This is a genomic window from Salinivibrio sp. IB872, assembly GCF_001995345.1.
Lineage (GTDB): Bacteria > Pseudomonadota > Gammaproteobacteria > Enterobacterales > Vibrionaceae > Salinivibrio > Salinivibrio proteolyticus.
Map to the genome: position 1 here is coordinate 1 of NZ_MUFO01000002.1, position 97,559 is coordinate 97,559.

Consider the following 97,559-nt stretch of genomic DNA (forward strand, 5'->3'; position numbering starts at 1 on the left):
CCCATCTCAGCAGCCAAAGCAGCTTCGGTGATCTGTTTAATCAACGGCGTTAGCAGTCCATCTTTCCCGTTGAGGCCCTGTCCAGATTGCAGTGCCTTAGCAAAAGCTTGAATATCAATTTCGTATTTGTCGGACATTGATGTATCACTCCCTGTTGAGGGTTAACTATAGGAGTGACACAGACTTTTGAACACTACCAACGATTGTGGGCTCATAAATAGCTTTTAGCTTGGCCGTTAGAGATAGGAGGAATTAATGCGAGGAGTACCCAATCCTCAGATGCTTGCTTTTGTGTTGTTTGCAACAAACTATGTATCATAAGCGATAATTGGTTTATGTGATCTTTATTCTAAATGTTCTCTAGTTGACTGTTTTTTGTCTAAAAAATGGCAATCTTTCTTGCGCGCTGTTACATTAGCGCGCGCTTGCCATGTCGGATAAAAATTATCCGGCGCTGTGAACCCGCGACGCGCTGGATGGGCTCGCGGTACCCTAGGGACGGGGTGACGGCTGTTCACTATCGCTACCTTGGTGACGAGGTAGTTTGGAATTAACCTGTCGTTGCTTTGAGAGCCGTTCCCATGCAGTTATCACTAAAACAAAAATTAATTGGGGCATGCTTATCTGCTGTATTGCTGATGGCCGCCTTTCTCACCTGGCTTGCTGTAAGCCAAATTCAAGCCCAAACCCAGTCGAGCATCTATAGCCGCGTCAGTGGTATCGCCGATGCGGCGACCGAATCGATCAGCGGTTGGGTGCAAATCCGTGCTGATATCACCAGTGCCTTTACAGATTACACCAGCAGCAGCCATCGTGTGAGCTATTTACAGCAAGCGCGAGAGGCCGGTGGGTTTGACGATATCTATTATGGTACTCCCCAAGGCGCCATGTATCGCTCGCGCCCAGAACGCAACCGCGATGATTATGACCCTCGCGCCCGCCCGTGGTACAAGCAAACCGTGAGTGCAGGTAGCCCGATTATTACTACCGCTTACAGTGATGCGATTACCGGTGCGATGCTGGTGACCTTGGCCGAGCCAGTACGTCGCAATGGCGAATTGATCGGTGTGGTGGGCGCAGATGTGTTGATTGACCAGCTGATCCGTGACGTGACCCAACTAAAAGTGGGCAAAAATGCGAACGCGATGCTGTTAGGCGCCGATGGCACCTTCCTCGCCCACAAAGACAAAGCGCGCTTGCTAAAACCGTATCGCAGCCTGTCTCCTGAGCTGAATGAAAACCGCGTGCGTCAGGCGTTGGCACAGCAATCGCTAGTAGAATTGCCTGTCGATGGGGTTGATAAACTGTTTTATTTTGCCTCGGTTCCTAACACTGATTGGGTACTGGCCATTGAGCTGGACAAGCGCACCGAATACGCCAGCCAGCGTAATACCTTGTTCAATCTGGTGCTAACCGCGGTGGTGATCACTTTGTTGGTGGCCGGTGCCGTGACGTGGTTGATGCACGTGTTGTTCCGTGACTTGCTCAATGTGTCCGCTGCGCTAGAAGAAATTGCCTCCGGTGAAGGGGACTTAACCCAGCGCCTTGAGCCACACAGCAATGATGAAATTGGCAAACTCGCCAATAACTTCAACCGCTTTGTCGGCAACATGCACGCCATGGTGTCGCATTTGCGCCAGCTGTCTGGCTCGCTCAAACAACAAGCCGAGCTGACCGCGGCACAAGCCGAAGAGCGCTCTACCCGTATTGGTCATCAGCAAGATGAAATCAATATGGTGGCAACCGCTATCCATGAAATGGCCTCGGCGACCCAAGATATTGCCGGCAATGCCGATAACACCGCGCGCACCGCCCAAGAGACCGAAAGCGTCGCCAACGATGGCGGCCAGCAAGTGGAGCAAAGTAAGCACTCGATCACCGAGCTTGCCCGTGAAGTGGAAGCGGCGACCGGTGTGATTGGCGAGCTCGACCAGCATGCGCATAGCATTACTAGCATCTTGTCGACCATTCAAGAAGTGGCCGAGCAAACCAATCTGCTGGCGTTGAATGCCGCGATTGAAGCGGCACGCGCCGGTGAGCATGGCCGTGGCTTTGCGGTAGTGGCCGATGAGGTACGGATTCTGAGCCAGCGCACCCATGCTTCAACCACCGAGATTCAGCAGATGATTGATACTTTGCAGCAGGCAACCGGTCGCGCGGTGACCATGATGCAAGACAGCCAGCAGCGTGCTCATGCCAGTGTGGAAGATGCTAGCGCGGCGAACGAAAGCTTGAGCCAGATTGTCGCGGCGGTGAGCCAGATTAGCGATATGGCCACCCAAATTGCCTCGGCAGCGGAAGAGCAATCGAGCGTCACCGCGGAGATCACCCGTAACTCAGAGGGCATTCGCGATGTGTCCAATGAGCTATCGACCGAAGCGGATGAAGCCGCGCGTCAAGCCGCGACGTTATCCGAGCTTTCTCATAGCCTCGAGCAAGAGATCAGCCGCTTTAAGCTGTAGCCCATAAACGACGTAAACGCCGAGCATGGCAGCGCGCTGTGCTCGGCGTTTTTTGTTCACGCGTTTGGCGTCAGCACCTTGGGGGCGGGGAGCGGTGTAGTGTGATGGTGGCGATCGGCCTCGTAGCTCTCCATAAAGTGGACAAGAAAATGGTCCAGCTGCGTGGCGGCGTCCACGTCGCCTTGGCTTCGTAGTAATGCACTCACCGCTTCACTGGTACACAGGTGTCCCGGTGGCTGGTTGCGCCTAAGCGTATATTGCGAGGCCGCAGTCGACGGCAAACTGACCCGCGGCAGACGATGGAGCCACGGGCTTTTATTGAGCATTTTTCGCGCCTGCTGCCAGGTTGCATCCAGCACCACAAACTGTAACGGCGCGCGAGGTGCATTGGTGGCGGCTAACGTCTGCGTGCAAGAAACTGACCTATCCGCGCAAGAGACAGACCGAACCGCGTCAGCGAATAGTCTATCGGCGGGGATAGCATCATCACTGGGAAACAACAACCAAGGTGATACATCACCGCGCGCCCAGCTGTCGAGCAAGGCTTGCGGTGGTTGTTTGCGTTGCCAAATCTCTATCTGAGTGTGGGGTAGCGCCGCTTTAACCAGTTTGCCGGTGTTGGATTGGCGCCCCGTTTCGCTTTCGTGCATCACCAGCACGCATTGCAATTGGCTTTCCAGCGGCCAATAGCAGTGACAGATACAGTGATAGGTAAAACCGCACTGGCGGCAGGGCGAACGGGCCATCAGACTCTCCTCAAGGTGTCAGGTTGCTATTGTGCGCAAGTCCGACAAGGAATGCGAGCCCGCGTGCCACGGGCGCGCGTGTCTACGTTATTCTTCGCCTAATACCACGCCTTGCTGGGTGGCATAGATGCCATCGGCAAATAATGCGGTGTCTGAGCCATCCGGTTTAGGCGCGCGAGGCGCAGTGCTCGGGTTGAGTGGATAACGCTGCCCATCAAATCGCATCACATGGTGGCCGGCAGGCGCACCGCCACCACCGACCGGCACGACCAAATCATGCCAACCCTGGCTTTGGCTGCGAGCTAATAAAAGGGGCACATGCATCAGTGTCATGCGGCTATTAAACTGCCAGCCTTGCGCCTCGCCCTTAAACACCAATAAGGTGCAGCCGCCACTGCCACAGCTGTCGGTTAAGACCAATAGCTCAGGTTGCCCGTCTTGATTAAGGTCGTGGGTAAGCCAGCGATAAGTGAGTGGGCCGGCTTGACCGTTATCGCGAAGGTAGTCTCTGAGTGCTTGTTCAACGCGTGGGTTTTTCTCGGCGCTGCCTTTAACGCCGGTTTGGTTCGATACGTTCACGGCATCCCCGACTTTGAGCCTTAGCGTTAACCCGTCATGACCCAGTGAATAGGTGTTGCCATTAAAGGTTTCCTCGGAGGCGGTGAGGGTAAACCCGTTGCGTGTATATATGCGCTCAGACACTACCATTTGCTCACCACTGCGGGTAGTGAGCACTTGGACTTGATTCTCCCCGACCGGCTGCCAAACCCCGGTTTCTTTAGTCACCGTTTCCCCTTGCGGGTGGTAGGTGGTGATGGCGCTATGATCAGGCAGCAAGGTAAGCTGTGTGGTTAAAACCGGCTGACCGGGGCTTTGACTTTGCCCTTGATATTCGCCCGCCCAATGCTGCGAGTGATCATACGAGGGCATCAGAGCACAGCCTTGGTAGGTGCGTTGGGACGTTTTCAGGGTCGCGCGCCAACCGTACAAGGTGGTATCACTTTGCTGGCAGCCAGTTGCGGTTAGCGTTAATGCGGCATTGCGCGCACGGAAATGGGCGGTGCTGTCATCCATCTGCTTTCCTGTCAGCGGTATCTCTTGGCTATCCCCGTCGCTTTCCCACGCCATATTATGTTCGCCAACGGCGGCGGACCACATGCGTGGTGATTGTCCGTCCGCCAAGACGGCGTGGCGGGGTTGCGCGCAGCTATTGAGTTCGGTAGTGACTAGATTGATACGCGTCATGGTGACTGACGCAGGGTAGTCCGCGCTAAAACCGCGGCTTTCCACTGGGGTAAAGAAGCCTTCAAATTCACCATACACAGGCCCACCCAGTTGATCGAGTGCCGTGCGTTGCTCATGGCTTAAGTTCAGCCAGTATTGCTTTTGACTGCCACAGGGTGTGAAGCTGGCCGTTTCAGGGCTGACAGAGACCATACCACTGAGCATAAACGGGGTCGGTGTATGGCTGAGCCCTGAGTCTAGCGTGTCACTGCGATGCCCCAGTTCAATAGGGCCTTTCGATGAGGTACAGCCGACTAACGTGAGTAGGCTAGCGGTGGCGATCACCAGTAAGCGATGGGGACGTTGCACACGACACTCCTTGTGAATAATGGGCTCGTGCCAGACTTGCACCGACACACACTGACGGGCAAGATTGCCGACAACTGTATCGAGTGAGAGTGAGCCAACATGGGTTATTGGTTATTTAAAACAGAGCCAGATACGTTTTCGATAGACACCTTAAAGCAGCAAAAGGTTTCATGCTGGGAAGGGGTACGCAATTATCAAGCGCGTAATATGTTGCGTGATGAGGTTAAGGTAGGCGATCAGGTGTTGATTTACCATTCCTCTTGTAAGCATGTTGGAGTGGCTGGTGTGGCGACCGTGACTCGCGAGTGTTATCCCGACCATACCCAATTTGAGCCAGACAGTGGCTACTTTGACCCTAAAGCCACGCTAGAATCCCCGCGTTGGTTTATGGTGGATGTGGCGTATCAGCGTCATTTACCGTTGATTACGCTGGCGCAGATGAAGCAAAACCCTGCGCTGGCTGAGATGCCGTTGGTGAAAAAAGGTAACCGGCTGAGTGTGATGCCGGTTACCGCAGCGCAATGGCAGGCCATTCTGACGATGGCGGGGGAGTCGTGCATCGTCAGGTGACATCCTTGGCTCACAGTGTGAGCCAACCGCTTAGGATTGTGGTGCGAGCAGGTGCGCGTTTAGGTAGCGCGCGACTGCCTCATCGGCGTGGCTGCCAATAATCGCGTTGTCCGACAAGGTGGCTTTGACGCGCGCTTGTGCGGTAGCCATCACCAATCCGCGACCGGCGGCGCGCAGCATCTCGACATCGTTCATGCCATCACCAAACGCGATACAGTCGGCCAGATTGAGCTGATGACGACGCGCGACTTCTTCGAGTGCGGCTCCTTTGGATACCCCATTGCCCATTACTTCCAAGCAGAAGGGAGTCGAGAAAGCGATACTGATGTTATCGCCGTATTGCGACAAAAACTGATGCTCATATTTGAGTAAGTGGTCGTGATCATGACGAATAAAGAAAATCTTCGCGATGTTATCGACCGGTGGATTCTCCACATCAAACTCTTTGGCATTAAAGCCAGAGTCTTGGTGATAGCGTGCGAGCTCTTCATCCATTTTGCTCAACAGCCAATCATTATCGCGATATAGGTGAATGGTGACGGTTGGGTCGTGCTTCACCTCGTTAATCAGGTTTGCGACGATCGCGGGATCAACGTTGTGCTGATACACCAGTTGGTCATTGCTGTCGTGTACACGGGCACCGTTAGAGGTGATCATGTAAGCAGGGATCCCCACGGTTTCACGAATGCTTGCCACATCAACATGATGACGTCCGGTGGCGAACACAAAGTGAATGCCTTGCTGGTGGAGTTGTTGCAGCACCTGCTTGGTATAGGGGGCGATACGGTGCTCGGGGGTTAGCAAGGTACCGTCCAAATCAGAAGCGACGAGTTTGTACATCATGTCCTCATTGGTTCAGGCGATCATAATCACAGTATGCTCTGAGTCTACTGCAACTTATTGGGGTTAAAAAGGGAACAGTATCACTGTCTTTTTTCCGCTTTTACTCGCCAACATAGCGCGAGAAAAAGGCATCAATCTCACGCAGTGCTGTGACTCTGTGATTATCCGTTTCGAATAAAATTTCATGCCGAGCACCGTCGAACGTTCGCCATTGGCTGGATTGACCGGCTTGTTTACGCACGGCGTGAAATTGTGACATCGCTGGATTAGAAACGATCAATTCTTCGCCCGCTTGGCAGAGAAACGTCGGGGTGGTCAGCGAGGGAGCAAGGGCCAGACAGCGCGTCCCCGCGGCTAATCCTTCCGCTATCCAACGCGCGCTGGGCCCACCGATTTGTAGCTGTGGTTGGTTGATATAAAGCTGGCGAAACCACGCATAACGGGCACGAGAATGCGTGAGACGATTTTGCTCAAAGGGTACGTGGCGATAGCCGACTTGGCCGGGTCCAAAGCGTGGAGGATGTTGATAGCGCGCTAAGGAGCGACATAACCAAGGTGCGATACGTCCAAGCCAAGGGCTCACTTGCACACCAAACATGGGGGCCGTCAGCGCGATAGCCTGCACAGCCCCCGGATACTGGTGGGCGTATAAGGTGGCAATTGCCCCACCCATTGAATGGCCGAGCATAAACCAATCATCATAATGACGGTGGGCGCGGACTTGTTGCATAAAGGTCGCCACATCCGCGACATAATCATCAAAGCGTTCGACATGGCCCAGATCGCGTGGTTTTAAGACCAAGCGTTGAGACAAGCCTTGGCCGCGGTGGTCAAAACTGTAGACGTCATAGCCCATCTGAAAGAGATCGTAGAAGATCTCTTGGTATTTCATCACGCTTTCAATCCGGCCATTAATCACCACCACCGCTTTGGTGTGCTTGGGGTGAGTAAAACTGCACCAATGCAGTCTCAGGCCGCCTTCGCCATGAAATGTGCCTTGTTCGCGCTGTTGCCAAAAGGGGGTAATGGCGTCTTTAAAGGCATCGGTAAATTGAGCTTCCCGCGCCATTGCGTCAGGGTCAAAGGCCGCCGGTTTATCGGCATGAGCTGGGGTTGTCATTGTCATTGCTTACCATCGCTGTGATAGAGCTACTATAACCGCCTTCGGGTAGGGATGAAAATGACGGGATAATGAAAAGAAAAGGCAAGCATGGCTGCATGCTTGCCGAAATCATCCTACTGGGGGAGTTACTGATTGAAGTTGTAATACGTTTCTGCGCCGGGGCCGACAGGCAAACCTAACACAAAGACCCAAACGTAGAACAAGATGCTCCATCCCACCATAAAGATCATCGAGTAGGGCAGCATGGTGGCAATCAAGGTGCCCATACCGAGGTTTTTCACATAACGGGAGGCGACCGCCAGAATCAGGCCAAAGTAGCTCATCATCGGCGTAATAATGTTGGTGACGGAGTCGCCAATCCGATACGCCGCCTGAATGGTTTCTGGGGCATACCCCACCAGCATCAACATAGGCACAAAAATCGGTGCGGTGATAGCCCATTGCGCGGACGCTGAGCCGAGCGAGAGGTTAATCAGGCCACACATCAAGATGAAGGCAAAGAATAATGCTGGCCCGGTTAAACCGATGGTCTGTAAAAAGTCAGCGCCGCCGACCGCAATCACTTGGCCGAAATGGGTCCACTTAAAGAAGGCGACAAATTGGGCGGCGAAAAACACCAATACGATGTACATGCCCATAGCGCTCATCGACTTAGACATTGAATCAATCACGTCGCGATCGTTATTGATGGTGCCGACGGTGCGACCAAATACAATACCGGGAACGGCAAAGAACACCATGATAAAGGCGACAATGCCTTTCAAAAACGGCGACCCTGCTACTTCACCGGTTTCTGGATGACGAAGTGGTCCCCACTCTGGGACGATGGTCAGGGCCAAGATACCGCTGACAATCAACATCGAAATGCCGGCATTACGAAGACCGCGCTTCTCGTCCTCACTCAGTTTGCTGGCAGAGGCAGCGGTGACATCTTCCGAGGCTTGGTTGTGGTCATATGCCCCTAACTTGGGCTCGACAATTTTATCGGTGATCCACGCGCCGACAAAGGCGATAAAGAAGGTGGAGACAAACATGAAGTACCAGTTCATCTCTGGGCCGACACTGTAGTCTGGGTCAATCATTTGTGCTGCCGACTCGGTGATTCCAGACAGCAAAGGGTCGACCGTGCCTAACAATAAATTCGCCGAGTAACCGCCGGATACGCCTGCAAACGCGGCGGCAAGGCCGGCCAATGGATGACGACCTAATGAGTGGAAGATCATCGCGGCAAGTGGGATCAGAACGACATAACCTAGCTCCGCAGCGGTATTCGATACGATACCGGCAAACACGATGGTAAAGGTCACGGTACGGCGCGATGCCCCCATCACCAGCCCGCGCATCGAGGCCGACAATAGCCCCGAATGCTCTGCGACCGATACACCCAGCATGGCGACCAGCACGGTGCCGAGTGGGGCAAAGCCAGTAAAGTTTTTCACCAAGTTGGTGACTATCATTTGCAAGCCTTCGGCGTTTAGTAGGCTTTGCACATAAATCATGCCATCAGCGGCACGTCCTTTCGCGCCCTCAGGGCGAGGGTCGGCGACGGCAAGATCAAAGTAACCGGCAATACCGGACGCGAGTAGAATCGCGACACAGAAGATTGCGAACAGTGTCACTGGGTGAGGAAGCAAGTTGCCGAGCCATTCGACGGTATCGAGAAAGCGCGTAAACAGCGTGCGCTTGTGCGGCCCACCTTGTTGCTCAGTGGTACTTGAGTGCATGTCATCGTCTCCTTGGTTGAACTGCATTTTCCCGTCTCTGGGAAAAGGAGGCCGGATGTTAATTGTTTTTTTAACTATATTGCAAGATTAAACACTAATTTTTAACTCAATAACCCGATCCGTGCACTGGTTTTATGGATAAAAACTGACATATTTGACTATATCTTTGCGCATTTGTCGGTTATCTCACCGTAATTTCGCGTAATATGTTGGGAGCGTCTGACAGCCTAAAGCGTAAAAAGGTGTTAACAAATGCAGGATGATTCTTCCCAAGGGCATATCGACTATCTCGATGGATTACGTGTGCTGGCTGCCCTGTTTGTGGTGGCGATTCATGTATTGGGTCCCTATCGTATGGAGCTGGGTCAAATTCCAGACAGTGATTGGCTGGTGGCGGTAGGACTCAATACCGTCAGCCGCTGGGCGGTGCCGGTGTTTATCATGATCTCGGGCTTGCTGCTGTTGTCGGCGAGTAAACCCTTTAACTGGTCACACTTTTTGCGTCGGCGGGTGATGAAAGTCGTGGTGCCTTTTGTGGTGTGGTCTGGCGTGTTTGCGGTGATTGCGGGGCTTTCACCGCAAGGCTTTTCCCTGACGACCACGCTCTCGACCCTACAAGCGGCGCCATGGCATGAAACCTATTACCACTTGGGCTTTTTCTATTACTACATTCCTTTGCTGCTTTGGGTGCCGGTGTTACGGCCGGTATTAGCCCGTTTGCCATCTGCCGCTGTCGCACTGGTCGGCTTACTGTGGATTGGCGTGACAGCTTGGTATTTAGCCGGAGGACAAGGCTGGTGGCGTAACGACTTCATCTTGTATGGTGGCTATTTATGGCTAGGTTTTTGGTTGCACCAGTACCCGCGTGCTCGGGTGTTGTGGTGGGGCTTGGGCGTGGCGGCACTGGGCGCAACCATGTATCAGGTTTTAGCGACCAGCCTTGCCCATCAACGCTATATCACCCAAGGTTGGCTGTCATACACCACGGTGAATACCGTTTTAATTAGCGCCGCAGTGTTTCTGGCTATGCGTGCGCTGATGGCGGGGCGGGCAAGCCCGGCATGGCTCGCGAAACTGAGTCGTTATAGTTTGGGCATTTACCTTCTTCATCCGCTATTTTTGTGGCCAATACGTGCTTATTGGCCCACGTTATCGCCGGCGTGGTGGTGGATCCCAGTGCTCACTTTGTATGCCTTCAGTGGCGCCGCCTTAGTCACGGCGTGGCTGCAGCGCCACCGAGGCACTGCTTGGCTGGTTCCTTGATGGGCGGCCAAGCGGTCAGACGTGTAGGGTTAATCTGTTGGTCAAGATCGCAATCGTGATAGACCCGCCATCCAATCGACACAAAAACCGCCATACTGTATAAACTGGTTAGTGACCAGCGAAGGGAGAAACCATGGATGAAGTAGCAGTGGTGATCAAACACAGTCGGCGTTTAGAAAGCCTGCTGCGTCAGCATTACCACGCGGATGGAAAAGGCTTGCATCAGCTTATCGATAGCTGCCAAAAACGTTTACCTAATGATGTGATCGGCAAGCTGCGTTTTGTGGCGACGATCCGCAACAAAGTGGTGCATGAAGAAGGCTTTGAAGTGGACGACTTACGCCAATTCGTGTCCGTGTGCAAAGCGTGTGAAGCGGAGCTGGTCCCGCGCAGTCATCGTTTGATTTGGCGGCTGGCAGCCGGTCTTATTTTTCTCTTTACCGCCGGCGCGCTTTGGTTTTATGCACAAGTATGGCCTCAGTGGAGTGGCTAACACCAAAGGCGAATGGCGTTGCCTTCTCTTACCATCATTTTTTCTAACTGGATCTTGTTCTCACCAAGGGTAGCTGGACATCTGCCCAACGCGGCATAGACTTGGCGTCCTTGTCGTGAAAGGAATGATAATCATGTGGAGCTGGTTCGCTGTCTGTTGTTCTGGACTGCTACATATCTCCGCAGCCTACCGTGGTCCTCGCTGGCAGTTTTATCTGTTTAAGCCGCTCACTATAGTGCTGCTGGTACTGATTGGCAGTACCCAGATTACCGAGTCGACTTACGCTCAGCTCGTGCTCTCGGCGCTGCTGCTTTCGCTGGTCGGTGACATCTTCTTAATGCTGCCCAAAGATCGGTTTGTGCAGGGGCTCACCAGCTTTTTGTTTGCCCACATCGTCTATACCGTCGCGTTCTGGTATCAGTTTGATGGCCATATTGTGTGGTGGTTGCCGTCCTTGCTGTCCGGGCTCGGGATCATTGTCTTTTTGTTATTACTGCCCAGCCTCGGTAAGTTAGCGTTGCCAGTGGCTGTTTATATTGCCGTGATCGTACAAATGGCGTGGGCGGCCGGCGAGTATTGGCTCAATACTCACTCGACGCCCGCAGCATTGGCATTTGGCGGGGCCATTTTGTTTATGATCTCAGATACGGTGTTGGCGTTTTCACGCTTTAAAGGTGAATTTCGTGCTTCTCAGGCAGTGGTGATGACGACCTACTTTATGGCTCAAGCCCTGATCACCGCGTCAGTGATTTACGCATCGTGAGGCGACGGGATGGAAAAGGTCTATCAAGCCAGTAATACACTTGAAGCACACAGCCTGAAGGGGTTGCTGGCGAGCCATAATATCCCGTGTTTGCTAAAAGGTGAGGCCTTAAGCGCTGCAGTCGGTGAGCTGCCGACCGACGTACAAGGTGTCACGCTTTGGGTGGCACCAGAGCATATCCATCAAGCGCGCGTGTTACTCCAAGAGTACGAAACACAAAGTCAGACGCGCTGGGTGTGCGGTCATTGTGGTGAGGATAATGCGGGCAGTTTTGAGTTGTGCTGGCAATGCCAACACAACCGTGATGACTAGCTCAGACCATATATTTTCGACGAATATCGAGCAGCGCGAAAATACCAAAAATCAAAATGGACCACTTCTCCCAACGCGTCATCGCAATTTTATCGCCAAACGCGCCTAAGAAGATCAGCATCTGCAATCCATGCATCACCAATAAAAAGCCAGTCATAATATACAGCGCCATCGCGGCCACGCCCGGGAAGGGGTGAAACATATTGGCAATCAATACCAACCAGACAAAGGCGATAGCGGCTTTAGCCAGAATAATCAGTGCTTTCATGCATCCTCTCTAAAATACAGTCGATAGTTGACTTGGCCCGCGGATTTATCTCGGTGCAACCGCCAATTCGCCGGTGCATCGTGCGTGCTGAGTTCATTCTCGGCTTCGACATAAATACAGGCATCGGGTGACAGCCAACCTTGCGATTCTAGCGCATTCAGGGTGTCTGCCAGTAATCCTTCTCGAAAGGGAGGATCAACAARGACGATATCAAACGGTTCCCCCTGATGGCCTGCGCGCAAYTTGGCTAAGGCGTCGCCTTGTACCACATTTGCCTGTGCTGCCTGTAACTGGGTGAGGTTGGTGCTCAGCTGTTTGGCCGCTTGRGGATTCATTTCGCAAAATGTGACCCATGCAGCACCGCGTGAGAGAGCTTCAAACCCCAATCCGCCGCTACCGGCAAAAACATCCAAGCAGCGGGCACCAGGCAGATAGGGGGCTAACCAGTTAAACACCGTTTCTTTGACTCTGTCTGTGGTGGGGCGCAGGCCTTGCGCATCCTGTACTGCCAACTTACGGCCACGCCAGCGGCCAGCAATAATTCTCACAGTACCTGCCGCACGTGATGGCGAAGCAGATGAAGGTTTCCGGGAGGCGCGTTTAACCATAGATTTTTTGACCGTAAAGAAGGTGATAGACTATGCCGATTCGGTAATGTGCCGCTGATTGTACCAAGCATGCTTTAGGATTTGCCAATGGCAGAAAAAAAGAAACGTGGATTAATGTCGTGGCTGGGTTTCGGCCGCAAAAAAGAACAGCCAGAACCAGAACAAGAATCGCATACTCAGCCGTCAGACGTGGCGGAAGACGCGGTGGAGTCAGCCACATCGGTTGATAGCCTCAATGATCAGGCTGCATCACAAAATGAACAAGAAAGCCTTGCGCCTGAGGTAGAAAGCGACACGCATACCGTGCCAGAGCCAGAGCCAGAGCCAGAGCCAGAGCCAGAGCCAGAGCCAGAGCCAGAGCCAGAGCCAGACTCACAATCTGCTGCGGTTCGCGAGCGGGAAAGACCGCAGCGTGAAGGCTTCTTTGCCCGCCTAAAACGTGGCTTACAAAAAACCAAGACCAACTTAGGGTCTGGGTTCTTTGGCCTATTTAGTGGCAAAAAGATCGATGATGAACTGTTCGAAGAGCTTGAAGAACAGTTGCTGATTGCCGATGTGGGCATGGAAGCAACCACCAAAATCATTGATAACCTGACCGATAAAGCTAGCCGTCGCGATCTGAAAGATGGGGAAGCCCTGTATGGCATTCTCAAACAAGAAATGGCGCAGATGCTGGAAAAAGTCGAACAGCCGCTGGTGATTAGCGATCAAAAGCCCTATGTGATCTTAATGGTCGGCGTGAACGGGGTGGGCAAAACCACCACCATCGGCAAGATGGCGCGTCAATTCCAAGACCAAGGCAAATCGGTGATGCTAGCTGCTGGTGACACCTTCCGCGCTGCGGCTGTTGAGCAACTTCAAGCTTGGGGCGAGCGTAATCACGTACCTGTGATTGCCCAGCACACCGGCGCTGACAGTGCCTCTGTGCTTTATGATGCGATTGAGGCGGCGAAAGCCCGTAATGTGGATGTGGTAATTGCCGACACCGCGGGACGCTTGCAAAACAAAGCCAACTTGATGGAAGAGCTGCGTAAAATTGTGCGTGTAATGCAAAAACTGGATGTTGGCGCGCCGCATGAAGTGATGCTGACCCTTGATGCTGGCACCGGACAAAACGCGATCAGCCAAGCGAAACTGTTTAATGACATTGCGCCGCTAACCGGTATTACTCTCACAAAATTGGACGGGACCGCCAAAGGTGGCGTCATTTTTGCCGTGGCTGAACAATTTAATATTCCCATCCGCTATATTGGGGTAGGCGAAGGCATTGAGGATCTTCGCACCTTCAATGCCAATGACTTTATCGAGGCCTTATTTAGCCGGGAGGAGTAACCGTGATCCAGTTTCAGCAGGTCAGTAAAGCCTATCGAGGCGGCCGCCAGGCACTGCAAAAAGTGAATTTCGACTTGCCTAAGGGTGATATGGCGCTGCTTACCGGCCACTCTGGCGCGGGAAAGAGCACCTTGCTGAAGCTGATTTGTGCCATTGAGCGGCCCAGTGATGGGCAGATTTTTTTCAATGGTCATGATATTTCTCGGATCCCTCGTCAAGATGTTCCCTTTTTGCGCCGTCATTTAGGGATCATCTTTCAAGATCACAAGCTATTGATGGACGCGACTGTGTATGAAAACGTCGCGCTCCCTTTGCGTATTGAGCAACAGTCAGACAACGAGATCAAAAAGCGGGTTTCGGCGGCGCTGGATAAAGTCGGCTTACTGGATAAAGCGCGTTGTTATCCTATTCAGTTGTCAGGAGGTGAACAGCAACGTGTTGGAATTGCCCGTGCGGTGGTGAATCGTCCCCAAGTGCTGCTGGCCGATGAGCCAACCGGTAATTTGGATGCTGCATTATCGGCGCAAATCATGGAGCTCTTTCGCTTGTTCAACCAAGTGGGCGTTACTATTCTAATGGCCACCCATGATACGTCCTTGCTTGAACAATATCGCCATTTGCGTCGTTTTGAACTCAATCAAGGCAGCTTGGCGGAGGTACGTCATGGCTGAAGGCTTTGTACAAACCCAGCGCCGACACGCACGTGCGGCATGGCAAGATCTCTTTCAACGCCCGGTTGGGAATTTGCTCACCCTGACGGTACTGGCCGTGGCCCTGTCTTTGCCAGTCACTTTCTACTTACTGGCTAAAAACGTCTTGGCAGTGACCGACCAATGGCACAACCCAGCGGAGTTGAGTGTCTATCTTGATAAAGCGCAGACCGAGGCACAATCGCAAGCCCTTGCTAGCGATATTCGCGGTTGGTCTGATGTGGCCAGTGTGACCTATATTTCGCCCTCACAAGGGCTCGATACTTTGCGTGTCCAACGTGGCTTTGAGCAGGCCGTTAGCTTGCTCGACAATAACCCACTTCCGGCGGTGTTAGTGGTCGTGCCGCGCGTCGATGTGTCTGCCTCTGACAGCGGAACACAGGTTGCGCTCAGCCAAGTGGCGCAAGGGTTATCGGCGAAGCTCACTGCATTGGATGGTGTCGAAGAGGTACGTCTCGACAGCGATTGGCTAGCCAGACTGGAAGCGATTAAGCACATCGCTATCACCTTGGCTTGGTTGTTCTCGGGGCTGATGCTGGCAGCGGTGCTGCTAGTGGTCGGCAATACCCTGAGGTTACAGGTGCTCCATCATCAATCCCGTATTCAAGTGATGAAGATGGTGGGGGCAACCGACAGCTTTATTTTGCGTCCCTATCTCTACATGGGCGCTTGGTTAGGCGGATTGGCGGCGTTGTTGGCATGGGTGATTACCGCATTAAATACGTTTTTAATGGATGCGGCGGTTAGTCAATTGGCACAGCTTTATGACAATCGCTTTACGCTCACCGGACTTGGTTGGGATGAATCTTTGCTATTGTTGATGGTGTCCACCTTATTAGGGGTGTTGGCCGCGGTGTTGGCGACACGTCGTCATCTAAAAGAAATTGAACCTGTGTAGACTTATTGCGGTCATAGAGCACGAGACACACAACAGGGCTTGCAGTTTTACCCCGCTTGGGTATATTTTTGCATGCTTAATCAGCAATTCGGTCTTCGACGATTCGGAAACGAGGTTTGAATGACAAAAGAGATGTACGCACTGGCCCCCATCGCACAGGATAACTTAGACAGTTACCTGCAGGCGGTGAATAGCCACCCCATGCTCACTGCTGAAGAGGAGCATGCGTTGGCCGAGCGTCTCCATTACCATGGTGATCTTGAGGCAGCGAAATCGCTGATCCTCTCACACTTGCGTTTTGTTGTTCATATCGCCCGTGGATACACCGGATACGGCTTACCCATGGCAGATTTAGTGCAAGAGGGTAACATCGGCTTGATGAAAGCGGTCAAACGCTTTAACCCAGAAGTCGGCGTTCGCCTTGTCTCCTTTGCGGTGCACTGGATCAAAGCCGAAATTCACGAGTACGTGCTGCGTAACTGGCGTATCGTTAAAGTGGCAACCACCAAAGCACAGCGTAAGCTGTTCTTTAACCTGCGCAAAAACAAAAAGCGCTTGGGGTGGTTTAACAACGATGAAGTGAACATGGTGGCGGAGCAACTTGGTGTTGATGCTGCAGAAGTCCGCGAGATGGAAGCACGTCTCGCCGCGCAAGATGCGACCTTCGAAGCCCCAGCAAACGCCGATGATGAGCGTGATGGCGCCGCCATGGCTCCAGTCTACTATTTAGAAGACAAGAGCTCTGACGTTGCGGCCTCGCTAGAGGCGGAAAACTGGGAATCGCACGCGAACCGTCGTCTTGCCCATGCACTGGCTGCATTGGATGAGCGAAGCCAACACATTGTTCGCGCACGTTGGTTGGATGATGACAAGGCCACGTTGCAAGACTTGGCGGATCATTACCAAGTGTCGGCTGAGCGGATTCGCCAGCTTGAAAAAAATGCGATGAAGAAATTGAAACATGCCATGGGTGACGCTCTATAGCGCTATCCATGCGAATAAACCGGCCTGCGGGCCGGTTTTTTTATATCTGTTGATCATCAGAGTTGGATAGTTTCACGAAACTTATTCACAGCTTATCCATGATCAGATCTATATCTAGTGGATCCTCTTCGACGATCTTCGCTTATCAACGCAATCCACACCTTTTTCCACAGACGATCAATAAATAACCATGACCTAACCTGTCTAACAAGCGAGGCGGCCTAAACTCAGGTACAATGCCGCTTATAACGAGCGGCGCGATAGCATCGTGCTACATAACTTTGGGAATAACTCTGTGAGTGGAGTGGAATTAGGTATGGATCAGTTTGCTCATATCTCTGTGACCGATGCGTGGGAAATGCTGCGTGATGATCAGCAAAATGCAGTATTAGTGGATATTCGCGATCCACAAACCTTTCAAGTGGCGCACTCTCAAGGTGCCTTTCACTTAACCAACGACACCTTGGTCGCCTTTATGGATCAGGTCGACTTTGATCAACCCGTACTGGTGATGTGCTACCACGGTATTAGCAGCCAAGGGGCGGCACAGTATTTAATTAACCAAGGGTTCGAGTCTGTCTACAGTGTCGATGGTGGCTTTGAGGCTTGGCATCGTCAGGCTCTGCCGACTGAGTCAGGACTGGAATAGGCGCAAGGAGCCTCTATGCAAAAAATGGCGGTACTGCCTAACGCTCGGCTAGCGCAGGCATTTGTCGATTATGCAGCAGCGCATAAGGTGGCGATTGAGCTGGCACCGGAAGCGGATGCCCAAGTGGCGTTATGGCTGGTCGATGACAGCCAAGCCGCCTGGGTTGAACAAGAACTGGCTCGTTTTGTGGCGGAGCCTATGCATAGCCGCTATCAAGCTGCGTCTTGGCAGGTAGCGGAAACCCGTCACGCTCGGTTTCATTATCCCTCCGCAGGGTTATGGCAAACGGTGAAAGACAAATCTGGTCCAGTGACGATTACCGTAATGATCGCCTGTGCCGCCTTGTTTGCCATGATGATCTTGGGCGGGTTTGAGGTCGTCGTGCGCAGCTTGCTGTTTCCCGCTGACAGCGAGCAGCGCTGGCAATTGTGGCGGTTGTTTAGTCACGCCTTGCTTCATTTCTCGGCGCTACACATCGTCTTTAATTTGTTGTGGTGGTGGGTCCTTGGGGGACGTATCGAGCAACGGGCTGGTGGCAGCAAGCTGATGCAGATTTTCCTCTTTGCCGCCCTTTTTTCCGGTCTGGGGCAATATTGGCTGGAAGGGCCTTATTTTGGCGGCTTATCCGGCGTGGTTTACGCGCTTTTAGGCTATTTATGGTGGTTAACATGGCTCGCCCCCGAGCGCGGGTTAACCATTGAGAAACCGTATGTCGTGTTTATGTTGGTATGGTTAGTGATTGGGTTCTTCCAACCACTGGGTATGAATATCGCCAATATGGCGCACGTGTTTGGTTTAGGCGTCGGTTGCTTACTTGGCCTTTGGGATGCCAAACGCGCGGCCTAACATTGTCCGTCAAACAAACGCAAACGAAAAAGAGCAGATTACTGCTCTTTTTTTATTCGAACGCACATTTTTATTGTTCCAGATCGATAATTTATGTTCGGATTCACGGTTTTTGTTTTCATTTTGAGTAAATATTCCACCCGTTGAGCGTATTCGAATATTTCAATGCTCACTCTTTTGATTTGTAACCCTTTTACCTATCCATCGCGTACATCTTACTGAGGAACCCTCTCATGTTTGGAATCTTTCGTCCGGCACCTCACCGGCAAAGATTGCCAGAATCGCAAGTCGGCTCAACCTACACCCGACTGCGTTGGCAATTGTTTATTGGTATTTTCATCGGTTATGCCGGTTACTACCTAGTGCGTAAAAACTTCAGCTTGGCGATGCCATTTCTTATTGAAGAATATGGTTTTAGCCGCGGCGATCTTGGCTTTGCATTAGCTGCTGTCTCGATCGCTTACGGTCTGYCTAAGTTCCTTATGGGCAGCGTGTCTGACCGCTCTAACCCTCGCTACTTCTTAAGTGCTGGCCTATTAATGTCATCGTTGGTGATGTTCTGCTTTGGCTTTATGCCGTGGGCAACCAGCAGTATTACCATCATGTTTATCCTGCTGTTTATTAACGGTTGGGTGCAAGGCATGGGCTGGCCGGCTTGCGGGCGTACCATGGTGCACTGGTGGTCACGCCGCGAGCGTGGTGAGTTGGTGTCTGTTTGGAACGTGGCGCATAACGTGGGGGGCGGCTTGATTGGTCCGCTATTCTTGCTTGGCCTGTGGCTGTTCAATGACGACTGGCGTGCCTCTTTCTATGTCCCGGCGTTTTTTGCAGCCTTGGTCGCGGTATTCATCTGGTTAACCCTACGCGATACCCCGCAATCATGTGGTTTGCCACCGATTGAAGAATACAAAAACGACTATCCAGAAAACTACGACGAAGAAGCCTTTGAGAAGGAAATGACCGCCAAAGATATCTTCGTGACGTATGTACTGAAAAACCGTCTTTTGTGGTACATCGCGATTGCTAACGCCTTTGTCTACTTGATTCGCTATGGCGTATTGGATTGGGCGCCTGTGTATCTGGATGAAGCCAAAGGCTTTACCGTCGATAAGTCCTCATGGGCTTACTTCCTCTACGAGTGGGCGGGGATCCCGGGCACACTGCTGTGTGGTTGGATGTCAGATAAGTTCTTCAAAGGAGCACGTGCGCCGGCGGGTGTGCTGTTCATGGTCTTAGTCACCTTGGCGGTATTAGTCTATTGGTTTAACCCTGCGGGCAATCCGGGCGTCGATATGGTCGCGTTGGTGGCGATTGGTTTCTTGATTTATGGTCCTGTGATGCTGATCGGCTTGTATGCGCTTGAGCTTGCACCGAAAAAAGCGGCCGGTACGGCGGCAGGTTTAACCGGACTATTCGGTTACCTCGGTGGTGCCGTGGTGGCCAATATTGCATTGGGTTATACCGTGGATCACTTTGGTTGGGACGGTGGCTTTATGCTCCTTACCGGCGGCTGTATCTTGGCGATTTTCTTCCTATGCTTAGCATGGGTAGGTGAGAGCCGCGTGCGTCGTGAGTCACCGGCACATGCTGCCTAAACAATCAGTCTTGGCATTGCCCATAGGCAATGAGTAAACTAGAAAGCCCCCGTGACCGCGGGGGCTTTTTGTAAGGGGAGATGCAGTGAAGCAAAACAAACGTCATCAGCAAATCATTGATCTGGTTAAGTCACAAGGATACGTGAGCACGGAAGACTTGGTTGAGCGCTTCAATGTCAGCCCGCAAACGATTCGACGCGATCTCAATGAATTGGCCGCAGAGAACCACATTCGCCGCCATCACGGTGGGGCGACAGTACCGTCGAGTTCGGAAAACACCGCGTATGCAACGCGTAAGGTCTTACAGCAGCAAGAAAAAGACACCATTGCTCAAGCTTTGGTGAAGCACATTCCGGATGGTGCGACCTTGTTTATTGATATCGGCACCACACCGGAGGCGGTCGCGCGCGCGTTACTCAATCACCATAACTTACGGGTGGTGACCAATAACTTAAATGCCGCTGCTATCTTAATGCCCAAGCAGGATTTCACTCTGATTATTGCAGGGGGCGAAGTGCGCAACCGTGACGGGGGTATTGTGGGTGAAGCTACCCTCGATTTTATCTCCCAGTTCCGCCTCGACTTCGGCATTTTGGGGATCAGTGGCATTGATGATGATGGGTCGCTGCTCGATTTTGACTACCACGAGGTACGTGTCAAAAAAGCGATTCTAGATAACAGCCGCTGTGTGATGCTGGCTGCCGACCATACCAAGTTTGGTCGTAATGCCATGGTGAATCTTGGCAACATTACCCAACTCGATATGGTCTTTACCGATGCCGAGCCACCGAGCAATGTGCGCGATATGCTGTTAGCGCAAGGTGGCCACCTTGAAGTGGTGCCCAGTGATGCTGAGCAAGATGCGTTATCCGCGTAGCGGATAACGATCGCTTATTGGTATAGGTACTTGGTAAACAAGAGATCGGCGAGAATCCGTCGATTGGTTTCTGCTAATAAGAGCTCATTGACGCGCTCTAGGCAGGCTTTACGGATTGCTTCTCGACCGGATAGCGATTTTATCTTGGTGACGGTTTGCTGACTCAAGGTCTCGATGATGGCATCACGGATCAGCGGCGCATGGTATTCCAGCTCTCGCACCAGTTTCGGGTCATCGACCATCAGCTCCACTTTGACATTGATAAAGCCGAGCCGGCTCCCCTCAGTGACATAGTTGGTGGTGATCTCAGGCTCTAGGGAAAAGTAGCTGTATTTGGGCGCTTGTCCATCACCCTCTGCTTCAGCGAACACGGCCGAGCTGGTCAGTAATAATAGGCCGACCAAGGCCATCCATAAGGTTTGAATCTTTCTCATATCCACCCAGCAATTCAGTTGCTCATATGATAGGGTTAGGCCGCCCTGCATTCTCCAATCGGGACTGGCTTGCTACAATTGCCAGCCGAGTATAGCAATATTGTAAGCCACCGAGGGGATGAAGCGGGCGAATTTTGCGCGATGTGGCACAGGAAACAATGTCGGATTTAAATCAAACCTATTTGGCGGCGCTGAAACAAGCGCGCTGGGAACGACCAGATATCGCCGCGTTAAAACGCTCTCAACATGGGAGTTGGTTACTCGAATCGCATTCGATGACGGCTCGACTCAAGCGCCACTGTCAGCGCTTTGATGTGGATGTGGTCAACGTGTATCAACTGACGCCGGATAAACTGACCACGGATGAAGTGGCATTAATCGGTCACGAGGCGTGCGTGGTGCGTGAAGTGATCTTAAAGGGAGACGGCCACGCATGGGTTTGTGGGCGCACGCTGTTGCCCGCTTCCACGCTTGAAGGACAAGGCGGTTACTTGAACGCCCTAGGCGCCGTGCCGTTAGGTCAGCATGTCTTTAAACAGCGCGCATCGCGCCGTGATGCGATTGAAGTGGCGGAAGTAGCGATGCCAACGGGTGGCCTTCAGGCGCGTCGCTCGCGGCTTTGGCTACATAACCGTCCGATGTTGGTGGCGGAATTGTTTTTACCTGATTCGCCCATGTACGGAAAGGAGATCCCCGCATGAGCCCTAAGTTAGTGGCGCTGGCTCAACTGGCCCGTCTTGACCGCCCGATTGGGACCTTATTATTTTTATGGCCAACCTTGTGGGCCTTATTTTTGGCTGCCGACGGTCTACCGCCATTCGATGTGCTGGCGGTTTTTGTATTGGGCGTATACATGATGCGTGCCGCCGGATGCGTGATTAATGACTATGCGGACCGTCATTTTGATGGCCATGTTAAACGCACCAAGGACAGGCCACTGCCGTCTGGACGTATTAGCGAAAAAGAGGCGCTGGCGCTCTTTTTTGGCTTGGTTCTCGCCTCGTTTGCGCTGGTATTAACGCAAAACCTGTTGACCATTCAACTGTCCTTTGTCGGTGTCGCCTTGGCGTTTGTCTATCCCTTTATGAAGCGTTATACCCATCTTCCTCAATTGGTATTGGGGCTGGCGTTTAGTTGGGGGATCCCGATGGGATTTGCCGCCGTACAAGACACCATTCCTCCCGTTGCGTGGCTTTTGTTTATGGCAAATAACTGTTGGATCATTGCCTACGACACCCTTTATGCCATGGTCGACCGAGATGATGATTTGAAGATCGGGGTGAAATCGACCGCCATTTTATTTGGCCGTTGGGACAAAGCGGCGATTGGTGGTTTGCAATTATCGACACTGTTACTGCTGATGTTGGTGGGGAATTGGCTGGCCCTATCGGCAGGCTTTCATTGGAGCTTGCTGGCCGCGTTCGCGTTGTTTGTTTACCAGCAGTATTTAGTGCGTGAGCGAGAAAGAATGCCTTGCTTTCAGGCATTTATGAACAATAACTATGTGGGTTTGGTGATTTTTATGGGCGTCTTAGCGGGCGTATACGGTTAGTTCCGTGGGTCTGACAACAAACGTGCTGGGTGGATGAGTCAACTTTTATTCTCAAGCAACTTTTTGCTCAGCTTGGCGACTTCTTGCTTGCGACCGAGCAAAAAGTTGCTAGGAAATTAGTAACCAGGGAAAACGCATGAAGATCCGCGGCATGCCTGGGCTAGCGATTTAATGACTTAATTGTCAATTAAGGATGAAAATCGTGCGTTGAACCATGTTTATTAATTAAAATGAGTGAAAATAAAGGATCAATTTGTTGATCATTTTCAGTGCGATTTAATGGTCTCCTAACGTTTAGGAGATTAAAAATGACAGAAGATAAAAGTCCATTTATGCATTTCGTTTCCATTAGAGACATTCGTCAAGAAGGTAAAGTTGAACATACGTTATCAGATATTATTTTGATAACGATTTGTGCGGTGTTGTCTGGTCATGATACCTGGAAAGGTATGAGTGATTATGGACGTAAGCAGCGTGATTTTTTATTACGCTTTGGCTTCTCAGGTAAAACATCACCCTCGGCAGATACGATTGCAAGAGTGATGGGAACCATCAGTACAAAAGCATTACAAAAAGCCTTCATAGAATGGATGAAATCGTGTCATGAATTAACGGATGGTGAAGTRGTTGCCATTGATGGAAAAACACTGAGGGGTTCATATAACCGAGCAACAGACCAAGCTGCGATTCATATGGTTAATGCGTTCGCAACCGCAAATGGTGTATGCCTCGGACAGTCAAAAGTAAATAGTAAAACCAATGAGATCACTGAAATACCTAAGCTGCTGGAATTRCTCGACATTTCTGGGTGTTTAATTACTATAGATGCCATGGGTTGTCAGCGAAAAATCGCACAAAAAATCATTAATAAAAATGCCGACTATTTGCTTGCTGTTAAAGGAAACCAAGGCAAGTTAGACAAAGCGTTTGATAATTATTACCGTCCTTCAATGCTTCAAAACTTTGATGGTGATAGCTAYGCATCACAAGAGAAATCGCATGGACGTTTAGAAACACGATGTGCACTGATTAATACGGATTTAAGTGTATTAGGTGATTTGGCTTACGATTGGCCTGAATTAAAARCGATGGGCATCATGGTGAGTGTTCGACAAGAGGGAAARCACGCCGAAGAGTCAGATATTTCAGTGCGCTATTATATAAGCTCAAAAGCACTGACAGCGAAAGAGCTTCATGATGCCACGCGCTCACACTGGTTAATTGAATCAATGCACTGGCAACTTGATGTTGGATTAAAAGAAGATGCTTGCCGAATAAGAGTCGATGACCGAGCGGAAGTTTTTGCACGAATAAGGCAAATGGTTCTGAATTTATTAAAGCAAGAGAAGAGTTTCAAAGCCGGTATTCAACGCAAGCGAATGATGTGCGCGATGRACCAAGAGTACCTGGCGACCGTGCTGGGAAGCCTTTCGTGACGCGGATGTTCATGCGTTTTCCGTGTTCTTGCCGAATAAGAGGTCGATGACCGAGCGGAAGTTTTTGCACGAATAAGGCAAATGGTTCTGAATTTATTAAAGCAAGAGAAGAGTTTCAAAGCCGGTATTCAACGCAAGCGAATGATGTGCGCGATGGACCAAGAGTACCTGGCGACCGTGCTGGGAAGCCTTTCGTGACGCGGATGTTCATGCGTTTTCCGTGGTTGGCATGCTTTTCGCTCTGTAACCTTTACCACAGTCAATAGGCTGTGCTGAATGATTAAACGTTTATAGGAGCGATTATGCCAACGCCATGTTATATCTCGATTGAAGGTGAAACCCAGGGACTGATTACTGCCGGTGCGTGTACCGCAGACTCCATCGGTGATGCGTTTGTTGAAGGTCACGAAGATGAAATGCTGGTTCAGCAGTTTGACCATAATGTGACGGTGCCCACTGACCCGCAGTCAGGCCAGCCTTCTGGCCAACGTGTTCACAAGCCATTCAAATTCACTGTTGCGCTCAACAAAGCGGTGCCGCTGCTTTATAACGCGCTGTCTTCAGGTGAAAAAATGTCTACCGTCGAACTGAAGTGGTACCGCACCTCGATTGAGGGCAAACAAGAAAACTTCTTTACCACTAAGCTGGAAAGCGCCTCTATCGTAGACATCCATTGCGAAATGCCACACTGCCAAGATCCTGCCAAGTCTGATTTCACTCAGAACCTTACGGTCTCTATGTCATACCGTAAAGTTATCTGGGAGCACGTTAACGCGGGCACATCTGGCTCAGACGACTGGCGCAAGCCTATCGAAGCTTAATCCTCGCCTTGATGAGGAAACCGCAGCCTGCCTATTGGGCGGGCTGCACTGCATTCAGCCTTGTGCGCATTGAGAGTATCGACGTGTTTCGACAGAAAGGAAGGTAAGTGATGGCAACACTTCATTATACATTTAGTATTAAAGGCCTAGCGGATGAATGCTTTGTCGTGAGAGGGTTTGAGGGCCAAGAAGTCCTCTCTGATGATAGCCGCGTTGATGGAGGATGCCACGGCTTTCGCTACGATATTGAGCTGGCAAGCCGACATACCGACCTAAAACCGGAGCAAGTCATTGATACAACGGCTGTACTCACCATGTACCGCAATGGTGAGGTAGCGCAGCGCTTTCATGGTGTTGTCAAGCGCTTCACCCAAGGCGACATTGGTCATCACCATACCTTTTACTCGCTCACCTTGGTCCCAGCCCTCGAGCGACTCGCGCTTCGTCATAACAGCCGTATTTTTCAGCATAAGACGGTACAAGACATTATTGCTGAGCTGCTGCTGGAAATGGGGGTGGAAGACCACCAATTCTCCCTGTCTCGCAAGCTTGAAGAGCGTGAGTTCTGTGTCCAGTATCGTGAGACGGATTTAGCCTTTATTGAGCGTCTTGCCGCCGAAGAGGGCTTGGTTTACTACTTTGCGCATAGCCAAGACAAGCACATGCTCATCTTTTGTGATGACAACAGCAAACTAACCGCCCTCGAAGCCCCGATCATTTATAACAGCACCGCGGGAGGCGAAGCCGATACGCCTTATGTTTGGTCTTTCGCCAAGCAAACTCAAACCGCGGTCTCTGATGTGTACCTCAACGACTATAGCTTCAAAAAGCCTGCCTATAGCTTTATGCAACAACAGGTCGGTGATGATATGGCTTACCAGCGGCAGACTTATCAACACTTTGATGCGCCAGGCCGTTATAAAGATGATGCCAATGGTCGCGCCTTTAGCCAAGCAAGGCTCGATTATTTACGCCGCGATGCGCGCCTGGCTACCGGGCAAAGCAATCAACCGTTGCTGCGTGCAGGTACTAAGTTCACACTCAGTGAGCACCTCGCCGATGAGATGAACGCCGATTGGTTGGTGGTCTCTATCACGCGTAAGGGGGAGCAATCCCAGTCTCTAGAAGAGGCCGGCAGCACAGGGCAAACCACCTACTCTAACCAATTTAAAGTCGTGCCTGCCGCCACGCCTTGGCGGGCGACGCCACAGCCTAAACCCCAGGTAGATGGACCAATGATGGCCACGGTCGTAGGCCCTGAAGGTGAAGAAATCTTCTGTGATGAACATGGTCGAGTGAAGGTACATTTCCCCTGGGACAGAGAGTCAGAAAGAGACGAACATAGCTCGTGCTGGGTGCGCGTGTCGCAAGGCTGGGCCGGGGCGCAGTACGGCTTTATGGCCATCCCGCGTATTGGCCATGAAGTGATTGTATCGTTCTTAAATGGCGATCCTGACCAGCCCATTATTACCGGGCGGACTTATCACGCCACCAACACCCCGCCGTATCCACTCCCTGAGTTTAAAACCAAAACGGTATGGCGCAGTGACAGCCATCAAGGCGAAGGCTACAACGAGCTCAGTTTTGAAGACCAAGCCGACAGTGAGCGTGTGTACCTAAAAGCACAAAAAGACAATCAAGTCGATGTCGGCAACTCACAGCAGATCCGTGTTAATTATGACCATAAGCTCGACATTGGTCATGATGAAAACCACGTGGTCGCCAACGATCGCACGTTAACCGTAGAAGGGTCACAATCGCATGCCACGAAAGGGAGTCATGTGAGCGAGGTCAACGGCGATAAGCACCAAAAAGTCGATGGCGACTGGGCGGCCAAAGTCGCGAGTGCGATTGGCTTTAATGCCGACGGCGACATCACCATTAAAAGCGGCGCCAAAATCACCCTGCAAGTGGGCGGCAGTTTTGTGGTGATTGATAGCAGTGGCGTGGCCATTGATGGGGCTAAAATCCTGATCAAGTCAGGCGGCTCACCAGGCGGGATCCCTCTGCCTTCCAGTCCGGCTACCCTCAGCGCCGCGGCCGCAGAAGGCAGTGCGTTTGTTGCTAATTGTCCGCCAAGTGAGGGCTAAGCCATGAGCGAATACCGGTATGCAGTGGTAGACCGTGCGGTGGTGCCCCACATCCTCTCCTTAGCCGACGACCATGAGGCCGCGTCGTGGTGTGTTTTTCAGCCTCCGGTGGATGACGCCTTTGCCCAGGTTGCCCCTTATTTGGTCGAACTTCCTCCTGCGCTTGAGGATTACCTGCAAACGCGCCGTGAGCCGTGGGGATTTATCTTTACCACCGAGCAACCAGCGAAGGTTGTGCTCAACCACCTAAGAGCCTTGCTCTCGGTGTACAAAGAAGGCAATCCGGCCCCCATTTTCTGTCGCTACTACGATCCGCGTATCATCTGGGCGCTGTTAGATGCATGCAAGGTGGCGCAACAGTACTATGTGTTTGGTCCCATGACAGCGATACAAACCGTGTACCCACAGGCGCGTGAGATGGCGCTCACGCCCATTAAAGTACATCGCCCGCTGACCGAGTTGGTCTTATCTGACAAGCAATATCAAGCAGTGCTCGACCAGTGCATGGTTAACCTCAAGCAAGATGTGCAAGAGATATTACAGGCGCTACCCACACCTGCTTCAGACGGTGACCCAGACAGAGGCGTATTCGCCGATACCCTAGTGACGCAATTAACCCAATGGGGCGTCACCGTCGTGACCGATATCAAAACCATCGCGTCCTTGTGTGTCTCGCACAATGTTTCCGATTGGGAGGCCTTGCCCGCCGCATGGCATGCCGAGCTTTCTCATTCCCAACTACCTGGCAGCTACCGTGTGAAAACATTGGTAGCCAAATTAGGAGGCCAACATGAGCTGTAATCATCCCCCCGGCGAGGCGTGTCATTGCAATCGCACCGAGCCTTGCCTGATTAGTTATGCGGTGACCGCAGGCGATAGCACACAAAAATATCGTGGTGGCGAAGTGATAGGCGAGCCGGTTGTTGTGATTGATGAAGGCGAGGGCGCAGAGGTTGACATTACCCTTGAAGGGAGTTGCCAAGACGCAAAACCGACCTGCCCGAACGGCTATGTGACCGATAATGACGCCTTTGCGAAAGATTTATCGGTTGGACAGAACAGTGGCATTACTGTGCGCTCCCCACAGACGGGCGCCTTTGGACTGTGGGATGCCTTAATGCTGATGTTGGCGGAAGACACCCAAGATGCGTTGCCTTATAAAACCTATCAGGTATGCGTGACGCAATGTGATGGCCAGCCACAAGAAGAAACCCATCTTATCTATGACATCCCCTTGATTGGTAGCATAGCCAAAGCCATCGTCGGTGTACTATCGAATGACAGTCTGTCTTTTAAGGTTTATCCCAAAGTTGTACTAAAAAGTGAACTAACGCTGTCCTACAAAAAAGAGACAGAAGAAAAATCGGATGAAGAGCGTTATGACGAGCGCACCGCGCGGTACGAGGAATATCTCAGAAACGGCGGCGCGGAAACGCATCATCGCACCGAGATCCCCAAGCATGAAATCAAAAAGAAATTTTCGCTGGAGGGAAGTCTCTCGATCAAAGAAGGCAGCACGGAAACGAAGTTTGGCACGGGGTTAACGTACGAAAGTAGCAACTACTTACACACGCGTAAACTGCAAGATGAATTTGAAAATATACGTGACCAATTAAAACTCATCTCCAGCATTATCGACACCGTCGGTATGATCAAGTCAGGCATGTATCGAGACACGGGCGAAGAAGACATCAAGCTGGTGACTTGGGAGTTTAAACCACCGGTGCTCAAATTGGGGGGCAGTCAAACCACCACACTCAGTGATAAAGGCCAGCTCATTACCATGGGTAAAACCACATTGGGCCTCGACCCCTTATTTGACTTTTCAATCACCTTGGATGTGATACTCGCGGCAGCCGCGTATTTTAAAATCAAAAACCTGGTGCAAAAGCTTCGCGAAGAGGCGAAAAAGCTGGAAGACAAGGTGAAAGCCGGTCAGCAAGGCGCCTATTTTGGCGCTGAGTTTTTTGTCATGGCCGCCACCAGTCTCAAAACCGAGGGCAGCATTGAATGTGTGCCTAATAAGTCGCCGACGTATGCCTTTGATGCCGAGCAGGCCGTCACAATGACCACCGAGATAGGGATACGAAGCGGCGTTAACGTCTGGGTGTTAGAGGGGCTGTTTGAATTGACAGGCGGTATTGTCGCCAATGCCAAGTGTGTACTTAAAGGCGGAGAGGATAAAACCGAGCTTATCTTCTGCCATGAAGGCATTAAGGCTTATGTCAAAATGAAGGTCACGTTTAGTAGTGGTAAAGATAAAACTACTCAGCGCAACCAAGGCGGCTTTGATGGCTGGGAGAGTGAGAACTCCGCGACCACAAGCGAAGAAGAAACACAAGAGTGGGTGTGGGTTGAGCCATTAAGCCCCAATGACTCCCCGTACCGCACCACATTATTTGGCAGCGAGTAATAGAGGATACCATGAGAGCCATAACGTTAATTTTAACTGTCATTTTATTAGCCGGATGTTTTGGAGATCAAGAAATGAGGCAAGCGAGAGAGCAGGTTTCAACCGTTGATATCGAGATTGATAAAGAAGGCGAGAACCCGCCTGTGTTGTACACCGCCAATATCAGCTCACAGACCATGTACTGCAATGGGTTGGTTAATGGTATTGATGCCATAGACAACCTGAGTTCGACCGCTGCCACTTTCTCTTCGGGGTTTAACGCTACCGCTTACTTACAGCCGGGTGAAAATCAAATAAACATGCGAGTTTTACCTTCGGGGGCGTACGAAGACGATTTTACTTATCGCGCGGACGATACCTGCCAAGTTACCCTATATGGCGCGTTTCCGGATGGTACTAAAAAAGAGATTTCTAACCTGACGGCCACGGTAGAAGACGGCAAACCGACGATTAAAGACTCCACCACCTATCCAGCCAACCACCAATCACCATTGGTTAATGTCGATGGCTCAGTTCGTGGCCCTGTGACTAAGTTTTCTCGTCCTATTCATATCAAAACCTTACCGCGTTGGCGCTGGGTAGATGCGACCCCGTTCGATGAAGATAACCCCAAGCACATGAAAATGCTGCGCCGTGCTTACAGTCACCTTATCACCTTACTCGAAAAGCGTGACTTTGAAGGGTTAAAAATGGCGTGGTCACTCTCGAATCGAGAGAAAGCGAAAGCCGAAGCCTATATGACCGAGCCGGATGAATTTTTTGATGTAATGGATTTACCGGGTAAATTTGAGCGAGCTGATGATGCGCGAGTTGAGCCAAGATTTGATTGGCATAAATATACAGTCAAAAGTTTTATGGATGGACGACTAGTCAGGTTGGAGGATGACATTGGTGACTCTCCTCTTCGCATTATTTCGTTAGAGCAAGATTCTCGCTATACGGCAACACCATTCTTCGCCATCATTGATGGCCGTATGGTGATTGCACGTTAAGGAGGCGCTATGCCAGGGGCAGCACGATTAGGCGATACCGCCGGCGGACATGGGTGTTTTCCGCCCACCGCAGTGACCAGCGCCAGCGCTGGGGTGATGATTAATGGCAAGCCGGCGGCAAGAGTGGGGGATACAGCGGCGCCACACGGCTGCCCATGCCCGAAAACCCCACATGGCTCTCATGGCCGCCAGATTGCCGCGGGCTCAACTGGGGTAATGATTGATGGTAAACCCGCCGCCCGTATTGGCGATGCGCTTAATTGTGGTGGCGTACTGATATCAGGCTCCGGGGATGTCATCATTGGCTAGGGGCGGCAACGCCTCTAGCTACTTCATTATCAGACATAAGCGAGCCGAGATGAAAAAGATTGCTACTGTACTCTGCCTGTTCTTACTCACCGGCTGTTGGAGTGATACAGAAATGATGCAAGCGAGAGAGCAGGTGTCGACCGTTGATATCGAGATTGATAATGAAGGCGAGAATCCGCCTGTGTTGTACACCGCCAATATCAGCTCACAGACCATGTATTGCAATGGGTTGGTTAATGGTATTGATGCTATAGACAACCTAAGTTCGACCGCTGCCACCTTCTCTTCGGGGTTTAACGCTACCGCCTACTTAAAGCCGGGCGAAAACCAAATAAACATGCGAGTTTTACCTTCGGGGGCGTACGAGGACGATTTTACTTATCGTGCGGATGATACCTGCCAGGTCACCCTGTATGGCGCCTTTCCAGACGGCACCAAAAAAGAGATTTCTAACCTGACGGCCACCGTAGAAGACGGCAAACCGACAATTAAAGACTCCACTACCTATCCGGCCAACCACCAATCACCACTGGTGAATGTCGATGGCTCAGTTCGTGGCCCTGTGACTAAGTTTTCTCGTCCTATTCATATCAAAACCTTACCGCGTTGGCGCTGGGTGGATGCCACCCCGTTCGATGAAAACAACCCCAAGCACATGAAAATGCTGCGCCGTGCTTACAGCTACCTTACCACCTTGCTCGAAAAGCGTGACTTTGAAGGGTTAAAAATGGCCTGGTCACTCTCGAACCGAGAGAAAGCGAAAGCCGAAGCCTATATGACCAAGCCGGATGAATTTTTTGATGTAATGGATTTGCCTGGAGATTTTGAACGGGCTTCTGATGTCCAAGCAGAACCAAGGCGCGAATGGCATGAGTACTCATTAAAGAGCCTTATGGATGGACGTTTAGTCAGATTAGAGGATCAACGTGGTATGTCTCCAATCAGATATGGCTCGGATGAATTAGATTTAATTACGAGTCTGGATCCGTTCTTTGCCATCATTGATGGTCGTATGGTCATTGCACGCTAAGGAGGCGCTATGCCAGGGGCAGCACGATTAGGCGATACCGCCGGCGGACATGGGTGCTTTCCGCCCACCGCAGTGACCAGCGCCAGCGCTGGGGTGATGATTAATGGCAAGCCGGCGGCAAGAGTGGGGGATGCAGCGGCGCCACACGGCTGCCCGTGCCCGAAAACCCCACATGGCTCTCATGGTCGCCAGATTGCCGCGGGCTCAGCTGGGGTAGTGATTGACGGTAAACCCGCTGCCCGCATTGGCGATGCGCTTAACTGTGGTGGCGTACTGATATCAGGCTCCGGGGACGTCATCATTGGCTAGGGGCGGCAACGCCCCTAGGTCATCTCACACAGTATTGAAAACTATCTTCAGTTATGACTTGTTCAATGGCTGATTAAGCACCGCTTGAATGGTCAATTGCACTTCCGGTGAAATCAGCCCGCATACCAAATCATTCAGTGCTTGGATGCGCTCATCATTGGCTTTGGCATCATCATCGAGATAGCCTTGCTCACGGAGCGTATCCACAAAGGTACTGAACACGCCTTTATCAAAAAACTCCGGCGCGTTGATCCCGTGTAGGCGGCTTAAACGCTGTGCCAACATTTGGCTGTGTTTTTCCAGATCACGCTTTTCAATATGCGGCTGGTGGGTGTACAAGGTCAACGTAATTGCATAGCGCTGCAAGGTTTCGACGATGGTACGCCCCAGCAATTGCAACTCACCCAGCTTGGCATTGTTCATGGTCACTTTATCGTCGTTACAACAAATCAGCGACTGTGCCTGCATGGCATGCAATAGCGCATCAAAGTAGCTATCTAAGCTGGCTTGGTCAAAACTCATAAACAGCTCGGCTTTGAGCAGCGGATACAGCTGCTGTACGCAGGCGCGTAAGCCACTTTGGCTGATGGTTTTGTGGGTGATCAGGATCTGCGCAATCAATGAAGGCAGCGCCACCAAATGGATCACGTTGTTGCGATAATAGGTCATCAAAATCGCTTGCTGACGGTTCAGCGAGATCACATCGCCCATGGTGTCTTTCTCGACCACAAACTTATTCAGTGACAACGCATGGTCGACTAAGTCCGCGGGACTGTCTTGCGGCACACTGCAACAGGCCGAATACGGCGCTTGTGTAAGCAGCTGTTGATACACCGCCAGTTGGGTCTCCAAAGCCTCGCGGCTTAAAGCGCGTTGACGGGAGGCCAGCAGCGCGGTGGCACAAAGAGTCAGGGCATTAGTGGCGGCCGCATCGTTAATCCGAGTCATCACTTTTTCAGCCAAGTCATTGACCACTGGGTTCATCCAAGCGGGTTTCTGCGGCTCGATCGGATTGATGTAATCATGCCAGTCCGGCACTTTGTCGTTTAGGTGTTGGTTCAGTGGAATAGGCTCGCCAAAGTTGACGTAACCCAGTCCGTAGTTACGCAGCTTGCGCACAATGCCTACCACTTGACCAAAGCTCTCTTTCTCTTTGCGTTGGCCTTGCAGCTCTTTGGCGTAGGTGCTGACCTCCATCACGTGCTCGTAGCCAATATAGACGGGCACCAAGGTGATTGGGCGTTGTTGACCGCGAAGCATGGCTTGCAAGGTCATGGCAAGCATCCCCGTTTTCGCCGGTAGCAAGCGACCTGTGCGTGAGCGGCCGCCCTCGGAGAAGTACTCGACCGAATAGCCGCGGGCAAATAACTCTGCCAGGTATTCACGGAAAACGGTGGAATACAGGCGGTTGCCTTTAAAGCTGCGACGAATAAAGAAGGCGCCACCACGGCGGAATAAGGGCCCAGCCGGGAAGAAGTTAAGGTTTACGCCGGCGGCAATATGCGGCGGTACCAGTCCTTCTTTGTACAGCACATACGACAGCAACAAGTAGTCCATGTGTGAGCGGTGGCAGGGCACATAGACTATTTCATGGCCGTCTTGCGCCAACTGACGCACGCGCTCGGCGTTGTTGACGTTGATGCCTTGATACAGCTTGTTCCACAACCAAGTCAGCAGGCGATCACTATAGCGAATCAAGCGATAGGAGAAGTTGGCGGCGATCTCTTCCATCATATCGACCGCTTCTTTGCGCACTTTCTCAACCGAAACATTGCGGCTTTGCGCTTCATCGTGAACCACTTTGTCGATCGCTTTCGAGGCCAGCAGACGCTTAAAGAGTAAGGCGCGATTCGGGAGGCGAGGTCCCGAGGCAGCGAGTTTTTGACGCGAGAAGTGGATCATCGCCACCCGCGCGAGCTTATGCGCGATCGCTTGGTCGGTGCCGTGCTTGTCGGCCATATAGCGTAGCGATACCGCTTGGCTGATACGCACCATGCCATCACGGCCACGGGTCAGAATCGTCCACAGTTTCTCAGGGCCATTCATGGCGCGCAAAATCGCTTGATCACGCTGCGTTTCGTTGCCCGGGTCCCGCTGCCACAGCACCGAGGCGGGGACGAGCTGAATATCTAGCTCACTGTCTTGGCGATGAAGGTTAAGTAAATCTTTAAAATGCGCCAACGAGCGGGCCGGTAAATCTTGCTGACCACTAAATACCTTGCGGCCGTGGCTAATAAACACGTAGCGCGGCAAGGTAGTATCCCCAATGGTGAGGGGTTTTAACGGATCAGGCAGCCCTTGACGCAAACAGGTTCGCCTAAGGGTCAGTAAATCCGTGTGGGAGTGAAACGGCAGCACATAGACGATGGGCCGTGTTAACGATAGGTTGAGCTGCTCAATAGGTTCGGATGGAATACAGTGGGTTTTTACCCATGCAGAGAGCGGCAAATTCAATAGCTTATAATAGAGTTTTTGCCAGAGAGCCATAACGGTTAGCGCCTCAAAATCAAAATGCGCGCCAAGGATAGCAGAAAAGTACAGCGAACTCGCAACGAAAGGTCGGGAAATTACGCTAACCCACCGTTTCAAGCCACAATGAGATCCGCTTCTCGCTGCGCGAATTAGGCCTTTTCAAGCATTTAATTACTGGATATACTCACAGTTMACTGTATAAAAAGACAGGTAAGAGCATGAAGCCGTTAACCGCGAGACAACAGCAGGTTTTTGATTTAATCAAAGCCCATATCGAAGAGACAGGGATGCCGCCGACCCGTGCCGAGATAGCTCGTCAGTTGGGTTTTCGTTCCGCGAACGCGGCGGAAGAGCATCTAAAAGCCTTAGCCCGTAAAGGGGTGCTGGAAATTATTCCCGGCGCGTCACGAGGTATTCGTCTGATTTGCGAAGAAGAAGTGGTCGCTCCAGAAGATCAAGGTTTGCCGCTGATTGGTCGCGTGGCGGCTGGTGAGCCAATATTGGCGCAAGAGCATGTCGAAAGTCATTACCAAGTTGACCCTGCCTTGTTCAAACCGCGCGCAGACTTTTTATTACGCGTCAACGGCATGAGCATGAAAGACATTGGCATCCTAGATGGCGATCTACTGGCGGTGCACAAGACCCAAGATGTGCACAATGGCCAAGTCGTTGTCGCTCGCGTTGATGACGATGTGACCGTGAAGCGTCTTGAGAAAAAAGGCGCGCAAGTGGTATTGCACGCTGAAAATGACGAATTTATGCCGATCTCGGTGGATTTAACCGCACAATCACTGACCATTGAAGGCGTGGCTGTGGGTGTGATCCGTAACGCCGATTGGATGTAATAGGTTTCTGGCACGGGCGCCGCTCGCCCGTGATTTGACCGCGGTTAAAAAAACACCTTTGCATTATTGCTCAGGCAAACGATAATTATTATCATCTGTAATTATCGTATGTGGAGGTGTCCGTGCGTACTCAACAGCATTCTGTTCCTAGCAAGCTATTTAAGCCGATGTGGCTGCGCAGCCGTGAGAGCCTTACCGATGATGGGGTGATTTACGATCCGGWGGCGGCTGCAGCCTGTCAGGGATGTGTTCTCCAGCCCGAATGTGATTGGCACAACTTGGATCAAACCCAGTTGCTTTATGCCACGCTTACCAGTCAATGTGATGCGATTGTAAAACAATTCTTAGCCCAGCATCCCACCGCGTGGATTATCAACGTGGGAGGCGGACTCGATACCCGTTTTTACCGTCTCGACAATGGCCGTTGCCGTTGGCTAGAGGTAGATGTCGACGAAACCTTACTCTGGCGTGAGCGACTCTTTCATACCAGTGAACGGTTTCGGATGGTGCAGGGCTCGGTCAGGCAGCTTGATTGGCTGGATCAGTTAGCGGTACCTGCCGGTCACCCCACCATGCTAATTTGTGACCAAGCCTTACTAGAGTGCAGTAACCGCGAAATTTCAGCCTTTTGCCATCATATCAGCCGCCACTTTCCGCAAATGGAAGCATGTTTAGTGCTGGCGGGGGACAAATGTCATACCCGCATGGGACAAAAGTTGGGCTGCGAACAGTACCAACATGGTTTTGCCGACCCGAGAATGGCGATCGTGAACGCGTTGCCGTGGGCGTGCCGCGTAGAAGAAAAATCACCGCTCGATAAACCCTGTCCCCGTTGGCGGTTGTGGCAACGTGCATTAGCGGCCATGCCACGCTATCGTCTCCGTTTCACACCTGTTGTCCTTCATATCGAGTTATAGCTTTTCGCACTATCGTTTTTCTGCCGTCGTGCTCACACAAGGTGGGCACGTGTCTGGCTTTATGATCTTTTTCGCCGCGATTTTTTGTCCTTTTCGCCATCCTTGCCTAACTTAATTGTAAATAAAACGTTAACTATCGTTAGTGATTGTATCTGTGCGTATTCTCGCCAGCGTCAGTCATGAGTGAGGCAGGAGGAAGCCGTGTTGAGGCGCCGATTACTACTTTTGATAGGGACAATGCTCCTTCCTGCAGTGGGTGTGCATGCTGCAGAACGAGAAGGTTGGAACCTCACCCAAGGGGTCACGGCCATCAGTCAGCAGGTGTATGACCTGCACATGACCATCTTTTATATCTGCGTTGCGATTGGTGTGCTGGTGTTCGGGGTGATGTTTTGGGCCATTATCCGCCATCGTAAATCCAAAGGCGCTAAACCTGCCTCATTCCATGAAAGCACCAAGGTAGAAATTGCGTGGACGCTCGTGCCGTTTTTGATTTTGGTGGGTATGGCGATTCCGGCCACCCAAGTGTTACTCGATATGGAAGACACCACCGAGCCGGAGCTCACGGTGCAGGTCACGGGCTCACAATGGAAGTGGCATTACCGCTATTTTGACCATGACGTTGCCTTTTTTTCTCTGCTTGCCTCCAGCCCCGAACAAATCCGCAATGAAAGACAAAAGCGTGACACCTATTTACTCGAGGTCGATCAGCCTCTGGTGTTGCCAGTCGGGCGCAAGGTGCGCTTTTTAATCACCTCACAAGATGTGATTCATTCGTGGTGGGTGCCCGCCTTTGCGGTGAAGAAAGACGCTAACCCCGGTTTTATTAATGAGGCGTGGACCAAAATTGATAAGCCCGGCATTTATCGCGGCCAATGTGCAGAGCTGTGCGGTAAAGACCACGGCTTTATGCCGATTGTGGTGATCGCCAAGCCGCAAGAGGAATTTGATGCTTGGGTGCAAAAAACGGCGCTAGCACAGCAAAAAGCGCGCGAAGAGGAGCAACGCTTGCTGGACATGGAAATGCCGATGGATGAGCTGATGGCGCTTGGCAAGCAAGTGTATGACAGCCGCTGTGGCATGTGTCACCAAAGCGAAGGACAAGGGATGCCGGGCGTGTTCCCCGCGTTGGCCGGCGCTGAGATTGCCATTCAGCCGGATAGGTTGGTCGATCATATTGATATTGTCGTCAACGGCAAAGCAGGTACCGCCATGCAAGCGTTTGGTCCGCAATTGTCGCTCAAAGAATTGGCGGCGGTGGTGACTTATGAGCGCAATGCGTGGGGCAATGACACCGGTGATACCGTACAAGCTGCGCAAATCAACGCGGTGAAGTCAGGTGAAGATCTTTAGGAGCGCGTGATGACAGATACTACCCCAGATACCTTGCATGACGATCATCACCACAAACCGCGTGGGATCATGCGTTGGGTGTTGACCACCAACCACAAAGATATTGGCTCCATGTATCTGATTTTTAGCTTCACCATGTTTTTACTGGGTGGGGCGATGGCGATGGTTATTCGTGCTGAGCTTTTCCAGCCCGGTCTGCAACTGGTTGAGCCTAACTTTTTCAACCAAATGACTACAGTACACGGCCTGATCATGGTGTTTGGCGCGGTGATGCCCGCGTTTACCGGTTTGGCTAACTGGATGGTGCCGATGATGATAGGGGCGCCGGACATGGCGCTGCCGCGGATGAATAACTGGAGTTTTTGGATCCTGCCGTTCGCGTTCTTACTGCTTATTGGTTCCTTGTTTATGGAAGGCGGCGGCCCTAACTTTGGCTGGACGTTTTACGCACCGCTGTCGACCACTTATAGCCCAAACAGTACCGGCCTGTTTGTCTTCGCCCTGCATATCATGGGGATCAGCTCAATCATGGGGGCCATCAATGTGATTGTCACCATCACCAATATGCGTGCGCCGGGCATGACCTACATGAAAATGCCGCTGTTTGTTTGGACGTGGCTGATCACGGCCTTTTTGTTGATTGCGGTAATGCCGGTATTGGCAGGGGCCGCCACCATGGTGCTTACCGATAAGTATTTTGGCACCAGCTTTTTTGATGCCGCGGGGGGCGGCGATCCTGTGATGTTCCAGCATATTTTCTGGTTCTTTGGTCACCCCGAGGTCTACATCATGATTTTGCCCAGCTTTGGCATTATCTCGGCCATTGTCCCTGCGTTTTCACGGAAGCGCCTGTTCGGCTATAGCTCGATGGTGTATGCCACCGCCTCGATTGCGGGGTTAAGCTTTTTGGTATGGGCGCACCATATGTTCACCACTGGGATGCCTGTGTTTGCCGAATTGTTTTTCATGTTCTGCACCATGCTGATCTCGGTGCCGACTGGGGTGAAAGTCTTTAACTGGGTCGCCACCATGTGGCGGGGATCCTTGACCTTTGAAGTACCCATGTTGTTTGCAATTGCCTTTATTGTGCTGTTCACCATCGGCGGGTTTTCGGGCTTGATGCTGGCAATCACGCCGGTCGATTTTCAGTATCACGATACTTATTTTGTGGTGGCGCACTTCCACTATGTGCTGGTTTCGGGGGCGGTGTTCTCGATTATGGCCGCGGCTTACTACTGGCTCCCCAAGTGGACCGGCCATATGTTTAATGAAACCTTAGCCAAGTGGCACTTTTGGTGCTCGGTGATTTCGGTCAATGTGCTTTTCTTCCCCATGCACTTTCTGGGACTGGCGGGGATGCCACGCCGGATCCCCGATTATGCGCTGCAATTTGCGGACGTGAACGCCATTGTCAGCATCGGTGGCTTTGCCTTTGGCTTATCACAACTTATTTTCCTCGCGGTGGTGATCAAATGCGCGCGTGGCGGTGAGCCTGCTGCGGCGAAGCCGTGGGAGGGTGCCGAAGGGCTGGAGTGGACTGTGCCTTCACCGGCACCGTATCACACCTTTGAGACACCACCGGATCTAGAGGAGACGCGCCATGGCCACTGAGTCTGCGCGCTCGGTGCGCCGCTTACTGCTGCTCGCAGTGGTGATGTTTGGCTTTGCCTTTGCCTTAGTGCCTTTGTATGACGTGTTCTGTGACGTTACTGGGATCAATGGTAAAACCGACAATGAGGCCGCCGCATCCAGTGCGGGTATTGACCAAGATCGCTTGGTGACCATTGAATTTATTGCCTACATCAACCCGGGGATGCGCTGGACGTTCGAGCCCCAAGTTAAACGTATGCAGGTGCATCCCGGTGAAACCCATACCATCAACTACCTAGCCACCAACAATGCGCGCTATGACACCATCGGCCAAGCGGTGCCTTCGGTCTCACCCGGGATAGCCGCGCAATACTTGAACAAAATTGAATGCTTTTGTTTTAACCGTCAGCCTTTACCGCGTGGCGAGGATGCGGCTTTGCCCCTCGTGTTTTACGTGGATCCTGAGCTGCCGGATGACATTAACCACTTAACGCTGGCCTACACCTTGTTTGATGTGACCGCCAGCGCCAAGGAATAAGGAGGCGCTCATGGCGACGCCTGAACGTTATTATGTCCCTGCGGCGAGTATTTGGCCGATTGTTGGTGCGGTGGCGCTGTTCCTGATTGCCGCTGGCGCAGGTGCCACGGTGGGCGGTTTATTTGGTGGCAATGGCCCTTGGCTGTTGCTGGCCGGCACCGTACTTATTTTGGTTATGCTCACCGGTTGGTTTCGCGACGTGATCCGCGAATCCATGCAAGGGCTGTACTCGGCCCAAATGGACCGCTCTTTTCGCCAAGGAATGAGTTGGTTTATTTTCTCTGAAGTGATGTTTTTTGGCGCCTTTTTTGGTGCGCTCTTTTATGCCCGCTTTATCGCCGTTCCGTGGCTGGGGGGGGCGAGTAACAATGCGATGACGGCCGCGGTATTGTGGCCAGATTTCGTCGCTCAGTGGCCACTCACTTTAACCCCGGGCGGGATTGAAACCACCGCGATGCCCGCGATGGGGTTACCGCTGTTAAACACCTTTATCCTCCTGACCTCTTCTGTGACGCTCCAGATTGCCCATACCGCGATGGAGAAAAACCAACGGGGGCGAATTAAAAGCTTCCTATTGGCCACGGTGTTATTAGGCGCATTGTTTATGTTTTTTCAGGGCGAAGAATATATCCATGCTTACCAAGAAATGGATCTACGTCTCGACTCTGGGGTCTATGGCAACACCTTTTATTTATTAACTGGGTTTCATGGCCTACACGTTACATTAGGCACCATCATGTTGTTTGTGATTTGGTTACGTGTATTACGCGGCCACTTCACGCCGACACAACACTTTGGTTTTCAAGCCAGTGCTTGGTATTGGCACTTTGTTGATGTGGTGTGGTTATGCTTGTTCGTTTTTGTATACATCTTATAGCTCAATAGGGGCGTGGGTTGGGGGTAATCCAGCCCATTGAGAGCGCCAATAAAAGCAGTAAGAAGATACAGACGGAAAATAAAACGCGACGGCCCAAAAAGCGAGATAAAGGCACGGAGCGATCGCCATTGAGCAAGACAGGAATGGCACGAAATAAGTTAAATAAAATAAAGATCAGCAAACAAATCAGAATAGCTTTGACCAGCATAAGCGCTCCTTAGCGCAATAGGTAATCATGAAACAAGGACGGCGAATGGGGTTTCTGATATTGACTTTGGTTGTGGTCGCGCTACTCGTCAAGTTAAGTCATTGGCAATGGACGCGTGGCGTGCAAAAAGCCCAGCACTTGGCACAGTTTGATGCCAATCAAGCCCCCAACTCACTTTCAGGCATGGTGCGAAAAGGCCAACGGTTGGCGCTCGACGGCCAGTTTCGCCCTGAATTTGCCGTGTGGCTGGATAATCAGACCCACCAAGGTCAGGTTGGCTATCGCCTTTTTCTTCCTTTTGTGCCGAGCCAACAGCCATCGCCGAGTCAACAGCCATCGCCGAGTCAACAGCCATCGCAATGGTGGCTGGTGGAATTGGGCTGGGTGGCCGCGCCAGCATTGCGCCGCTTGCCGGCCGTGCCCGCGTTGGCATCGCGCTACCAGCTGTCTGGCTTTGTCGATACACCCTCTGAGCGGGTGGTACTCAAGGAAGAAACGGCATCGCACGCCTGGCCCGCTCGGGTTCAGCGCATTGATTTAAAAGTACTTAACGCCCAACTGACAACGCTGAATACGCAGTGGTTGATACGGACAGAAACATTGATGGATGTGACCACGCCGAGTCGGGATGCCTTGGCGCAAGCGGGGATTACGCCGGTGTGGCAGCCGGTGGTGATGCCACCGGTAAAACATTATGGCTATGCCTTGCAATGGGCACTCATGGCGCTCGCAGTCAGTATTGGCGCGGGCATCTGGTGGTACAAAACAAAACAGAGGGAAGCGGTGTGAAAGGACGCATGACGCTCCTAGCATTGATTGGTATTTTTGTCCTGCCTGTGGTGGTGGCGAAATTGGTGCTAGAGCAAAGCTGGTATGAAAAAGGGGTCACTAATTACGGACAGTTTCTCGCTGAGCCGGCGACCTTGAATTGGTTGCCTGAGCAAGGTCATTGGCGATTAATATACCGAGTGCCAGAGCAATGTGATTCGGTATGTGAGCAAGCCCTGTTTCAGTTAACACAAATTCCGATTGCGGTCGGCAAAGAGCGCGATCGGGTCACTAGCGTGGCACTGACAAGCTCGACCCCTAACGCACCGGAGGTACTGACATGGCAAATCCTGACGACGGAGCAGGCGCAGGCATGGCAGCAGCAAGCATTTGATAAAAATACCATTTATCTTAGCGATCCGATGAATAATGTGGTGCTGGCCTATCCTGTCAGTGACGATAAAACGAAGTGGGTGGCGCAAGGCAAAGGTTTATTGCGTGATCTCAAACGGCTTCTTAAATTGTCGAAGGTAGGCTGATTATGGCAACGCGTCGCTACCAACTCGCCGTCTTATCTACACTGATACTGGCCGTGCTGGTGGTTGGGCTTGGCGCGTTTACCCGCCTTACTGAAGCGGGGCTGGGCTGCCCAGACTGGCCCGGATGCTATGGCCATTTGGCAGTACCGGCCAGTGAAAGCGCGCAATCGGTCGCCATGTCGCGTTTTCCTGATGCGCCGCTTGATATCAATAAAGCATGGAATGAAATGTTGCACCGCTACGTGGCGGGCACCTTAGGGCTGGCGATTTTTGCGTTGGCGTGGATCAGCTGGCGACGTCCTGACTATCAGGCTTTACGACCACTGACCACCTTGCTCAGTGTAGTGGTCATCGCGCAAGCCGCCCTAGGGATGTGGACCGTGACTTTAAGTTTGATGCCGGTGGTGGTGATGGCGCACTTACTCGGTGGTTTCACCACGGTATGCTTGCTAGTTTGGCTGGCGGTGGCGACAGGCGCGCTCCGATTGCCTGTGTTTTCGATGTCGTCATCGGCGCGCCGCGTGGGCACGTTGGCTTTGGTCGCGGTGATTGTGCAAATCGGTCTCGGTGGCTGGACCTCCGCCAACTATGCCGCCACCGTCTGCACTCAGCTACCTATCTGCGAAAGCCCTTGGTGGCAGCTTTTCACCCCCTCCGCTTTTCATCCCGTCAGTCCTCTTAGCGAAACCTATCAATTTGGCGTGCTGAACCATGCCGAGCGGGTGACCATTCATGCCACCCACCGTCTGGGCGCCATGGTGGTCACTGTATTAGTGCTCGCTTGGGCATGGATGCTGTGGCGTGCTGGGGGGCGCGCGCTGGCAATGGCAGTGAGTGGTGTGCTGGCGATGCAAATTACGTTAGGGGTGACCAATGTGGTTGCGCTACTGCCGCTGAGTGTGGCGGTGGCACACAACTTAGGGGGATTATCACTGTTGGTTACGTTGCTGATCACTCGGCGTTTATCTCTTTCCTCGTCACTATCCCAAGGAGCTCGTGATGGCACAGTTTCAACGTACCGCTAGTGTTTCGACACGGGTTGGCGCCAATTGGCGTGATTATTACGAGCTGACCAAACCGCGTGTGGTTGCTATGTTGCTTCTCACCGCGTTGGTGGGCATGTGCTTAGCCACTCCCGGCTGGCCACCTTGGTCGGCGGTGCTGGTGGGATTATTTGGCATTGGTGCGCAAGCCAGTGCCGCGGCGGTGTTTAATCACGTTATCGACTGGAAAATTGACACGAAAATGCAGCGTACCCGCCATCGCCCCGTAGCCGAGGGACGAGTCAGTCAAGGCGCCGCGTTGGCCTTTGCGGTGATACTGATGGTGATGGGATTCATTGCCTGTTGGTGGCTGAACCCGCTCACGGCTTGGCTAACGTTTGCCAGTCTAGTCGGGTATGCGTTGGTGTATACCCAATGGCTTAAACCCGCGACCCCGCAAAATATCGTGATTGGCGGGTTGGCGGGTGCAATGCCGCCTTTGCTAGGCTGGACCGCGGTGACCGGAGAGCTTCACGCCCACGCGCTGCTGCTGGTGATGATCATTTTTACGTGGACGCCGCCTCACTTTTGGGCGTTAGCGATACATCGCCGCCATGATTATGCCAAAGCCGATGTGCCGATGCTGCCTGTCACTCATGGGGTAGGGTTTACCCAAACTATGGTCTTGCTTTACACCCTACTGCTGGTCATCGTGGGCATTTTCCCTTGGCTGACCGGGATGAGTGGTTGGTTGTATCTGGTAGGGGCGACCACGTTAAATCTGGTCTTTGTCGGTTACGCTTGGCGACTGAAAACCCAGTCGCAAAAAGGCATCGCGTGGCAGACCTTTAAGTTCTCGATATGGCATATCTTCGCGACCTTTGTGGTGCTCCTTGCCGACCACGCGTTGCGCTATTAAGGGGCTACTTTAGCCCTTGCGCCGACAGCACGGTGGCTTTGTCGGCGACAAAAGACACTTTGATATGCTTACCATCGCCGCCCCACACACAGTGGGTTAAGCCCATGGTGTCGTCGCATTGGCTAGGCTCGCCAATGTGGCTCACAACCGCGTCATAGCTCATGCCCACTTCGAGCTGATCGTAGTTTTGCTTGGTCACTTTCGAGCAACCCGCTAGCAATACCGCCAACACACAGGCAAAAAATACACGCATAACCTTTCCTTTTTTACAGAGGTGATGAGCCTAGTTGGCGCAATGCAACTGATGCAGTGCAATGGCCGCTCGTCGATTAGATTGTCGCAATGGTACACTGCTGCATCGATAAGGGCCACCCGCTGACCTTGCCGGTTATCGCTGCAATCGTGTTCTTTATCAAAAATGATACATCATCCTGACGCATAGCGTGGCGTCCAATATTGAGAACGAGGAAGTATGTGGCAGTCTCTCACTCAGCGTGAGCTTCATTGGCGGGTCTTATCGCTGGCTTTACCTATGGTGATCTCCAATATCACCGTCCCCCTGTTAGGGTTAGTGGATGCCGCGGTGATCGGCCACTTAGACCATGCATGGTATTTAGGTGGTGTGGCGGTTGGCAGCACCATGATAAATGTGACCTTTTGGCTGTTGGGCTTTTTGCGTATGGCGACCACCGGGTTTACCGCGCAAGCCTATGGCGCGAGTGATAACCGTGAGTTGGCGGCCACCTTTGTGCGTGGCGCGTCCTTAGCGGGCTTGCTGGCTGTACTGTTGATCGCGCTGCATGTGCCTATTTTAGAGGGGGTGATGCACTTTAGTGATGCCAGCGCCGAGGTGAAACATTACGCGAGCCAGTACTTCTCCATTCGGATCTTTAGTGCGCCGGCGACCTTGATGAACTTGGTGATCATGGGTTGGCTACTGGGGGCGCAAAATGCGCGCCAGCCGATGTGGCTGCTGATTGTGGTTAACAGTGCCAATATTGTCCTTGATTTGCTGTTTGTGGTGGGTCTCGATATGAAAGTCGAAGGAGCTGCTGCAGCGAGTGTGGCTGCCGATTATCTCGGCCTCATGTTGGGGCTCTATTTTGTCAAAGGTATCTGGCAATCGCGTCAGTTACCGACCGTTCGGTCGGTGTTTGAGCGCGGGCTAACTGGGATGAGCCGCTTGCTTAAGCTTAATCGAGACATCTTTTTACGCAGCCTTAGCTTGCAGTTGGCGTTTACCTTTATGACCTTCCAAGGGGCGACGCTCGGCGATGACATTGTGGCCGCCAATGCGGTGCTGATGAGTTTTCTGATGCTGATTTCTTTTGCAATGGACGGCTTTGCCTATGCGATGGAGGCAATGGTGGGTAGAGCGATTGGCGCGCAGAGCAAGTCTGCGTTGTTGGTGTCATTGATAGGTAGCACGTTTTGGTCGTTGGTGATTTGCCTGGCTATCACGCTGGCATTTGGTGTGGCAGGCCGTCACATCATTGCGCTGATTTCTGACATCGAGGCGGTGCGTGACCAAGCGGCGCGTTATTTACCTTGGCTAGTGGCCATGCCTTTAGTGTCGATGTGGTGCTTTTTGCTCGATGGTATCTTTATTGGTGCGACGCGGGGTAAAGACATGCGCAATGGGATGTTCGTCGCCACCGCCGGCTTTTTTGTTGCATGGTGGCTAGCGCAAGATTGGGGCAATCACGCCCTGTGGTTAGCGATGCTTACTTTTATGGCGCTACGAGGGCTCAGTCTCGCGGTGTGCTTTGTTTACCACTGGCGACGAGATAGCTTTTTTGACGTCACGCACTGAGACCTATCAACAAAAAAACAGGCCAGTTGGCCTGTTTTTGCGATGGAAGGGCAGCGTCTTAATAGTAAGAGTGATCGCCACGCGCGTGCTCGGTCACATCGCGCACACCCTTTAGCTCGCCGCTGAACTCGGCCAGCAACTGCTTTTCGATCCCTTCTTTTAAGGTCACGTCTACCATTGAACAGCCATTGCAACCGCCACCGAATTGCAAAATCGCCACGGCGTCATCGGTGATTTCAATCAAGTTAACATGGCCGCCATGGCTGGCAAGCTGTGGGTTGACTTGGCTTTGAATCACGTAATCAACACGCTCCATCAAAGGCGCATCGGAGGCCACTTTCCGCATTTTCGCATTCGGTGCTTTCAGCGTCAGCTGTGAGCCCATTTTATCGGTGACAAAGTCGATTTCCGCTTCGTCTAAAAACGGTAGGCTTAGCTCATCAATGAAAGCAGAGAAGCCGTTGAATTTGAGTTCGGTATCGCTGCTTTCTACTGCTTCGGGTGGACAATAAGAAACACCGCACTCGGCGTTTGGCGTGCCTGGGTTAACCACAAACACGCGAATATTGGTGCCCTCGGGCTGTTGCTCAAGCAACTTCACAAAGTGGCTTTGTGCATTTTCTGAAATTTTGACTTCTGACACGACAAATACCTGACTAATCCAGTGTGTTTTGTACAGTGTACTCCGGTTTTTACTTGCTATCACCCCTTGTTCAATGTGGCTAATTTATGGTCACTGCGGTTTATCTCAAGGGAGCTTGGTCCGCGCAATACAATAAATATCGACCCGTTTCGCACCCGCTCGGCGCAACAAACGGCAAAGTTGACTGACCGTTTCTCCGGTTGTCACCACGTCGTCGACAAGCGCAACATGCTCTGCCGGCAATGCACCGTGCAAGCGAAATGCCCCGCGCAGGTTCTTCAGTCGCGCAGATCTATCCAACCCTTGCTGAGGCGAGGTATGGCGAGTACGCCTTAGATAGTGATTGACGACTTGGCTGCCGAGCCGCTGTTGTAGCGCCCATGCCAGATGGGCGCTTTGGTTAAAGCCGCGTTGTAGCCGTCGCCGCCAGTGTAAGGGAACAGGCAGTAAGACTGGGGCTGGCGTGTCGATTTTCTCGCTGAGCAGCGTGGCGAACGGAAGGGCGATCTCGAAGTCTCCTTGATATTTAAAGCGGTGAACCAAATCAGGGAGCGGGTCGAGGTAGGCACTGATCGCGGTAAGCGTATGCCACGCAGGTGGATGGCTGAGGCACTGACCACAATGTGTTTGAGGGGTGAGCACCGGCAAGCCACAACATTGACACCCGTAGGCCTGATGATGTTTATCCCAGCACGCATCGCAGCACAAGGTGTGATCGGCAGGGAGGGATAAGCGACACACGGGGCACTGATGGGGCAAAGATTTGCCCCTAATGCTTTGCCAAACGCCAGCAAGGCGAGGGGGATGAATTGCTGGTATCATAGCCATCCTGATGAAAAAGAGTACAAAGGCAGTGTAAAGCATGGCGTTATGTGATTGGCAATCTTACGGACAAGGCCCCGATCTGGTTCTCATTCATGGTTGGGGAATGAACAGTGCTGTTTGGTCGCTTATCTTGCCGTACCTCACTGCAAACTACCGAGTTCATTGTGTTGACTTGCCCGGATTTGGGTTGAGCCCCGCACAGCCGGGGCTTGATTTAGAACAACTGGCACAAGTGTTGCTTAAAGAATCACCAGCGCAAGCAACTTGGTTGGGCTGGTCACTGGGCGGATTGGTGGCCACGCAAGCGGCCCTGCTCGCGCCCCATCGTTTGACGGGGCTCGTGACGGTCGCAAGCTCACCCAAGTTTGTCGCGGAACCGGGATGGCGAGGCATTAAACCCGCGGTGCTGAATGCATTTGCCTCACAGCTTGAGCAGGATTTTTCTTTGACCGTGGAGCGATTTATGGCGTTGCAGGCCATGGGGTCGCCCACTGCGAAGAAAGACATTAAAGCGCTCAAGCAGGCAGTGTTTTCACGACCTGCACCGGATCCTCAGGCTCTGGCCGATGGTTTGCAAATACTGGCTTCGGCGGATTTACGTCAAGCATGCCAGTCAATTCGCTTACCTTGGCTGCGGTTGTACGGTCGCCTCGATGGTTTGGTGCCTGTCGCCGTGGCGGGACAGATGGACGCTTGGTTACCGCATTCACCGAGTGAGGTGTTTGCACACAGTGCCCATGCCCCTTTTGTCACTGAGCCTGACGGTGTGGTAGACAGGCTCACCGCCTTTCTGGCAACCAATTGCCGCCCTGACTGCGCGCGCTGAACGATTTTTGGCAGAATTGACTAAATCTTGTCATTCCTCTGCCGATAAGTTAACTATGTCACTTGCTCTGGTATGAGGAGAGACCATAATGAACGTAGGCAACGTTGGGCAGTCTCAGGCCTATCATCCACAGTCGATGAAGCCAAAATCGCCGCCGCAAACGCAACCAAATGCGGACAAAGAGGTCAAAGATACAAAGCCCGCTGAGACAGCGGCCACCCCAGCGGTGAAAGACGTCAAGGATGCGAAAGCAGCCAAAAACGCTGAAGGCGTTGACAAGTCTAAAGAGAAATCATCGGTCGAATCCTTTACTTATGGCGCGTTGGGCATGGACCATCCGGAAAAAGTGAAGGAAAACGATGATACCGCCTATAACGCAGGACAATTTTTGTCTGCGCTGGGAACAATAGGCACAATACTCGCGGTTGTCGTCTAAACTATAAGGAGACGAGGCCGGACTGACAACGAGGCCTTCAGCTGATGTTGGGAGGTAGCATCAGATGAATATATCGCCAGCAAGCGTCAGTATCCCAACTGTCGCGCCATCGGTGAACCCGCCAACTGAGCAAGTTGCGCGGGAAAATCGCGTGCGCGAAAAAATTGTTCCGACCAAACAGCCGCCCGCGTTGGATCATGAAAAACCAGCGACGGAGCAAGACAAGCAACTGCGTAATCCGTCGTGGGATCCGTCGCAGCACCCCAATTATTCTTTCGACTATACCCCCGAGTCATTTAAAGACGCCGACTACAACGGCGCCAATGTTGCTAACCGCATTGATGCTATCACTCGTAGCGAGCCCGGAGACGAGGCGCGACCAGAAAACGGCTATCCGTTGGGGCTCAAAATGCCCGAAGAGGTGTTGGAGAAAATTGAGCAGCTGCAAAGATTTGAACGCACACGTGCGGTGGTCGCGATGCGCTACCAGCAAGCGACCGTGGCGAATATGCCATCAGAAGTATTAATTGTGATTTAAGCTCGGTCCGTTGAGCCGATTGACGTTAAAGCCCCGCCAAGACGAACGGGGCTTTTTTGCGTCATTAAGAGCGCTTGGCGCGGGCAAAGGCATCTGCCATGCTCCCGCCGATAGGTTTGGCGGGTTGACGAGGCGCCTTGCGTGATGGGCGATGCTGTCCCGCTTTGTGGTTATCGCCTTGCCCTTGGGGCGCACTGTCGCCTGAAGGGGTATCGTCCAAACGCATGGATAAGCCAATCCGTTTGCGTGGTACATCCACCTCCATCACTTTGACTTTAACCACATCTCCGGCTTTGACCACATCGCGAGGGTCACTGACAAAGCGATTCGATAGGGCGGAGATGTGCACCAAGCCGTCTTGGTGAACCCCGACATCGACAAAGGCGCCAAAGTGCGTCACGTTGGTCACCACGCCTTCCAGTTGCATTCCGGGCTTCAGGTCGCTGACTTGATTGATGCCTTCCGCAAAGGTGGCGGTCTTAAACTCAGGACGCGGGTCGCGGCCGGGTTTTGCCAACTCGTTAAGCACGTCGGTAACCGTGATTGCCCCAAAGCTGTCATCTGCAAACTCTTTCGCGTTCAGGCTTTGCAAGAAACGGCTGTTACCGACGAGTGCCTCGACGGCTTTGCCGGTTTTCTCCGCAATACGTTTGACCAAAGAATAGGTTTCTGGGTGAACGCCAGAGCGATCCAGCGGGTTGGCACCGTCCATTACCCGTAAAAAGCCCGCACATTGCTCGAATGCTTTAGGGCCAAGACGCGGCACTTTTAGCAGGGTTTTACGATCGCCAAAGCGGCCATTTTCATCACGAAAAGCGACAATATTTTGCGCCATGGTTTGGCTTAAGCCAGCGACACGAGTCAGGAGTGGCGCCGATGCACTGTTCAGATCCACGCCGACCGCGTTCACGCAGTCTTCGACCACCGCATCGAGTTTTTTGGCAAGCTGACTTTGAGAGACATCGTGCTGATATTGGCCTACACCAATCGATTTCGGGTCAATTTTAACCAGTTCGGCCAGTGGGTCTTGCAGGCGGCGGGCGATAGAAACGGCACCACGCAGCGAGACATCAAGGTCGGGAAATTCATTCGCAGCTAATTCCGATGCCGAATACACCGAGGCACCCGCCTCACTGACCATGACGGTCTGAATGGCTAAGCCGGCCTGACTCAGCATGGTTTTGGCAAACGCTTCGGTCTCGCGGGAGGCGGTGCCGTTGCCGATTGCGATGAGGTTGACCTGATGACGTTTAATTAAATTGAGCACCGTTTTGCTCGCCCCATCTACGTCGTGACGCGGGGCGGTAGGATAAATGGTGGCGGTATCGAGCAATTTCCCTGTACCGTCGACCACGGCCACCTTACAGCCGGTACGCAAACCCGGATCAATGCCGAGCGTACAGCGTGGGCCCGCGGGAGCGGCCATCAGAACGTCTTTCAGGTTGGCGGCAAAGACATCAATGGCGTCGCTTTCGGCCCGCTCTTTCAAACTGGCCATAAGCTCAGTCTCAAGGTGCATAAGTATTTTGACTCGCCACGCGAACGCGATAACTTGCTTACGCCAACGATCGGCGGGCGCACTGCCCAAGGATAAGCCGTAATGCTCGGCAATCATGGTTTCGCAGATACTGCCTTTGCTGTCTGCTTCTTGGTCTGGGTCAGCGACTAAGGCCAGTTGCAAGACGCCTTCGTTGCGGCCACGTAGCATGGCCAAGGCGCGGTGAGAAGGCACTTTAGCGATCGGCTCTTGATGATCGAAGTAGTCTTTAAATTTCGCCCCAGCCTCTTCTTGGCCTGTGACAACACTTGCGCGTAACACCGCGTATTGGTTGAGATATTGACGAATTTTATCGAGCAAGGCGGCATCTTCAGCGAGGCGTTCCATCATGATGGCGCGAGCGCCGTCGAGTGCTGCCTTGGTGTCGGCGATGCCTTGCTCGGGATTGAGATAGGATTGGGCGAGCGTGTCAGGATCGTGCGACGCGTCTTGCCATAAGGCCTCGGCCAAGGGTTCTAGGCCTGCTTCAATGGCAATCTGTCCTTTGGTACGACGCTTGGGTTTATAGGGCAGATAGAGATCTTCCAAGCGGTTCTTGCTGTCTGCCGCCAAAATGTCGCGACGCAAGCTATCGGTCAGTTTACCTTGCTCATCAATCGATTTTAGGATGGTATCACGCCGAGCCTCCATTTCGCGCAAGTACACTAAGCGTGTTTCCAGCGTGCGCAGTTGGCTGTCATCCAGCCCTTGGGTGGCTTCTTTTCGATAGCGAGCAATAAAGGGGACGGTATTTCCGTCATCGAGCAGCGCAACGGCGGTTGCGACCTGGTTGGGTGAGACATTGAGCTCTTTAGCCAGGGTTTGAGTCAGTTGACTGTGCATGCATATCCTTTTGTAAACAAGCACGGCAGCACCGCAGCACTGCCATTGAATCTGTTTCTTTGACCCTTGTGGTCGTTAAGGTTCCCGTGAGTCGGTCTCGGTTGGGTAAGTGATTGTATTGACGAACCAATGCTTCTCGCCTTCAGGGGTTCTGACCACCACCTCATCATCGACCGCTTTTTTGAGCAGGGCGCGCGCCATGGGCGCATCAATCGAGATGTAGTCTTTACGATCGTAAATCTCATCAGGGCCAACAATCCGAAAGCGTTTGATATCGCCCGCCTCGTTTTCAATTTCTACCCAAGCGCCAAAAAAGACCCGCCCTTCTTGTTGGGGTGAGTAGTCGACAATGGTGAGTTCATTCAGCCGCTTGCGCAGATAACGGACGCGGCGGTCAATTTGTCGCAGCAAGCGCTTGTTGTAGGTGTAGTCGGCATTCTCTGAGCGGTCGCCTAAACTTGCCGCCCAACTGACAATTTTGGTGATCTCTGGGCGTTTTTCATGCCACAGGTGGTCATGTTCCGCTTTGAGTGCGTTAAACCCTTCACGGGTGACCAGTTTGGTTTTCACGCAGCGTCTCCTTAACCCTCGCGAAGCCTCAATAAGTGATGCAATTTCAACGAGCAAATTACAAGAACCGAGCAAGCTTGTCGAGGCAACACTCGGTAACAATTTCTTCGTTGTTTCGTGGCGGAACCATCAGTGTCAATCCGCGCAAATGTGGCAAAATCCGGTATGATTACAGCAATGACTGCTTGATTTGTCGGCAGATAACCGCATTGAGTATGAGGGTTAACCATGCAAGAAAACTATAAAATCCTAGTGGTGGATGATGATATGCGTCTGCGTTCGCTACTGGAGCGTTACCTAACTGAGCAGGGCTTCCAAGTGCGCAGTGTGGCCAATGCCGAACAGATGGATCGCTTGCTCGCGCGGGAAGCCTTTCACCTGATGGTCTTGGATCTGATGCTGCCAGGTGAGGATGGCTTATCTATCTGCCGCCGTTTGCGTCAGGCGAACAACCAATTACCGATTTTAATGCTCACCGCAAAGGGTGATGAAATTGACCGCATTGTCGGATTAGAAGTGGGCGCGGACGATTACTTGCCCAAGCCATTTAACCCACGGGAGCTATTGGCGCGCCTCCGTGCTGTCTTGCGCCGCCAAACCATTGAAGCGCCGGGCGCACCGAGTGCAGACACCAAGGTGGTCGAATTTGGCGAGTTTCGCCTCAACCTCGGTACACGGGAGATGTTCCGTAATGACGACCCGATGACGTTAACCTCGGGCGAATTTGCGGTCCTTAAAGCCTTGGTGACCAATGCGCGCGAGCCGTTATCACGCGACAAGCTGATGAATATGGCGCGCGGACGTGAGTACTCCGCGATGGAACGCTCCATTGACGTGCAAATCTCGCGATTGCGCCGCATGATTGAAGAAGATCCGAGCAAGCCACGCTATATCCAGACCGTGTGGGGACTGGGCTACGTGTTTGTCCCTGACGGCGAGGTATAAGCGATGCGGATGTCGCCGCGCACCAACTTTGCCCGCACGCTTTTGATTTTGGCTGGCCTATTGATTGCCAGCCAAGTTTTTTCTTATCTCACCATCGTTAATTATGCCCTGCTCCCCAGCTTGCAGCAGTTTAATAAAATCTTGGCCTTTGAAGTGCGCTTGATGCTAGAAGAGGATTGGACGCTGAGAGACGGGGAAGTGCTGCACTTGGGTGAGCCCGTGCGTCGGCAACTGCTGGAACAAATTGGGGTGACCTTACATGCCCCCAATAGTGACGCCGCAGGCGCCTACCAAGACGCGATGCAGATCGATTATCTCAGTGCGCGGATGAGCGAAGAGCTGGGAACGCCGACCGAAGTGCGCCTTGTCAGCGGTGAAGACAGCTATGTACTGTGGTTAAAGTTTGACGCCATCGATGACTTTTTGATGCGTATTCCGCTTTCCGAACTGCATCAAGATGACTTTGCGCCCCTTTTCCAATACAGCCTGATTATTGCGTTGCTGGTGATTGCAGGTGGTTGGCTGTTTATCAAGATGCAAAATCGCCCACTGGTGACCTTAGAGCGTGCTGCGTTAGATGTGGCTGAAGGCCGGTTTCCTGAGCCGGTCGCCCCAAAAGGCGCCTCTGAAATTCAAGCGGTAACAGTGGCGTTTAATAAAATGTCTGCAGGCATACGCAAACTCGAAGAAGATCGCGCCTTGCTGATGGCAGGGGTGAGCCATGATTTGCGTACGCCGCTGACGCGCATTCGCTTGGCGACCGAAATGATGTCGCCGGACGATGAATACCTTGCCGATAGCATCACTAAAGATACCGAAGAGTGCAACGAGATCATCAATCAGTTTATGGATTATCTGCGCGCGGTGCAGCAGCAAGACCCTGATCCGGTGGATTTAGCGAGCATTTGTCGTGATGTAGCGAATAGCCAACAGCTGGTGGGTATCGAGATGGATACCGAGTTGCTGCCTTTGTATGGCGAGTTGTATGCCAACTCGGTGGCGCTTAAGCGAGCCGTGACTAACTTGGTGGTTAATGCGGTCCGCTATGGCAACGGTTGGGTACGTATTCGTTGTGGCAGTACCGCCGATCATACCCACCAATGGGTCGAAGTTGAGGACAATGGACCGGGCATTGATGCGAGCCTAGAAGCGTCCCTTTTCCAGCCGTTCACGCGGGGTGACTCAGCTCGTGGTAGCGAGGGAACCGGACTGGGACTCGCCATTGTGAAACGTATTGTGGAACAACTGCGCGGCGATATTCGCCTGTCTTCCCGTACCGAAGGAGGGCTGAGGATCCAGATGACATTTCCGGTCAATCAAGGGCGTACTAAAAGCTAGTGTGCGCGTTGCCACGTTTTCTCCTCGGCCTATTCGCGAAGGCGGATAGGCCGACCATACTGTCGTATAGAACTAATACACACACTATGGCCTATGCGACTTTGTTTAGATAAAAACGATCCTACCCCGAAATTTCAGCAATTGATTGAGCAAATCCAGCGTCAGATCGCCAGTGGCGCGCTGCGCTCAGGCGAACGCTTGCCGTCGGTACGCGTGTTGGCGCGAGAGTTAAAGCTGAACCCGATGACGGTCTCGCGCAGCTATCAGCAGCTTGCCGAGCAAGGATGGTTAGAGCGAGTGCGAGGCGTTGGGATGAAAGTCAGCCAGCAAGCGCGTCCTGCTGAGCCTCATCAACGGTTGCAATATGTACAAGCGCCATTGGCGCATTTTATTCAGGTGGCCAATCAAGCCGGATATAGCAAATCCGAGGCCATGGCGTTGGTCATGGCCCACTGGGAGAGCGATATCGACGATCATGCGTTGGAATAATGGGTTTTATGGCCAAGCCAACGTGCGATGATTGCGGCGGCGTGTTGCGGATAGTGTTGATGCAGGTGGTGCGCTAACTTCTGTACCTCGGGGATCAGCGCTTGGTCACGCACCAAATCGGCAATTTTAAACTCGGCCAAGCCGGTTTGCCGGGTACCGAGAAGCTCGCCGGGCCCGCGAATATCGAGATCGCGCTGTGCGATCACAAAGCCATCATTGCTCTCGCGCAGGACGCCCAAGCGTTGACTGGCGGTTTTAGACAAAGGGGCATGATACAAGAGCACACAGTGGCTGGCGACGGAGCCTCGACCGACACGGCCCCGTAATTGGTGAAGCTGTGCCAACCCGAGCCGCTCGGGGTTTTCAATGATCATCAAACTCGCATTGGGGACATCGACGCCCACTTCAATCACGGTAGTTGCGACCAACAAATGCAGCTCCCCTTGCTTAAAGGCTTGCATGACGGCTTGTTTTTCCGCCGCTTTCATGCGTCCGTGGACAAGGCCGACGGCAAGATGAGGAAGTGCCGCTTTGAGTGCGGTGGCGGTATCTTCAGCAGCTTGCGCTTCGAGAGCGTCGGATTCTTCAATCAAGGTACACACCCAATACGCCTGGCGGCCTTCACTGCAGGCGGCACTGACACGCGCAATAATGTCATCGCGACGCGTATCTGGCACGGCAACGGTTTGGATTGGCGTGCGTCCCGGGGGGAGCTCATCGATAATCGAGGTATCGAGATCGGCATACGCAGTCATCGCGAGAGTACGCGGGATCGGGGTGGCTGTCATGATCAATTGATGTGGATGTGCCCCTTGTTGCTCGCCTTTCTCTCGCAGAGCGAGACGTTGGTGAACACCAAAGCGGTGTTGCTCATCAATGATCACCAAGGCTAAATGGTCAAAGTCGACATGGGCTTGAAACAACGCATGCGTGCCGACCACCATTTTCGCCTCACCGCTGGCAATCCGTGCAAGTTCAGCGTCGCGCGCTTTGCCTTTAAGCTTACCGGCGAGCCAACCAACCTGAATACCCAACGGCTCCAGCCATTGGGCAAAATTCACCGCATGCTGTTCGGCCAATAGCTCCGTGGGGGCCATTAATGCGACTTGGTAACCGTGTTCGATAGCTTGCAGCGCCGCCAATACCGCAACTAGCGTCTTACCCGCGCCCACATCGCCTTGTACCAAGCGCATCATGGGGACGGGCTTAGCCAGATCGCGACTGATTTCATCGACTACGCGCGATTGTGCCCCTGTGGGTGAGAATGGCAGGTTGGCCAGCAATTGTTGGCTCAGCGCCCCATTCGGTGGCAACGGCGTGGCACTGACCGCTTGCGCTTGATGACGAACGGACAGCATCGACAGATGTTGGGCGAGTAATTCTTCAATAATTAAGCGACGTTGGGCAGGGTGTTGTCCGGCTTGCAAAGCCTCAAGTGACACCTCTGGTGGCGGACGATGCAAAAGGTGTAAGGCATCGCGTAATGAAAGCTGTCTATCATATAAGCCCTCAGGGAGTAACTCTTGTACACCACTTTTGTCCAGCAATGCCAACGCTTGGTCGGTTAGACTACGCAAGGTAGCTTGGCGCAGCCCTTCGGTGGTGGGATAGACAGGTGTCAGGGTTTCTTCTAGCGCAAGTTCGGTAGGCTCAGAAAAGACTTTATAGTCAGGGTGAATGATTTCTAGGCCATGCTTACCGCGTTTTAGCTCGCCATAAGCCTTCACATGTTTGCCGATGGCGAGGCTGTTTTTCATCGCGGCGTTGAAGTTAAAAAAGCGTAGCGTCAGCGCACCATTGCCGTCATGGATCCGCACGGTCAGCATGCGGCGGCGCCCAAATACAGTGTCATTGTGCGTCACTTCACCCTCAACGGTCGCGGTTTGTCCGGGGAGCAAACTGGCGATCGGCCAGACGCGTGTGCGATCTTCATAACGGTACGGCAAGTGAAACAAGACATCTTGAACCGTATACAACCCCAGCTTGGTCAGCTTTTCCGCCATTTTGGCGCCGACACCGGCCAGTGTTTCGACTGAGACAGCATTGAGCATGGATGATCGCATCAAAATAGTCCGTTATTTACTACGTTTGTGTTTGGCTGCCTGCATCGCAGACCACCATGCCTCATCAGCAACGATTTGCCCGTGTTCATCCAGCGGTGGATAGGGCAGCCCTTTTTGTTTAGCCACGCGTGCTAAAACAGGATGGCCCCGTTCAAACAGGATCTTGTGGACTTCTTCGTCCGGAATACGGGTGTGAGCCCGCTGGTACATACCCGCTAATTGGCGCTGTCGCTGGGCCTCATACAGAATAAGAGCACTCGCCACTGACACGTTTAATGACTGTACCATACCCACCATTGGGATGAGGATATCTTGATCCGCCTTATCGAGCGCTTCGCGACTGATGCCTTCTTTTTCTTGGCCTAATACAATAGCGGTAGGGCGGGTGTAATCGACGTCGCGAAAATCGATGGCGGTGTCGGATAAGTTGGTGACTAAGATCTGCATGCCTTGAGCGTGAAGCGCATCAAAGGCTTCGGTAGTCGAATCATGGGTTTGTACATCGACCCAGTTGCGAGAGCCGGCTGAGGTGCCACCCAAAGCGCGCATTTTACTGCCTTTTGGCCAGACGGCATGAAGACGATGTACGCCGACGGCATCCGCGGTGCGAATAATGGCAGAGATATTATTTGGCTTATGGACTTGTTCCATACACACGGTGAGATCAGGCTGGCGCTGAGCAAGCRCTTGATGAATTCGTTCAAACCGTTCTGGTGTCATGGTGAGGTTCCGTTAGTTACACGATAGGAGAGAAACAAACTCGCCCACCAAAAGGCGGGCGAGTGATAGCCTGAGCACGAAATGGCAACATAGCTAGTTCTTTTGACGGCTGACCTTGACCACGTTTGGCATCACACGAATGCGGCGCATAATATTGGCAAGGTGAACCCTGTCTGTGGTGGTGAGGCGAACAAAGATGGTGTACAAGCGGCCATCTTTTTCTTCGGTCGTCAGTCCCTGAATATTCGATCCCGTCGCGGCGATGGTGTTGGTTAAATCCGCTAGCGCCCCTTGATGGTTCTGCATATCCACGCGTAGACGAGTACTGAACTCCTGATCGAAATCGTCTGCCCACTCAACAGGCATATATTTATCCGGCTCTTGACGGTAGCCACGAATGTTTGAGCAGGTTTCACGGTGGATCACCAAGCCTTTACCGGGGCTGACGTGCGCGATAATCGGATCGCCCGGAATAGGGCGGCAACAGTTGGCATAAGTGACCAAGATACCATCTGCGCCACGGATAGGCATTTTCCCGTCCGAAGGTTCCGAGTCCGTGTTTTCATCGTCCAGCAGGCGGCGAGCGATCACGACACTCATTAACTCACCCAAGCCGATCGCGGCGAGCAAATTATCGCTGCTTTCTAGCTTCAGGTCGGTCAAAATCGCATTGAGGCGGTCGGGATCGACATCGGATAGGTTCTTCTCACCTAGCGCATGGTTGAGCAAACGACGTCCCAATGTGACTGATTCTTCACGGCGCATAGTTTTGAGCACTTGGCGGATCTTGGTCCGTGCCCGAGCGGTCACCACATAATTGAGCCATGCGGCATTCGGGCGAGCGCCCGGTGCGGTAATGATCTCAATGGTTTGGCCGTTTTTCAGTGGTTGGCTTAGCGGATACGGTTGACGATTGACTCGCGCGCCGACACAGGTGTTACCCACATCGGTATGAACCGCATAGGCAAAGTCAACGGCCGTGGCGCCCACGGGGAGCTCGACGATACGCCCTTTCGGGGTAAAGACATACAGCTCATCGGGGAAAAGATCGGATTTAACGCTTTCGATAAACTCGAAGGAGTTCCCCGCGCTTTGCTGCAGCTCAATCAAGTTTTGCATCCAGCGCTGAGCACGTTTTTGTGCCGTGGTACCGGATGGACGTTCGGCGCCGCTCTTATACGCCCAGTGCGCAGCGACCCCTTTGTCCGCCATCTGGTCCATGTCTTCGGTGCGAATTTGCACTTCAACTGGCACACCATGCGGACCAATCATTGACGTATGCAGTGATTGATAACCGTTCGCCTTCGGCACGGCAATGTAATCTTTCAAGCGGCCGGGACGTGGTTTATACAAATTATGCATTTGCCCTAAGACGCGGTAACAGGTGTCGAGATCGTCGACGATCACGCGAAAGGCATACAAATCCATAATGGTATGAAAGCGCTGCTCTTTATTCTTCATCTTGTTATAGATGGAATAAAGGTTCTTCTCTCGGCCAAGCACGCGCGCGTTGATCCCGGCATCTTCCAAGCGGCCTTCGATTTCCGCATGGATTTTTTGGATCATTTCTTTGCGGTTGCCCCGCGCTTGCGCAATCACTTTTTTGAGGACGCGATAGCGGTTGGGGTAGAGCGCTTCAAAGCCGAGCTCTTCGAGCTCCACTTTAATATTGTGAATACCGAGGCGGTGAGCGAGTGGGGCAAAAATTTCCAGTGTTTCGCGGGCAATACGGCGACGTTTATCGGGGCGCAGGGCACCCAAGGTACGCATATTATGGGTACGGTCGCTGAGCTTAATCAGAATGACGCGAATGTCATGGGCCATGGCCATGACCATTTTGCGGAAGTTTTCCGCCTGCGCTTCTTTGCGATCGCGAAACTTGAGCTTGTCGAGCTTGGAAACGCCATCCACCAGATCCGCAACCACATCACCAAAGCGTTGTTGCAGATCCTCTTTGGTCACGTCTGTGTCTTCAATCACATCGTGCAGCAACGCCGCCATTAAGGTTTCGCAGTCCAAGCGCATTTCTGCGAGGATCCGCGCAACGGCGATGGGGTGGATGATGTAGGGCTCACCGGTGGAGCGGGTTTGCCCGTCATGGGCATCGCGCGCAACCAGATACGCTTGCCGGAGCGCTTCAAGCTGCGATTCCGGCAAGTATTGGTTCGCGACTTCTTTCAGGCTATCAAAGAGGTACAAACGGCCTGTTCCCTGATGATGACGCGATTAACGGTGACCAGAAATGGTGCTAACAGCGGCCATTTCGGCAGCTTCTTGCTCCTGCTTTTCTTGACGCTCACGCGCGTCTAGCACTTCTTTGTTGATCAGTCCTTCTTCGATCTCACGCAGTGAGATCACGGTGTACTTGTCATTTTCTTCTGGTACTAGAGGATCTTTACCACCCGTTTGCATTTGGCGGGCGCGGCGGGCCGCAACCAGAACGAGATCGAAACGGTTACCAATTTTTTCAACGGCGTCTTGAACAGTTACGCGTGCCATGAAGGACTCCAGCTGTAGTGATAAACAGGTCTTAAAAATGACCGAAAATTATACAAAAGGCGGCCGTCCATTGCTAGCACTGGGTGCGCTGCAATCGAACAAACGCCAATATTCATGATTAGTCGGCCAGCAAGTCGTCAATCATTGCATGATATTTGCTGGCTTGTTTAGGCTGACGCATCCGCTCTGCACGGAGGATCGCTTTAAGATCCATTAATGCGACATCAAAGTCATCATTAATGATCAAATAGTCATATTCAGCATAGTGAGAGATCTCTGAACGTGCTTCTTGCATGCGTTTGGCGATCACCTCTTCGCTATCTTGGCCGCGAGCGGTGAGACGGCGCTCTAACTCTTCGCGGCTAGGCGGCAAAATAAAGATGCTTTTACTGTTCGGCATCTGTTGACGAATTTGCTGCGCCCCTTGCCAATCAATGTCCAAAAAGATGTCGATGCCTTTATTAAGCATCTCTTCAATCCATACGCGCGATGTCCCGTAATAGTTGCCAAAGACTTCTGCGTGTTCCAAAAAGGCGCCTTGATCAATTAAGGCCTTGAATTCTTCTACTGCGACAAAATGGTAATGCACGCCGTTTTCTTCACCGGGGCGCATAGCGCGTGTGGTGTGTGAAACCGACACTTTCATGTCATAGCGTGGATTGTCATTCAGCAGTGCTGAAATCAGGCTTGATTTGCCTGCACCACTCGGGGCAGAAACAATATAAAGCGTACCTTGACTCATGGATTGATCACTTTAACCGGCTGATGCCAATACCAAAGCATAGCGCAATCGTATTGACGGAGATCGACGAATAGATAGTAGTCTCCCGATGGGAGGCGCGCAGGTTAGCACGAACCGGCGGGGATTTGAACGCTAGAGCGTGAACTTACTGACTCGATACATGCGTGCGAGATTGCCGGTGTGACACAAACTGTGCGCTGAGTCGATAAAGCATGGCTCTGTCTAGAACATGCTTGCATATACGCAATTATTAATGATAATTGTTAGCGTTTGTATTAAGTGGTCGATTTAGGTGTAGGGAGCACATTCAATGATAGGGAGTCAGCAGGCGTTACATCAGGGTGTTACCTCGCTGTATGTGTCACATCAGCGCTGGCTTTCGGGCTTTGTTCAGCGACGTATGGGATGCCCGTCAACGTCGGCAGACTTAGTGCAAGATACCTATTTGCGTTTGCTTAACTCTGGCCGTTTGCCTGATACAGACAGTGCGCGTGCTTACCTTACTCATATCGCCAAAGGCTTGATCGTCGATTGGTATCGCCGTCGTCGCGTTGAGCAAGCTTACTTAGACTATCTGCAAGCGCAGCCGGAACGCATGGCCAGCTCGCCCGAGCAACACCAACAAACCATGGAAGCCTTGGTGGCGGTTGATGCGTTATTAGGACATTTACCGGTCAAGGTGCGGCAGGCTTTGCTGATGCGCCAGCTCGAGGGAATGAGCTATAAAGACATCGCAAAGGCGCTTTCTGTCTCGATTTCCTCGGTAGAGAAGTATGTCGCCAAGGCACTGGCGACCTGTGTACTCGCCGCACAAGAGTGATTCATGATGTCGTCGTTATCACCTCACGTGGTTGAACAAGCGGCACAATGGATGGCCCGTATGTGGGCGGACGACGTGTCTGAGCAGGATAAACAGGCGTTATCACAGTGGCGACGTGCTCACCCTCATCATGAAAAGGCATGGCAAGCGCTAGAAGGTGTGCAATCCCAGCTTCAGGATGTCTCGGGACATCATTCGGTCTTATTGCAACAAAGTGGCCTGTCGCGCCGGCGGTTTTTGATGCTCGGTGGCATTGGTATTGGCGCAGGGTGCTTATTGGCATGGCGCTCTAATGCGCAGCGTTACGAACAGGGCGTTGCCTTGGCAAGCCGAGTCGGGGAGCTCAAACAGTTCACCTTGCCGGATCAGAGTCGTGTCGCGTTAAACACAGACTCGCGGGTGTGGGTCGATTATCAAGGCGGGAAAAAACAAATTTTCCTTGAGCGCGGTGAAGTGATGCTCGAAGCGGCATCGCCTTTATCGGTTCTCACCGCCCACGGTCAGGTGTGGGTTGAGGAGCAAGGCCAGCTTGCGGTGCGCCAGTTTACGCGCTTCAGTGCCATACAATTGTTATCGACCAATGCGCGTATTCAGCCGTATCAGGGTCAACGGCGTTACATTCCCGCCGGGCATTCGGTGCAATGCACGGACAATAAGGTGCAGCATCTTGCGCCCTTAGAAACTCACGCGGTGAGCTGGTTGGAGCAAAAACTCGTGGCTGAACGCATGCCGCTTTCGACGCTCGTTGAAGAGCTCTCACGGTATTTCTCAGGCTGGTTGCGCTTAGATGCGCAACTGAATGATCTAACCGTGACGGGGGTATTTTCCACCCGCAATATCCAGCAAACGCTGGCGCATTTAGAAACCATTCTGCCTATTGCCCTGCGCTTTCGTACTGCGCTCTGGGTGCAAATTATTCCAGCCCAATAAAAAATGACACTCATCTTTACGGATCCCACGCCTTCGTTCGGTGTATCGGTTAGTTAATTCACTTAAGTGGAGCCGTATTGTGAAACTGCAGTCATCGATATTGTGTCTATCGTTAACCTTGGGCGTGCTTTTTTATTCCCCCGTTTATGCCCAAACAGACACGGTAAATACCTACCAGATCCCCGCCGGAGAGCTTGATGCGGTATTAAAAGCCTTTGCGCTGGCATCGGGTATCGAATTTCATCTGGATGCGCGTTTGTCCGAAGGTTTTTACAGTGCGGGGCTCGACGGACAGTTTACTCCAGAGCAAGGCCTCAACACCCTACTGACCAGTACGGGGTTGACGGCACACCGACAAGCCGATGGCAGCTATCAAATTACCGACAGCACAGAGTCGCTGACGCTCGATACCCTAGATGTGTCGTTTTCGGAAGGGGAGATTAGCCGTGATGAAGCGGGTAAATATGCTGTTTACGATGACAACCGGTCAACGGTGTACGCGGGCAAAAAAGAGGTTGAGCGATATAAAGGTAAAGATGCGGCTGATCTCTTTAAAGGTATGCCCAATGTGTACAGTGGTGATGCGCGCAACGGCGGAGGCATTGACCCAAATATTCGAGGTGTTCAAGGACCGGGGCGTGTGCCTGTCCTCATTGATGGTACAGAGCAAGGGCTGACTGTCTGGCGTGGCTATCGCGGTGTCTCGAATCGCAGCTACATTGATCCCAACTTAATTGGTGGTGTGCAGGTGATCAAAGGCCCCAATACTGTGGCGAATGTCAAAACATCCACAGGCGGCGCGGTGGTCGTCAACACCCTCTCTGCACAAGATATTTTGCTGCCGGGAAAAGACTTTGGCGGTGAGTTCTTGATTGAAGGTAGCAATAATGCGGTTGCGCCCACGTTAGGGACCTTGTACACAGGGCAAGATTATCGAGACGTCGACGGGTTTCCGTCCACCCCCCAATACCCTTACGCCGATCCTTCACTTTGGCAGCCGATGAGCCACAACAAGAACAACAATCCTTTCTCGGGGGATGACTATGCGTACCGTCTTGCGCTGGCGAAACGAGGCGAAAGCATGGAATGGTTAGCTGCTTACGCTTATCGCTATAAAGGCAATTATTATGGGGGCAAACATGATAGTGGTTTTTATAAAAGCGGCGATTCGAAAGAAGCCTATATGACCAAGATCGATCCAGAGACCTTGGCGCTGCGCCATCTGCCGGGCGCGGAAATTCCCAACACGTCCAGCGAAACCGAATCTGTGTTGCTGAAAAGTACATTCCTTTTCGAGGGCGCACAGCAATTGAGCCTTGGCGCGCGCTACACTGATGCCGAGTATGGTGAAATCATGGCGAGCCGCTCTGGTGACTTAGTCGATGGCAATAAAATGGCACAATGGCCACTTAGCCGCGTACGAGCCCAAGCTTACAACCTTGATTATCACTGGTCGCCAAAGGACCCTTGGATTGATTTAACGGCCAAGTTATGGACCACCTACACCGTCAGTGATACCAATACCCGAGGTGGGTTTCCTAACTATGCCAATAACCATGACCTGTTACCGGGCTACAGCACCCTGTTGCGCAATACTGCTGCGTCTAATGCAAAAGATAGCCGTATTGGCCTGAATATCAGTAATACCACGGCGTTCAGTGACACCTTATCTCTGACTGCCGCAGGACGATATCAATACCGAGAGCAACGTTCTGATGACACTTATGATGCGAACAAAGCCGATGGTTGGGTGCACTTTCCACAAGAAGGGACCTATCAAGAATTTGATGCCAGCTTACAAGCCACTTGGCAGCCACATACCCAATGGACGCTTAACGCTGGTGTGAAGTTTCAAGGCTTTGATGTTAAAGATGACTTCCTTGCCGCGCGCCAAGCCGAAGGGGGCGATACCCTGTTCACGCAGCAGGCTGTCTCACCGGGGCTTGAAGCCAGCTATAAAGTGCGAGTGTTCCTGAGTGAGGCTGAAATTCAGGCGAGGTTAGAGCGTTATCGCGAAAGTTTGGAATTTTTTGGGGTGCCTGAGAGCCAGATAGTGGCTGATCTTGCTGAAGAAGAAGCCAAGCTGCGCAAAGAAGGTCAAATTGAAGAGCGCACACAAGCTTGGTTACACGATGGAAACGGTAAATATAGCCGTGCGCAAAACCCCTGTGACCCCGCTAATGGACTATTACCCGACAACTACATTGAAGGGACGTGTCGTGCGACCAATCAATTGAATACCAAAGTGAACATGCGTCCCAAAACACACGATCACGGGCAGGGTTGGTCACCGTTTGCCTCCGTGGCATTTTCTCCTACGCCGCAAGACCGTATTTACTACCGCTACAGCCAAATGTTGCGCTTTCCAAGCCTCTTTGAAAGCACGCTTAGCTTTTCCGCGTTAAATAATGCGTATACCAGCCTCAAACCCGAAGCAACGGTGAATCACGAGTTAGGCTACATTCATCATTTTACTCACGGTGATCTGAAACTGGCTTACTTTCACCACCTCACTGAAAACGTGATCGAGCGAGATGACATGCTGCGCTTTAGCAATATTGATTCGCAGACGCTGGCAGGATTGGAGCTGCAAGCGAACTACGATGATGGTGATTGGTTTGCCGATTTAAATGGCGCTTACATGCTCACCAATAAAGTCTGTGATGAGAGCTCCGTCGTCACACGTTATCGCCCCGACGAGCCAGAATATTACCGCAATTGTCTGTTTGGCGGTTTTCCTGGTGGATATTTAGAATCGCAAGTCCCCCCAGCGTGGTCGACGTCACTGCAACTGGGCCATCGCTTTTTCAATCGTCAGTTAGAAGCTGGGATCAAAGGCGCGTACCTTGCTAAAGCCAAGTCAGATGAGGTGGTCCAGCGCGACGATACCTTAACGTTTGATGCATTTGCCAATTATCAGCTATCACGCCACATCGCGCTTGAAGTCGTAGGGACCAATTTAACCGATGTCTACCACATTGACCCACTGGTGCGTTCCAGTGTACCGGCGCCAGGGCGCACTATTAAATTGATGCTAAAAGCAAAATTTTAACGACGCGGTTACGGGTTTGCCTGAACTAAACGGTAAAGAGGATGAAGCAAATTATTTGCTGAACGTTGAAATCATTTACCTAGGAGTCACATTATGCCTTACAAAACCGTCGTGATAGCACTAAGTGCCATTTTAACTACCACATCTGCTTTGGCTGATATTGTTGGCACACAAAGCGATGACGCCAACATTGAAGTCGGCACATCCAATGTGCCTTTTGGCCCCCATACAATGGGTAAGGCGGGGATTGGTAATGACAACCGTATTTCCTCGACATTTAAGGTGGACTTTGAAGGATTGACCCGTGCCAGCAGTACCCAAAAGCAAGGCGACATTTACACCAATGGCACATCACATTCCGGGGATGCGGGAATGTTTAACTTTGCGCAGGCCGGTGCGGGCGACGTGTGGTTTGGTGAATGGTCGCAAGACTTTGCCGGTAATGGTCAAGATCGCAGTGTGTATTATGCGGGCGATAACACCCAAACGAGTCTGCCCACATCGGGCACGGCATCTTATGCAGTGACTGGCTTGAACCGCTTTACTGGCAATAATGCATTGACTGGTGAGTTTAACGCAGACTTTTCCGCTAAAACCGTTCGCGGCACCATCAGTAATGCTGCGATGAAACTAAGCATTGATGCAGATATTGATGCGAAAACTGCGGCGTTTAAGGGTGACGCGCATGCTTTACGTAGTGGTCAAGGGGTTGTAGGGGACACACAAGGCCATTTCTTTGGTGCAGACGCCGCAGCCCTTGCTGGGATTGCAACCTTTGCCGACCGCGATCTAAATACCGCCTTTGGTGGCACCAAAAAATAGCGTTTATTTTTTTATGATGCAGAGGCGATGTGCCTCTGCTTTTTATTTGCGGGTGTTGCATGCGGTTTTATTTACTCGTCGGCGTTATTTGCTTGATGATCACGCCCACGTTGGTATTCAGTAGCCAATCCGAAACAGACCTTCGTATTGAACAGCGTCAGAGACAACAACAAAAACAATCGGAAGACAAAGCGCTGGCAGAGGCCGATTTAGCACTGCCCAGCACACCATCATGGCATGTTCCTTTGGAAACATTGGATGTGAATGCATTGGGAAGAGCGCTCTACCAAGCGATACAGCAACACGCTTGGGATAGGGTGGCTGAAGGACTGCCTTACTATCAAACATTACCCGGCCACGATGCGATGTTAATCCTTTATGCCCAGGGGGGCTTAGCCCGACAGGCAGGAAACCTCGCCCAAGCTGCGCATGACTATCAAGCTCTACTTGAACTTAAGCCTGATTTTTTACTGGCGCAGTTATCATTAGCGCGCGTGTTATTTGAAGATTACCAAAGCCGTGAGGCCAAACAGTACTTTGAGACTATCGCGACAAGCATTGCTGGTATGCCTCACGCAGCTGGTGTTCAGCGAACTGTCTCGGCCTATTTACAAGCACTATCTTTGCGTCAGTCATGGCAAGGCTCGTTGGCGATTGGGCCTGAGTATCACACCAATATCAATAAAACGTCTCACAGTGAAACCTGTTTGCTATCGGTGGCTGCAGGGTGTGCTTACGTACGAAAAACGCCGGACGCGATTGCCAGTTATGGTTGGGGAGCCACGCTCTCGGCAGCAAAAACATGGGCTGTGTCTGGTCATCACCATGGCTTTATCCGTGGCATGGCATATGGTGCGGATTACGATAAAAATGATACCTATAACCAGTGGGACACTCAGTGGTTGATTGGGTATCGGTATCAAAATGCGGCGAATCAACTCTCAATAGGCCCTCTATTGGAAGGTACTTGGCAAGGAGGCACGTGGATTTCCCATACCTTTGGTGTCAACCTTGACTACCTACGTATCCTTACTCCTGCATCGACATTTAAGGGAACGGTTGTCAGCAAAGATATCCGTTATCAAGGCGCACAGCTGAAGGCGCTGTCGGGGCAGGAAACCTATTTGTCTGCAACATGGTTCTCTCAGCTTCATCCCAACTGGTTAGCTTTTATCGGTGCAAACTACACGGATAGCCAAAGTGAGGATACTGTCTTTGACTGGCACAGCCTAGGAGGACGAGTCGGAGTGAGTTTTCAGCCGACGCCAGAACTCGATGGTCTGTTTAGTTATGCCTATCAAGATCGTAACTATAAAGAATACAACGCCATGTTGGGAGATAAGCGGCATGATATTCAACATACGCTGGTATTGAGTTTGCGCCTGCCTACGCTAACTGTAGCGGGTTTTTCTCCGGTGATCACAGGCCAGTATCATCAAACACGAAGCAATGTTGATTGGCTCTATAGCCATGATTACACGCGCATCCAAGTCCAGTTTGAAAAACAATTTTAAAAATTTTTACGGGTTTTCGTTATTCGTTCGGTATAGCGGGTAGATAACCGATATGGCGTATTACGCATGGATAATAAGGACTCAAAATGAAGCGATATTGGATAGGACTGGGGCTGTGGCTCTTGGTCATCACGGTGAATGTGCAGGCGAGTGAATCTACGGCACCTGCGGAGAGCGGGTCAGTGGTGACCGCTTCAGGCTCGCAGGCCACCCATTTGTCCGTTGATGCACTGTCTCCGCTCGGTATGTATCAGGCTGCGGAACCTATCGTTAAAGCGGTCATGCTGATATTGCTGGCGGCTTCCGGCGTGACATGGGCTGTGCTCGTCACTAAGCAGTGGCAACTCGGTCGTGCGCGTCGCCGCTTAGCGCCACTGGTGTCACTTTGCGCTCACGCTGAAAGCTTTGCGGCGGCCAAAGCGGCGGCATCGTGTCACCAGGGCACTGGGCTGGCGTTTCTCAGTGCGGCGCAAACCGAGCTTGCCCTATCCGAACAAGTAGGTGCAGTCAGTCAAGGCGTTAAAGAGCGGGTACAAGCACGGTTGGAGCGGGTACAGGTGGCACAGGCTAGCATGATGAATCGTGGCACAGGGGGGCTGGCATCGATCGGGTCCGTGGCTCCCTTTGTGGGGCTGTTTGGTACCGTGTGGGGGATCATGAATGCGTTTATTGGCATTGCGCATACGCAAACGACTAATTTAGCCGTGGTGGCCCCCGGGATTGCTGAAGCCCTGCTGGCAACGGCTCTTGGCTTGGTCGCGGCGATCCCAGCTGTGATTGTTTACAACTATTTTACCCGTGCATTGGCTGCGTATCGTGCTCAAATGGGGGATTTAGCGGTGGCTATTTTGGTGTTGGTGAGCCGTGATCTCGACAGTGAGCGCAATGCGCAAACTGAACTTGCGTGGCGACAGGCAGGGTAGAGGCATGAGCTTTCAATTTTCATCGTCAGACCATGAACTACAAGAAAACCATGAGATCAATGTGACACCATTTATCGATGTAATGTTGGTGTTATTGATCATTTTTATGGTTGCGGCCCCGCTTGCAACCGTCAGCGTGCCGGTGGATTTACCCACCTCTTCGGCGAAGCCGAATGCCTCGCCCAGTCAGCCTGTGTATTTGTCTGTAGGCTCTGGACAAATGCTGCAAGTTGATGAGCATCCTGCGTTTTCCCTTGAGGAAGCCAGTCAGAAGTTGCCTCAATGGGTGGCGAACAAACAAACCCGTTTATATTTGCGGGCCGATAAAACCTTGCCTTATCAGTCACTGTTGGAAGTGATTAATACGCTTAGTCAAGCGGGTTATCAGCAAGTCGGGCTGGTGGGTATTGCGCAGTCAGCATCGAGTTCCTCATGACGGTATTGGCTGGGTTGCCGCAAGGCTTTGAGTTAGACCGCACGCGAAAAGGCTGGTTAGTGGGGGCGGCAGTGAGCGTCAGTCTCCACCTTGGAATGGCGATCGCGTACTTTTGGACACCGGCGCACACGCTCGCACCGCCTCCCGCCGCGGTGCCGATTGCTATTTCTGTCATCGCACCAGACGTGTCTGCCCCAAAGGTGGAAAAGCACGATGTGAAAGAGGGCAAACCGCAACGCGCCAGTCAGCCTGCTCATGCATCTGAGACGGAGCCAGAAAAAGTGATGCCGACGCCAAACGCGACGCCTGTGGTTGAAGATAAAAAAAATGCGCAAGTCCAAAAACAGCCGCAGTCTGTCTCACGTCCTGCCAAGAAGCCGCCTAAAGCGGTAGAGACGAAAAAAACGGTTGAGACCCACAAGGTGCAAATGACTGAGCCTCGCCCTAAACCAAAGGAAAGCCCCAAAACGTCACGTGCGTCGTCGGTCGCGCAAGAGGCGAGGGCGCCGAAACATGTTGACGCGCCAACACACAGTGAAGAAGTGACTGGCCCAGCGCAAGGACAGCTAACCGTAAAGGGGAAGGTTGCCAAGTTGAATTGGCAGCGACGGGTTCACGCGCATTTGGCGCACTATAAGCGCTATCCTCGATTTGCTCGGCGACTTAAGCAGCAAGGCTCGCCTCGGGTAACCTTTACCGTCAATCGCCAAGGCGAGGTGCAATCGGTCAAACTCCAAACTTCGAGCCACTTTGAGAGTTTGGACGAAGAGGCTAAGGCGCTGGTACAGCGTGCGTCCCCGTTGCCGACACCGCCAGATGCGTTGCCAGGGCTGACAATCACCGTCACAGTGCCGATCCGTTTTTCGCTTTGACAACACCTTGATAGATTTAGGCGCAGAGAGGGCAACAACAGTCGATAGAGGTCGCTTAACCGTGCGAATGCCCATATTTGTCGTGGGCGTTTTGAGTTTGTTTTCTCTTTAAATCAGGCTTTTGCTATGCTGTCTCGATAATTGAACAAGCGTTTAATTATCTCGCCAATTTCAACGACATTAAGGAGTACCCGTTGAATACAACATCAAAAGCGACCCTGAGCTTGACCGTTGCCGCACTGAGTGTGGCCAGTGCCTTATCTTTCTCTTCTTCAGTTCAAGCCATTGACAGTGCGCTTAGCGAAAAGCTTGGCATTGCCGATCACGCCGTTATTGCCCACCGTGGTGATTCCTACAACGCCCCCGAGTCCACGCTGCCCGCGTATCAGCTCGCGTGTGAAGTGGGTGCCGATTACCTCGAACTTGATCTGCAGCGCACCAAAGACGGCAAATTGATTGCTGTGCATGACGATAACCTCAAGCGCAATACGAATATCGAGACGGTCTACCCTGAGCGTGCCGACGATCCGGTCAATACCTTTACATGGGCAGAGCTGGAAAAACTGGATGCGGGTAGCTGGTTTAATGAATCATACCCAGAGCGCGCGCGTGAAAGCTTCCGTGGCTTGAAGCTTGTCACCTTAGACCAAGTGCGTGAAATCGCTGAAGGCTGTGCGCATCAGCCCGGTCTGTATATCGAGACCAAGGTGCCGGAGTTATTCCCTGGCATTGAGAAAGATTTGAAAGACGATCTGACCAAGCATGGCTGGCTAGATGACGATGCCAAGGGCAAAGTGATCCTACAAACTTTTAATAAATCGAGCCTTGAAACGCTGCAAAGCGTGATGCCAACCGTGCCAAAAATCTTGCTGCTTTGGGCGGGTGATGGCTACATTCCCACCAAGGACAGTGCGCCGAAAGCAGACGATGAGTCTTACGCCCAATACTATGCGCGCCAAGAAGTGGCTTCGAAAGAAGGCTACGCAGAATGGTTGGATTATGCCAAACAGCATGGCGCGATCGGTGTGGGCCCATCCACTATCCAAACGCAGCACGATGATGCATGGTCAAGCCAGTTTAGCTACATGGAGCTTGCAGCGCCTTGGATGGTAGAGATGAGCCATGAGAAAGACTTGCTGATGCATGTTTACACCGTGGATCAAGCGGTAGATTTTGAGCGCTATCGTGACCGTGGTGTGGATGGCTTTTTCACCAACCGTCCTAACCTTGCGGTGAAAACGCTCTCTGGCGGTGAAGGCAAAGATATTCAAGCGACACTGACCAAGCTGGGTTATTAGTCCCGTATGCGCTAAGCGCATTGTGTTCACAAGCCCGCCCTGTTGTGGCGGGCTTTTTAGTGGTATCTCGTCGATGATAGTGGTGACTGTTGAGTCAGTTTAGAGGGGCTTGCGCGTCATAAGCTTAGCCATTGCGCGTCGATACATACCATAAGCCACTGCGCCAGCGAGAATGTTGCCGACTAAAGCGCCCACAAATAAGCCATATAACTCAGCCATTTGCGCGCCCAACCATAAGCATGGCAAGAAAAATGCGAACAGACGAAGGGCGGAGATGGTCAAGGCAGTGTATGAACGGCCTAATGCATTAGTAATGGAGACCATCAACATGCACACGCCCAAAGCGCCTAAGCTAAACGGTACTAGGGTCAGGTGCCAATGCAAAATGTCAGTCACTTGCTGATCGCTTGTCATGAGTTGGGCGAGTGGATCGGCGGCAAACCAAGTCACTACAGCGATCAGCAATTGAAAGCCTAAGACAAACTGACAGGCCAGTTTTACCAAATGACGGATCTCGGTGAGATCACCTTTACCCAATAAGCGACCCACCATAGGTGGCATCGACATGGTTAGTGCAAGCACAGATACAATCGCAAAAAATTCAAAGCGAGATCCCACCGCCCATGCCGCAACTGCCGCAGGACCAAAGCCGGCGAGTAGCTTGGTTGCCAGCATGGACGAGACGGGCGGTAGCAGCTGACTTATCATCGCTGGCCCCATAATATGGCCGATGGATTTAACGCTTTTGGCAATGTCTAAATCGTGCCATGCCATCGAGATCCAACCTTTGCGAATAACCCGTGGCGCGACAATGACCACTCCGCTACCAAAAGCGATCAGGGTTGCGACGGCAGCGCCATTTATGCCCCAATCAAGCCAGAAAATGAACACAGGATCGAGGACCAAGTTTAACAGGCTGGTGACCACCATCATGGAGCCGGGCAGCAAGGTGTTTCCGTTGGCTCGCGCAATACTGTAAAAGAAATACAGCACCGCCCCCGCCCAAGCACTGACCAGCCAAATAATCCAATAACTGTCAATCACCGGAAATACGCTCTGAGGGGCATCGAGTAGTATTAATATCGGGTGACGTAGCGCATACAAAAGCAACGCGAAACCCGCGACACCGAAGGTACCCATAAGGAGGATTAAGCCGCCGAGTTGCTTGGCGTAGTCGCACTTATCCGCACCAAGCGCGCGTGAAATGACTGCGGTCGTGGCAATACCTAACCCGACCTGAATCCCGATAATGATCATTTGAATGGGCAAGGTAAAGCCTTGCGCAGCAAGGGGAAGCACCCCAAGTTGGCCGATAAATGCACTGTCGACTAACTGAAAACTCATCAGTGACAGCACCCCGAATAGCATGGGCAGGGTGGTAGAAAACAAGCGCTTTGCGCGAGAGACAGACTCCATCAGGCACTCTTTGGGTTAATAGGGTGAAAAAAAGCCGAGCATCAACATGCTCGGCATAACCCAACCAATTGTAGAGGATTACTGGAAATTACCAACCCTCTTCCTGTAGGGGCATTAGTCGCTATCGGTGCGTAAAGCTAGCTGGCTTGCGAGATAGGTATAAGTTCTGGCATACATGGCAGCACGGGTCGCGTTGTTTGAGGCGCCCGCATGACCCCCTTCCATGTTTTCATAGTAAAGAACGTCGTGGCCCATCGCCTGCATTTTGGCCACCATTTTACGTGCGTGAGCAGGATGAACTCTGTCATCGCGAGTTGAAGTGGTGAATAGCACGCGAGGATAAGCGGTATCCTGACTGAGGTTGTGATAGGGCGAGTACGTTTTAAGGTAGGCCCAATCTGCTTCGGTATCAGGATTGCCGTATTCCGCCATCCAACTGGCTCCCGCCAATAGCTTATTGAAACGTTTCATGTCCAACAATGGCACCTGGCAAACCACGGCTTGATAGAGCTCTGGACGACGTGTCACAGCAGCGCCGACCAGCAGGCCACCATTGCTGCCACCTTGAATACCAAGGTGGGCAGGTGTGGTGATTTTTTTGCTAATCACATCTTCTGCGACGGCCTCAAAATCTTGGTAGGCTTTGTGTCTTTGATGTTTGAGTGCCGCAAGGTGCCAAGCAGGGCCATACTCACCGCCACCGCGAATGTTGGCGAGGACATAAACCCCACCTTTTTCTAGCCAGTTTTTACCAAGTAACGCGCTGTAGTGAGGGGTTAGACTCACTTCAAAGCCACCGTATCCGTACAACAAGGTTGGATTTTTACCATCGCGTTTTAAGGTTTTAGAGGCCACCAAAAAGTAGGGGACTTGTGTGCCATCTTTAGAGGTCGCAAAGTGTTGCTCGACGACTAAATCATTGGCGTCAAATTTAGGTGGCGTTGATTTTAGATGTCGCGTCTCATGCGACTGAGCGTCTACCTGGTAGATAGAGGGCGGCGTTAAGAAGCTTGATACGTCAACGAAAAAGTCATCATGCTCTGGCGAGGTGTTGAATACACGCATATGGGTGTTTTCTTCGAGTGCAACAGGCTTTTGTTGCCAATCCCCTTTGGCGTCTTTATGCAACACGCGAATACGTGAACTGACATCATTCAGCTCGCTGACAATGATATGGCGTGCCGTGAAATCAACGGACTCGATACTGGTTTTTGTGTCGGGAGCAAGAAATGCTTGATAGTGTGGCTGTACTGCCGTTAGGTCAGTCAACTCAGCAGAGAGGATACTGCCCTGTTGGAAACGGGTGTCGCCTTGGTGAAAGTCTGACTTGAGCTGGAAGAACAAAGCGCCTTCAAAGTAGCCGAGGATCTCACTGTCAGCGGGCAGAGTGAGGGGGCGTAGGGTGTTCTTGTCGAGCCAGAATGTTTGTTGGCGATAAAAGGTTTCGCCTTCACGGACGAGTGTCACCCTTGAGTGGGCATCTCGCAATGTGAACATACCGACGGAGACGGAGCGAGGGCTCCCTTCATAAACCACAGGTGCGTCTTTGAGTGAGGTACCGCGTTGCCATTTTTTGACGAGGCGTGGATAGCCTGAATCTGTCAATGTTCCTTCACCAAAATCCGTTGCCACGAGTAAGTGATCATTATCCAACCAGGTAATGTCGCTTTTGGCCTCGCTGAGTGAAAAGCCATCGGCAATAAATTGTTTGGTCGTGAGGTCGAATTCGCGTTTAACTGTGGCGTCGGCGCCACCGCGCGAGAGTGCTACCATGCAGCGTTGGTAGGCAGGTGCATAGCAATCGACGCCCTTAAGTACCCAGTCTTCACCTTCTGCTTTAGCGAGTGCATCGACATCAATGACGGTTTCCCATTCAGGCTTTTCTTTCGCATAACTATCGGGCGTGGTACGTCGATAGAGACCTTTGACATGGGTATCATCCTGCCAAAAGTTGTAATAGTAGTCGCCACGACGAGACGGATAGGCGAGACGGTCAGTGGCATTTAATACATCAAGGCTATCTTGGTAGAAGGTCGAGTAACTTGGGTGGCGGGTAAGCGTGTCGTTTGTCGAGGCATTCTGTTTTTTTACCCAAGTAAGGGCTTGCTCGCTCTCAACCTCTTCCAGCCATAAAAAGGGATCGGCGTGATCAGCGCCGTGTGCTGTGCCGAGGGTCATGGCCAACGCTGCGGCACTGAGTGTGGGAGTTTTCATTGTCGTTTTCCTTCTCAATAGGAGTTTTGCTCAGTCCATGAGGATAAAAAAAGCCGAGCAAAAAAGGAGCTCGGCATAAAAGAAAAGCAGTGGTGTTGCCATGGTTAGCTATTCGTCAAGAACGCAATCCAAGGGGAAGCCATGGGCTTAAGTTCGTTCGACTTCGCCGCTTGTTGCATGGCTTTGAGTGCAGCTGCGTTGTTCTCCAACTCGAAGTAGGCCATCCCTTTTAAGTACTCCAGCTCAGCAGCAACATCGAAGGGAACACCCTGTTTATCCGACGCAAAGTCAATAATGTTCTTATACTGTTGGTCTTGGATCATTAAGCGAGCGATCTTGAGTTTGGTTTTCGGATCGGCGTCCAACGCATAGGCTGCACGATAACTGGTAATCGCTTTAGTGAGTTCTTTCGCTTGGTGCCAATACTGGCCAAGCTTTTCTAAGTGCTCACTGGTTTTTTCTACCGTGCCCTTTTCTATCTCCTTGGCCAGTGTCGTAGCGGCACGAAAAGGAATAGATTGATAGGCTAAAAAGTCAGTGAGCCTGAGGATTTCTTTTTCCTCATCGAGCAAGCCGAGCTTATAAGCGGACTCAAGCGCTGCAAGTGCTTTACCATCCTTACCGCGCTCCATTTCTATTCCCGACAGTTGCTTCCAATACTGTTTTTTCTCTGGGAATAGCTCGGTCAACGTGGTCAGGACGTTGGCAGTGTTTGCCAAATCATTGGTTTGATAATAGGCAGACATGAGCATCATATACCAAGACTCACTCGGCTTATCGCTGAGGGCGATGGCCTGCTTTATCTCGGGGATCGCTTGCTTAAACTGCTCTTGTTGGACATAGGCACTCGCCAATGTCATGTAGCTCATGGCATCTGGCTTTTCCTCTCCTTCACTCAGTTGAATTTGAAACCACTGCTTCATCAGCGCAATCGTGTTAGCAAATTTCTCCTGTACCATATAGAGCTGAGCCAGGCTGTATCTGACTTGCTGTGCGACAGCTACAGGCAAAGCATCAATCTTTAGCGCTTGCGCAAAGTACTCGGTCGCTTTCGCGTAGTTATCTTCAATTGAGTAAATATAACCAAGCTGCTGAAGTAGCACGGCTTGGTCATATTTCTTATTACCACTGCGATCAAGGGCGCTCTCAAGCTCTGCCTTTGCATCTTGATAGGCCTCGTTAGCGATGTACTTTTGCACTTTATTGACGGTGCGATACGTCCGGTCCGATAGCTCCGGGTTATTGGCACCATAGGACACGCTTGAAAGGCTCAAAGCAAACAGCGCTAAAGCCAACATCCGTGTTAATGTGTTTTTCATGATGGCCGTCCTAGTTAATCGAAAACTCTATTTCTTGAGAAAGCCGAGCCTTGACGGGTTTGCCGTCTACAACCTTGGGCTTAAACCGCCATTGTTGCACCGTTTTTTGCGCGGCTCGTCGGAGTCCCATACGGCGCGGGTCTTCTTCAAGGACTTGAACGTCTTCCACGCCCCCTTGCTCATTGACGGTAAACTCAAGTAACACAATCCCTTTTTCTAACCCTGCTCGTGCCGCTTTGCGAGGCATTTGCGGTAAGAAGGTCGCTAAAGGGGTTGGCCCCTGATTACCGGCCATCCCGCCACCGCCTTGGCTGTAGTGACCCAGCACCGAACCGCCCGAAATGTTCACCGGCAAGTCCAAGTTAGGCATATCAAGCTTCACTTGATCCATCTGTGGCTTCACCGTAGATGTCACCTTCATTTCCGGTGGTGGTGGCGGCTTTTTCGGTGGCTGAGGCTTTGGAAGCTCACGCTTTCTTTCTTTGATCTTTTCATCAGGTTTGATGCGCACAAACTCGATAATTCGCTGAGTCTCGTCGCCAGTTAATTCATGGCGCTCTTTGTTGACGATTTTATCCATGCCCCAAAACAAACCCAGCGAGACGAATAATGCGAGCACAATCGACGCCAAATAACGCATACGCTAGTCCTTGCTTTTCGCTGCAATCGAGATGCTATCCACACCGGCCATTTTGATTTGGTCCATGACGTCAACAACAACACCCGCACTTGCTTCTTGATCTGCTTGGATGACGACCGCGCCTTCTGGGCTTTCTGCACGTAAGCGCTCAATATTGGCGCGTACCGCACCGACTTCAACACGGCGTTTATCAACCCAGACATCACCCGCAGGACCGACGGCGACCATGATGTTGCCTTTACTGACGGTCTGTGCGGTATTCGCACTGGGTCGATTGACGTCAATACCCGCTTCTTTGACGAACGAAGTGGTGACGATAAAAAAGATCAACATAATGAAGACGATATCCAACATGGGTGTCATGTCGATCGCCGCTTCATCATTCCCTTCATTGCTATAACGTCGTTTCATGTCGCTACCTTAAATCCTTTTACGAGGTGACATGCTTAAGCTTGTCTTCAAGCTTACGCGTTGATGTTTTGGCAAGATGATCCAGGCGTGTGCTGAAAAACAGACCGGACAAGGAGGCGACCATTCCCGCTAACGTCGGGATAGTGGCTTTAGAAATCCCTGAAGCCATCGCCCGAGGACTCCCCGTGCCTACTACCGCTAATGTATCGAACACATGGATCATACCCACAACGGTCCCTAACAAGCCCAATAAAGGGCACATCGCGATCAACACTTTGACAATGGGTAATCCGCGTTTATTTTCTATGTCGCGGATTGAAACCAGTTCTTGCCGTATCATTCGCGCAGCCCAACTGCGATGCTCTGGACGCTGTTGCCATTGGCTGACTACCGATTTTGCCGCACGAGGTGCTACAAAAATGAAGTAAAACCAACGCTCTAACAGCGCACACCACAGAAAGACGCTGAGCACAAAGATGGCGACCAGTACATCGCCACCCATGCCGAGAAAGTGTCGAATCGACGCTAACTCAGAGAGTATCCATTGCATGACATCTCCTTAGCTTTCCGCTGTATGAAGCTTTTCCTGATATCGTGCAATAAAGCCAGCGCTTTGTTCCTCAAGGGTTTGTACCAATCGACGCCCTTTACTGTGTACGAAGGTGTAGAGGAACAGCAACGGAATCGCGACGACGAGGCCAAGCATGGTAGTGACCAAGGCTTCTGAAATGCCGCCAGCCATTAGCTTAGGATCACCGGTACCAAACAAGGTAATAGCCTGGAAGGTTCCAATCATCCCCATGACCGTACCGAGTAGGCCGAGTAGCGGTGCCACCGATGCGAATAACTTGATTGAGCCAATAAAGCGTTCAATCTTAGGCGCATTGCGCATGATGATTTCATCCAGTTTCGCTTCCAAGTCTTCTAAGCTGGAGCCTTGGTGTTCTTTGTAGGCTTGGATGACTTCACCTAGTGGGTTGTCTTTCAAGACTGCGTCACTCTTCTTCTGTTTACGCATCTTGCTGCCAATCACGGATAGGCGCAGGTAGCACAACAGCGCGATGAGGACACCAACCGCACCCATGACAAGAATGATGTAACCTACCAATCCACCTTGGTCGATACGCTCTTGTACGTTAGGGCTTTGCACCAGTAGGGAAAGGATCACACCACGTGATGGATCAAGATAAAGTGGCGCGTAGGCACTGGATGCTGACTCAAATGCAGACACGTTCGACAAAATATTGCTAGCTGGCTGGCGGGCGAGTTCTTCAAATTTGCCCGTCTCAGGGACGTAAGTCAGGTATTTACCGTTGGCAATGGCGTTAAATTCACCAATGAGTGTGACTTCATCGCTCGCTTCGCTGCCCTCGCCATATACCACAGTTGCAGGAACCGTCGAGGTATCGCCCGATACGATCATCTGCTCCATCACCGTTTGCCAGAATTGCTCGAGCTCATTGATAGAGGGCAACTCTTTGCTCTCGGCAAGCTTGGTCAGCAGCGCATCTCGGTTCGGGAATTGCACAGCGTTTTGCGAGGCATGGAAGATACCTTTAAATTCACCAGAGAATTGACGAACCACGCCAAACATTTCACCCAGTGAGCCAGAACGCTGACGTAAGGTATCTGCCAATTCCGCCAGTTTCTGATCGTTCGCATCGAATGTGGCTTTAAGTTGTTCGCCGCGTTGGGTCTCGAAAGCCAATTGCTGTTTGGCTTCAGCGAGGAGTGCCGCTTGGTTTTCTTTATCCGCCAAAAACGCCGCTTCACGCTCTCGGTTTTGCTGTGACTCGGTTACACGGTCGTTCTTCACTTGGTTGAGAAGCTCATCCAAAGTGTTGGCATGTACACTGCTTAACGATAAAGATAGGGCAGTGATACCGGTTAGAAGATACTTGATTCCCTTCATCATTACTTCTCCCCTGTAAAGACAGGTAGCTCAATCAGTGCAGGTGGTGCTTGCTTCTTCGCGATACGCAGACCTTGCTCAACCGCGTCACGATAGCCTTCAGGAAGTGATTCCCATTGGTTAGTTTGCTTGTTCCACATCCCGGTTTCTGCGCCATCAGGTGACTGGTAGAACAGCGCTGTCCGCCCTACACGAAGAAAGTCATAGGTTTTGACATCGCCGTCACGTTCCATGCTGGCTTTGTAGGCTTCAATGTTACGAGAAAAGCCTTCTTCGATTTGGTAAGCCTCAAGCACGCGACGGAACTTCTCGGATGTTGTGACATCGGCGCGATCCATCATTTCGCGAAGGCTGGCAATGCGTTTTTCGCGTTCGTTGAGCTGAAACGGTAAATCGAGTTGCACGAATTGATCGAGCGAATCAATCATTTTGAGTGTCAGTGGAACAATTTCCATCGCGGTCTGATCAATCTGGTTAATTTGCTTTTCCAGTGACGCCACTTCGCTGTTTTGCGAACTCACCATACGATCAAGCTGGTTGTTATAAATACGCATACTGTCAAGCTGACGTAAAACCGCTTTATATTCCGCGAGCATGCCATCGGTTTGTTCACTGTATTGATCAATTTTTTGTTGCGATGCTTGTCCTGCGTTATTTTTACTTTCTACCGCCGACACAACGTCATTAGTAGAAGTAGCCATCGCAAACGAGCTGGTCAGCAACAGAGAACTGAGAATGGCGTTATTTAATCCCTTACGTACCATATCCGTTACCTGTTAAATTGCAGAGAAATAAGGCGCGGCGAAACCGCGCCAGGTTTGAGTTAGAAGTTATATTCGGCTTCAACGTAGAGTTGACGTCCCAGAGGGCTGTCATAGTCATTGGCATAGAATGGTGATCTATCACTCAGCGGATCTGCAGGTGGTTGTTTATCAAACATATTGATAGCACCCACAGTGACTTTACCTTGCTCATTGAAGGCGTAAGTGGCCGTTAAGTTCCAAGTTGTCATGCTCGATACTTTGGTTTGCTGTCCAGCATCTTTAGCGTCTTGGCAGGTATCGAAATAGTATCGATTAGCAAATCCCGTACACATACTGTCGCGGTATTTACCAAAGACATTGACGCTGTAATCGCCCATGACCCAGCCGAGGTTTAGTGTGGCTGTATACTCAGGTAAGAAGTCGGTTTCATCGATGAGTGGTTCACCATCGTTCTCGCGGTATTCAGCGTCAATGATCTTAGTCACTGACAGTTTAGGGCTGAAGGTACCGTAATTTTGAGTATCGTAAGAATAAGAGACCGATAGGTCGATACCTGAGCGCAATTCGGACGCTTGGTTGACCGGACCATAAATCACATTATCGATCTCGCCATCACTGTTGCGCTTCACTTCCGCACCGGCATATTTACTTGGCTCATTGATTACATCTTGATAGCTTGGTGCTGTGACCACGTTTTCCATCTTGATGCGATACCAGTCTAGTGTCAGACCGAGATCTTCAACAGGTTCCCACACCAGACCCAAGTTAATATTGGTGCTTTCTTCTTCTTCAAGCTCTTTGTTTGGCCCAGAAGTGATATCGAAATTTTGGGTATCACACTCAGGGATAGAGCCGCTATCCTGTGGGCCATTGCCCCCCGCATTTTTACACAATACAGGGTCAAAGCCGCTACCAAATGCCTTGGTCTCATCACCGAACAGGCGCTTCAGATCGGGTGCACGGAAACCAAGCCCGTAACTACCACGCAATAGCAGAGTATCAGTAGGACGATAAGCTAGAGAGACTTTTGGCGTAAAGGCGCCACCGGTTGACGAATCGTCAAAATAGTGGTCATAGCGACCTGCGAGTGTCATTTCAAGGTTTTCAATGATAGGAACTAAGGCTTCAACGCCCAACCCGATCTGATCGCGGTCGCCACCACCGGATGAACCGCCTAAACCTTCAAAACGGCCGTTTTTGGTATTTTCATCGATGGTTTCGAGATAATCAGTTCGGTTCCACTCGCCGTATACCGAGAAGCTCGACATGCCCGCAGGAAGTTCAATTAAATCGCCACCCAATGAGGAGTTCACTGAATAAAGCTTAGTACGTGCGTTTTTGGTCGACCTTCCCTTGTATTTTTCTACGGTCTCCGGAGACAGGCGCGCAAGGAGATCGATTTCATCGTTTTTCACCGCATCGCCGATACTGGCAAAAATGGCTGGATTATCCGTTTCAACCTTCTGCTCTGAGTAGCTTGCATAAGCATCCCAGCTATAGTCGCTCACATAGCCATCGAGCCCGACAGTGATACCGTAAGAGCGCGATTCTGTGTTGTTCTCACGGTTGCCAAATTCGACCATGCGTCGAGTATAGGTACCTTCTCCTCGGCTGTGAGTCGCATCGGTTTCGACCTTTAATGCGCCAGGCTCAAACGTGGAGTTGGTTTCTTTGTGGTTAAACCGTGCTTCTGCCGTGGCCATCAAATCAGGTGTGATATCGAACTCACCACGAAGCATTAGATCCGCTTGCTTGTTTTCAGGTTTTAAGGTCCGACGTGACGCTCGGTTAAAACCACATTTTCCATCCGCACGCGCGACGCCGTCTCCCTCGAGAAAGTCTTTACAGTTTTCACTTGGTAAGGTGATATTGTCGCTCGCATCCACGAAGCTTGCCCCGTAGCTCGAGTAACCACTCAAGGCCGAGCGTGCTGAGTTATCGTCGCCGGCCCAGCTTTTGTCTTTTTGCTTGAGAATATCGTTGCCAGCAAATTGGCCAACGAAGAATACACGTTTTGAATCGAAGTCTTTACCGGCGACCACATCGAGACGATCTGCTGAATACCCCCCACTGGTCGTTTGACCATGGCGACCTTTAACAGAAACACCGTCAAAGCCTTTTTTCATGATGAAGTTCACTACCCCACCAATAGCGTCTGACCCATAAACGGCTGACCCCGAATCTGTAAGCACTTCAACACGTTCAATGGCAGCAACGGGGATCTGACCAATATCTTGGAAGTTTGTTGAGCCATTTTGTGCTAGTGGGTACTGAGGTAGGCGACGACCGTCAATCAAAATAAGTGTGCGCGATGCCCCAAGGCCACGTAGGTTCACCGACTGTGCGGCTGGGGTAAAACTAAAAGAGTCCGTTTGCGACAGGTTACCGCCGGTATTTTGAGTTAAGCTGTTGAGAATGTCTTGCGCACTGTTAAAGCCTTTAGCTTGGATGTCCTCACTGCTAACTACAGTAATCGGACTTGGTCCTTCAACTTCAGCACGTGATATACGTGAACCAGTCACTTTCAGCTTCTGCAGCTCTTGCGCTTGTTCTGGTTGCTCGTCCGCGATGGCGGTTGAGGCGAATGTAAGTGATCCCACTGCGAGACCAATGGCAACAGACAGTGCCGTTGTTCTTGTCTTCATCCTTGATTGCTCCCTGTCATTTGACTACTTCTTCAGCGCGTATCTTCAGTACTGCTCTTATCCCTGAGCGCGCATGACAGCCAGATATACCGAATGTTTCGTCTAGGCGTCAAACAAGTGACAGCGACACTCTCTATCTGCGCTGTCATGGCTTATCTCGTTCATTTTGGTGGTTTATTTTGATTTGGCGCACACAAACATGTCTATATGACTGGTCTTTTATTTATTGTTAGATAATTGTTTCATGTGAGGCGGGATGGGTGTGCTTGGTTGCTCGATGAGTGGATATGCTGGAGATGAATGAACTTAAAGAATATACAACTATTTAACATTGTTGGGTTTGTCGCCGCATAATCTACCTAATGCGTGCATCGGTAGTAGTGGCGTTCACATGTTCAACGAAAAAGCAGTGGGTCCAGTTTTAAACTGACATGAGTTAACAAAAAATGACATTAATTTGACAATTGTGTTTATAGCGTCTGCGGAAATTTATGCACTTTTTTTGCGTAAATTTCTAGAGTAAACGCTCAATTGATAGGTTTGTCATATTCTGTAATTTTACTGTCATGTGAATGAATGTTGTTTTTTTTATTTTGTAAGTGGCTGGTATCGAAAGAGAAAAAAAGTCTCGCCGTGCAAGTGGAGATCGTTGATTGTGTCGGCAAATCAAGATAAATATAGACCACTTAATTGAAGCGTGTCATACGGATAAATGTTTTTACGCCTAGGATGGCATAAAACCATTTGTGAGAAGGTAGGCCAATGTCGCCTACCCAAGCATCAGTTAGCTGAAACATAGTTAACAGGGAGTAGTGGACTATGCTGTCGTACTTTTTACGTCGGTTGTTATTGGTGGTGCCGACTTTTCTTGGCATTACCATTTTGATCTTTGGTATCACCCGTCTTGTGCCTGGGGGACCGGTCGAGCGGATGATGACGCAAATGCAAGCACAAGCCGATGGTGGCTCTAGCCTGCAGCGTGCTGGTGACAGCTCGGCGTTATCGGAAGACCAAATTGCCGAGTTACGCGCCTTTTACGGGCTCGATAAGCCGGTGCTGGAAGCCTATGTAGATTGGCTGGGTAAACTTGCCAATTTCGACTTGGGCGAGTCGACGCGCTACTACGAGCCAGTCACTGACATGATCGCCGAGCGTCTGCCCGTCTCGTTGTTTTACGGCGGGATGACCTTCTTTATCAGCTATTTTATCTCTCTTCCGCTCGGTTATTACAAAGCCCTCAAACACGGTTCGGTGTTTGACTCCTCTTCCTCTGTGCTGATCTTTATCGGATTTGCCTTACCCGGCTATGTGGTCGGGGTATTACTGATCACCTTATTTAGCTATCACCTCGAGTGGTTCCCAATGGGGGGCTTTGTGGGCGATGCTTACTACGACGCGACCAGTTTTTGGGAGCGCGCCAAAGATGTGATGTGGCATGCGGTACTGCCGCTGATTTGTTATCTGATTGGTGATTTTGCCACCCTGACCATGACGATGAAAAACAACCTGATGGAAAACTTATCTGCCGATTATATCCGCACAGCCATCGCCAAAGGGTTGCCGTTCCGTTCGGCGGTGCGCAAGCACGCACTGCGCAATAGCTTAATTCCGATAGCCAGCCATTTTGGTAACTCTTTATTGTTCTTTATGACTGGCGCGTTTTTGATTGAAGTGATTTTCAATATCAATGGCATTGGCTTACTTGGCTATGAGTCGATTATGGAGCGTGACTATCCGGTGGTGATGGGCATTGTCGCCATCAATGCGCTTTTACTGCTGGCCGGCAACATTATCTCAGATATCTGTGTTGCTATGGTTGACCCTCGCGTGAAGTTTGGATCTTGATATGTTGACGTTTAGCCCTTTAACTCAAAAGAAAATCCGCAGCTTTAAACAAATTAAACGCGGTTACTGGTCGTTTATCATCCTTGCCGTGATGCTGGTCTTATCGCTGTTCGCCGAGTTTTTTATTAACAGTAAAGCGTTAATGGTCAAATACAACGGCGAGTACTATTTCCCGGTACTGAGTGATGTGCACTTGGCGAGTGATTTTGGTCAAGTGGGCACTAGCGAAGCTAACTATCGTCAACTCGCCAAAGCCTTTGAGGCACAAGCAGGGGACAACTATGTGATCATGCCATTGGTGCCGTGGAACCCACTGGAACAAGACTTTAGCGGTGACTTTCCGCCGACCGCGCCAAGTGCCGAAAACAAACACTATCTTGGCACCGATGAGATCGGACGCGATATTCTCGCCCGCCTTGTCTATGGCTTTCGTACCGCGATGGGCTTTGCATTGCTGACCATGGCCGCCTCGTATGCGATTGGCACTGCGGTAGGTTGTGCAATGGGCTTTTGGGGCGGTAAGTTTGACTTGTTTTTCCAGCGCTTTATCGAAATCTGGTCGATGGTGCCGTTCCTGTATGTGATCATGATATTGGTCTCGATTCTTCAGCCCACCTTTGCCCTCTTTGTAGGGATTAACGTACTGTTTGGTTGGATGGCGATCACTTGGTATATGCGCACCATGACCTATAAAGAGTCAGCGCGCGATTATGTGATGGCCGCGAGGGCGCTAGGGGCGTCGACCAGCCGGATCCTTTTCCGTCATATTTTACCCAACACCATGGTGATGATTGTTACTTTGGCGCCCTTTACCATCGCCCTCAATATTACCGCGCTAACAGCGCTGGATTATCTCGGCTTGGGGCTGATGCCACCGACGCCAAGTTGGGGGGAGCTGTTGCAGCAAGGCAAATCGAATTTGGATGCGCCATGGATTGTTGCATCTGTGGTGACCTCACTTGTGGTGGTATTGGTGATGGTGACCTTTATTGGTGAAGCGGTGCGCGCCGCCTTCGATCCGAAAAAATTCACCCGTTACGATTAATTATTAGCACAGTGAGCAATGTGTGAATCACGATAGGGACATCACGATGAAAAAACTGATCCTTGCGACCTCAATCTCGATGTTTAGCCTGAGCGGTTGGGCAGCCTCGTTGCCTGAAAACCTCAATTGGCAAACCAACTGGGATGCCCCCAAAATTGGCTCACCAGAGGCAAAACGCGGTGGTACCCTGCGTACCCATTTATTCAGTTTTCCGCAGACATTACGCACCGTTGGGCCGGACTCCAACTCAGGTCTGCGTAGCTATTTCCTTGATGAAATGCCCTCATTGGTGAAACGTCACCCTGACACCTTGGAATGGATCCCGGATTTGGCCAACGAGTGGGCGTTTGGCGATGATCATAAAACCATCTACTTTAAGCTCAACCCAGACGCGACCTGGTCTGATGGCAAGCCCGTCACCGCGGATGACTTCGTCTTTATGATGCAGTTCTATCGCTCCAAAGACATCGTTGCTCCTTGGTACAATGATTATTACACCAACACCATTGGTGGTGTCGAAAAAATTGATGCGCATACCATTGCCGTGCATAGCGCGATTGAGAAAAACGATGACGATTTGCTGTATATCCTTGGCAGTCTCGTTCCACGTCCTGCGCACTTTTATGCCAACCCACGCAAAGATGAAAACCAAGATGGCATCGCCGATGACTATGTGCGCCGCTACAACTTTAAAGCCGAGCCTACAGTGGGGCCTTATGCGTTAGGGCGGGTGCAAAAAGGCCGAAGCGTCACCTTTGAGCACGTGGATGACTGGTGGGGTTATACCAACCCGTATTATCAACATCGCTACAACGTCGATAAGATTCGAATGCGTGTGATCCGGGATAACGACATTGCCATGAAGCACTTTGAAAAAGGCAATTTGGACGTGTTCGATTTGATTCTGCCCGATATTTGGCACGACAAAACCCAATCTGAACCCTATAGAAAGGGCTATATCACTAAGTTTTGGGGGTATAACGAGATCCCTGTTGGCGCGGGTGGCTTATGGCTAAATACCGCCATGCCATTGCTGGATGACATCAATGTGCGCAAAGGCATCATCTATGCCACTGACTTTGATGGCATGATCCAAAAGATCACCCGAGGTGACTACTCGCGTAAGCCGCATGCGATGGGCTTTGGTCATGGTGAATACGACAACGACGGGGCAACACCGCCTGCGTTCGATCCTAAAAAAGCGGTCAGCTATTTCGAAAAAGCCGGTTTTGACCAAGTTGGCCCGGATGGCATTCGTATCAACGACAAAGGCGAGCGTTTAAGCTTTGCCATCACTTATGGTTATCAACACCACACGCCGCGTATTGCTTACTTAAAAGAACAAGCTAAAAAAGCGGGTCTGGAATTTACCATTAACTTGGTCGATGGCTCATCGGCGTTTAAATACGTGTTGGAGAAAAAGCACCAAATTGCCTTTCTCAATATGGGCACTTCCGAAGTTCCTGCCTATTGGGAATACTTCCACTCGGATAATGCCAATAAAGCGCAAACCAATAACCATACCAATTACAGCGCTCCAGAGTTGGACGCGTTAATTATGGCTTACAAAACGGAGTTTGATCTGGAGAAGAAGTATCAGTTGTCGCACCAGATCCGCGCTAAGATTTCTGAGGCGAGCGTGATTGCCCCGGGTTACATGGTGCCGTATGTGCGTCAAGGTTTTTGGCGTTATGTACAAATCCCAGATAACGCGATGACCAAGCGCACAGAAACCATGATAAGTAACGGGTCGGTGATTGGTCTTGGCACATACTGGATTGATGAAGCGATGAAAGAAGCCACCGAAGAAGCCATGGACGAAGGTAAAGCCTTTGAACCTGTAACCATCATTGATGACAGATACAAGCTGTAGAGGCGATTATGACGCAGGATGTCATTCTATCGGTTAAGGATTTGACCGTTAATTTTACCACTGACGATGGCCCCCGTGAGGTACTTCACGGGGTGAGCTTTGAGGTCAAAGCCGGGCGTACGCTCGGCTTAGTGGGCGAGTCGGGTAGCGGCAAAAGTGTCACTGCGATGTCAATCATGGGATTACTTCCAAAACCCTATGGGCAAATAACGGGTGGTGAAATTTTGTACCGCGGGACCGACTTGGTCACTCTGCCCGCCAAAGAGCGCTACGCAATGCGCGGCAATCGGATCTCGATTATCTTTCAAGACCCGATGACAGCGTTAAACCCTGTGCACACCATTGGCCGACAAATCAATGAAGTCTTGACGCTACACCGCCCAGAGCTGGACAAAAAAGCACGCGCGGCGTGTGCGCTCGACATGCTGGCTAAGGTGAAAATCCCGATGCCAGAAAAGCGACTGAACGAGTATCCGCATAACCTGTCCGGCGGGATGCGTCAGCGGGTGATGATCGCGATGGCACTGGCCTGCAAGCCTGATATCTTGATTTGTGATGAGCCAACCACCGCCTTGGATGTAACGGTGCAGGCCTCGATTTTGGATTTGATTAACGAGCTGCAAGAAGAAACCGGCATGGCGGTGATTTTTATCACCCACGATCTGGGAGTGGTCGCCGAGGTATGTGACGATGTAGCGGTGATGTACGATGGCCAAATTCGCGAACGGGCAGATATTTTCACACTCTTTGATCACCCAGCTCATCCGTATACCAAGCGTTTGCTGGGATTAATGCCAGGGCGTCACCATCAACCCAAGCAGATGATTGATATTCGTCCGTTGGAAGACTTTGATGCCGCGCCATCATCCACGTAGTTGCAGGAGAACGAGATGAGCAAGGAAGTCCTCAGAGTAGAAAATCTGAAGCAGTATTTTGTCTCGGGCAAAGGCCTGCTTCGTCAAGGCTATACCATTAAAGCCGTCGATGGCGTATCGCTCTCGGTGTCACAAGGTGAAACGCTCGGGCTGGTCGGTGAGTCGGGATGTGGCAAAAGCACCCTTGGCCGTACCATGCTTAAGCTGTTTGAGCCTACCGAAGGGAAAATTTTCTTTGAAGGTAAAGACATCACGCATTTATCTCCACGTCAGATGCGGCCACTGCGCAAAGACATGCAGATTGTCTTTCAAGACCCGCTCGAGTCGCTAAACCAGCGCCATACCATCGGCGGGATCTTAGAAGAGCCCTTTATTATTCACAATATTGGCACCGCGAAAGAGCGTCGTCAGTGGGTACTTGAGCTATTAGACAAAGTCGGTTTACCCCATGATGCGGTTAACCGCTATCCTCATGAGTTTTCGGGTGGTCAGCGCCAGCGAATTGGTATTGCGCGAGCGATCGCCCTTAAACCGAAACTGCTTATTTGTGACGAATCCGTCTCCGCCTTGGATGTATCCGTGCAGGCGCAGATTCTTAATCTGTTGCTGAAACTCCAGCAAGAGATGAACTTGGCGATGATTTTTATCTCCCACGACTTATCGGTGGTTCGCCATATCTCCGATAAGGTGGCAGTGATGTACTTTGGTCATGTGGTGGAAGAGGGGCCGACCGAAACCGTCTACCATCATCCCCAGCATGAGTACACCCAAAAGCTACTCTCCGCGATCCCAATCACCCACCCCAAATATCGCAAACACAAGCGCCGCGCCGAGCAACCGGTGGCCGAAAAAAAGCCTGAAGCGGTGAGTTAAGTACACGCCCCAAGGCCCCTCTGGTGAAAATGAGGTAACCCCCAGTAGTTGGATATCCAACATTGGGGGGGCTTCATCAGCAAAAGCTTACTGTCACCCGTATGTTAAGTTCAGGAGAGCAGGTTGCTGTAGGGATCTTGGCTCAGAATCGACAAGGTGTTTTTTTTCAGTATACAGACGGCTATTTGCAGCAGTTTGGTAATTTATCACCGTTTACAGGAAAATACCGCGCTGTTTCTATAACAAATAAGAGGGGACAGTAATGAAGCTCGGTCGCAACGATCCTTGCCATTGTGGCAGTGGTAAAAAATTCAAACGTTGTTGTATGGACGGCGTGTCTCAGCAACATGCGCAAGTCGTTGACGACGCTGAAACCATGCTGGCGAATAACCCAGGTATGAGTATCGATGAACTTAATGCTGTGTTACAGCGCCAAGTGCAGGATCGCAATAATCAACCTCATCCCGATTTTTGTGGTGTGACACCCGCGCAAATGACCAATTGGCTTTATGCGCCGTTTGATCAATTACAGTGGGTGACGATCACRACACCCGCCGATCTTTCCGCCAGCCCAGTGATGCGATATTTGGATCTGATGCTTGAACATGCGATGGCGCAAGGCGGTGCTTTTAAAGCAACCAACAAAGGCAACTTACCGGCTAAGTTGGTTAAACAAGCCAGTGAATTATTGCCTGAGTTTTCAGTTTCTCAATTCCAACGCCACATTAGTATCAGCGAGTTTGCTGGGTTTAACGAAGACAAATTCAATGCCTTGCACTATACCCGCGTGCTGGCCGAAATTAGCGGTATTATCTACCGACGCAGCGGCCGTTATCATGTGAAAAAAGCGGCGCAAAAACAGTATCAAGACATGGGCGTGCAAGCCTTTTTTAAGCCGATGCTGGCAGCGGCAACCGGCAAATATAACTGGGCGTATTTAGATAGCTTTGAATACGATGTTGATTTGCGCACCTTTTGGGTATTCATGTTGTGGCGCATACAAGCGCATCACAGCGTCGATCAGCTTACTCAAGAAGTGATGGTTGCTTTTCCTGATGTGTTAAAGGCGTTCCCAACGGACGATTACGCCCCGCCGGAAGCGTTGTTAAGCGGACTTATCGAAACGCGATTTATTGCGCGCTTTTTGCAGTTTTGGGGATTTGTGACGATGGATCCAAGGCGTTTTATAAACGGCGAACCCATTGCGCTCACCGCTCAGACTCAGCCGCTGTTAGCGCAAACCTTTCAATTCCACCTTAACGGATAGCAGGACATTGTGAGCGAATATCAATACTATAAATTCGAGCGCTTAGATGGGTATTTAGACAGCACCGCGCGCCAAGCACTCAGAGCCATTTCACGCCGAGCCGATATCACGGCAACGTCTTTCCAGGTGGTTTACAACTTTAGCGATCTAAAGGCTAAGGCATACGAGGTCATGCTAAAGCACTTCGATATCGGTTTTTACTATGCCAACTGGGGCTCGATGGATGCCTACATCAAACTACCTGCCGGGACCATACCCGATGCCATGCTTGGGTTATCGAACGATGGTTTTAAGGTTCGTCAAACCGATGAGTGGCAATTGCTCACTTTCTCTATCGAAGAGTATGGTGCGTATTTTGATGATGAAGATGCTGACGATTTTTTCCAGCATTTACCCGGTCTACGCAATCAGTTAATCCAAGGCGACTGGCGGCTTATATACTTGGCGTGGCTCAAAGCAGTAGATGACGATGATGAGCTTGATGCGATACCGTTAATCCAATTCGATTTTGAGCGCCTCAGCGAAGGGTTACAGGCTTTTGCTGCGCTGTATGCGATTCCCTTACCTTGGGTTAAAGCACTCGCGATGGTGCTGAATGAACTACCCAGTCACCCAGCCAAACACACCCAGTTGCAGTTTGAAGATTGGCTCAAAACGCTCACGGAAGCGGAGAAAAACACACTATTACGCACGTTGTTTGAGCAAGGCCAGTTAACTCGTCACCAAGCCGTAGCGCTGACGCGAAAAGAACCAGCCAACAAAGACGAAACTTATCAGTATTGGTTAAACCCCGACCTCGCGGCTCCCTATATTGCAACCGCACAACGACAGTTTGAGCAACAACAAGCTGAGGCTCTTGCAAAAAAACTAGCGCTTGAAAAAGCAGAAAAACAAAAAGCCTTAATAGATCTCTACAATCAGCGTGACCACTACTGGCAGCAAGCGCACGAGCAAGCGGATCGCACTTGCCCTAGTGGCTACGATGCGGCATCACGCTATTTGCATCAGCTCTTTGAGGCCTATCAACTTTACGATAATGCTGCGTCCTTTGAACAGAGGTTTAAGCGCTTTATAGCCGCTAATAGCCGTCGTAAAGCATTGTTAAATCGCTTGAGTGATTTGCTTAAATGATTGGGTCCACCCCAGGCAGACCCAGTGTTGTTAGCAAAAAATATCGTTGAGTTTTGATTGGTTGAAAGCCTTTATGCCCGCCTTTAGGTCTACACATTGTTACCTGTGAAGTCACTTTGTGTAGACCTCAGGCAAGAGTGTGACTTAACTCTTTGTTGCTATTGTTTGAAAAATATAGAAAAGTGACCCTTTCATAGCGCCTACAATCCGTGGTTTGTAAGGTGAAACTGGCTCACCGCGTGGAAGGAAAAAATGCAGCAGGTCGGAATTTATGAGCAGCTGGTAACGCAGCTTATTGAGAGCCGTATTGATCGAGAAAGATTTTATGTTGGCGAGCGGACGCTTACCAGCAACGAGGCGTCAGTTTGGTTGTCTCGCTTTTTATCGCATGTTTTGCACCATGTGCTCGACGCCGTGCCTGCCAGTGATGATCGCCTAGAGCAGCAAATCACACTATCCAACCAATTCTTGTTGTGGCTGAAAACCCAGATCCACGATAAAGACATTATCGACGATAATTTGCTCGCGAGTCAGGGGAAAATCCTGACGGCCCTTTATGAGTTTGAAAACCCGATAGCATCTGATTTAGCGCGTTATGTGCAAGATGTTTTCCCACTCACTGGCTTAACGCAAAGTGAGCTTTTTTGTGGCAGTAATGCGGGTCTTTCATTGGAGTCAGAGCTTAAAAGGGAGATTTTATCCGCAGACAGAATTTATTGGTTGGTGTCATTTATCAAGTGGGCGGGGATAAGAATTTTTCGTAAAGAGCTGGAAGAATTTACCCGCAGTGGTCGCGAGTTAAAGATCATCACCACATCATACATGGGCGCGACAGACGCGAAAGCAGTGGAGTATTTAGCCAGCTTACCCAATACTGAGGTGAAGTTAAGCTACAATACCGAGCGCGAGCGTCTGCATGCAAAAAGCTATTTGTTTTTACGCGAGACCGGCTATCACACCGGTTATATCGGGTCTTCAAACCTTTCACATTCTGCACTGACGAATGGGTTGGAGTGGAACCTTAAAATCACCTCGCAAGAAATCCCCCATATTATCAATAAATCACTCAGCACTTTTGAAACGTATTGGGCGTCGAATGAATTTGAGCGGTTTGACGGGGATGTAAAAAGTACCGAAAAACTGAATCAGGCCCTTCGGCAGCAGCGTGGTGGCGAAGAAGATGGTACTACGTTTTTCTTCGATCTCTCTCCTTTCCCACACCAACATGAAATTCTGGAGCAGCTGACGGTTGAGCGTCATACGCATCAGCGTTTTCGTAATCTCGTGGTGGCGGCAACAGGGACAGGTAAGACACTGATTTCTGCGTTTGATTTTGCCCGTTTTTTGAAAATCCATCCTGATGCCAACTTTTTATTTGTGGCCCATCGTGAAGAAATCCTTAAGCAGGCGCGCGCGGCTTATCGGGGAGTATTACGCAACAGCTCCTTTGGTGAGCTGTGGGTCGGTGGTCACACGCCAGATCATTACCGCCAGTTGTTTGTCTCGATTCAAACATTGAACAACCAGCTCGATACGCTCAACTTGACGGCCGATTACTATGACTACATTGTGATTGATGAGGTGCATCATATTGCCGCGAGCAGTTATCGAGCGGTTTTGCACCACTTTTCACCGTCAATACTACTGGGTCTGACGGCGACGCCCGAGCGTCATGATGGCGGCGATATTCTCGCGGATTTTGGTGGCGTCATTGCGGCTGAGATTCGGCTGCCAGAGGCGATTAATCATCGTCATCTTTGCCCATTCCAATATTTTGGTATTGATGATGATACCGATCTGAGGACCATTCCTTGGCAACGTGGCCGCTATGATATTGCACAGCTGACTAACCTCTATACCTCCAACCAAGCGCGGGTGGATAAGATATTACTCAGCATGAACGAGATCATCACGGATCTTAGCCGTATGAAAGCACTCGCTTTTTGCGTGAGTAAAGAACACGCTCAATACATGGCTCAACAGTTTTCACTGCAAGGGCTCAATGCGGATGTGTTGACCAGCGACAACCGGCATGAGCGCCAGCGAAAGCAGCAATCGCTGCGCGCCGGTGAGATCAATGTGCTTTGTGTGGTTGATATTTTCAACGAGGGGGTCGATATTCCTGAAGTGGATACCTTGTTGTTTCTGCGTCCCACCGAGAGTTTAACCATTTTCCTTCAGCAGTTAGGCCGCGGTTTACGGTTAGCCGAGGGCAAAGAGTGCTGCACCGTCCTGGACTTTGTTGGTCATTCGCGTCCCGAGTATGACTTTGCAAACAAGTTTCGGGCGCTGGTGGGCAAGAGCGCTCGAGCGATCAATCGTGAGATTGAACAAGGCTTTCCCAATGCGCCTTTGGGCTGTCGTATTGAGCTTACTAAGCGCACCCAAGAAATGGTATTGGATAACATCCGCAAAGCGTCGTTAACGCTAAGGCGCTTAGTGGCAATGGTTCGGCAATATCCTCAGCACACCCACCTGCCGCTGACGCTAGCGAACTTCCTAACCTTGTATCCGCATATTGATTTGAACGAACTATACAAGCGAGGCTGTTGGTCAGAACTGGTGTTCAAAGCAGAGCTAGAGGTCAATGATTCTCCTGTTGATGAAAGTGCACTTAAAACAATTAAGAAGGCGATTTTTCAGCGGATTTTAACCACGGATGATCATGCTTATCTAGAGTTTTTAAAGCAGCTTTGCCAAACAGACTTTGCGCCTGATACGGGTAGCGAACGGCATCGACTCATGTGTCATTATGATGTTTGGCAACAAACAGGGCCAGCTCTTAGCTTTTCATCCATTGCGCAAAGCTTTGCCGCGTTAAGGCGGCTGGGTATCAACGCAGAATTAATGGACGTGTTGGACTGGAAACTGTCACAAACCAAGCATGAGCAGTTAAGGATGGACGATTTGCCTGATGTGCCATTGCGGCTTCATGCTCGATATGCGCGTGAGCAAATTCTAGTTGGGTTTGGTGCTACCACTTTGGAGCGGCAGCCACCTGCACGAGAGGGGCTTTATGCGCTTAAAGATCAAAACATCGAACTGTTATTTGTCACCTTGGATAAAAATGAAAAGCAATTTTCCCCGACGACCATGTACCACGATTATGCGATCAACGCATCACGCTTTCACTGGCAGTCGCAAAACAGCTCGCGCCCTGATAGAGGTCGCGGCAAAGATTACATTCAACATCAAAAGATAGGGAAGCGCCTGTTTTTGTTTGTACGTGAGCAAACTAAGGATGAATTCGGGCGTACCATGGGGTTTGTGAATTTTGGCGAAGTGAATTATATCTCGCACACCGGATCTCAGCCGATGGATATTACGTGGGAGCTAGCCACTCCGATGCCAAACTTTATGTGGCAGCAAGCGGCGAAGTTGGCGGTAGGCTAGTTGAGATGGCAGTGGCATTGGGTGACCAACGTGCCACATCGCCCAATGAAAAATTCGATGAAACTTACAACCCTCACCCGCCTAGAGAGTGTGACTACGTTTCCTGAGGTCGAAAAAGTCTACCAAGAAGTAATGGTGTGAATAAGCGTGTTCTATCAATGATGCAGAAGGTGAAATGAATGACAGAGCATATCCCTCAAGCTCCACAAGGAGAGTTTGTTCTCTTCACTAGTGCAGACGGTCAAACTCGTGTTGAGTGCCGTTTTGAATCCGATACATTATGGCTTTCTCAGGCTGTAATGGCGGAGCTGTACGATAAAGATATTCGTACGATTAATGAACACTTGGTCAATATTTACAAGGAAGGCGAGCTTGCTCAAAGTGCAACCATCCGGAAATTCCGGATAGTTCGATTGGAGGGGAGTCGCCAAGTATCTCGCGAAATCGATCATTACAATTTGGAGGCTATTCTGGCGGTGGGCTATCGAGTTCGCTCACAACGTGGTACTCAATTTCGCCAATGGGCTACGCAAACGCTCCAAGAATACCTCATTAAAGGCTTCGTAATGGATGACGAGCGCTTAAAAAATCCGCCTGTTGGGTCGTCTGCTGTTCCAGACTATTTTGATGAGATGCTGGAACGCATTCGCGACATTAGAGCCAGCGAACGACGAGTTTATCTGAGGGTGAAAGAGATCTTCACAATGGCGGCGGACTATGAGCCATCCAATCAGGAGACTAATCGTTTTTTTCAAATCATTCAGAATAAACTGCATTATGCTTGTACGCATATGACCGCTGCTGAGCTTATCGCTAGCCGTGTGGATGCCAGTAAACCAGACATGGGGTTAACCAGTTATAAAGGTGACGAAGTACGCAGGACAGACGTGACCGTTGCCAAAAACTATCTGCGTGAGAACGAAATCAAGGAACTGAATCGTATTGTTAATATGTGGCTTGACTTTGCTGAAGACCAAGCTCTTCGCCGAAAACAGGTTTTCTTGCAAGATTGGGCGGATAAACTGGATCAGTTCTTAAGTTTTAACGACCGAGAGGTTCTAAGCGGCGCCGGAAAAATATCCAAAAAAGCAGCCAATGATAAGGCGAAATTGGAGTTTGAACATTTCGCAGAACAACGCCGTCGTTTAAAAGAGGCTGAGGGCGAAAAGGTCAACATTGCTGCGCTCAAGGCTGCGCTCAAAAAAGGCAAATAGCTGTATTGGAGATGTCACTCGTAGCGACGAGCATGGCAGCTCTCAAGAAACAACAAAGCCCATTCTTAAAATGGGCTCTAGCTGTATCACACTTAAACGATTATTTAGTGATTACTCAATATTCTGGATCTGCTCGTAGAATAGCATTGGCAATGCCCTGTGATGCCAGTGCTTTCAAGCGATTGTGGTGAGTAACTGTATCACGTTACTCACCGATATACTCACCAGAAAGATTTTGGCTAATTTACTGATGCTGCATCCAAAGCAGTAGGTCGGACAGAAGCCAGGACTTGGTTGTACCAACTTGCTTGGCTGCCGGAACTTGACCTTTTCGGCTTAGTCGCCACCATGTGGTATTGCTGACTGAGGTGATCTGCTTGCGCTCAGCTTCTCTTACCAAGCGCTCTGACTCACCATAGGCGTTCAAGATCTCTGCTCTTTGTGTCAAAGTCGGTTCAGTATAAGGCATTTACTTTTTCTCCTCTACCCGGTGAGACATCAACCAAGCATCGAGATCATCGCGCTTGAAGTATAGTTTGCGGTTAGGTTTGTAGTGCGGGATTTGCTTGGTATGCGTGAGCTTATAAATGTACTTAACAGACAAGTTTGCATACTGTGCAGCTTCCTCTGCGCTTAAGAACTGTTTTTGCGATGTTATTAGAGTACGAAGCTCTTCGGTTGCCGCTTTGATATCTGCCAACAGAGCTCTGGCTTCCGTTCGGTCTTTTTGGGAAATGGGAAAGTGGGAAATCATGCTTCGCCTCCTTGTTGAAAGCGGCTGAAATCAATGTTGATGTTTAAGTCTTTAGCGATTTGGTTGGGAAGTAGTTTGAAGTGCCTTTCTGCCTTCCCTGAAATGCTACTTTTAAATGTGCCTCGTGACGGTTCGTTAGTCTGAAGCCAGCCTTGCTTTTTTAATATCATGGCGGCTTGAATAACTTGATGATCAAATTCGAGTTTTAGGCCAGTTTTAAAAGCATCACGGCGGACATGCCAACTCAATTCATGACTATTCAATTTCCACCATCCGACCTCAGTTACTGCGCCTGTAGGCTTGATAGTGTATTGGCATTTGGGTAGGAAGTTGCGTAATTGCTCGCGAATATGTCGTTCTTCGTAATCAAACTCTTCGCTATAGTTGGCCATCCAGGCTTCAAAAACTTTGCCAATCTCA

91 protein-coding genes and 3 pseudogenes are annotated in these 97,559 nt (G+C 51.3%); 61 read left to right on the top strand and 33 right to left on the bottom strand.

The genetic code is table 11. The annotated features are described in order from the left end of the window. A pseudogene (locus tag BZJ18_RS17760) lies at positions 1-137 on the bottom strand (IS256 family transposase); the annotation flags it as partial. Positions 138-581: 444 nt separating this feature from the next. On the opposite strand from BZJ18_RS17760, the gene BZJ18_RS00955 reads away from it, so the two are divergent. Then, entirely contained in the window at positions 582-2,462 is a 1,881-nt protein-coding gene (locus BZJ18_RS00955) for a methyl-accepting chemotaxis protein (protein WP_077454992.1), read from the top strand. Between the two features lie 56 nt (positions 2,463-2,518). Here the strand turns inward: BZJ18_RS00955 and BZJ18_RS00960 are convergent, their stop codons facing one another. Both BZJ18_RS00960 and BZJ18_RS00965 read right to left on the bottom strand, forming a co-directional pair. After that, on the bottom strand, positions 2,519-3,208 hold the full coding sequence (locus tag BZJ18_RS00960) for a tRNA-uridine aminocarboxypropyltransferase (RefSeq protein ID WP_077454993.1): 690 nt from the start codon (positions 3,206-3,208) through the stop codon (positions 2,519-2,521). 87 nt (positions 3,209-3,295) lie between these two features. Then, on the bottom strand, positions 3,296-4,801 hold the full coding sequence (locus BZJ18_RS00965; RefSeq protein ID WP_077454994.1) for a hypothetical protein: 1,506 nt from the start codon (positions 4,799-4,801) through the stop codon (positions 3,296-3,298). A gap of 99 nt (positions 4,802-4,900) precedes the next feature. On the opposite strand from BZJ18_RS00965, the gene BZJ18_RS00970 reads away from it, so the two are divergent. Further along, entirely contained in the window at positions 4,901-5,371 is a 471-nt protein-coding gene (locus BZJ18_RS00970) for an EVE domain-containing protein (protein ID WP_077454995.1), read from the top strand. Between the two features lie 30 nt (positions 5,372-5,401). On the opposite strand, the gene BZJ18_RS00975 is transcribed toward BZJ18_RS00970, so the two are convergent. From BZJ18_RS00975 to BZJ18_RS00985, 3 genes are all read right to left on the bottom strand, one after another. After that, on the bottom strand, positions 5,402-6,211 hold the full coding sequence (locus BZJ18_RS00975) for a Cof-type HAD-IIB family hydrolase (RefSeq protein ID WP_069590247.1): 810 nt from the start codon (positions 6,209-6,211) through the stop codon (positions 5,402-5,404). 103 nt (positions 6,212-6,314) lie between these two features. Further along, on the bottom strand, positions 6,315-7,334 hold the full coding sequence (locus tag BZJ18_RS00980; protein ID WP_158011238.1) for an alpha/beta fold hydrolase: 1,020 nt from the start codon (positions 7,332-7,334) through the stop codon (positions 6,315-6,317). 128 nt (positions 7,335-7,462) lie between these two features. Next, positions 7,463-9,061: an AbgT family transporter gene (locus BZJ18_RS00985; protein ID WP_077454996.1), complete on the bottom strand. Its 1,599-nt coding sequence runs from the start codon at positions 9,059-9,061 to the stop codon at positions 7,463-7,465. Positions 9,062-9,313: 252 nt separating this feature from the next. On the opposite strand from BZJ18_RS00985, the gene BZJ18_RS00990 reads away from it, so the two are divergent. The 4 genes from BZJ18_RS00990 to BZJ18_RS01005 all read left to right on the top strand — a co-directional run bounded on the left by BZJ18_RS00990 (position 9,314) and on the right by BZJ18_RS01005 (position 11,892). Then, entirely contained in the window at positions 9,314-10,324 is a 1,011-nt protein-coding gene (locus tag BZJ18_RS00990; RefSeq protein WP_077454997.1) for an acyltransferase, read from the top strand. Between the two features lie 133 nt (positions 10,325-10,457). Beyond that, entirely contained in the window at positions 10,458-10,817 is a 360-nt protein-coding gene (locus tag BZJ18_RS00995) for a DUF4145 domain-containing protein (RefSeq protein ID WP_069590252.1), read from the top strand. A gap of 133 nt (positions 10,818-10,950) precedes the next feature. Then, a complete protein-coding gene (locus BZJ18_RS01000; protein ID WP_077454998.1) occupies positions 10,951-11,580 on the top strand; it encodes a lysoplasmalogenase in 630 nt (209 codons plus the stop codon). Positions 11,581-11,589: 9 nt separating this feature from the next. Continuing rightward, entirely contained in the window at positions 11,590-11,892 is a 303-nt protein-coding gene (locus BZJ18_RS01005; RefSeq protein ID WP_077454999.1) for a putative signal transducing protein, read from the top strand. A 1-nt stretch (position 11,893) separates the two neighbouring features. Here the strand turns inward: BZJ18_RS01005 and BZJ18_RS01010 are convergent, their stop codons facing one another. Together BZJ18_RS01010 and rsmD are read right to left on the bottom strand one after the other, a co-directional pair. Then, the gene (locus BZJ18_RS01010) at positions 11,894-12,160 is read right to left on the bottom strand and encodes a DUF1145 domain-containing protein (RefSeq protein ID WP_069590257.1); all 267 of its coding nucleotides are present in this window, start codon (positions 12,158-12,160) and stop codon (positions 11,894-11,896) included. Beyond that, positions 12,157-12,768, bottom strand: a complete 612-nt coding sequence (gene rsmD, locus BZJ18_RS01015; protein ID WP_077455000.1) for a 16S rRNA (guanine(966)-N(2))-methyltransferase RsmD — start codon at positions 12,766-12,768, stop codon at positions 12,157-12,159. Before rsmD ends, BZJ18_RS01010 begins: the two co-directional genes overlap by 4 nt. An 87-nt stretch (positions 12,769-12,855) precedes the next feature. Between rsmD and ftsY the strand changes: the two genes are divergently transcribed. The 8 genes from ftsY to BZJ18_RS01055 all read left to right on the top strand — a co-directional run bounded on the left by ftsY (position 12,856) and on the right by BZJ18_RS01055 (position 20,659). After that, a complete protein-coding gene (gene ftsY, locus BZJ18_RS01020) occupies positions 12,856-14,100 on the top strand; it encodes a signal recognition particle-docking protein FtsY (RefSeq protein ID WP_077455001.1) in 1,245 nt (414 codons plus the stop codon). Positions 14,101-14,102: 2 nt separating this feature from the next. Next, a complete protein-coding gene (gene ftsE / locus BZJ18_RS01025) occupies positions 14,103-14,771 on the top strand; it encodes a cell division ATP-binding protein FtsE (RefSeq protein ID WP_069589049.1) in 669 nt (222 codons plus the stop codon). Beyond that, complete coding sequence (ftsX, locus tag BZJ18_RS01030) at positions 14,686-15,708, top strand: permease-like cell division protein FtsX (RefSeq protein ID WP_443216493.1); 1,023 nt, start codon at positions 14,686-14,688, stop codon at positions 15,706-15,708. The genes ftsE and ftsX overlap by 86 nt, the downstream gene beginning before the upstream one ends. Before the next feature lie 120 nt (positions 15,709-15,828). Continuing rightward, positions 15,829-16,692: an RNA polymerase sigma factor RpoH gene (gene rpoH / locus BZJ18_RS01035; protein ID WP_069589047.1), complete on the top strand. Its 864-nt coding sequence runs from the start codon at positions 15,829-15,831 to the stop codon at positions 16,690-16,692. Positions 16,693-17,008: 316 nt separating this feature from the next. Continuing rightward, positions 17,009-17,341 (top strand): thiosulfate sulfurtransferase GlpE, encoded by a 333-nt coding sequence (gene glpE / locus BZJ18_RS01040; protein ID WP_069589045.1) that lies wholly within the window; start codon positions 17,009-17,011, stop codon positions 17,339-17,341. A 15-nt stretch (positions 17,342-17,356) separates the two neighbouring features. Then, complete coding sequence (gene glpG, locus BZJ18_RS01045; protein ID WP_077455003.1) at positions 17,357-18,187, top strand: rhomboid family intramembrane serine protease GlpG; 831 nt, start codon at positions 17,357-17,359, stop codon at positions 18,185-18,187. A 233-nt stretch (positions 18,188-18,420) separates the two neighbouring features. Further along, the gene (glpT, locus tag BZJ18_RS01050; protein WP_077455004.1) at positions 18,421-19,782 is read left to right on the top strand and encodes a glycerol-3-phosphate transporter; all 1,362 of its coding nucleotides are present in this window, start codon (positions 18,421-18,423) and stop codon (positions 19,780-19,782) included. Between the two features lie 85 nt (positions 19,783-19,867). Continuing rightward, the gene (locus BZJ18_RS01055; RefSeq protein ID WP_069589041.1) at positions 19,868-20,659 is read left to right on the top strand and encodes a DeoR/GlpR family transcriptional regulator; all 792 of its coding nucleotides are present in this window, start codon (positions 19,868-19,870) and stop codon (positions 20,657-20,659) included. A gap of 14 nt (positions 20,660-20,673) precedes the next feature. Here BZJ18_RS01055 and BZJ18_RS01060 read toward each other — a convergent pair whose 3' ends face one another. After that, complete coding sequence (locus BZJ18_RS01060; protein WP_069589058.1) at positions 20,674-21,093, bottom strand: flagellar basal body-associated protein FliL; 420 nt, start codon at positions 21,091-21,093, stop codon at positions 20,674-20,676. A 158-nt stretch (positions 21,094-21,251) separates the two neighbouring features. Between BZJ18_RS01060 and BZJ18_RS01065 the strand changes: the two genes are divergently transcribed. The 12 genes and pseudogenes from BZJ18_RS01065 to BZJ18_RS01120 all read left to right on the top strand — a co-directional run bounded on the left by BZJ18_RS01065 (position 21,252) and on the right by BZJ18_RS01120 (position 32,045). Continuing rightward, positions 21,252-21,794, top strand: a complete 543-nt coding sequence (locus BZJ18_RS01065; protein WP_077455005.1) for a chorismate lyase — start codon at positions 21,252-21,254, stop codon at positions 21,792-21,794. Continuing rightward, entirely contained in the window at positions 21,791-22,645 is an 855-nt protein-coding gene (ubiA, locus tag BZJ18_RS01070) for a 4-hydroxybenzoate octaprenyltransferase (RefSeq protein WP_077455006.1), read from the top strand. The genes BZJ18_RS01065 and ubiA overlap by 4 nt, the downstream gene beginning before the upstream one ends. Before the next feature lie 308 nt (positions 22,646-22,953). After that, on the top strand, positions 22,954-24,081 hold the full coding sequence (locus BZJ18_RS01075) for an ISAs1 family transposase (RefSeq protein WP_077455007.1): 1,128 nt from the start codon (positions 22,954-22,956) through the stop codon (positions 24,079-24,081). A 26-nt stretch (positions 24,082-24,107) separates the two neighbouring features. Continuing rightward, positions 24,108-24,279: pseudogene (locus BZJ18_RS01080) on the top strand (ISAs1 family transposase); the annotation flags it as partial. A gap of 104 nt (positions 24,280-24,383) precedes the next feature. Beyond that, positions 24,384-24,902: an Hcp family type VI secretion system effector gene (locus BZJ18_RS01085; RefSeq protein ID WP_077455008.1), complete on the top strand. Its 519-nt coding sequence runs from the start codon at positions 24,384-24,386 to the stop codon at positions 24,900-24,902. A 110-nt stretch (positions 24,903-25,012) separates the two neighbouring features. Beyond that, positions 25,013-26,992, top strand: coding sequence for a type VI secretion system Vgr family protein (locus tag BZJ18_RS01090; protein ID WP_077455009.1), 1,980 nt, complete (start codon positions 25,013-25,015; stop codon positions 26,990-26,992). A gap of 3 nt (positions 26,993-26,995) precedes the next feature. After that, the gene (locus BZJ18_RS01095; protein WP_077455010.1) at positions 26,996-27,793 is read left to right on the top strand and encodes a DUF4123 domain-containing protein; all 798 of its coding nucleotides are present in this window, start codon (positions 26,996-26,998) and stop codon (positions 27,791-27,793) included. Then, the gene (locus BZJ18_RS01100) at positions 27,783-29,405 is read left to right on the top strand and encodes a hypothetical protein (RefSeq protein ID WP_077455011.1); all 1,623 of its coding nucleotides are present in this window, start codon (positions 27,783-27,785) and stop codon (positions 29,403-29,405) included. The genes BZJ18_RS01095 and BZJ18_RS01100 overlap by 11 nt, the downstream gene beginning before the upstream one ends. Positions 29,406-29,608: 203 nt before the next feature. After that, positions 29,609-30,397, top strand: coding sequence for a glycosyl hydrolase family 26 (locus BZJ18_RS01105; protein WP_077455143.1), 789 nt, complete (start codon positions 29,609-29,611; stop codon positions 30,395-30,397). Between the two features lie 9 nt (positions 30,398-30,406). Continuing rightward, positions 30,407-30,706: a PAAR domain-containing protein gene (locus BZJ18_RS01110; RefSeq protein ID WP_077455012.1), complete on the top strand. Its 300-nt coding sequence runs from the start codon at positions 30,407-30,409 to the stop codon at positions 30,704-30,706. A gap of 241 nt (positions 30,707-30,947) precedes the next feature. Further along, a complete protein-coding gene (locus tag BZJ18_RS01115; RefSeq protein ID WP_077455144.1) occupies positions 30,948-31,736 on the top strand; it encodes a glycosyl hydrolase family 26 in 789 nt (262 codons plus the stop codon). Between the two features lie 9 nt (positions 31,737-31,745). Next, on the top strand, positions 31,746-32,045 hold the full coding sequence (locus BZJ18_RS01120) for a PAAR domain-containing protein (protein ID WP_077455013.1): 300 nt from the start codon (positions 31,746-31,748) through the stop codon (positions 32,043-32,045). Between the two features lie 51 nt (positions 32,046-32,096). On the opposite strand, the gene plsB is transcribed toward BZJ18_RS01120, so the two are convergent. Next, positions 32,097-34,532: a glycerol-3-phosphate 1-O-acyltransferase PlsB gene (gene plsB, locus BZJ18_RS01125; RefSeq protein ID WP_077455014.1), complete on the bottom strand. Its 2,436-nt coding sequence runs from the start codon at positions 34,530-34,532 to the stop codon at positions 32,097-32,099. 203 nt (positions 34,533-34,735) lie between these two features. Here plsB and lexA point away from each other — a divergent pair, with 203 nt between their 5' ends. The 6 genes from lexA to BZJ18_RS01155 all read left to right on the top strand — a co-directional run bounded on the left by lexA (position 34,736) and on the right by BZJ18_RS01155 (position 40,637). Next, on the top strand, positions 34,736-35,362 hold the full coding sequence (gene lexA, locus BZJ18_RS01130; protein ID WP_069589035.1) for a transcriptional repressor LexA: 627 nt from the start codon (positions 34,736-34,738) through the stop codon (positions 35,360-35,362). Positions 35,363-35,484: 122 nt separating this feature from the next. Further along, positions 35,485-36,279 carry a class I SAM-dependent methyltransferase gene (locus BZJ18_RS01135; protein WP_338013054.1) on the top strand — a complete coding sequence of 265 codons (795 nt, stop codon included), beginning with the start codon at positions 35,485-35,487 and terminating at the stop codon, positions 36,277-36,279. 237 nt (positions 36,280-36,516) lie between these two features. Next, entirely contained in the window at positions 36,517-37,632 is a 1,116-nt protein-coding gene (gene coxB / locus BZJ18_RS01140) for a cytochrome c oxidase subunit II (protein ID WP_077455015.1), read from the top strand. Positions 37,633-37,641: 9 nt separating this feature from the next. Then, positions 37,642-39,243, top strand: a complete 1,602-nt coding sequence (ctaD, locus tag BZJ18_RS01145) for a cytochrome c oxidase subunit I (RefSeq protein ID WP_077455016.1) — start codon at positions 37,642-37,644, stop codon at positions 39,241-39,243. Beyond that, a complete protein-coding gene (locus tag BZJ18_RS01150) occupies positions 39,233-39,760 on the top strand; it encodes a cytochrome c oxidase assembly protein (RefSeq protein WP_077455017.1) in 528 nt (175 codons plus the stop codon). Before ctaD ends, BZJ18_RS01150 begins: the two co-directional genes overlap by 11 nt. Before the next feature lie 10 nt (positions 39,761-39,770). Further along, the gene (locus BZJ18_RS01155; RefSeq protein WP_077455018.1) at positions 39,771-40,637 is read left to right on the top strand and encodes a cytochrome c oxidase subunit 3; all 867 of its coding nucleotides are present in this window, start codon (positions 39,771-39,773) and stop codon (positions 40,635-40,637) included. A 1-nt stretch (position 40,638) separates the two neighbouring features. Here the strand turns inward: BZJ18_RS01155 and BZJ18_RS01160 are convergent, their stop codons facing one another. After that, complete coding sequence (locus BZJ18_RS01160) at positions 40,639-40,845, bottom strand: DUF2909 family protein (protein WP_077455019.1); 207 nt, start codon at positions 40,843-40,845, stop codon at positions 40,639-40,641. A 45-nt stretch (positions 40,846-40,890) separates the two neighbouring features. Here BZJ18_RS01160 and BZJ18_RS01165 point away from each other — a divergent pair, with 45 nt between their 5' ends. The 4 genes from BZJ18_RS01165 to cyoE are packed head-to-tail and all read left to right on the top strand — an operon-like array spanning position 40,891 to position 44,054. Then, positions 40,891-41,634, top strand: coding sequence for an SURF1 family protein (locus BZJ18_RS01165; protein ID WP_158011239.1), 744 nt, complete (start codon positions 40,891-40,893; stop codon positions 41,632-41,634). A gap of 8 nt (positions 41,635-41,642) precedes the next feature. After that, the gene (locus tag BZJ18_RS01170) at positions 41,643-42,152 is read left to right on the top strand and encodes a hypothetical protein (RefSeq protein WP_077455146.1); all 510 of its coding nucleotides are present in this window, start codon (positions 41,643-41,645) and stop codon (positions 42,150-42,152) included. Between the two features lie 2 nt (positions 42,153-42,154). After that, positions 42,155-43,177 (top strand): COX15/CtaA family protein, encoded by a 1,023-nt coding sequence (locus BZJ18_RS01175; RefSeq protein WP_077455021.1) that lies wholly within the window; start codon positions 42,155-42,157, stop codon positions 43,175-43,177. Then, the gene (gene cyoE / locus BZJ18_RS01180; protein WP_077455022.1) at positions 43,152-44,054 is read left to right on the top strand and encodes a heme o synthase; all 903 of its coding nucleotides are present in this window, start codon (positions 43,152-43,154) and stop codon (positions 44,052-44,054) included. The genes BZJ18_RS01175 and cyoE overlap by 26 nt, the downstream gene beginning before the upstream one ends. Positions 44,055-44,058: 4 nt before the next feature. On the opposite strand, the gene BZJ18_RS01185 is transcribed toward cyoE, so the two are convergent. After that, entirely contained in the window at positions 44,059-44,307 is a 249-nt protein-coding gene (locus BZJ18_RS01185; RefSeq protein WP_069589015.1) for a DUF3862 domain-containing protein, read from the bottom strand. Positions 44,308-44,526: 219 nt separating this feature from the next. On the opposite strand from BZJ18_RS01185, the gene dinF reads away from it, so the two are divergent. Continuing rightward, the gene (dinF, locus tag BZJ18_RS01190; protein WP_077455023.1) at positions 44,527-45,867 is read left to right on the top strand and encodes an MATE family efflux transporter DinF; all 1,341 of its coding nucleotides are present in this window, start codon (positions 44,527-44,529) and stop codon (positions 45,865-45,867) included. A 58-nt stretch (positions 45,868-45,925) separates the two neighbouring features. Here dinF and nfuA read toward each other — a convergent pair whose 3' ends face one another. Then, positions 45,926-46,510: a Fe-S biogenesis protein NfuA gene (nfuA, locus tag BZJ18_RS01195; protein ID WP_077455024.1), complete on the bottom strand. Its 585-nt coding sequence runs from the start codon at positions 46,508-46,510 to the stop codon at positions 45,926-45,928. A 105-nt stretch (positions 46,511-46,615) separates the two neighbouring features. Continuing rightward, positions 46,616-47,332 carry a ComF family protein gene (locus BZJ18_RS01200; RefSeq protein ID WP_077455025.1) on the bottom strand — a complete coding sequence of 239 codons (717 nt, stop codon included), beginning with the start codon at positions 47,330-47,332 and terminating at the stop codon, positions 46,616-46,618. A 40-nt stretch (positions 47,333-47,372) separates the two neighbouring features. Between BZJ18_RS01200 and bioH the strand changes: the two genes are divergently transcribed. The 3 genes from bioH (at position 47,373) to BZJ18_RS01215 (ending at position 49,135) form a co-directional block, all read left to right on the top strand. Beyond that, positions 47,373-48,161, top strand: coding sequence for a pimeloyl-ACP methyl ester esterase BioH (bioH, locus tag BZJ18_RS01205; RefSeq protein ID WP_077455026.1), 789 nt, complete (start codon positions 47,373-47,375; stop codon positions 48,159-48,161). Between the two features lie 136 nt (positions 48,162-48,297). After that, positions 48,298-48,597, top strand: a complete 300-nt coding sequence (locus BZJ18_RS01210; protein WP_420876425.1) for a hypothetical protein — start codon at positions 48,298-48,300, stop codon at positions 48,595-48,597. Positions 48,598-48,661: 64 nt separating this feature from the next. Next, entirely contained in the window at positions 48,662-49,135 is a 474-nt protein-coding gene (locus BZJ18_RS01215) for an ATP-dependent Lon protease (protein WP_069589003.1), read from the top strand. A gap of 64 nt (positions 49,136-49,199) precedes the next feature. Here the strand turns inward: BZJ18_RS01215 and BZJ18_RS01220 are convergent, their stop codons facing one another. Together BZJ18_RS01220 and greB are read right to left on the bottom strand one after the other, a co-directional pair. Beyond that, positions 49,200-51,515, bottom strand: coding sequence for a Tex family protein (locus BZJ18_RS01220; RefSeq protein ID WP_077455028.1), 2,316 nt, complete (start codon positions 51,513-51,515; stop codon positions 49,200-49,202). A gap of 75 nt (positions 51,516-51,590) precedes the next feature. Beyond that, the gene (gene greB / locus BZJ18_RS01225; protein WP_069588996.1) at positions 51,591-52,085 is read right to left on the bottom strand and encodes a transcription elongation factor GreB; all 495 of its coding nucleotides are present in this window, start codon (positions 52,083-52,085) and stop codon (positions 51,591-51,593) included. Between the two features lie 228 nt (positions 52,086-52,313). Here greB and ompR point away from each other — a divergent pair, with 228 nt between their 5' ends. The 3 genes from ompR to BZJ18_RS01240 all read left to right on the top strand — a co-directional run bounded on the left by ompR (position 52,314) and on the right by BZJ18_RS01240 (position 54,857). Continuing rightward, positions 52,314-53,030 carry an osmolarity response regulator transcription factor OmpR gene (ompR, locus tag BZJ18_RS01230; protein WP_069588994.1) on the top strand — a complete coding sequence of 239 codons (717 nt, stop codon included), beginning with the start codon at positions 52,314-52,316 and terminating at the stop codon, positions 53,028-53,030. Between the two features lie 3 nt (positions 53,031-53,033). Continuing rightward, positions 53,034-54,368: a two-component system sensor histidine kinase EnvZ gene (gene envZ / locus BZJ18_RS01235; protein WP_069588992.1), complete on the top strand. Its 1,335-nt coding sequence runs from the start codon at positions 53,034-53,036 to the stop codon at positions 54,366-54,368. A 93-nt stretch (positions 54,369-54,461) separates the two neighbouring features. Continuing rightward, positions 54,462-54,857: a GntR family transcriptional regulator gene (locus BZJ18_RS01240; protein ID WP_077455029.1), complete on the top strand. Its 396-nt coding sequence runs from the start codon at positions 54,462-54,464 to the stop codon at positions 54,855-54,857. Here the strand turns inward: BZJ18_RS01240 and recG are convergent. From recG to gmk, 5 genes are all read right to left on the bottom strand, one after another. After that, a complete protein-coding gene (gene recG / locus BZJ18_RS01245; RefSeq protein WP_077455030.1) occupies positions 54,842-56,920 on the bottom strand; it encodes an ATP-dependent DNA helicase RecG in 2,079 nt (692 codons plus the stop codon). The two genes, BZJ18_RS01240 and recG, sit on opposite strands and share 16 nt — an antisense overlap. A 12-nt stretch (positions 56,921-56,932) precedes the next feature. Then, positions 56,933-57,640, bottom strand: a complete 708-nt coding sequence (gene trmH, locus BZJ18_RS01250; RefSeq protein ID WP_077455031.1) for a tRNA (guanosine(18)-2'-O)-methyltransferase TrmH — start codon at positions 57,638-57,640, stop codon at positions 56,933-56,935. 93 nt (positions 57,641-57,733) lie between these two features. Continuing rightward, the gene (gene spoT / locus BZJ18_RS01255; protein ID WP_077455032.1) at positions 57,734-59,839 is read right to left on the bottom strand and encodes a bifunctional GTP diphosphokinase/guanosine-3',5'-bis pyrophosphate 3'-pyrophosphohydrolase; all 2,106 of its coding nucleotides are present in this window, start codon (positions 59,837-59,839) and stop codon (positions 57,734-57,736) included. A 27-nt stretch (positions 59,840-59,866) separates the two neighbouring features. Beyond that, on the bottom strand, positions 59,867-60,139 hold the full coding sequence (gene rpoZ, locus BZJ18_RS01260; RefSeq protein ID WP_069588983.1) for a DNA-directed RNA polymerase subunit omega: 273 nt from the start codon (positions 60,137-60,139) through the stop codon (positions 59,867-59,869). A gap of 118 nt (positions 60,140-60,257) precedes the next feature. Beyond that, positions 60,258-60,881 (bottom strand): guanylate kinase, encoded by a 624-nt coding sequence (gmk, locus tag BZJ18_RS01265; RefSeq protein WP_069588981.1) that lies wholly within the window; start codon positions 60,879-60,881, stop codon positions 60,258-60,260. Positions 60,882-61,191: 310 nt separating this feature from the next. Here gmk and BZJ18_RS01270 point away from each other — a divergent pair, with 310 nt between their 5' ends. The 9 genes from BZJ18_RS01270 to BZJ18_RS01310 all read left to right on the top strand — a co-directional run bounded on the left by BZJ18_RS01270 (position 61,192) and on the right by BZJ18_RS01310 (position 71,548). Then, positions 61,192-61,701, top strand: a complete 510-nt coding sequence (locus BZJ18_RS01270; protein WP_077455033.1) for a sigma-70 family RNA polymerase sigma factor — start codon at positions 61,192-61,194, stop codon at positions 61,699-61,701. Positions 61,702-61,704: 3 nt separating this feature from the next. Continuing rightward, complete coding sequence (locus tag BZJ18_RS01275) at positions 61,705-62,631, top strand: DUF4880 domain-containing protein (RefSeq protein ID WP_077455034.1); 927 nt, start codon at positions 61,705-61,707, stop codon at positions 62,629-62,631. A 79-nt stretch (positions 62,632-62,710) separates the two neighbouring features. Beyond that, positions 62,711-65,683, top strand: a complete 2,973-nt coding sequence (locus tag BZJ18_RS01280) for a TonB-dependent receptor (protein ID WP_131825254.1) — start codon at positions 62,711-62,713, stop codon at positions 65,681-65,683. Positions 65,684-65,776: 93 nt separating this feature from the next. Further along, positions 65,777-66,505 (top strand): Slam-dependent surface lipoprotein, encoded by a 729-nt coding sequence (locus tag BZJ18_RS01285; RefSeq protein ID WP_077455036.1) that lies wholly within the window; start codon positions 65,777-65,779, stop codon positions 66,503-66,505. Positions 66,506-66,564: 59 nt separating this feature from the next. Then, on the top strand, positions 66,565-68,019 hold the full coding sequence (locus BZJ18_RS01290) for a surface lipoprotein assembly modifier (RefSeq protein WP_077455037.1): 1,455 nt from the start codon (positions 66,565-66,567) through the stop codon (positions 68,017-68,019). Positions 68,020-68,105: 86 nt separating this feature from the next. Then, a complete protein-coding gene (gene exbB / locus BZJ18_RS01295) occupies positions 68,106-68,942 on the top strand; it encodes a tonB-system energizer ExbB (RefSeq protein ID WP_077455038.1) in 837 nt (278 codons plus the stop codon). Positions 68,943-68,946: 4 nt separating this feature from the next. Further along, the gene (locus BZJ18_RS01300) at positions 68,947-69,378 is read left to right on the top strand and encodes a biopolymer transporter ExbD (protein WP_069588974.1); all 432 of its coding nucleotides are present in this window, start codon (positions 68,947-68,949) and stop codon (positions 69,376-69,378) included. After that, a complete protein-coding gene (locus tag BZJ18_RS01305; RefSeq protein WP_077455039.1) occupies positions 69,375-70,250 on the top strand; it encodes an energy transducer TonB in 876 nt (291 codons plus the stop codon). Before BZJ18_RS01300 ends, BZJ18_RS01305 begins: the two co-directional genes overlap by 4 nt. A gap of 194 nt (positions 70,251-70,444) precedes the next feature. Further along, positions 70,445-71,548 carry a glycerophosphodiester phosphodiesterase gene (locus BZJ18_RS01310; RefSeq protein ID WP_241824892.1) on the top strand — a complete coding sequence of 368 codons (1,104 nt, stop codon included), beginning with the start codon at positions 70,445-70,447 and terminating at the stop codon, positions 71,546-71,548. A 99-nt stretch (positions 71,549-71,647) separates the two neighbouring features. Here the strand turns inward: BZJ18_RS01310 and BZJ18_RS01315 are convergent, their stop codons facing one another. The 9 genes from BZJ18_RS01315 to BZJ18_RS01355 all read right to left on the bottom strand — a co-directional run bounded on the left by BZJ18_RS01315 (position 71,648) and on the right by BZJ18_RS01355 (position 82,869). Next, positions 71,648-72,964, bottom strand: a complete 1,317-nt coding sequence (locus BZJ18_RS01315) for an MATE family efflux transporter (RefSeq protein ID WP_077455041.1) — start codon at positions 72,962-72,964, stop codon at positions 71,648-71,650. Positions 72,965-73,078: 114 nt separating this feature from the next. Further along, complete coding sequence (locus BZJ18_RS01320; protein ID WP_077455042.1) at positions 73,079-75,178, bottom strand: prolyl oligopeptidase family serine peptidase; 2,100 nt, start codon at positions 75,176-75,178, stop codon at positions 73,079-73,081. A 104-nt stretch (positions 75,179-75,282) separates the two neighbouring features. Beyond that, on the bottom strand, positions 75,283-76,497 hold the full coding sequence (locus BZJ18_RS01325) for a tetratricopeptide repeat protein (protein ID WP_108743098.1): 1,215 nt from the start codon (positions 76,495-76,497) through the stop codon (positions 75,283-75,285). A gap of 10 nt (positions 76,498-76,507) precedes the next feature. Beyond that, the gene (locus tag BZJ18_RS01330; RefSeq protein WP_069588963.1) at positions 76,508-77,137 is read right to left on the bottom strand and encodes an energy transducer TonB; all 630 of its coding nucleotides are present in this window, start codon (positions 77,135-77,137) and stop codon (positions 76,508-76,510) included. Positions 77,138-77,140: 3 nt separating this feature from the next. Further along, complete coding sequence (locus BZJ18_RS01335; protein ID WP_069588961.1) at positions 77,141-77,548, bottom strand: ExbD/TolR family protein; 408 nt, start codon at positions 77,546-77,548, stop codon at positions 77,141-77,143. Between the two features lie 19 nt (positions 77,549-77,567). Further along, positions 77,568-78,098, bottom strand: a complete 531-nt coding sequence (locus tag BZJ18_RS01340; RefSeq protein ID WP_069588959.1) for a MotA/TolQ/ExbB proton channel family protein — start codon at positions 78,096-78,098, stop codon at positions 77,568-77,570. A gap of 9 nt (positions 78,099-78,107) precedes the next feature. Beyond that, the gene (locus BZJ18_RS01345) at positions 78,108-79,460 is read right to left on the bottom strand and encodes a MotA/TolQ/ExbB proton channel family protein (RefSeq protein ID WP_069589053.1); all 1,353 of its coding nucleotides are present in this window, start codon (positions 79,458-79,460) and stop codon (positions 78,108-78,110) included. Between the two features lie 2 nt (positions 79,461-79,462). Then, entirely contained in the window at positions 79,463-80,224 is a 762-nt protein-coding gene (locus tag BZJ18_RS01350) for a DUF3450 domain-containing protein (RefSeq protein ID WP_077455043.1), read from the bottom strand. A 59-nt stretch (positions 80,225-80,283) separates the two neighbouring features. After that, the gene (locus BZJ18_RS01355; RefSeq protein WP_077455044.1) at positions 80,284-82,869 is read right to left on the bottom strand and encodes a TonB-dependent receptor plug domain-containing protein; all 2,586 of its coding nucleotides are present in this window, start codon (positions 82,867-82,869) and stop codon (positions 80,284-80,286) included. Between the two features lie 819 nt (positions 82,870-83,688). Between BZJ18_RS01355 and BZJ18_RS01360 the strand changes: the two genes are divergently transcribed. From BZJ18_RS01360 to BZJ18_RS01405, 9 genes are all read left to right on the top strand, one after another. Then, entirely contained in the window at positions 83,689-84,714 is a 1,026-nt protein-coding gene (locus tag BZJ18_RS01360; protein ID WP_077455045.1) for an ABC transporter permease, read from the top strand. 1 nt (position 84,715) lies between these two features. Then, entirely contained in the window at positions 84,716-85,759 is a 1,044-nt protein-coding gene (locus BZJ18_RS01365) for an ABC transporter permease (RefSeq protein ID WP_077455046.1), read from the top strand. Between the two features lie 46 nt (positions 85,760-85,805). Next, positions 85,806-87,632 carry an extracellular solute-binding protein gene (locus BZJ18_RS01370; RefSeq protein ID WP_077455047.1) on the top strand — a complete coding sequence of 609 codons (1,827 nt, stop codon included), beginning with the start codon at positions 85,806-85,808 and terminating at the stop codon, positions 87,630-87,632. A gap of 8 nt (positions 87,633-87,640) precedes the next feature. Beyond that, positions 87,641-88,507, top strand: a complete 867-nt coding sequence (locus BZJ18_RS01375; protein ID WP_069588948.1) for an ABC transporter ATP-binding protein — start codon at positions 87,641-87,643, stop codon at positions 88,505-88,507. A gap of 15 nt (positions 88,508-88,522) precedes the next feature. Continuing rightward, positions 88,523-89,380, top strand: a complete 858-nt coding sequence (locus BZJ18_RS01380) for an ABC transporter ATP-binding protein (RefSeq protein WP_077455048.1) — start codon at positions 88,523-88,525, stop codon at positions 89,378-89,380. Between the two features lie 262 nt (positions 89,381-89,642). Then, positions 89,643-90,647 (top strand): YecA family protein, encoded by a 1,005-nt coding sequence (locus tag BZJ18_RS01390; RefSeq protein ID WP_077455050.1) that lies wholly within the window; start codon positions 89,643-89,645, stop codon positions 90,645-90,647. Between the two features lie 9 nt (positions 90,648-90,656). Next, entirely contained in the window at positions 90,657-91,778 is a 1,122-nt protein-coding gene (locus BZJ18_RS01395; RefSeq protein WP_077455051.1) for a hypothetical protein, read from the top strand. A gap of 252 nt (positions 91,779-92,030) precedes the next feature. Then, positions 92,031-95,171: a DUF3427 domain-containing protein gene (locus BZJ18_RS01400; protein ID WP_077455052.1), complete on the top strand. Its 3,141-nt coding sequence runs from the start codon at positions 92,031-92,033 to the stop codon at positions 95,169-95,171. Positions 95,172-95,350: 179 nt separating this feature from the next. Then, entirely contained in the window at positions 95,351-96,385 is a 1,035-nt protein-coding gene (locus tag BZJ18_RS01405) for a virulence RhuM family protein (protein WP_077455053.1), read from the top strand. Positions 96,386-96,629: 244 nt separating this feature from the next. Here BZJ18_RS01405 and BZJ18_RS01410 read toward each other — a convergent pair whose 3' ends face one another. The 3 genes and pseudogenes from BZJ18_RS01410 to BZJ18_RS17505 all read right to left on the bottom strand — a co-directional run. Beyond that, positions 96,630-96,854: a hypothetical protein gene (locus tag BZJ18_RS01410; RefSeq protein WP_001147121.1), complete on the bottom strand. Its 225-nt coding sequence runs from the start codon at positions 96,852-96,854 to the stop codon at positions 96,630-96,632. Continuing rightward, positions 96,855-97,139: a helix-turn-helix domain-containing protein gene (locus BZJ18_RS01415; protein ID WP_069500094.1), complete on the bottom strand. Its 285-nt coding sequence runs from the start codon at positions 97,137-97,139 to the stop codon at positions 96,855-96,857. It abuts the gene before it with no gap. Beyond that, a pseudogene (locus tag BZJ18_RS17505) lies at positions 97,136-97,559 on the bottom strand (DUF927 domain-containing protein); the annotation flags it as partial. The gene BZJ18_RS01415 and the pseudogene BZJ18_RS17505, both read right to left, overlap by 4 nt.

Coding starts and splice junctions, on each gene's coding strand:
- BZJ18_RS01090 (WP_077455009.1), top strand. CDS start 25,013: ATGGCAACACTTCATTATACATTTAGTATTAAAGGCCTAGCGGATGAA.
- BZJ18_RS01155 (WP_077455018.1), top strand. CDS start 39,771: ATGGCGACGCCTGAACGTTATTATGTCCCTGCGGCGAGTATTTGGCCG.
- BZJ18_RS00975 (WP_069590247.1), bottom strand. CDS start 6,211: ATGTACAAACTCGTCGCTTCTGATTTGGACGGTACCTTGCTAACCCCC.
- BZJ18_RS00970 (WP_077454995.1), top strand. CDS start 4,901: ATGGGTTATTGGTTATTTAAAACAGAGCCAGATACGTTTTCGATAGAC.
- exbB (WP_077455038.1), top strand. CDS start 68,106: ATGAAGCGATATTGGATAGGACTGGGGCTGTGGCTCTTGGTCATCACG.
- lexA (WP_069589035.1), top strand. CDS start 34,736: ATGAAGCCGTTAACCGCGAGACAACAGCAGGTTTTTGATTTAATCAAA.
- BZJ18_RS01410 (WP_001147121.1), bottom strand. CDS start 96,854: ATGCCTTATACTGAACCGACTTTGACACAAAGAGCAGAGATCTTGAAC.
- BZJ18_RS01370 (WP_077455047.1), top strand. CDS start 85,806: ATGAAAAAACTGATCCTTGCGACCTCAATCTCGATGTTTAGCCTGAGC.
- BZJ18_RS01365 (WP_077455046.1), top strand. CDS start 84,716: ATGTTGACGTTTAGCCCTTTAACTCAAAAGAAAATCCGCAGCTTTAAA.
- BZJ18_RS01165 (WP_158011239.1), top strand. CDS start 40,891: ATGGGGTTTCTGATATTGACTTTGGTTGTGGTCGCGCTACTCGTCAAG.
- ompR (WP_069588994.1), top strand. CDS start 52,314: ATGCAAGAAAACTATAAAATCCTAGTGGTGGATGATGATATGCGTCTG.
- BZJ18_RS01185 (WP_069589015.1), bottom strand. CDS start 44,307: ATGCGTGTATTTTTTGCCTGTGTGTTGGCGGTATTGCTAGCGGGTTGC.
- recG (WP_077455030.1), bottom strand. CDS start 56,920: ATGCGATCATCCATGCTCAATGCTGTCTCAGTCGAAACACTGGCCGGT.
- BZJ18_RS01270 (WP_077455033.1), top strand. CDS start 61,192: ATGATAGGGAGTCAGCAGGCGTTACATCAGGGTGTTACCTCGCTGTAT.
- BZJ18_RS01275 (WP_077455034.1), top strand. CDS start 61,705: ATGATGTCGTCGTTATCACCTCACGTGGTTGAACAAGCGGCACAATGG.
- BZJ18_RS01320 (WP_077455042.1), bottom strand. CDS start 75,178: ATGAAAACTCCCACACTCAGTGCCGCAGCGTTGGCCATGACCCTCGGC.
- BZJ18_RS01290 (WP_077455037.1), top strand. CDS start 66,565: ATGCGGTTTTATTTACTCGTCGGCGTTATTTGCTTGATGATCACGCCC.
- BZJ18_RS01200 (WP_077455025.1), bottom strand. CDS start 47,332: ATGATACCAGCAATTCATCCCCCTCGCCTTGCTGGCGTTTGGCAAAGC.
- envZ (WP_069588992.1), top strand. CDS start 53,034: ATGCGGATGTCGCCGCGCACCAACTTTGCCCGCACGCTTTTGATTTTG.
- rpoZ (WP_069588983.1), bottom strand. CDS start 60,139: ATGGCACGCGTAACTGTTCAAGACGCCGTTGAAAAAATTGGTAACCGT.
- BZJ18_RS00995 (WP_069590252.1), top strand. CDS start 10,458: ATGGATGAAGTAGCAGTGGTGATCAAACACAGTCGGCGTTTAGAAAGC.
- BZJ18_RS01305 (WP_077455039.1), top strand. CDS start 69,375: ATGACGGTATTGGCTGGGTTGCCGCAAGGCTTTGAGTTAGACCGCACG.
- BZJ18_RS01350 (WP_077455043.1), bottom strand. CDS start 80,224: ATGGTACGTAAGGGATTAAATAACGCCATTCTCAGTTCTCTGTTGCTG.
- BZJ18_RS01345 (WP_069589053.1), bottom strand. CDS start 79,460: ATGAAGGGAATCAAGTATCTTCTAACCGGTATCACTGCCCTATCTTTA.
- BZJ18_RS01240 (WP_077455029.1), top strand. CDS start 54,462: ATGCGACTTTGTTTAGATAAAAACGATCCTACCCCGAAATTTCAGCAA.
- glpE (WP_069589045.1), top strand. CDS start 17,009: ATGGATCAGTTTGCTCATATCTCTGTGACCGATGCGTGGGAAATGCTG.
- BZJ18_RS00960 (WP_077454993.1), bottom strand. CDS start 3,208: ATGGCCCGTTCGCCCTGCCGCCAGTGCGGTTTTACCTATCACTGTATC.
- glpG (WP_077455003.1), top strand. CDS start 17,357: ATGCAAAAAATGGCGGTACTGCCTAACGCTCGGCTAGCGCAGGCATTT.
- BZJ18_RS01170 (WP_077455146.1), top strand. CDS start 41,643: ATGACGCTCCTAGCATTGATTGGTATTTTTGTCCTGCCTGTGGTGGTG.
- ftsY (WP_077455001.1), top strand. CDS start 12,856: ATGGCAGAAAAAAAGAAACGTGGATTAATGTCGTGGCTGGGTTTCGGC.
- BZJ18_RS01400 (WP_077455052.1), top strand. CDS start 92,031: ATGCAGCAGGTCGGAATTTATGAGCAGCTGGTAACGCAGCTTATTGAG.
- BZJ18_RS01415 (WP_069500094.1), bottom strand. CDS start 97,139: ATGATTTCCCACTTTCCCATTTCCCAAAAAGACCGAACGGAAGCCAGA.
- BZJ18_RS01315 (WP_077455041.1), bottom strand. CDS start 72,964: ATGGAGTCTGTCTCTCGCGCAAAGCGCTTGTTTTCTACCACCCTGCCC.
- gmk (WP_069588981.1), bottom strand. CDS start 60,881: ATGAGTCAAGGTACGCTTTATATTGTTTCTGCCCCGAGTGGTGCAGGC.
- BZJ18_RS01360 (WP_077455045.1), top strand. CDS start 83,689: ATGCTGTCGTACTTTTTACGTCGGTTGTTATTGGTGGTGCCGACTTTT.
- rpoH (WP_069589047.1), top strand. CDS start 15,829: ATGACAAAAGAGATGTACGCACTGGCCCCCATCGCACAGGATAACTTA.
- BZJ18_RS01340 (WP_069588959.1), bottom strand. CDS start 78,098: ATGCAATGGATACTCTCTGAGTTAGCGTCGATTCGACACTTTCTCGGC.
- BZJ18_RS01110 (WP_077455012.1), top strand. CDS start 30,407: ATGCCAGGGGCAGCACGATTAGGCGATACCGCCGGCGGACATGGGTGT.
- BZJ18_RS01285 (WP_077455036.1), top strand. CDS start 65,777: ATGCCTTACAAAACCGTCGTGATAGCACTAAGTGCCATTTTAACTACC.
- BZJ18_RS00990 (WP_077454997.1), top strand. CDS start 9,314: ATGCAGGATGATTCTTCCCAAGGGCATATCGACTATCTCGATGGATTA.
- bioH (WP_077455026.1), top strand. CDS start 47,373: ATGGCGTTATGTGATTGGCAATCTTACGGACAAGGCCCCGATCTGGTT.
- BZJ18_RS01000 (WP_077454998.1), top strand. CDS start 10,951: ATGTGGAGCTGGTTCGCTGTCTGTTGTTCTGGACTGCTACATATCTCC.
- BZJ18_RS01160 (WP_077455019.1), bottom strand. CDS start 40,845: ATGCTGGTCAAAGCTATTCTGATTTGTTTGCTGATCTTTATTTTATTT.
- BZJ18_RS01210 (WP_420876425.1), top strand. CDS start 48,298: ATGAAGCCAAAATCGCCGCCGCAAACGCAACCAAATGCGGACAAAGAG.
- BZJ18_RS01175 (WP_077455021.1), top strand. CDS start 42,155: ATGGCAACGCGTCGCTACCAACTCGCCGTCTTATCTACACTGATACTG.
- BZJ18_RS01300 (WP_069588974.1), top strand. CDS start 68,947: ATGAGCTTTCAATTTTCATCGTCAGACCATGAACTACAAGAAAACCAT.
- BZJ18_RS01010 (WP_069590257.1), bottom strand. CDS start 12,160: ATGAAAGCACTGATTATTCTGGCTAAAGCCGCTATCGCCTTTGTCTGG.
- BZJ18_RS01060 (WP_069589058.1), bottom strand. CDS start 21,093: ATGAGAAAGATTCAAACCTTATGGATGGCCTTGGTCGGCCTATTATTA.
- BZJ18_RS01095 (WP_077455010.1), top strand. CDS start 26,996: ATGAGCGAATACCGGTATGCAGTGGTAGACCGTGCGGTGGTGCCCCAC.
- dinF (WP_077455023.1), top strand. CDS start 44,527: ATGTGGCAGTCTCTCACTCAGCGTGAGCTTCATTGGCGGGTCTTATCG.
- BZJ18_RS01405 (WP_077455053.1), top strand. CDS start 95,351: ATGACAGAGCATATCCCTCAAGCTCCACAAGGAGAGTTTGTTCTCTTC.
- BZJ18_RS01335 (WP_069588961.1), bottom strand. CDS start 77,548: ATGAAACGACGTTATAGCAATGAAGGGAATGATGAAGCGGCGATCGAC.
- BZJ18_RS01325 (WP_108743098.1), bottom strand. CDS start 76,497: ATGAAAAACACATTAACACGGATGTTGGCTTTAGCGCTGTTTGCTTTG.
- BZJ18_RS01150 (WP_077455017.1), top strand. CDS start 39,233: ATGGCCACTGAGTCTGCGCGCTCGGTGCGCCGCTTACTGCTGCTCGCA.
- BZJ18_RS01220 (WP_077455028.1), bottom strand. CDS start 51,515: ATGCACAGTCAACTGACTCAAACCCTGGCTAAAGAGCTCAATGTCTCA.
- BZJ18_RS01355 (WP_077455044.1), bottom strand. CDS start 82,869: ATGAAGACAAGAACAACGGCACTGTCTGTTGCCATTGGTCTCGCAGTG.
- ubiA (WP_077455006.1), top strand. CDS start 21,791: ATGAGCCCTAAGTTAGTGGCGCTGGCTCAACTGGCCCGTCTTGACCGC.
- BZJ18_RS01330 (WP_069588963.1), bottom strand. CDS start 77,137: ATGCGTTATTTGGCGTCGATTGTGCTCGCATTATTCGTCTCGCTGGGT.
- BZJ18_RS01005 (WP_077454999.1), top strand. CDS start 11,590: ATGGAAAAGGTCTATCAAGCCAGTAATACACTTGAAGCACACAGCCTG.
- ctaD (WP_077455016.1), top strand. CDS start 37,642: ATGACAGATACTACCCCAGATACCTTGCATGACGATCATCACCACAAA.
- BZJ18_RS01375 (WP_069588948.1), top strand. CDS start 87,641: ATGACGCAGGATGTCATTCTATCGGTTAAGGATTTGACCGTTAATTTT.
- BZJ18_RS01380 (WP_077455048.1), top strand. CDS start 88,523: ATGAGCAAGGAAGTCCTCAGAGTAGAAAATCTGAAGCAGTATTTTGTC.
- BZJ18_RS01120 (WP_077455013.1), top strand. CDS start 31,746: ATGCCAGGGGCAGCACGATTAGGCGATACCGCCGGCGGACATGGGTGC.
- BZJ18_RS01215 (WP_069589003.1), top strand. CDS start 48,662: ATGAATATATCGCCAGCAAGCGTCAGTATCCCAACTGTCGCGCCATCG.
- ftsX (WP_443216493.1), top strand. CDS start 14,686: ATGATACGTCCTTGCTTGAACAATATCGCCATTTGCGTCGTTTTGAAC.
- BZJ18_RS00985 (WP_077454996.1), bottom strand. CDS start 9,061: ATGCACTCAAGTACCACTGAGCAACAAGGTGGGCCGCACAAGCGCACG.
- BZJ18_RS00955 (WP_077454992.1), top strand. CDS start 582: ATGCAGTTATCACTAAAACAAAAATTAATTGGGGCATGCTTATCTGCT.
- BZJ18_RS00980 (WP_158011238.1), bottom strand. CDS start 7,334: ATGACAACCCCAGCTCATGCCGATAAACCGGCGGCCTTTGACCCTGAC.
- cyoE (WP_077455022.1), top strand. CDS start 43,152: ATGGCACAGTTTCAACGTACCGCTAGTGTTTCGACACGGGTTGGCGCC.
- BZJ18_RS01100 (WP_077455011.1), top strand. CDS start 27,783: ATGAGCTGTAATCATCCCCCCGGCGAGGCGTGTCATTGCAATCGCACC.
- coxB (WP_077455015.1), top strand. CDS start 36,517: ATGCTCCTTCCTGCAGTGGGTGTGCATGCTGCAGAACGAGAAGGTTGG.
- BZJ18_RS01085 (WP_077455008.1), top strand. CDS start 24,384: ATGCCAACGCCATGTTATATCTCGATTGAAGGTGAAACCCAGGGACTG.
- plsB (WP_077455014.1), bottom strand. CDS start 34,532: ATGGCTCTCTGGCAAAAACTCTATTATAAGCTATTGAATTTGCCGCTC.
- BZJ18_RS01065 (WP_077455005.1), top strand. CDS start 21,252: ATGTCGGATTTAAATCAAACCTATTTGGCGGCGCTGAAACAAGCGCGC.